This window comes from Jilunia laotingensis (assembly GCF_014385165.1).
GTDB lineage: Bacteria > Bacteroidota > Bacteroidia > Bacteroidales > Bacteroidaceae > Bacteroides > Bacteroides laotingensis.
In genome coordinates this window covers 2,652,886-2,768,228 of the sequence record NZ_JACRTF010000001.1, presented here as the reverse complement: position 1 = coordinate 2,768,228, position 115,343 = coordinate 2,652,886, and the positions used below count along the sequence as shown (strand labels likewise).

Below are 115,343 nucleotides of genomic sequence, written 5' to 3'. Positions count from 1 at the left end.
TTTTCCGCCTGTAAAAGAATTTTCGCAGTAGTAGTCTTGTCATCGCATCCCAATATGGCAATTACAACGAAAAACAAAAGGATATACTTACAAGGTTCCCTCATTGTTCATGTCTATTTACTGCGAATATACAGTTTTATTTTGAATTTCGCTGTTTGGAGCAAACATATAGTTACAAAAAAGCTGCTTTTCTTTTATATCGGAAAAGCAGCTTTCTTATGATTTAAAATATTCCTTTTTTGGGGAAATTACATCATTCCACCCATTCCTCCCATTCCGGGAGCGCCCATTGGCATTTCAGGTTTATCTTCTTTCTTTTCTACAATGACACATTCTGTGGTCAGGAACATACCAGCGATAGAGGCAGCATTCTCTAAAGCTACACGTGCAACTTTAGCAGGATCGACTACACCGGCAGCATACAGATTCTCATAAACATCCATACGTGCATTGTAACCATAATCACCTTTGCCTTCACGAACCTTCTGAACCACAACAGCACCTTCTTTACCGGCATTTGCTACAATCTGGCGAAGCGGTTCTTCGATAGCCCGTTTGATGATTTCAACACCTGTCAATTCATCTGCGTTATCACCTTGTACATTTTCCAATGAATCGATAGCACGAATGTAAGCTACACCTCCACCCGGGATAATACCCTCTTCAATGGCAGCACGAGTTGCACGCAATGCATCGTCTACACGGTCTTTCTTTTCTTTCATTTCGACTTCGGAAGCAGCACCTACATAAAGTACAGCTACGCCACCTGACAACTTAGCCAAACGTTCCTGCAACTTTTCACGATCATAATCCGATTTTGTTGCAGCAATCTGAGATTTGATTTGATTGCAACGTTCTTTGATGTTCTCTTTTGAACCGGCACCGTTTACAATAGTCGTATTATCTTTAGAAACAGTCACTTTATCAGCTGTACCCAGCATTTCTATCGTAGCTTGTTCCAATTTCAGACCTTTTTCTTCACTGATTACCACTCCACCTGTCAGAATAGCGATATCTTCCAACATCTCTTTTCTACGATCGCCAAATCCCGGAGCTTTTACAGCACAAATCTTCAATTGAGAACGGAGACGGTTTACAACCAATGTGGTCAAAGCCTCGCTATCAACATCTTCAGCAATAACCAACAAAGGACGACCGGACTGAACAGCAGGTTCAAGAATAGGTAAGAAATCTTTCAAGTTAGAAATTTTCTTATCATAAATCAGAATGTAAGGTTTCTCCATCTCACACTCCATCTTTTCCGTATTAGTTACAAAGTAAGCTGATAAATAGCCACGATCGAACTGCATACCTTCTACCACACCTATAGTAGTGTCAGTACCTTTAGCTTCTTCTATAGTGATGACACCGTCTTTGGAAACTTTACGCATTGCATCGGCAATCAATTTACCGATTACAGGATCATTGTTGGCAGAAACAGTAGCAACCTGTTCAATCTTATCATAGTTATCACCAACCTTTTCAGCCTGGTTTTTGATAGATTCAACAACTTTAGCTACAGCTTTATCAATACCGCGTTTAATATCCATAGGACTTGCACCGGCAGTAACGTTCTTCAATCCTTCTGATACGATAGACTGTGCAAGAACAGTTGCAGTAGTTGTACCGTCACCGGCATCATCACCTGTCTTGGAAGCAACTTCTTTCACCAGTTGAGCGCCTGTATTTTGGAAAGGATCTGTCAATTCGACCTCTTTCGCTACCGTAACACCATCTTTCGTGATATGAGGAGCGCCGAATTTCTTTTCAATGATTACGTTACGGCCTTTCGGACCCAGTGTTACTTTTACTGCATTTGCCAAAGCATCGACACCTTTTTTCAATTGGTCACGCGCATCGATATTGAATAATATTTCTTTTGCCATAATGATTTTACTATTTTAATGATTTATATATACTATAATTAATTAACCCACAACAGCGAGAACATCACTTTGACGCATGATAAGGTACTTAGTACCTTCCACCTCAAGCTCTGTTCCGGCATATTTGCCATAAAGAACAGTATCACCAACCTTCAATACCATTTCTTCATCTTTTGTACCGTGACCTACTGCCACTATTTCACCTTTCAAAGGTTTTTCTTTTGCTGTATCCGGAATAATGATACCACCAATTGTTTTTTCTTCTGCAGGTGCAGGGAGTATCAGCACTCTGTCTGCTAATGGTTTAATGTTCATAGTTACTTTTTGTTTTATATGTTATACATTATTATATATGATATTATTCATTCATCCTTCAGTAAAGGACGAAAATCAAATTACGAAAACCGTGCCAAATTATAAAAACGAAGGTTTGGCAGAGACTGACTGACAAAATGACAATCAGCCCGAGTATTTATAAAAATAAAATACGTACCTTTGCCTGTCATTTACGCAAACATCAGTTATGAAAAAAAGTATTCTACTTGCAGCTTGCCTTTTGGCAACATTGGACAGTTTTGCCCAAAAAAAAGATTTCAGTTATAAATTTTATGGTCAAATCCGCACCGATCTTTATTATAACAGTCGTGCCAATAAAGAGACTGTGGACGGACTTTTTTACATGTACCCTTTGGATAAAAAACCGGATGCGGACGGGAAAGACCTGAACGGCACAGCCAATGGAAGTTTTTATACACTGTATACCCGACTGGGGGTGGACGTAAAAGGGCCTAAATTAGGAAAAGCCACAACGTCAGCCAAGGTAGAGGCAGATTTCAGAGGTTCGGGAACCACTTTTTCCACAGTACGTCTACGCCATGCATACCTCAACCTCGATTGGGGCAAATCGGCATTACTTTTGGGACAAACATGGCATCCCCTCTTTGGAGAAGTTTCTCCACAAATACTCAATCTATCCGTGGGTGCCCCTTTTCAACCCTTCAGTCGTGCCCCCCAAATTCGTTATCAATATGAAGTCGGGAATATAAAACTGATTGGCGCTGCAATTTGGCAATCACAGTATCTTTCCGTAGGACTTGACAATATAAAAAGCCAGAATTATATAAAAAATAGTTGCATACCGGAATTTTATGCCGGAATAGATTATAAAGTAAAAAATTGGTTATTAGGAGCCGGCATCGAACTGTTATCGATTAAACCAAGAACCGAATCCACCGTAGAAATTTCAACCAATGAAAATGATGACAATACCATCAGCAAAACTTTTAAAGTAGATGAACGCATCACCACTCTGTCTTATGAAGCTCATCTGAGATATAGTGATAGGAATTGGTTTATTGCTGCCAAAAGCGTACTAGGCAATAATCTGACACAAACATCCATGTTGGGAGGTTTTGGAATAAAATCCATTGATAAACGAACCGGAAAACAAGAATATTCTTCCATTCTGAATTCCAGCACCTGGTTGAACGTAGTTTATGGTGAAAAATGGAAACCGGGACTTTTTTTAGGTTACATCAAGAATTTAGGAACGGGTGATGCCGTGACTAAATTATATGGTACCGGAACTGATGTGGATCAATTGGTCACAGCCGGAGCCGAATTAACTTATAACATTGCGAACTGGAAATTCGGATTGGAATATACCCTAAGTACAGTCTGGTACGGATCATTGGATTCGACGAATGGAAAAATCATAGATACTCATTCTGTCAGTAACCACCGTATAGTAGGAGTAACCATGTTTATGTTTTGATAAAAGCACTATGATCAACAAAGCTGAAAATCAGTAAAATTTAAATTTACCATATTATCGGGAATTTTCTGATATAAACGATTGCGTATATTCTTTTTTAAATTACTTTTGCGGCTATAGTAACTAAAAACATAAGATTATGAAAAAATTATTACTCGTATGTGTCATGCTATTGACAGTAATAGGCATGAAAGCAGAAGATTCGGCAATTGAATTGCTGAATACGACTCCGAAAAATGGAGAAAAATATTCTGTGAATAAAGCAGATGGAAATGTCGTATTCACTTTTAATCGTGGAGTCACAATCGATAAAGCATGGATTGTACCTGCAGAAGGAAACAAAATTGCAATCACTAATTCTTGGGATTCATTTATCCTTCAGTATTATTATTATTGCGGAATAGCGAATCAAATGAAACAGCTACTTTCTGATGGAATCATTAAAGCCGGTGAAACGTTCTCTATCGAATTAGAAGGAATAAAAGATAAAGAAAATCCCTCTATAATTTTTGGAACGGACGGTAAAGTATCCATTTCACTGGTTGCAACACGTTTGCCAGCCACCTTAGTGAGTGTCAGCAAAGAAGATGGAACAGATTTAAAATCATACTACAAACCTGGAGATGAAGAGGGAATCATCACCTTTACTTTTTCCGAACCGGTAACTTGCCAGAGTGCTGAGATTATTTATGGTAATGTTGAAGCAGGGACTTATGGTCATCAGGATGTCCCATTTACCATAACTGAAGAAAAAGTTCTAGCCAATCTACAGGGAATCCATATGGAACCGGAAGCTTTGAATGGAGCTACTGCAATAACTCTCCAACTCAGGACTTTACAAGCTGTATCCGATGAAAGCATCGTTGAAGGTAACATCCCTAATTCTCCGGGAAGAGTCGGTATGCATTATACAATAAAGAAGGGTGCTTCTGAAGAAATATATGGTGGATTCGAAGGCGATATAGATAAAGATGATCACCTTAGCTGTTGGATATCCGGAAAAATAACTTTTGATGCAGTACGTTTTTCTTATAATCTCAAGAATAAACCGACAGTAATAGATATATCCAGTGATCAGTTTACTATAACGGATGACCCTGAAAATGAAGGAGCGATCACATTTACAGTTCCATTACAATATTTCACTTTTGACGCTGGTGATGTAATTGTGGAACTAGTCAATGCCAATGACCTTGCCGGAAGTAGTGTAGAAATAAATGAAACCTTTAGTTCCAAGGGAAGAACTGCCGCAAACTCAACATGCCTTGGCATCACTCCTACTCCGGGAACATTGAGCGCATTCCCGCAACAGTTTACTTTTGTATTCAATGATGCAGTAACTGTGGAATCGGGTACAATCATTAATGGTGAAATGGAAATGCAATTGATCGTAGGAGCGAATATCATCGTAGATAATAATAAAGTAACAATTACCAATTTCAGAGGATCATTCATCGGTGATGTCTCTTTCAAATTACAAGTAAAGGATTCAAAAGAGGCTTATATTACTTATGGAAATACTGAAAATTATGTAATAGCAGAATATTCTATTCCATCCAATACTTTGGTATGCACAAGTTCAGACCCGGCACCAGGAAAAGTAACAAGTTTGCATGTCATTACTTTAACCTTTACTTCTCCTGACAAAAGTATTGTAGGAGGTTTTGATCCGGAAAAGAAAGCAACTTTAACAGATGAATCCGGTAATGTAGTAGCAACCGGTACATTCGATTATGCCGATTTTGCATATCCTATGAATGCTATTTTGACCCTCGACAAAGAAATAACTACGGCTGGAGTCTATACGCTGACAATCCCGGAAGCAGCTGTTTACAATGATCGGTTCGATGATGCTGAAGAAGATCTTGGTGTTGCAAACGGAGCAATTTATAATCCTGAAAAAACCATCATTTACAGTTTAGGGGAAATTACTCCAACAACATGTACTGTAACCCCCGCACCTGGAGAATATAAATTATTACCAAGTCAGTACGTATTCACCTTTAGCCGTAATGTCACCATTGAAATGGCTAAAATGAAAAATGATAACACAGATAGATTGGGTGAAGATATTCTCTCTAATGTAAATGTTGATAATAACATAGTAACGATTACTCTTCCTGAAGGCTCTACATCAAACTATACTTTCTTAAACTTTATGTTAGAAGCAATAGACATCACAGGTGAAGCAGTCACTTTAGGAATGGCAGAAGGTTATGTTGTTGTAGATTACACTACTCCTGTAGCAGCAAATACTTACGAATGTACAAAAATTACTCCTGAAGAGGGTGAGGTTAGTAGTTTGAAAGTATTCACCTTGACATTTACCAACAGTGCAAACGAACGGGCAACAGTAGGAGGCTTCGACACTTCAAAAGAAATCGTTTTGAAAGATAGTCAAGGCTCTATAGCAACCACCGGAACCATTGATCTTACAGATGGTGATAATTGGGCAGAAGCTATAGTCACCCTATCTGAAGAAATCAATACAGATGGAACATATACATTAATTATTCCGGAAGGCACCGTATATGATGACCAATTTGATCCTTATGCTGATGATTTCGGCGTTTCATTCGGAGCAATTTACAATCCCGAACTAACATTTACATATCAAGTAAAAACAACAGGTATTGAAAACGCTACTATTGATGAATTAACCGGTGAAGTATCAGTATACAATACTCAAGGTATATTCATCCGCAAAGCAGATATATCAGTAGCTTTAAAAGATCTACCTAAAGGTATTTATATCGTAAATGGCAAAAAGATCGCAGTTTATTAATCAATAAACCTATACTACAGAAATGCTATTTGGAGTTTAAAATTCCAAATAGCATTTTTTTATCTAACCTTATCGCTATAGAATAGACATTCCGTCTCCTCCTTCTTTTTTTAACACAATTAATTCTTATTCATTTTCATATATCTCTTGTCAGAAATATCTATTTTAAATATCGAAAACATACATTTTTATGACGTAAACAAAACGTATTTAACACACTCTTAAAATAGTATTTTCACAAAGACTAATAAGCAATGATGTACATCCATAAAATTCTATTGGTAGTACATTGATATACTATAATTTACACAATCATCTTATTTCTTACCATACATTAGATCCCCCTCAAAAGCAACTCTTCCTCCACCTTTATTTCACCCCATTTCCGTCCATACTTACTATTCCGTTAAGTACAACTATTTTCTCATTCCTATACCTTTTCATAAAAGGCATTCATAGGAAAAGACGAAGTATAAAAAAAAGAGACCGTCTCTTGATTCGAGACGATCTCTTTCACTTCATGTAATATTGAAAATCCTTAGACTTTCATACTTATAAAATTACTTATTAATGAAAACTTTCTTAGAAGTCATCTGACCATTAGCTATGATTTTCACTATTACCACTCCATTATGTCCATTGGCAAAAGTAGTAACTGTATTGCCTTCAGCAACATTTGCAGAAGCCTGATCAATTACCATACCATTCAAGTCATAAAGAGTCACAACGGCATCCGTAGCTTCATTAAATTCAGTAATCACTCGTTTGCCATCTACACGTACTGTTACATCACTCGATACCTTTTCAGTATCTTCAATTCCTGAAATAGTACCCTCTGTAAAATGACTAATAGCAGCATTCTCAATCTTACCGGTATTGGCATCAATAAGCATACATACGACATCCACTTTGTTCATATCTGATATTTTAACATCTGAAATATCAGTTTGCATAGCAAATTCATAAAGTTTATTTCCTGTAACAGAATTTGGTATGTAACCTGGAGTACCATTCATAGAACTACCAATACACATACGAGCAACATGATCATAAGTAACCCATGGTGAAGGACCAAAGCTACCACTTGCTCCCCATTCACCTAACAGCGGATCTTCAGTAGCATGGAAACCGTTTGTCTGCTTACCTTTCAAACCACTTTCAAGAAGTACATATAATATGTTATAGTTTGCAGAAGGTATATCAAGTGCATACTTCACATTAGTAGGTACATATATTTGTTTAATTTCCGGATCATAAATAGCATCTCCAACAGAAATATCAGCAACAGCATCCACTTCAAGCTCACGCAACATTATGTCAGTAAATGTCTTATTACCTTCCGGAGAAAAATAACTATATTGAGTTCCTCCCGTATAAATAGGAGAATACACAGTATCGATACGGTTCACAAGTCCTGTAGGAGCAGCAGATAGTCCAAGGAATTGACCATAAGCACTAAAATCATAAGGATCTGTTCCTCCTGAAGCGGTATGAATAGCGACAGGAATAAAATTATCCGGGAACTGTTGTTGCAGATATTCAAACGCTATATCGCCAAGAGGACAATTCTGACACCAAGCACCTGTCAATTTCTCAATAACAACCTTCTTATTAGGGGTAAATGCCAGATTCTTAACTGTAGATTTGATTTCTTGTACATCTCCTTCCACTTCTACACCTAGGGTATACTCAGTGATACGACCCGGTTCTACAGGTAATTTATTTGTAAAAGAGAACTTATGAATGTCACCAGCTTTAAGATTCAAGTTTGTTTCAGTTATTTCATCTTTTACGCTTTTATCCGCATTATAGTAATATGCCTTGATTGAATTATAAGTGCCTTCCCCTTTTATCATGACATAACCACCTACTGTTACTTCTTCCATATCTTTCACAATCGATTCGGTCATGTTTCCTAAAGAGAAGTTTCCATCATATGCTACCTTAATATCATCAACCAATATCATGCTCTGGTCGTTATTGCGATTTAAGAAAGCGATATATATCTTCTTACCTTTATAATCATCCAAAGCTACTTTGTTCTCTTTCCACTCACCGGCTAATCCTTCTTCAGACTCACCCGGACTTTCAACTGCTTCATATACTTTCGTGCCTTCTTTCTCGATCCGAGCTACTAATTCATCATTCAAAGATGATAATTCTTCATCACATTCCCAAACAAATACTCTTAATACATCTTGTTTATCTTTTTTATAAGATTGTGATTTCCAAGACAAAACGTACTCATCACTCGGAATATAAAGTTGAATTGTAGTCATCCAGTCATTGGATTCTCCGGCAGGATCGTACATAGAAGTCGAACCTACACAAAAATCCGAATGGGAAGTAGATTCACGAATAGTGAAATTCCAAGGTGTATTACTACTATCGAATTTCATATCCTGCATTTCTTTAGTCGGTGTATTTTTATCACCGTCCCATAATAAGAAACGATTATAGGAATTAGTTGGATCAGAGAAATCTTCTTCAAACAAATTATCCCCCGGCTGCGGTAATGGCCTCTCATACAATCCTGTAAATTGAAGAGATATTTCTTCATTAGGACAATTCCCCATAAGATCAGTTACAGCTCCGGCAGGAATTTTAACTGTATATTTCACATCCTTATATAAATAACGTTTGCCGGCAGGATAAACAGCCATCATATTAGTAGAAGTAGCCAATACCAATTCTGAAAGAGGATCTACACTCCCCTCCTGATATAATGTTCCTACTACACCGTTTACTAGGGTCAACGGTACATCAAATTGAATAGACAATGGTGAATTGTAACTCAATTCACTAACATTGCTACCATCAGCCGGAGAGAATTTCAAAGCTTGAACTGGCTTATCTTCTCTACCTATATAAGTAACGTCAATGTCTTTATTCACAATATCCGTACCTTCAATACCAAAGCATCCGGCAGGGATTTTCAACGTGTACCGCTTACCTTCAGTAAAGGTAATCGGTTTAAATCCAATAACAAACGATTTAGCCGAAGAGCCTTGTTTGATGCTGAGAGAACTTGCAACTTTGGTTTCACCATCATAAAGATAAGCTTTAGCACCACTCAGCACTTTAGCATTTTTATCAAAAGAAACAGTTACTGTTGTCAATTTAGAGAAGCTGCTGCCTGTAGGCGGGAAAACGGTAGAGGAAGCCAACAAGTTAACAGAGGCAGCCGCTTCCGCAAAAGTTTCGGGTAGAGTTATAACATAATTCTGATCTTTAGTCATCGCAATAGCCGCCAACGTTTTGCCATCTCTTGAGATTGCTATCGGACTTCCTGTATATTCATATCCCGTACTTGCAATGAAATCAATACCATATTTTTCTTTTAAAACCAGCCGAAGATCATACCAAAATTGTCCGACACGCCATATTAATGAACGCACAGGATTAACAGCTGGTGTTGCAGCAAATACAACTCCCGAATTATCAATAGCATTTCCACCTATATCAGTATCTTCTTCTTCGTTATATAAAACAAAGTTCTTTGTATCCAAATTATACTGAAAAGCCAACTCACGTTCATCAGGGAACTCAGATCCTTCTATCTCTTCCACATTATGAACCGTACCTGTAACCCACTTTCCATCAGGGCTAAATGCAGGAAAATCAACTTTACTGTCCGATGTTAAAACACCTTCTCCAAGTATATCATAAGTTTGGGTAGCACGATGATACACATAATAAGAACTTTGCTTGACATAAACGAACGACAAACAACCCAAAATATGTTCCCCATCCGCTGATATTCCAACAAAACGATTCATATTTTCATCTCGCCCCCAAGCGTCTTTAGTAGGCAAGTTCGGACAAGGAGTAGGAACACCGTCCACCCAAAGCATTGGAATTTCACTTGATTCCAAACCATCGTTATCTCTCAAAGTACCTACGATACAACGTCCATCTGCAGATATGGATACCGCATTTCCTCTAAGTGCTTTGGAGTTTTCTCCCGTAAGCTTTATCCATTCTCCATTTTCATATTTAGCCGGAGAACCATCATAATTCCCGACTACGATTTTTCCACCATCGCTCACATCGTATGCACCGCTAGAAACTCCCATTTCAGTCTCTTCATCGGTTAGCAAACTAACACGTTCACCATTAGTGATGTTTAATAAATAAGGATACGAATCCATAGATTCATTATCCCCATTCGTCCCTTTTGCCACAGCCCAAAGCCCGTCGTCGGACATATTCATCAGATTTACTCCCGTCTGAAATCCGAAGGTCGTAATCTTAGGAGCTTGTGCCCCAACAGAAATCGGCAATAGTCCAAGTGCTATCGCCGCATAACAAATTAGTTTTTTCATGCTTCGCTTTAAATTAAAAAAATACAAATAATTCATGGCAAAAATATAAAAATAACATGGATTAATACCCAAAATGCACTTATTTACACAAAATTAACCAGCGCAACCCGAACAAATTCGTATCTTTTAGATATTTTTGCCAATAAACTAAGAAACCAAAAACCAAAATGAAAAAGATTATTTACTTGGCAACACTCATGCTTTGGAGCATAGTAGCCACCTCTTATGCACAACTACCGTCTGTAACATTAAAAGACATTAATGGTAAAACTGTAGACACTGCCAAATTACAGAATGACGGAAAACCTTTCATCATTAGTTTTTTTGCCACCTGGTGTAAACCTTGTAACCGGGAATTAAAAGCAATTAGTGAAGTCTATGCCGACTGGCAGGACGAAACGGGTGTGAAAGTCATCGCGGTTTCGATTGACCAAGCACAAAACATTCAAAAAGTAAAACCATTGGTCGATGGTTATGGATGGGAATATGAAGTATTGCTCGATCCGAACAGTGATTTCAAACGTGCCATGGGAGTAAATATGATTCCGGCCGTATTTGTTATTGACGGAAACGGAAAGATAGCAGATACACGTAGCGGATACACCGAAGGTTCCGAAGAACATCTGATCGAGAAAGTAAGAGAATTAATAGGAAAGAAATAAAAAGGAAATGACAAATTACTTCTACTATGCTCTTGCTTGCCTAGCCTTAACAACATCGGTTACGATGGCACAAGACAATGGAAAAGCTATCACATTAAAGGGTAGCATCCAAAGTGATGTATTAATACCGCAAGAGGATGAAAAAATCGGCACAGGGACCTATGACGATTGGGCATTAACCAATACGTATGCCGAACTTCATCTTCTTAATAAGTATGTGACTGCCGGTGCGCGTTTGGAATTTCTAGAATATCCTTTGCCTGGTTTTGAAAAAGATTTCAAAGGCTGGGGCGTGCCTTATTTTTATGTAACAGGTAATTATAAAGGTGTCCAATTGACCGCAGGCGATTTCTATGATCAATTTGGATCCGGTTTTATATTCCGTACTTATGAAGAGCGTAGTCTTGGTATAGACAATTCACTCCGGGGTGGTCGTCTGGTTGTACAACCCTTCAAAGGCGTAAATTTAAAACTCATTGGTGGCCAACAACGTCGTTATTGGCATCATAACGATTCTTGGGTATATGGGGGCGATCTGGAATTGAATGTTGAACAATGGAGCCAACGAATGCAAGAAAGTAATACTTATCTGATGTTAGGAGGATCTATCGTTAGCAAGCATGAAGGAGATGAAGATATTTTGTTATTTAGACCAAACGGAGAACAAGATGAATTCGGTGATCCGGTGATGGGAGCTTACAAACTGAACTTTCCAAAAAATGTAGGTGCATTTGACGTACGCGCACGGTTGCAAAAAGGTAATTACAATATTCTTGTCGAATATGCACGCAAAGGTCAAGACCCTTCTTTTGACAACAAATACATTTATCGCCACGGAAACGCCCTATTACTTTCCGGTTCTTATTCCAAAAGAGGAATGAGTGTATTATTGCAAGCAAAAAGAAGTGAAGATATGGCGTACCGTAGCGCACGTTCAATGAACGGCACCTCCTCTTTCATCAATCATTTACCCGCTTTTTCAATGCAACAAACCTATGCCTTGGCAGCACTTTATCCTTATGCAACCCAAAATGCATTAGGCGAGTGGGCTTTCCAAGCGGAACTCGGATATAATTTCAAGCGTAAAACGGCTTTAGGTGGCAAATATGGAACCAATGTAAAAGTTAACGTTTCACATATACGATCTATAGACAAAAATCCGTTAGATATTGAGGATGTAAAAGGTACTAAAGGATATACCAGTAAATTCTTTAAAATGGGTGACGAGACTTACTACCAAGACATCAATGTACAAATTGAAAAGAAGTTGAGCAAGCAATTCAAATTAAACTTGATGTATATGAACCAGCGTTATAACAAAACCGTTATTGAAGGTGAAGGCGGAATGATTAATTCGAATATTGCTATTGCGGAAGGTAAGTATCAATTCAACCGTAAGTTCACTTTACGCGGTGAAGTACAATATCTCGCCACTAAGCATGAAAGCGGTGATTGGGTTCATGCTTTACTGGAACTTTCGGTATTGCCCTATTTCATGTTCACCGTGAGTGACATGTACGGCAAACCATTCGTAGATAATGAATACAGAGATAAAGAACATTACTATATGGCTTCTGTTACGTTTAATTATAAAGCACACCGTCTAATGGCCGGTTATGGTAAAACCCGTGCCGGATACAACTGTTCAGGAGGTGTATGCCGTTATGTACCGGCAAGTAAAGGTGTACAGATTTCATATAATTTTAATTTCTAAAGCATGAAAATTATAAAACATATAACTTATATTGCATTAACAACCTTTTGCCTCACCGGATGTGACAATATTTCTGAAAACGAACGTTTTATAGAGGTTGAAACAACCGAAGCTACAAAATGTGTATTAATAGAAGATTTCACAGGACAAAAGTGCGTTAATTGTCCGAATGCTGCAGAAGAAGCACATAAAATCCAAGAGATGTATGGAACGAATAAGGTGGTCGTAGTAAGTATCCATGCGGGATTTATGGGAGTCCCTGTAGCTAAAGGAGGTTTGATGACCGATACGGGAAATGAATATGCAGATTATTGGAAGGTGGAAGCCTATCCTTCCGGATTGATTGATCGCAAAGAAGGGCTATTCGATTATCCGGCATGGGCTGCTCAAACTTATAAATATATCAAAGCAGATACTCCTGTTGACATGGAAATCAGCAGTGATTATAATGAAAGCAATAAAACAGTAGAAATAAAGATCGAAGCCACCGGCCTTGAATCTATCGCTGGGAAATTGCAAATTTGGTTGACAGAAAGCAATATTATATCTCCTCAAAGTATGCCGGAAGGAGGAACTAATAAGAATTATGTACATAACCACGTATTCCGTACTACTGTAAACGGCACATGGGGAGAAGATATACAAATCAATGAAGGCGAGTCCAAAGAAGTAACACATTCATATCAACTGGATGACAAATGGAAGCCGGAAAATATGTCAATAATAGCTTTTATTTATGACAATAACGGAGTTATGCAGACTACAACATGTGAAATTATAAACAACAATTATTAATAAAAAACATTTGATTATGAAAAAATTCAGTACACTTTTATTGTTTATGTTGATAGGATATTCAACAACTTATGCACAATCTATCGTATTCACCAACAATGATGAAGTTTTGGAAGATGCTACGACAGTTGTATTCCAAGCAGTAGAATATGAAGATTGGACAGGTGATATGGGCGTAAAAGCAGAAACTAATTTAAAAGACGAAGAGACACTGGAACCTATAGGAGACCAACTATATATTAAAAATCAAGGTGATTCGGATACAAAAATTTCAGTAACAGTAGAAAAATTGAATACATCCAAATTGACATGGTGTGGTGTTGATGATCAGTGTACTGAAATGAAAAATGATATCCTTACTAAAAGTACTGATCTTGGAGCAAATGCTTCAACAGTTGTACAATTAGATGCTGCTTTTACATACGGAGAGTCTGCAACCTATAAAACCAAAATTACAGTTAAAGTGGGATTGGAAGTAGTCAGAACAATATTTGTAAACTTCTTATATAACGCAGCAGGAATTTCATCTACAGAAAGCAACCATTCCATTAAAGTTGCAAATGGTGAATTCATTTATAGTTTCGACAATAACGCCAATTATCAACTCGACATTTATAATGTTACAGGCTTATTGGTTAAAAGTGAAATTCTCAACCAATCCGGTAATGTTTCGTTAAGTAACCTCTCAAAAGGTATCTATATTTACGAAGTGAAAGAGAATGGTAAACCTATCGCTTCCCACAAATGCGTAATCGAATAAAATTAAATTAAGTATAACTACTTCATCATGAAAAAGCTCCAATTCTTTGAAAAGAATTGGAGCTTTTTCATGATGTCTCTTTTGGAAATGAGCCAATAGTAAAATAGATATTCAACAGAAATCTATCCACCATATCCTCTCTCTTATTTACTTTAATGAAAAGAAACAAGTGCTTCCTGCACGCAAACACTTGTTTCTATTACCCCAAATTACTATTTGGTTATTACAACTTTCCCGACTACACTATCTACCTTTACCAAATATATACCTGTCGGTATGGCTGCGATGTTTATCCGGTAAGTTTCTTCATCATCGGTAATGCCTAAGAAAACAATCCTACCGTGGGTATCAATCAAACAAACTTCCATCTTGGCTTGCACACCTTCAATGATGAGATAAGAATCTTTAGTATGGAAACGTATTTCACCTTCGACTGCATATTCTTCAATACCAGTCGATAACAGACGTACGGTATTGGAAGTTACTTCACCACAGGCAGAATAAATAGCAGCTACTTGATATTCAAGATATTTCCCGTCATAAACTTTCTTATCTAAATAAAAAGTGGCATGCAACGGTTCCCCATTCACAAGTTCACTGTTACAATAAAGATTATAGCCCTCGAAGGTGTTGACAACAGAAGTGGTTACCCCAGACAGAGGAATACTCTGCAAACTTTCACCCGTAGCAGCCTTCGGAACAAATGCTTTTCCGTCTATAAATTCCGGTATACGCGCAGGAGTCTGTGCATACGCACGAAGACCAATTGTAATATTCCAGTTGCCGTTAATATCATTATTACTTAGAGTCTCCCAGCTTACACCATCGGAAGAATAAAGATCGCCCTTTCCAATTCTGGCAGGCCCTTCATCATATCCTAAAGGTACGGTGATCTCATTATGCTCTACATAAACAACTACTCTCAAAGATTTAGCCGTATTCACTGGAATAGGACGATCCAGAACTATTGTATTGAAACTACGTTGTCTCAACTCCGGTACATACTGCTGATAAACAAGACTGCTCCCCTCATATACCAGTAAAAACAAAGCATCCGGCACCTGATTGATATATACTTCAACCTCTGAAAGTGCCATATGGCCATAAGCTTGCAACTCTTCACCTGACCATTGAACTCCTGCAAAATAGCTCCCGCCACTAGGCATACCAGCTGAGCCATAAGCGGTTCCACTGTGCCATTTCAAATGTACAGCTTCGCCCAAAGAAGGCGCACTCCACTCCAACCGAATACCATCAGGAGTCTGTTCGCCAGAAAGTTGTCCCGGTTTCTGACAATTATTACTATACTTCACATCAATAACTGCTTTGTCACTGAAATCACTGATGCAAGAAGTCCTGTAATGAGCCTTCACCTGATAAGTGTATTCACCGGGCAACAGATTATGATCAGTATAACTAATACCACTTACCGCTTCATCATTTACCTTTTCTCCATCCCGGTAAATGTCATAACCATAAATGGCATCTATGGCATTTTCATTCAAGCTGATCGCATCTATCATGGAAGGAATAGCATCCGCATGCTGCCGAATCACAATATATTTAGTTTCAGCAGAGAATGGATAACTAAACTGTTTCCACTCTTCATTAGTAGTAATAGCGGCAACTTGAATAAAGTCGTCCAACCGATCGCCATGTGCAGAACTTAGTATCTGCAAAGTTCCATTACCATGATGATCGTCTTTGCTGCGAGCAACCAATGAGAATACGAAATTATCATCAAATCCACTTACCGGCAAAATCAGCCATGCAGTTCTTCTATTGTCCGCAGTTAAAGCCTTATTACCTTCATAAGCATCGTCCCCTGTAACTAACCAAGTATCCTCTACATTTTGCCAACCAGAAGAACTGAAAGGAGAACCGACTGTCCCCGATTCAGCACTTTCATACATCGAAGCTGTCGTAATTGCCGGATCGACAAATGACAAAATAACGTTGTACGGATAAGTAGACTGCTGTACCTTAAGCTGAATTGGAGCATCACAATTGCCTGCTTCAATAATCTCGATAGTAGCTTGTCTGGATTTGGCAGAAGTAGTACCATCTATGTAAACTGTCTCAACTTCATAAGTATATTCACCAGCCGTACTACGTACTTCTTCAAAGTAACGGAATTTCAACGGAGAATCATTCAACTTCTCTCCGTTACAGTAAATATTATATCCTTCTACTCCCTTTACTCCATCCAAATCGAGGAAAATAAAACGAGTATTAGACGGTTCCTGCAAGGCAAGTCCCAGCAAATGAAGTCCCTCTTTCGTCGTAATGACACTCATTCCTCCGGCAGATGCACCCAATTCCGGTTTGATCTCCAGATAATCCGCCAGATCAATACGCCCGGTCTGTGTACCGGTCCTATAATCATACATACATATGGAATATGGATTCTCATAACCCTGTTCAAAAGCATAAAGGACTCCATTATAATAGGCTGTTCCCGCCGCTCCTTTATAAACATTTGCACCACCCAATTTAGCTCCTTTCTTATTAACATATATACCTGTTTCCCAATCACCGACTTCAAATCCCCCACGTCCTTCATCCAGATCGGGTATATAAGTAAGGTGGCGTGCTATTTCGGAAATAGACAGGGTATCACTAAGAACCTTGTTCTCCATATCCACTTTATATATGAAACTATTGCAATCCGAAACATAAAAGTCCGTTCCGTCAAAAGCCAAATTACGTATCCCATTCAACTGGTTATTAACATCAAAGCTCTCGATAAAGTCTCCGTTCAATGAATATTTATTAATAGTACCTTTAGCCTTAAATAAAGATGTATAAATATATTCCCCATCAGAAGCAACAGCCATCTCACTGGGAAAATGCCCACGGAACATATGAACAAATTCAGGATAGTTTTCCTGACAAGTTACCGGTATGCGAGTAAGGTCAATAGGGAATGAGCTTTCTGTAGCCAACGGAAAATTCCAGCGTAAACGGATCGTGCGATTTAACTCTACATCCGCTTTCAATAATGAAGGAGCATGCGGCATTCCTATCTCGATAATCTCAGCTTCAGCAATATCACTTAAACCGGATTCGCCACCATTCTCATATAGAGTAGATACCTGATAAGCATAAATGCCAGCCTGTCTCACCTCATCCGAGAAAGTTCTTTCCTTCACAACACTACTATTGATCTTCGCACCATTACGGTATACATTATAACCGGCCGGAATTAAATCAGTCGATCCATTGGAAGGTGACAAGTGAATTGAAATATTGAAGTTGCCATCAATTCCTTCATAGTTAGCAGGATACCATTCTTTCCCATCCATCGAGATAATATTTCCTTTCCCATCAACCGATGCAGAAGCATCCATGCCTATCGGATGCATACCAGCTTCATGCATAACCAAGAAAGTTACTTTATAACTGTATCCCGCTTCTATATGAACCGGCTCATTCAATTTAACCATGTTGTACTCACCATACCGAATATCGGAACTTTTAATCTGCTGTGTCAAAATGCAATCATCATCCTTATACAGCTTCAAAGAAAGTGCCAGGCAACGTTCTTTTATAAATACGCTGACCTCATCAAGAGACATTCCCCGATAAGCGATCAAATCTTCATACTCCCATAAAGTTCCTGCCCAAAAGTATCCACCTTCACCAATTCCGAATGATTCCTCATTTGTACCACTATCCCATCGCAAATCTACCGGAGTCTTTGTTTTTTCATCAGGCAATTGCCACGAGAGAAACACCTGACGATTTTGCTTCACACTGGAAGTCAACCCGGTCGGTGAATAATAGGGAGCCCCGAATTTGATCGTAACAATCGCTTCATCCGAATGTACGGACTCTTTATTATTCGCATAAACAGCCGTTACGGTATATTTGTAATTTCCATGCAACAAGTTCCTATCCAAATATTCAGTAGCATTAATAACTGACTCATTCACTCTCTTTCCATTACGATATATATAAAAGCCAACCGGCTGTTTATTCGTACTTCCTTTTTCCCAGGTCAATTTCACATCCGTATTCCCCTCACCTGTTGCTGAAAGTCTAATAGGACGCGGAGTTTCGGAAGCTTCTGTAACAGTATATTTTACACTCAATTTTTTTATACCTATATCTGGAACAGAATATAGCGAAAGATCGGATGTATAGCTTTGTCCTACCTCACCGTTACGAGCATCTATAGCCACAGTCAGTTTTTGTTCCTCCCCAGCTTCCAATGTACCACTCTTAGGAGTGTAAGACAACCAGCTATTAACATCACAAAGGTTATAAGCAAAAATTCGTGATGGAGACTGCTGTAAAACTCCAAGCAAAGTCAACGTACCGTCTTTAAAACTTGTCGTAGCTTCCATTCCTGTCAGGTAATTCGGCCCTGTAACATAATTACCAACTTTATAACCGGGAATATCCATTGTAGAATGAGTGGAAACAATCTTGCGTGTATTAATATTATATTGTATGATCTGCGTCATATCCATACTATTATGCCCGGAAGTCTCTTGGCTACTAAACCAAAGATAAGGACCACCCGGAGTTATATTATCAAAGGCAGATCCGGAACTGCTGACTTCCATTTCCGTAGATATATTACGGAAACTTACCTTAATGTTCCCTTCACGGTCAACCCGGCCTATTGAATTGTATCCTCCTACCCAGAACTGATCATTGCGCGAATCATAACTACAATGGGTAATCTCCAAATCGGTTTGATCACTGATAACAATTTCTTTTATCAACCGTTTATTGCGCAAATCCAACTGGAACAGTGTATTGGTTCCATCACTTCCATAAAAATATTGTCCATCGAATGCCAAGTCATACAATTTATAATACATACCCGAAATAGAGAATTCTTCAATAAAGTTTCCTTCTTTATCATACTTAAAATATTTACCCAAATAAAACCAAGAAGCGGTATAAAAATTCTCACCGTCAAAGGCAATGGAAGACTGTAAGTCACTCGATGCATTAAAAGAATGCTGCACATCCCATCTGTGTTCAATACTACCTGAATTTGCTTCATATAAAGGTGCTAGATTCCATTTAACTTGTCCATCTCCGTCATTTTTCAGGGTAATCGAACGAGTTGTCGTTTGTTCAGCTTTCAATTCAACTGAAAGATCTGCATTATCGACCTTCAAATCGGGACGTGTCAATGTAGCAGTAAACCTGTTATCTGTATCATTTTGTACTTCCCATGTTTCTTTATAAGCGTTATAGCCGTCTTTCGAAATAACGACTTCGTATTTTCCCTTTTCTATTTTTGGGAAATTAATCACCCCATTGGCACTCGTCATCGCTTGGATAATTGCTCCATGATCGGCAGTCAATGTCACCAGACATCCGGAAACTGTAGCTCCTGATTGCTTGACTGTCATTTGAGCAGTAGTCCATTGCGGATTCCAAATCTTAATATCATCTACATACCAATAATCCAAATAAAAAGCCTCATCACCATGTGCCCTGAACCGTATACGGAACATTTCCCGTCCTTCTAAATAATCTTTCAAATCAAATTGTTCGGCACGCCAAGTGAAAGTTCCCTCCTCATTACAGAAGTATTTCACCCGTTTCCAGTTTTTATTATCCACAGACAACTCTACGGAAAGAGTATCACCGTCTATACTCCTATAATTAAGTAACCGCAATTCAAATCGCAAAAACGTATTATCAGGATCAACCGTTCTGAGTTCACGTGTAATGAGTGACTGAGAATAATTTTGAAGACGCGAATAGGCATATGTAGCCGCTGGATCTACCAAACCATAAGTAAAATAATCTATTTTCCAATTATTATCATTTCCCTCTTCATCAACAGGAGTACTCCACTTATCCGGATCCAATGTCCAATTGCTGAAATCATCTTCAAAAGGCAATAAGCGGGTATCGGGTACCTTAACATCAAGTAGTTCCGAATGTTCTGATTCACTATTATCCGAATAAACGCAACTGACCGCATACCGATAATCACCGAATTCAGGTACATTATCCGTATAAATAATCTGTTCTATCGGCATCTGATTCACTTTTTCCCCATTTCGATAAATATTGAACCCAATCAGTTGCTTATCTTCCGACTTGACCTTCGGACGTATTTTATTTGTTCCGATAAAGATGTCATCAATCAAAAGCATAAAAGCATCATCGGATACACAGTTGATCATCACATATTTAGCATTTTTAGGGATGGTATACTGCATAAGTGTCCATTCTACCGGAACCTCTTCATAAGGTAATTTAGTCACATAAGTAAAATCCGACGGACGCTTACCTGTAGTGGAGTAACCCACACGGACACGTTCCAAACCATCTCTATCACTATAAGTCTTTGCTTGAAAACTGATCTGAAAATCTTTTGAAAATTTCAATTCAGGCGAAATTATATAATCGTTATTTTGAGTCGTAGCACAAAATGCAACTAACATCTTCTTGCCCGAAAATGGTTGAATATTCGGCCAGTCACTTGTTGAAGGAGCCGTTTGTGAAGGATTCATGATAATAAATGCCATCTTCTGCCCTTGATTAGGAAACGAAGCTGCCGACCAAGTATAAGTGTTGGCATTATCCTGATCCAGATAATCCCAACCGATGCTTCCGGGCGAGTTTATAACAAAATCGGAATGTCCTTCAAAGTCATCAAAATAACCATCCATCGGTTCAGGATTATTCCACTGTATGGTCACCGCCTTCTCATCGACACTCACCGTATGAAGCCCATAAGGGATTCCATCCTCTGCTCCTGCCAATTGAATGGGTGTTGGAGCCGGTGCCCCCTGTTCAACCGGAGGCGTAGCCGGATGTTTAGGTAAAATCTTCAAATTCTCCGGTTCATTCGCAGCATAAGCTAAAAAACAGCCAACAGCTACTATAGGAAGTAAATATTTAATGTATTTCATAATCTTGTCCTCGTCTTTTTATTATTTAATAATGAGCTTGGTCGTACTACTACCCTCCTGTTTGATCAGACGGATCATAACAATCCCCTCATATCCATTAACTGGGAAAGATTGTTCAGTACCGTTTGCAACAGCATCATAAAGGATAAGCCCGGAAGTAGTTGTACAAATAATTCTGTCACCTGCATTCAAACCCTTAGCATAGATAACACTTCCATTTGTGGTAAAACGAACATCCGATTCGTGCATAGCATCTTCGATACCGGTTGACGTCGTCAAATAAACAGGATCGGATCCTCCATAAAACAACATTCCGTCACCGGCATATACTTGTACAACGTAAGTTTTACCTGCAGTAAATTCACCAGGTGTTGTCTCTTCGATAGGTATGGATGTTCCATTCACTGCGCCCGCAGCGAGTTGATTCCAGACCTTACCGTCATTGTATTCAAGTGTAAGATATTTCAAACGGATATTTCGACCTCCATATTGACAATTGAATCGTACTTTGAGATATTTTTTCCCTTTCATATAGTCGGTCAATATCATCTCAATCCCTTCACTATTGAATTCCGAAATTCTTTGAGTAGGTCCTATCTGTTCCCAAGTGGTACCGTCTAAAGTACCTTCTACATTGAAAACGGTAGTACCCGTAGGACCGGAAGAAGTAATGATAAACAAACAGTTAGTAATGCCATCAGCAAAATTTCTCGTCTCAGCGATTCCGCTCCCTGTAAAGTTCAACGAACCTGTATTAGCTTCTACTTGCCCCTCCAAACGGGTAAAATATGTGATAGGAACAAATACGGAAGTGGTATAAACTTCATCCGTCACTTCCGAAAATTCAAGAAAATATTTCTTAGCATCCGAAACAGATGTCCATTCTACATTTAATGTTCCTTCTCCAGCCTTCTCAAATTTAGTAATAGTAGGAGTACCCAACCTACTTGTCAAATAAATCTGCCATAACCAAAGATTATTCTGAAGTTTCTCAGAACGACAAACAAAAGCAATGTACACTTCTTTTCCAACATATTCACTCAAATCAATCTCCTCTGGAACCATTTCGCCAAACCTATCGGCAAACGAAAAATGCTTCAGTAAATGGAAATCTTTCAATTCACGGGAATGTGTAGAGATATATACATCCAATTTTTCTAAAGTAGTACTTTCTGTCACTCCACGCATAAAATAGAGACTTCCGTTTTCAGGTACCAGCATTCGGGTCGATATCAACCAATCATCTGCATTATTCCAATAATCAAACTGATAGACTATGCCACCGGAACTTTCATCAAAAATCCAAGTAGTACCGTCACCGTTATTATCAATGACCTTCCAACAATCAGGTTCACCGTTAGTCCATGACGTAAAATCACCGATATAAGGTGCAACAGCAACTTTGCATTCAGTAGTAAAAGGAATGGCAGCCCCATACACCACCGTTCCGTCGGCTTGCAGCATATATGCTCTTACATTATAAATGCTTCCCGGTTGTAGACCTGTTATAGTATAATTTATTTGATCTGCTACTTCCACCCTTTGATGAGTTCCTTGGATAGTGGGTTCTTCTTTTAAAGCCCAACAAAATCCCATTTCCGTAATATCCTGCGTTTTATTTTTTAATGTCGCTGTGACCTTTACAGAAGTATCCCTAATATCTTCCGGTACTTCTGTACGAATAACAGCCCAATTCTCTACACCACCTTTTACCTGAAAATAGACAATGCCTTCCTTTTCCAATATATTGGTAATAGGAGTATTTGTTTTTTCTCCTTTCCAGTTCAATGCATTGGGAACGGAAGTATCGGTAAATTCCGTATTTCCCGAACGCCCTGGATAAGTATCTCCATTACGTGTGTTTGTATCATCGATGCCATCTGCCGCTTTGATATACATACAACGATGAGTCGCGTTATTATTCGGTCCATTGACCGACCAATATTTTTCTACCATTTCCTGCGTATAATCATAATGGTAAATCAATAATCCGTGAGCCGGTAAATAGGTATCCCATCCCTTATTCTGCCTGTTCTCAAGTATAAACCATTCATGCCCGGTTCCTTCGGCACGTCCAGGTTGTGCATTGATATAACGTGCCACATTATCAGCAATGGACGACAATGCCACATCTTCGGGGGCATTCAATTCAACGGGTTCACACCATCCCATCTGCATCCGTTCGAATGCCATCAGACAAGGTGGTGTACGACTATCATTATTGTAACTACCGGAAGCATACAAACTATAATCTCCCGGATCAATGCCGTAGCCATTCAGGTATTCGTCGGTGTCGTACATGTCCTTTAACCCGAGAATATGCCCGAACTCATGAGTAAAAGTACCGATACCATCCATCTTGGTACCGCTGGCTCCTACTAATTCCGCAGAACAAGAATAGTTGTTAATTGTAATCCCGTCTATTATGACAGCTTCGTCTCTCAACGTCCAACTATGCGGCCACATATCATCACCGTTACCAGTACTCGCTTCACTATATCCGGCATAAATCACATATACATTATCCATATAACCGTCCTTATCATTGTCATATTTTGAAAAATCCATATTCGGATTATCCGCTTTTGCCATCTGACAAGCCTCCACAACCATACCTCGCGGATTTACATCTTCACCCGTTTCTTTGTCATTACCGGCATAATAGATTTGTTCATGTTCCAACGTATAAGGCCCTACGACAGAAAAATTCGGAATGAATTTACCCATAGAGTTATCGCGATAGTAGTCTTTCACACTGCCCGTACCACCATCAACAGAATAATTCTTTTCATTAAGCCATTTATCAAAATCGGTACTTTCAAAACTAAAAGCTTTATCTTTAAAATTCACAAGAATAACCAAATACTGGCTTTCTGCAGCTTCACCCGCTCTTGTACGTAAAACCGGATTTATAATATCTTTACCCAATATCTGAGCAGGGGCTTTCCTACTTCCTCTCGGAGATTGGAGTAAAGCATCCTTTAATTTTACGAGTGGAGTCAGGGTATTGACAAAATGGGTTTCACCACTCTCTCTTTTATCAAAATTGTGTACTATTTGTTTGGAGATCGTTCTCAGATTTCCGGCTTTTCCGGTATCGATATACTTAAAATATCCGTCTCTATCACGGCTTATCAGATATCCATCTATCGTTGTCACATAGTGGAAATTCTCATCTCCGTAAAGTCTAACGGTGAGAATCGTTCCATCCGGTTGCTCAATAGTTACCGGTCTTGGATTGGCCTTGATAGCAAATGCGTTTTGTGCCTGACACAACAAAAAGCAGAGGAGCAAGATGAAAAAGTACTTGTTTTTTCTCATGTCTTTGTTTTTTTAGGAATTAAAGAATCGTTTTTATGAAAATAAGGAATCAGAACAGGTTTACGGGGCAAATACTCCCCGTTCCTGTTCTTTTTTGTAGAATACCCGAATTAGTTTCTTACAATAACTTTTCGAATGTAATTGCCAATCTTAATAATGTAAAAACCTTCCGGTACAATAAACGATGTATAAGAAGATATGCATCGGGATTGAATTTTCTTTCCTGAAAAATCGTATATATCTATATTTACCGATTGATCCCCCGGATTAACAATAATTGCATTATTTTCTACCCGAACTGGATATTTACCTTCGGATATGGGATCCAAACCTGTCACAATAGCTGATCCGGAAACATTTACTATCGTATTTGCATAGCTCATTTCCAGCTTCAAGACATATGTTCCCGCAGCAGTAACTTCATATTCAAGCCTATATTCAGAATTACTTTCCCCTGTACTATCATAGTAATAATTGGATTGAGCCAATGGAGTGGTTTCATTACATTCTTTAAACAATGATAGCGTGAAATCATTTGCAGAAGCGACTTTAAAATCTCCGGGTTGCAAACTAATGGCATACCATACCGGATTACTCCGCGTAGCTTCCTGAAATGTCACTTCACCCGGAGTTAAAGCAATCGGAAGAGAACAAGCTTCACCGGGCAGCAAGTCACGAATAGCAAGAGTAAGCTTCTTATCTGCCTGTACCGAACAAGTTACTATGTTAATAAGCAGCACATCATCTTTCTCTACAACAAATTGTCCTTCAAACCATGTTCCATCACTGTTAGTTTGTGTAATATTGACCGGATAAGCCGAACAATCTCCCGATTTGACAAACACAGAAGAAGATTTACGGGAATCAGCAGATTGCTCGTAGAGAATGTCGGCAGTAACAGTAACCTTACCATCTTGTGTAGCCGTATATTTATACCAATGATTCAATACGTTTTCAGGAAGTGGAGTATCACCGGCCTCTACCGGAATTGCCATACTGCAAGATTCACCTTCCTTATAAACTTCCTCAGAAAGAGTGAAATGAGTAGCTTCTTCGATATTATCGAATTTAATGAGATAATCAACTCCGGTCGTAACTTCCATTTTAGTAATTGTACCGACTTTTACAGCATCATAATCTCCATATCCCTGACATGATTTCGGGAAGCTTACTCCTACTGTAATATCCGTATCAATCAGAAGCCAACCATCTTTAGTCGTTTTATATTGGCAATATTTCACAGCCCCTACTGACAAGTCATTTTGCCCAGTCTTTGCAGGCAAAGGGTTAGAACATATATCACCTTGAGCGATGTTTTCATACGAAATAGTAAAACTATACGAATTAAGCCCTTCGCTGCAACTCCAAACAATCATATAAGAAGTATTTCCTGCAACTTCATTTTTAATAAAATCTTTACCTTGAGCTATTGGAGTGTACAGATTATCCAATGTATACAGCTTCACACTCGTATTACTGTTCTGTAAATTAGCCGCTTTTGCATCAACAATAAGGAAGCGGGAATCTCCTTCAGGCACATTTACCTTATAATAATAGGTACCATCATATTGAGGTACTGTGTAAGAACCGGCTTCTATTATTATCGGGGATTCTGTCGAATCTCCCATCTTGGGATCTTCAACTGTAATATCGAACATCTCATCAGAACCCGTTTCGTCTGCCCTTTCTATACAGATCAAATAAGTAGCACCTGCATCAACTTTGCACCTGATCGCAAAATATCCATCTATACTGGCGTATGGCGAATAATCGGAACAAGTTTTATATATACTTATATTCCCTCCGGGCAAGCCATTATCAGATGCAAGGAGCATAAAACCATTCTTACCGACCGTATATTGATACCAATATTTGCCGGTTGCTTTGGGCAATACATTATTATTCTCTTTACCAATGAACGGCATATCGCAAGAAGTACCTTCAGTAGGATGAGTCAGCTTGAAACTTGCCATAGCAGGGGTGGAATACAATGACACTTCAACTATATAATTCTTGCCTGTTTCCACCGCATATTTAGCTACATATTTACTACCTATATTAGTGATGGCTAATGACTCGCTTGCACCTTCGCAGCCTTCATGCACCACCAAAGATGCAGGATAGCTTCCAAAGGTCATTTCCAATAGTCCTGAATCTATGCAAGCATAAGAAAGAAATGTAGGTTTAGTCTGATACGTTTTGCTATCATAATAAGAAGGAACAAAAAAATCCGACTCCGTGGCAGAAATAGCATCCCCACAAGTGGCTCCTCCTTCCACATCAGCATCTTTCAAAACCGCTGTAAAGTTGACGGTACTTTCATTATAAACACCAGCTGCAAGATATACTTTTTGCCCTTTTTTAATAGGGAATATACGAACATTTCCACTATTAATGCCACTGATCATAGTACTATAGGTTCCATCTTCAGACAGTGTAATGGTTGCAGAACCATTAGCTGTCTGCACAGTGAGCAATTTCCCTTGTTCGGCAGGTGCCGTATACACATAATATACGGTATTTTGACCCGTAGAACTTTCAAATGTAAATGAAACTGTCCCTTCTTCGAAAGGAAGTGCGGTCTCCACTGTCGTTTGAGCATAGATGCCAAACACAATGCATAACAAAATACTAGAAAGTAATAGTCTCTTCATAAACCTAGTGCTTTAAATTGTTAATAAGAAAGAGGTGAATTATATTATAGTTCGATAGTATTGTCCTCAAATATAGAAGATATTAAAAGAAAAAATGAATTTAAAAGGGGATAAAAAGGGGATGGTATATACGCATAAATAGGTATATTCCAACTATAGCACTCAGGTATACAGTATGTTATATAATTAAATCGAAATCAAGTAAGAATAAAGTGACTTTGTCCCATCCAAACCTAATTTATGGGTAATTTGTTGTTTCTTTTTTTTGCAATATTCAGGTGTAATGTTAAGTAATGAAGATATTTCTTTTGTACTCAAATTTATATAGACCAAAGACAAAAAACGTACCTCATTGGCTGTCAGTTCAGGATGCCTATCTATGAGAGAATTGATAAAAGTATCGTTTACTTGTTCAAAATAAGTCGTAAAATGTTTCCATTCTTCATTCTCCTCCAACTGTTTCCGTAGTTTCCGGATCGCTTCTTTTAATTTCACATCTTTCGACTTCTTAATCGTATCCGAAACAGAAAGTATATCCAAAATTTCTTGAATGAGACTGTTTCTATTGGCGACAACCAAAGCGTTTGAAACCAATTCCCTGCCTTTCATCTCTATCTCATGTTGAAATTGCCTTCGTTCCAGAAATGACTTTGCTTGCTCTTCATCTAACTGATTCTGTAACAATTGTTGATTTTTCTTTTCCTGATCCAATTCAAGTTCTACGATCTTTTTCTGTTGCTTGTTCTTGACAACCTGGTTGACCAAAGCCCATATCAATATGATTGCTATCACAACCGAGAGCCCCCAAAATATCAGTTCCGTCTTATGTTTAGTTTTGTATTCTTCAAATTCCTTTTCCTTTTTAAAAAACTCAAATTGAATACGGTTATTCTCAAATTGCTTCTTTCCTGTAATATTCCACAAAGAATCTACGGCAAAGATCATGGAATCTTTATAAGCAAAAGCCTTTTCATACCTGCTAATCGCATAATAGGCATCAGAAAGATTACGATAGAAAAAGTTACGTTCTTCTATATTAAGATTTCCTTTTAATGCATCCAATGAATAAAATATAGCAGACTGATAATCTTCCATCGCCATGCAAGCATTGATCAATGACATTTGAATATCAACCCATAACATACTATTTCTAATTTGTTTACCCGCTTTCCGATAGAGTTCCAGTGCCAAATCATACGCTTGCCTGTTTTTCCCTTTGTTGAGATAACAATTCACTTTCAAGGTATGTAGTTTGGTCAACTCAAGGGTATATTTCTTTAGCATATTTTCTGCAATATCCAAGAAATAATCTACTTGCACATAATCATTCAATCCCATGGAAACACTAACTAAATTCATAGCACACCCACCAATAAACAAGCTATCGGTAGTTCCCTTAACCGTGTCGTAGACTTTCATATAATATTCATTCGCTTTCTCCATCTTATTATCTTGCATGTAAAGTCCTGCAATATTATTCAGTATACTCATCTCTTGGCGTTTGTCCAGTTTGTCCACAGCTATTTTATAAGCCTCAAAAAAATTATTTAAGGCACCATTATAATCTAATAACTCTGCCTTATTAATTCCAATATTCTTCAGGATACGAAATAATTTTTCCGGTGATTTTTCATTGATAGCCAATTGCTTGGCTTGGGATAATAATTCTAAAGAATATTGATAATCTTTTTCTATTGATGCTTTGATTGCTATTTGAATCAAGCTGTCGCAACTCTCGCTTGCGGATGAGGTCATTGGACAACATAGACCTTTCAAAAACAGAATTATTATAAAAATATAGCGCATGATTTTCATATACACGATTATTTAAAGGTGAGTTCTATCAATTCAATTTATCCTCTTGTATCAGACAGCAGAACTCTTTAACTGCCCAATTTGTGAGCTTTAGTCTTGCAAATTTAGCGAATATTTTCTACCCCCCCCCCCCGATTTTTACAATAATTAACTTGTGTTTGTTGTAAAAATTGGATGTGCAGGCATAATTCACCCCAACAACTCAGGTTTCAGCCTGATTATTTGCGTGTAACGACTGATGTTATACACAAGACTGGTGAATGCTACATTGGCTTTAGCACGAATAAGCCCTACTGTACGCACCACAAGTCCACGCATGGTTTGTTCCTCAAACCCGAATACATGCTCGACAAGGCAACGTGTCTTGGATTTTTTCCTATTGTCTGATTTCTGCTCCTTGGTAAGCGGACGGTTACGGTAGCCCTTTTCGCAAATTATCGGATTCATCTTATGCTGTTTTACAATCTCCTCTTGTCCGACATAACCGGCGTCCAAATACAAGTCCTTGCCTTCGTCTTTTTCATCCAGCAGTCCTTCAAAGCCTTTGGAATCATGCACTTCTGCCGACGTGGTATCATAAGAAAGTATGATCTTATTGCGTTTCTCAACTTTAGTATGCTGCTTGTAGCCGTAAAAAGTCTCATCACGCTTCTTTGTCCAGCGGGCATCTACATCCTTGTGGCACTTCTTGTGGGGATTGTCATTCCACAACTTATCACCCGCTCCCTGTTTTATCTGCTCATTTTCATCACGGGTGTTACGTTGGCGAGGGGCAATAACAAAACTGGCATCAATGATGCGACCCTCATTGAATTGCAGACCCTTACTTTCCATGAAACTATGAAATTCCGAAAAAAGCTTGTCATAAACGCCTGTATTTGTCAGGAGTTCGCGATACTTCCACACCGTCTTCTCGTCAGGAACATCGTCAACACATTCAATACCAAGAAACTTGCGGAAACTCGTACGGTCAACTATCTGATACTCTATCTGATGGTCACTCAAACCATAATAACGCTGAAGAAACAAGACCTTGAACATCAGCACACAGTCTATCGGCGGACGACCGGCATTACTTTTGCGCTCTCCGGTAAAAAGGGCTGATTCAAGAGTAGGACGAAAGATCTCAAAATCAACATACTGAGACAACACTTCAAGAGGATTGCCCATTTCATTCAAACGCAATTCACGATTCTCTGACTCAAATAGTTGATTATAACGAAGCTTACGGTATCGGGATAACTTGTTCATTATAAAATTCTTATTTTCTGCAAATTTACGCTCTTGGAACCATATAAACAACTGTACTACAATATTTTAATTTATAGAACTCCTCTAAAGTTCACATTTGTCAGCAAAAGTATAATAAAATCATTCATTTACAAGTATTATTATGAAAATCTCCAACTTTGCATTTAAAAAGAATCTATTCTACTTTTCGTTACTTGTTACTGACTGTAATAAAAGTCTTTTTTTACTGACAAAAGACAGTTAATCTCCGTCTTCTGACATTTTCGAACAACATTTCGCTATGAAAAAAGAAAAAAGCATTCATTTGTTGACATTTTGACAATCCTTTTCCCCTGAAGTTAGTATATCAACAGACGAATCACTATCTTTGCAAACCCTAAAACCCTAAATAGACATTATGGCATTTACTAACAACGTTATGATCGTCCGTCACAAATTGTTGGCAGACCTTGTAAGACTTTGGAAACAAAATGAGTTAATCGAACAAATAGACCGGCTTCCTATCAAGTTGAGTCCCCGCAAATCGAAGCCTTTAGGGCGTTGCTGTGTACACAAAGAAAGAGCTGTATGGAAATATAAATGTCTGCCGCTTTTAGGCATGGACATGGCGGATGAAAAGGACGAACTCGACCCGCTATCTCATTATGCACAATTGGCACTCGAGCGACGCGAACAAATGAAGGAAAATATTCTTTGTGTAATCGATGAGGCCTGTTCATCCTGTGTACAAATCAATTATGAGATAACCAACCTTTGTCGCGGTTGTGTAGCTCGAAGTTGTTACATGAACTGTCCGAAAGATGCCATACGCTTCAAGAAAAACGGAAAAGCAATGATTGACCATGAAGCTTGCGTCAGTTGCGGCATCTGCCATAAAAGTTGTCCTTACCATGCAATCGTATACATACCCGTTCCCTGCGAAGAATCTTGTCCGGTAAAAGCGATCAGCAAAGATGAACAAGGAATAGAACATATCGATGAAAATAAATGTATCTATTGCGGAAAGTGTATGAATGCATGCCCATTCGGTGCTATCTTCGAACTTTCACAATCTTTCGATGTATTGCAAGGTATCCGCAGAGGTGAAAAAATGGTAGCCATCATCGCTCCTGCCATCCTCGGACAATTCAAAACAACCATTGAACATGTTTATGGTGCATTTCGTGAAATGGGATTTGCAGATGTAATTGAAGTGGCACAAGGAGCTATGGATACTACCAGCAACGAAGCCCATGAACTTTTGGAAAAGTTGGAAGAAGGACAAGCATTTATGACAACTTCTTGTTGTCCCTCGTATATCGAATTGGTTGAAAAACACATACCCGACATGAAACCGTATGTATCGACTACCGGATCACCGATGTTTTATACTGCCCGTATAGCAAAAGCAAAGCATCCGGATGCAAAAATCGTTTTTGTAGGGCCATGCGTTGCCAAACGTAAAGAAATTCGTCGGGATGAAGCGGTGGACTATATCCTCACTTTTGAAGAGGTTGGTTCTATTCTTGACGGATTGGATATTCAATTGGAACAGACCCAACCTTTCTCCCTCGTTTACAATTCGGTACGCGAAGCGCACGGATTTGCACAAGCAGGAGGAGTAATGGGAGCAGTCAAAGCTTATCTGAAAGATGAAGCTGATAAAATAAATGCCATCCAAGTATCGGATATTAACAAAAAGAACATAGCATTACTGCGTGCCTGTGCGAAAACCGGTAAAGCATCCGGTCAATTCATCGAAGTAATGGCTTGCGAAGGGGGATGTATCACAGGACCTAGTACACACACCGATATTGTTTCCGGTCGCCGTCAATTGATGCAAGACCTGCTCAAGCGAAAGGAATCTTATGAAACAATGGGTTGACAGACTAAGAATAGAAAAATCCTTACCATCTGAAGGGTATAGGGCTTTATTAACTTGCCGGGATGCAGAAACAATGGAATATCTGCATCGGCAAGCTAGAGAAGTTGCTTATACCTATTTCGGAAACCGCATTTATATTCGGGGGCTAATTGAAATAAGTAATTGCTGCCGGAACAACTGCTATTACTGTGGGATACGAAAAGGCAATACACATATAGAGAGATATCGGTTGAGTCAGGAGACCATTCTCGAATGTTGCACCCAAGGATATGAATTGGGATTCCGAACTTTCGTCCTCCAAGGAGGTGAAGACAGATTACAATCGGCAGACTGGATAGAAGAAACTGTTTCTATCATCCGAAAACAATTTCCCGATTGTGCCATAACACTTTCACTGGGTGAATATCCACCAGAAGAATACAAGCGTTTCTTCCGAGCCGGAGCCAATCGTTATTTGTTACGGCATGAGACATACAATCAAGAACACTATAGCCTGCTTCATCCGGTAGAAATGTCTTGGAAGCATCGTATCTCATGTTTGGAATCTCTCAAAAACATCGGGTTTCAAACGGGCACAGGTATTATGGTAGGCAGCCCGGGACAGACAGTGGAACATCTTATAGATGATATCCATTTTATCAGCCGCCTTCGTCCGGAAATGATAGGGATCGGTCCCTTTATCCCCCATCAAGATACTCCTTTTGGGAATCAGCCGGCAGGAAGTATAGAGCAAACCTTGATCCTACTTTCCATATTCCGACTAATGCACCCTAATGCACTGATCCCCGCCACTACGGCTCTTGCAACGCTTGCACCGAATGGTCGGGAAAAAGGGATACTAGCCGGGGCTAACGTGGTGATGCCCAATTTATCGCCCGGCAATGAACGAAAAAAATATGAATTGTATAACAATAAAGCTTCCCTTGGTGCCGAAGCCGCTGAAGGTTTATCTATTCTGCGCAAGCAGCTACAAACCATCGGATATGAAATTTCGACAGAAAAAGGAGACTTTTGGAAAAGGGAAAATTGAGAAGGAAAAAGAAAAAACACTTATTATCTTATGTATAAAGTTAATTCATCTCAGGCTGAAGAATTTATCAACCATCAAGAAATTCTTGACACGCTGGAGTATGCCCGTGCCAATAAAAGTAACCGTAAACTAATAGAACAATTGATCGACAAGGCCGCTTTATGTAAAGGATTGAGCCATCGCGAAGCTGCACTCCTTTTGGAATGCGACCAACAAGATCTTATCGACCGCATTTTCCATTTAGCTAAAGAAATTAAGCAGAAGTTCTATGGAAACCGGATCGTTATGTTCGCTCCGCTTTATCTTTCTAATTACTGTGTCAACGGTTGTACTTACTGTCCGTATCATCTTAAGAATAAGACAATAGCACGTAAAAAACTGAGTCAAGAAGAAATTCGCCGAGAAGTAATCGCCTTACAAGATATGGGGCATAAACGTCTTGCCCTCGAGACGGGAGAACATCCTGTACTCAACCCGATAGAATACGTTCTGGAATCCATTGAAACCATTTATAGTATCCATCATAAAAATGGAGCAATCCGCCGGGTAAATGTGAATATCGCTGCCACTACAGTAGAGAATTATCGTAAGTTACGCGATGCAGGTATCGGTACATATATCCTTTTTCAAGAAACGTACCACAAAGAAAATTACGAAATCCTCCATCCCACCGGACCTAAAAGCAATTATGCATACCACACCGAAGCAATGGATCGCGCGATGGAAGGTGGCATCGATGATGTCGGTATAGGTGTACTATTCGGGCTCAACACTTATCGTTATGACTTCACCGGACTATTGATGCACGCTGAACATTTGGAATCGCGGTTCGGAGTGGGGCCACACACCATCAGTGTACCACGTATTTGTCCGGCTGACGATATCGACACATCCGACTTCCCAAACTCAATTTCAGACGACATATTCCGCCGCATCGTTGCTGTAATCCGCATTGCGGTACCTTATACGGGAATGATCATCTCCACCCGTGAGTCACAGGAATCACGTCGGCAAGTACTCGATATCGGCATTTCACAAATCAGTGGCGGCTCGCGAACCAGTGTAGGTGGATATGCCGAAGAAGAACTACCGTCGAAGAACTCTGCCCAGTTCGACCTGAACGATCGACGTACATTGGACGAAATTGTCAGTTGGCTACTCGACTTGGGATATATCCCCAGTTTCTGTACAGCTTGTTATCGTGCCGGACGTACAGGAGATCGCTTTATGTCATTAGTAAAATCAGGACAAATAGCCAATTGTTGCGGTCCCAATGCACTGATGACATTGAAGGAATACCTTGAGGATTATGCATCACCGGAAACACGTATCAAAGGTGAACAATTGATTAACCGAGAGGCATCAAGCATACCTAATCCCAAAATTAAAGAGATAGCCCTACGCAATTTGAAAGAAATAGCAGAAGGCAAAAGAGACTTTAGATTCTGATTATGAGCTTCATTCAAACCCCAAACTCCAATCGCCTGCATATCGCCCTTTTCGGACGACGTAACAGTGGGAAATCATCCTTGGTCAATGCATTGGCAGGACAAGATGTTACCCTTGTATCAGACACGCCCGGAACAACTACCGATCCGGTTTTAAAAGCAATGGAAATCCACGGCATAGGTCCCTGCCTCTTTATCGACACTCCAGGCTATGATGATGAAGGTGAATTAGGTAAGCAACGCGTTGAACGCACCTTGCAAATTGTAGAAAAAACTGATATTGCCCTTCTGCTTTGCAATAAAGAAAATGGAGATATTCCATCGGACTTAACGGAAGACATCTATTGGATCGAACTGCTGAAAAAAAAGAAAATCCCAGTTATCCCGCTAGTAAATAAAGCAGATACCTCGGACTATGCCACGCTAAATGTTTCTGCTATCAAAAAACATACATCTTCCTCTCCGCTTTTTGTAAGTGCCAAGACCGGGCATGGAATAGAACTCATTCGTCAAGCCATCATTCGTTGCTTGCCGGAAGACTTTGATGCACAAAGTATCACAGGCACTTTGATCACCGAGGATGATTTGGTTCTTCTTGTCATGCCACAGGATGTCCAAGCACCAAAAGGCAGACTCATTCTGCCGCAAGCGCAGACACTTCGTGAGCTGTTGGATAAAAAATGTATCACGATATGTTGTACCACAGATAAATTGCCAAATACATTACAAGCCCTTTCACGTCCTCCAAAACTGATCATCACAGACTCACAAGTGTTCAAAACCGTATACGAACAGAAACCCAAGGAGAGTAAATTAACTTCATTTTCCGTACTGTTTGCTGCGTATAAAGGAGACATCGACTATTATGTGGAAAGTGCAAAACACATTGAAAATCTAAATAAATCATCCTGTATACTCATAGCGGAAGCTTGCACACATGCTCCTCTTTCGGAAGATATAGGACGAGTCAAATTACCACAGCTTCTAAGAAAGAGAATTGGAGAAGAACTACAAATAGACATAGTCTCCGGCAATGATTTCCCACCCGATCTCAGCAAATATAGCCTAATTATTCAGTGCGGAGCTTGCATGTTCAACAGAAAATATGTACTCAATCGGATAGAACAGGCAAAAAAGCAACAAATACCTATGACAAACTATGGAATAGCCATTGCTTTTATAAATAATATTCTAGATAAAATAGAGTATTAAGTACTTATCCATTTTGCTCAGCCTTATTTGGGCATCTCTTTTTGAGATGATTACTTCTATTTATAAAGAGTAAACAGACTATGCGAAGTATAAGAACGGGAAAAAAGTCAAGAAAAAGCCGCACTTCATTATAAAGCGCGGCTTTTTCTCTTGAAATATGACCGGTTAATTGGTCATGTCAATAATCAATTCGCAATATCGACATTCCCATATTGATAATCCAGTGTTGCCCCCTTTTCAATTTCGAGCCCTGATTTGTTTCCCAACAGGATTTTCCCATTGTTCCTGATGATGACCTTACTTCCTGCCAGTGCCTTAACCGTAGCCCCGCTGATTGTTCCACCGTTCACTTCCAGAGTTGCCCCGGGACGTACAATCACAGCGGAGGCTTTGCTTAACGTCATGGTCTTGCCGGCAGGAATGACGAACTTGCCCGATTGTATGACTACGTTTGCGCAAGGCGTTTCCCCGTCCCATGTCTGATTGCCGTTGACCACCATCGGTTCGCAGATGCCCGAGGCGTATTCTCCCGTGTTTCTGGAGTTTCCCCGTTTGAGTCCCCATTCGATGGCACCCGGCACACCGTTTGTTTTCCATACGTACAAGCTATACTCGTCCCCGGCTATCAGTTCATTTTTGCCGTCATTGTCAATGTCGGAGACACACGGGGTGTCTTTGAATTCCTGATCGGAAATGATCGGGAAGCCTACAATGTCACTTCCATCATTGTGCAAGGCATAAATCAGTTTTCCCGAGCAGAAGACGATGTCGGGTATGGCATCCCCGTCCACATCCGCCAGGATGGGGGTGTTCACATTGCCTGCGTACGGACCGTCCTGGAAAAGTCCTTTAATTTCTTTCTGCCAAAGTAATGCACCCGTATGCTTCCAAACCTTTATCATGTCACGTCCCAATATGACCACTTCCAAATGTCCGTCATTATTGATATCTCCCACGGACAAGGTATGATCCAATGATCCGCCCACCGTATAGGGAATGGTCTGGCTTCCATTCCATCCGGGAATACTATTTCCGTTCCGGTCAATGGCATAGACATGGCTGGTCGCTATTTTGCGTTGTGAGAACAGGATGTCCTTCTTACCGTCCCCGTCCAAGTCACACACTACCGGTGTAGAGGATAGTTTTTCAATATTCTTCCCCCAGAACGGGTTTGTTTTAAAAGGTCGTCCATCCTGCCTCCAGATATAGATGCCCAGGGAATCATAGGATGCAATGATTTCCATTTCCCCATCGTTGTCCAAGTCTGCAACGGTCAAGCCGGAGTAGTTGCGATTCTTGCCGCTTGTCACATTGGGGTTCAACCGCCTTATCTCCTGTCCGTTGCAGTCCAGTATGTAGATGTCCGGTGTGTGGTGTGACTTGACGAGTACTTCCATTGTTCCGTCCGCACTGCCGTCCAGATCGGCAATGACCGGGCTCTGTTGCATGGAGAAGGGGATTTTCGTCTCCCAAAGCAAATCGGGCCTTTTGTCCCCGTCCTTATCGAATGCTGAATAGCAGAAGACAGCGTGTGACGGTTTCGCAATGTCCCGGTCGTCCCAACTGGATACCACGATATTCTGTTCTCCATTCCCTTTCAAGTCTCCGATGGCCACCTGTTCTTTGAGCATGACGGGTGTTTTTGCAAACCCGCTGATGGTCGTTACGTTGTTGTCTATATCATACAGTTCCTCCCCGTCCGCACGGAATCCCATGATGCAACTGTCGTTTTCTTTCCCCCGGCTATCACATATCCAGAATATCTCCCGTTTCCCATCGTTGTCCACGTCCGCAATGGTAGGACAGGATTCTGAAGCATAATTGCCTTCCGGTAAATGGCGCGGGAACGGAGTGACGGTGGGATAGGAGGTCCATGCCTTGTATGCCGCACTTAAACCGCCCTCGTTCCCGTTTGTGGAAACAGAAGTCACTTTGTAATAGTAAATAGTGCATCCTGCTAGGTTTTCATCGACAAAATACGCTGCCGTCAAAAGAAATTTGTTCAGTTTCCGGTATGTCCCGTTTTCTCCGTTGTCACTGCGGTAAATATTGTATCCCGCAATGTTCCCTACAGGTGTCCAATATACGTTTATGAATGATTCATAAGGCTGGAAGTTCATTGTGGCAGCATTTATCGTGTTCGGTCTTGACAAAGGATTCACTGGGAAGTTCCATGTTTTCCCATACGCATTGGTTACCATCAGATTTAGATCCAATTGTCCCATATAAGTACTCAAGGTTTGGAATGACAAAGTTGTTGTATTTGCTTTTGTCTCAAATGAAGAAATGTTGGGGTAGGTGACTAATGTGGAGGGACATGAAACTTGTTGGCTTTTTGTTGTCAACATTGCTTTCAAGCCGGTGGCTTCTGCATTACCAATATTTGTCAAGTCGATGTTCATCCTCACCGTTTCCCCAGCTTCAACTCTCGTGTTCCCGTTGCTTGTCCAGGTTACGATCTGGTTTCCGATTTGGATTTCAGGAACATGGATATCTTCCAATTTGAATAGTTCTACTCTACTGCTGCCATTGACGGTAATCTGCAATCGTAACGTGACCGCCTTTTCGCTGTTTTTCAGATGTTGTTCACTGTCTTTGTTTATCCTAAAAACAAATGGTGTCATAGATGTTGTAACTCCATTGCCAACAACAGTGCCGAAAACCGCATGTGCCGTAAGGATCTGCACATCGCTTGATTGGCTTGACAGCATGCCCGTTATGGCGGTGACCATGGCGGCTCCCGTGTTTTTTAATTTCACGGTTAATCCGATGGTTTCCCCAGCATCCAGTTGCCCGTCTCCGTTGCCTATGACATTGCCTCCCGTATTGTCATTGTAGACCAGATCAGAAATGGCAAGCGCGGGTTGGCTACCGATGCCGGACACCTGGATGCTCCTTTCCACCGGCCTATAGTTGTGGGCAGTAAGAGTCACGTCAATTGTACCCGGTGTTTGGATGAGTACATTGACGGTGTGCTGCCCGTTGCCGATGTTGTCCACGATGTACAATTCGTCCGCTTTCCGGATACAGACACGCGCGGTCTCGTTCTGGGGGAGGCCGCTTACAGCGATTGTTATTGTTTTTTGCCCTGTCGAGAGGGATGTGGGACTGATGGATGCACTTAATGTCTTGGGTGCGGAAGTCCAAACTTGCATCTCGGGATCACCGAAAAGATGAAGTGCGCAATTATTTTTTTCAACTGTTTTGTACATAAGTGCTTTGGCATACAAGATAGATAAATCATATCTATTGGTGTGATTCGGAGATGTTTTATAAAGTTCGCCAAGAAGTCCTTTCAATTGCCGATATTCGCTTGCATACCCGGCATCCGTATTTCCAATAAATGCGACTGCCCCGCCTGGAGTCTTATTTAGAAAATGTTCCGCTATGCAGTCTTTAGTAATATCAGCCGACAAACAGCCGCCTGACATAAGTATCGGATAATAATTCTCATTTTCTAAGTTATCCACATCATCATTATGAATAGCCTCATTCTTATCCAGACTCGACGTGCCCATGCCCGTAGGAGAAGAATGGTCCATGTGGTAAATAAGATGAAAATGATCCAGACCGGAATTCCCCCCATTTTGCAAAGCTGATATGAAATTGGATTTATTCAATTCTTCTCCTTTATGGGTGTTATCTGTATATTTAGAATGTTTACCATTGCAAGAACTCGTGTTACTTTCACAATTATAATGATCGTAAATAAGCCAGCGATTCAGTGTCCCTGCATATTTTTGGTAATACCGTGCAATAGAATCCCGTCCATCATTATACAAATAGCCATTATCGCTTTTGCTAATGAAAGCAGATGCAGCAACCGAATTATTGAAATACGAGTAGTTTATATTCAGATCCGCTTTCTCATAGTGAATGGCTTTCTCTACAAATGTCTCAGCCTCTGTTTTATTTTCAACCGATGCCCTTCCCAACTTAAAAGTCAGTCCCCAATCAGAAGATGTATAATCATTATCTTCAAAATAAAGATTATTCCCATTCCTATTCCAGTTTCCCCCATTTACACAAGCATAATAGAAGTCGACTGCCACATTGCTTTTTTCAGCCCTTGGCTCCTTTAAGCGCGCGGGAATGATATTGGTATCCCCTCCCAAAAGCACGAACAAAGAGCCATAAGACTTCTTTATATAAATCAGGTAATTACGTATTTTCTCCTGCAAATCACTCCCCGCTTGACTAACGGCTATGTTTTCGACCGTTTCAATAATGGTAGGTATGCCTTTTTTTATCTTCCAGTCGGCAAGTTCCTGAAACGCCTCTTTCAACTCGTTGTTGGTGATAATCAGGTATTCCGGAAGCACCTCGCTTATTGCCGCAGTCGTAGCACTTCTTAATACCGGATTATCGGAATATGTTTTGGGTACGATGCTCTTTATGTCGGGAACTACACCGTCAAGTGCCTCCTTGTTGTCAATGATGGATCTGATATACTCCTTGTCCAACTCATTCAGATAACCGGATTGGCTGTTTACAGAAAATTGGCTTGCAGAAGATGGAGAAGTTGAAGAATAAGTGAGTGAGAAAGAGATATCACATAAATATAGCTTTCTCATGTTAGGAACATACTCTAATGGTGAAATTTTCACTGTCACCAGATGGTATCCGAAGTCTTCCCTGTCCGAGATGATTTCTGCATAGTTTCCGGGATAAGGATTGGAAGAATTATAAATGCGGCTATCCGGCTCTACCCACTCAGGGACGCTACTGATAATTACCTGTGGCTGTGCCGGATAGACCAAAATATCACTTTTCAGTAATTCCTTGTTGACAGAATGTATTTGTACGCTTGGTTGCACACCTACCGGGACAAGGAATGTTTTAACACAATAAGGCAAGTTTGGTGCTCCTATCTCATTCAGATACGTACTCGGTTCAGATACTACATTCATGTATTCCCCTTCAGGACGAAAAGTAAAATCAATGTTTTCCACCCATGTGATAATACCATCTATCTGGCCATTTGCAGATGTGATCATTACAAAGACCACACCAATTATCATTATTAATCGTTTCATGGCTATCTATTTTTATGAAGTTTAAGAAGCTCTTTTGTCATATCTCCGTATATTATTTCCACTATTAATATCTTTTCGGTCGTTTGATCCACGTTGAAAGAATCTGATGGCCTGGAAATTGTTTTGCTCCCTATCAGCACTCCACCGGGACTATATAGTTTTACTTCAGAAATAGTTTTTTCCCCTTTAATATGAATGGTCTGATTTGTCCAACTGACAGTTGTCTTTTCATTATCCATAGTCACTATTGAGGCACGTACGCCATTTATGGTACGAAAATCTTTCCAAACCGGGGCTTTACAGTACAAATCAAAACTTTCTTCAGGGACTTCCAACTTCATTTGTCTGACACGGATAAAAGGATCACCAATAATTGTAGGTGGAATGGGAGCTTTGCAATAGATGGTATATAGGTGCCGGTAATCTCCAAATTCTTCAAAATCTTCAAAACTAGCTTTTGTAGGTACTTTAGAAGCTACATAGAACGCGGAGTCTTCTATACATTTTAAAGAAGAAGGTAACGGCAAATCAAAGATGTAATTAGTGCTTTCAAAAGCCTTATAACCGATAATCTCTACTCCTTCAGGAACACCACCATACTCATAGGCCATATAGTAATTTGTAGGAACTAATAGTAAACGCTTCTTATTTTTTGAATAAAGCACACCCTCACAAGAAATACAATTGCAATCGTCTCCTGCAACATCAAATGTATTTATATGCGTATCATCAAATATACCATGCCCTCTTTTCTCAGGAAATCTTTTCCATACCACAGATCCGGCAGCGCATCCCTTAAAAGCGTAATTTCCAATTTCCTTTAAAGTAGAAGGCAAGACGAATTCATGCACTTGTGCGCAATAAAATGCACCTGCTAAAATAGTTTCTATTCCTTCAGGAACAATATACTGTTTATTAGACTTAGCAGAAGGATATAGAAGCAAAGTCTTTTTGTCAGGAGAAAAAAGGATGCCATCGATAGCGATGCAATTAGGACTCGTATCCTGTGTTTGAAATTTTTGAATCGGACTCCCGTCAAAAAGTGACTCACTAACTCGTTGGGGGAATATGCCCCACATTACAGTCGTCAGTTGGGAGCAATAGGACATGGCTTGGCAACCTACTTCCCTAAGTGATAAAGGTAAAGTAATTTTATGCAAATTTTGATTCGAGAAGGCCACTCTGGCTATCACTTCCGTCCCTTCCGGCACTACATATTCCTCGTCCACTTTGTCTTCGGGATAATCTATCAACGTCTTTCTATCCACCGAGAAAGTGACCCCATCGATAACTACCGTTTCTTGTGCTTGCAACAGAATGCAAAGCAGTGGTAGTAACATAAATAATAATGTTTTTTTCATAATATTTTAATTTAGTAATTTAATTTCTATTCTTTTGCCACCAGATGTTGTAACTTCTAATAAGAGTACTCCCTTGGGAAATTCACCCGTTGCCATGTGCCATTTGTTTTCATGGATATCTCCTTGCCAGAAACAAGTACCGTTGGTGTCATAAGCTTTAATCTTTGACATTGTTTCATCACATTCGATATATAAAATATCATCTTCAATCCAACTTTCCAAATTTGGGGATTGTTTCATTTGTTGGATACCACTATCTGTTCTTTTGCCATTAATAGTTTTGAAGTCCTTCCAATAGTCTGTATTTCGGTACGTTTCTGCACTTTCTTCAGGTACATATAAATCAGTATCTCCCAGACCCCAAGAAGGAAACCCTATAATTTCGGGAGGGTTAATAGCATTACAAAAGATTTTATGTAAATCACGTTCATCTCCACCGTTACCTGTGCATGATAACCAACTTATTTTAAAGGCATCATCCTCAATTCGGTTAAGAGTAGAAGGTAAGATGATTTCTGCTATATTAGCATCCGCGAAAGCTTGTTTTGCTATAACCTCCGTGCCTTCAGGAACTTCATATTTACCACTTAAGCGGTTTCCTATTTTAGCTGGTGGAAATCCTAATAGTTTCTTCTTGTCTTTTGAGAAAAGAACGCCATCTACTGATATACAATTATTACTATTTTCAGTAGTTAAAAAAGAAGATAGCTTGGAAATCCCGATATTAGAGGTAAATCCCCAAATATAATCCCCTACAATTGCCGGATAATTATTCCAAATAATCGTCTTTAAATCTGATCCCGCCAAAGCGTAATCTCCAAGTTCTTTTAAGGATAAAGGTAATGTCAGAACTTGCAAATGACAATTAGGGACAAAAGCATGTTCATTTATAATCTCCGTCCCTTCCGGCACTACATACTCCTCATCCGTCTTATCTTTTGAATACTTTATCAGCGTCTTCTTATCTGCCGAGAAAGTAACCCCGTCAATGACTACCGTTTCCTGTGCTTGCAATAAAACAGATAACAGCGGTAGTAACATAAATAATAATGTTTTTTTCATGATATTCTAATTTAGTAATTTAATTTCTGTTCTTTTGCCGCCAGATGTTGTAACTTCCAATAAGAGTACTCCCTTGGGAAATTCACCCGTTGCCATGTGCCATTTGTTTTCATGGATATCTCCTTGCCAGAAACAAGTACCGTTGGTGTCATAAGCTGTAATCTTTGACATTGTTTCATCACATTCGATATATAAAATATCATTTTCAATCCAACTTTCCAAATTGGAGGATTGTTTCATTTGTTGGATACCACTATCTGTGCTTTTGCCATTGATAGTTTTGAAGTCCTTCCAATAGTCTGTATTTCGGTACGTTTCTGCACTTTCTTCAGGTACATATAAGTCAATATATTCTGGGTCAATAAATGGATTCCATATTATTTCAGGAGGTGTCATGGCTTTACAAAAAACATTGCTTAATGCGTCCGTATTTAGATAACTGCCTGCTATTGCTAACGAGCTTACACTAAATGCACGTTTTTCAATTCGGTTAACTGTGGAAGAAAGAACAACTATTGCTATATCAGCACTCAAAAAAGCCTCTTTTCCTATAATCTCCGTGCCTTCAGGTATTTCATATTTCCCACGCATTCGATCCCCGATTTTTGCAGGAGGAAAACCAAGAAGTTTCTTCTTGTCTTTTGAAAAAAGGACACCATCTATAGACGTGCAATTATCACTATTATCAGTTGTAAGAAAGGAGGATAATATAGAATCACCAGCACTCCTAAATCCCCAAATGTCAATTCCTACAACATTTGGATAAGTATTCCAGATAATCGTCTTTAAACCCGATCCCGCCAAAGCATAATCTCCAATTTCTTTCAAGGATAAAGGTAATGTCAGAACTTGCAAATGGCGATTATGACCAAAAGCATGTTCACTTATAATTTCCGTCCCTTCCGGCACTACATATTCCTCATCCGTCTTATCTTCTGAATACTTTATCAGCGTCTTCTTATCCACCGAGAAAGTGACCCCATCAATGACTACCGTTTCTTGCGCTTGTAACAAAATACTAAGCAGCGGTAGTAACATAAATAATAATGTTTTTTTCATGATATTCTAATTTAGTAATTTAATTTCTGTTCTTTTGCCGCCAGATGTTGTAACTTCCAATAAGAGTACTCCCTTGGGAAATTCACCCGTTGTCATTTGCCATTTGTTTTCATGGATATCTCCTTGCCAGAAACAAGTACCGTTGGTGTCATAAACTGTAATCTTTGACATTGTTTCATCACATTCGATATATAAAATATCATTTTCAATCCAACTTTCCAAATTTGGGGATTGTTTCATTTGTTGGATACCACTATCCCCTTTTGTTCCATTTATGGTTCTAAAGCGTTTCCAATAATCTGTGTTGCGGTAGGTATCCGCACTCTCTTCGGGTACATACAAGTCAATATATTCTGGCTCAACAAATGGATTCCATATTACTTCAGGAGGTGTCATGGCTTTACAAAAAACCTTGTTTAATGCGTCCATTTTTAGATAACTGCCTGTTGCTACTAAGCTACTTACACTAAATGCACGTTTTTCAATTCGGTTAACTGTGGAAGGAAGAACAACTACTGCTATATCAGCACTCAAAAAGGCCTCCTTTCCTATAATCTCCGTGCCTTCAGGTATTTCATATTTACCACCTAAGCGGTTTCCTATTTTAGCTGGTGGAAATCCTAATAGTTTCTTCTTGTCTTTTGAAAAAAGGACACCATCTATAGACGTGCAATTATCACTATTATCAGTTGTAAGAAAGGAGGATAATATAGAATCACCAGCACTCCTAAATCCCCAAATGTCAATTCCTACAACATTTGGATAAGTATTCCAGATAATCGTCTTTAAACCCGATCCCGCCAAAGCATAATCTCCAATTTCTTTCAAGGATAAAGGTAATGTCAGAACTTGTATATATTTATTATACCAAAAAGCTCTTTCACCTATTATCTCCGTCCCTTCCGGCACTACATATTCCTCATCCACTTTGTCTTCGGGATAATCTATCAACGTCTTTCTATCCACCGAGAAAGTGACCCCATCGATAACTACCGTTTCTTGTGCTTGTAACAGAATGCAAAGCAGCGGTAGTAACATAAATAATAATGTTTTTTTCATGATATTCTAATTTAGTAATTTAATTTCTGTTCTTTTGCCGCCAGATGTTGTAACTTCCAATAAGAGTACTCCCTTGGGAAATTCACCCGTTGCCATGTGCCATTTGTTTTCATGGATATCTCCTTGCCAGAAACAAGTACCGTTGGTGTCATAAGCTGTAATCTTTGACATTGTTTCATCACATTCGATATATTAAAATATCATTTTCAATCCAACTTTCCAAATTGGAGGATTGTTTCATTTGTTGGATACCACTATCTGTGCTTTTGCCATTTATGGTTCTAAAGCGTTTCCAATATTCTGTGTTTCGATAGATGTCGGCACTTTCTTCAGGTACATATAAGGCAATGTATTCAGGATTAATAAAGGGATTTCCTATTATTTCAGGGGGAATTATTGTTTTGCAAAAAACTTCTATTAATTCCTCTATCGTGTCATCACCTGTTGGTATTAGCCATCTTACACTAAATGCATCTTCTTCAATTCTGTTAATTGTGGAAGGAAGAATAACAATTGCTATATCAGCACAAGCGAAAGCCTGTTTTGTTATAACTTCCGTCCCTTCGGGTATTTCATATTTACCACTTAAGCGGTTTCCTACTTTTGTTGGTGGGAACCCCAATAGTTTTTTCTTGTCTTTTGAGAAAAGCACTCCATCTACTGAAATGCAATTAGTACTATTGCCAAGGGTTAGGAAGGATGATAGGTTGGATGCATAAGCTGGAAATCCCCATATCCAATCTCCGATGACATCTGGATAAGTATTCCAAATAATTGTCTTTAATCCAGTTCCCGCTAAAGCATTATCTCCAATTTCTTTCAAGGATAAAGGTAATGTCAGAACTTGCAAATGGCGATTATGACCAAAAGCATATTCACTTATAATTTCCGTCCCTTCCGGCACTACATATTCCTCATCCGCCTTATCTGCTGAATATTTTATCAGCGTCTTCTTATCCACCGAGAAAGTGACCCCATCGATAACTACCGTTTCTTGTGCTTGTAACAGAATGCAAAGCAGCGGTAGTAACATAAATAATAATGTTTTTTTCATAACTGTATATTTTTAGTTTACATTCATTTTTATACTTGTTCAATGATTCAGAATCATACGTTTGGAATCTATCATCCTGCCATCTATCACCAAAGCATAAATATACATACCCGGTTCTAGATCGGATGCGGAGATTTCAATCTTGCCTGTAACCCCATTGGATTGCAGTGGATAATTCTTTAATAGTTTTCCATTGAGATCATATACATTAATGGAGGCTGTATGTGCATTGGGAGTGAGGCGATAAGCTATTTCCGTCATATGGTTGAAGGGATTTGGGACATTTTGATAGAGTGCGGCTTCCTGCACAGGGCTATTTTGATTGTTCTCAGAATCTGATTTAGGTGAACGACTCTGAGGTGATAAACTTTGCATCAGGGCTTCCAGTTGCATCTTTAAGCTGTCCACTTGATTTTGCAGGTTGTCGTATCGCATGTTAACTGCGGTCAGACTGTCGTTCATTTCTTTTATGCCCTCCACCAGAACGGCTACCAGGTCGGTATACATGATTCCTTTTGTACCGTCCGAGAATTCACAGACTGCTTCCGGATATACTTGTTCGACCTCTTGGGCCAATAAGCCGATATGTTTGGAAACGTTGCCTGCTGTTCCGTTTCTTGCTAAAGAGCTATTTTGTGGAGAACCGTCTACTTCGCTTTTGAAATCGTAGGAAACACCGTTTAGTGTTTGAATCTTGGAGAGGGTGGAAGTCAGGGGACGAATATTGGTCTTTAATGTACTGTCCGAAGACTGGGCATAGCCGCCTTTACTGTAAATCTTACCATTTTCATCAATGTAAAAAACCGGAGCCATTGAAATTCCATGATGCTTCACCGCATGAGCTATTGCGAAAGGATGCGGGCGTGACGGATCGTAGGGAAACGGATCAGAATCTCCGTATATGGCAATACTTATCCCGCTTTCAACACTGAGCCTGCCGGGATTAACGGAAGACCATTGGGACGATGTGCTTGTTTCGAATCCCCAAAAACATGAACCGTCACCGACACAACAGTCACCTTCGTCATTGACCGTGACCTGTGCTTGAGCAATTAATGCAAAAAACGCTACTAACAACGTACATAAAATCTGTTTCATAATCATTCAATTTAAAGTTTATATTTATACGTTTAAGAATACATACTTTATAAAATTGTCATTGTTTGATAGGTTTGTGGAATAAGCACGAAGGTTAATTGCAAGTTGTATATTCGAATAGTTGCTTTATTTTTTTTTAAAACTTTGTATTTACAAATGTATGTATAATTTCGTCTTGTTATGTATTTAGCCTCTTTTAATTATCAATTGTTAACCTTCTGTATTTGTAAAGATTGGGTGTTGTTGATGGTTAACGCAGCGGTAATTGTCATCGTTCTTTTTTCTTGTAAAGATTGAATATTTATAATAAAATGTTTATGATTTCCGTAAATAGCTAACCGATACTTTTCCCTAGATCATTGAAATAGCACTCCAAAAAGCTGTTTTAGGGGGCAAAAGCGAATGAAAAAGGGATAAAATCACTATAAATGACGGGTGAAATAGCGATTGCCAACAGATAGAATACCCATTTTCATCGGATAAAGTATTAATCATCATCAGATGAAATAACCATTTCCAACAAATGAAGTATTCATTTCCATTAAAACGAGGCTAAATTTACTTGAAATGAGCCATAATTCCCATTTCTTTTCTCTACTTCTCTTCTTTCGGGGAAGGTTTATTTTGTGACGGAATGAGATGACAATTCTATGATATTTGTCATTTGGAAAGGACAGGGAAATAAGTGTTGTTTTATGTAACTCAGATTTCTGTTTTATTATCAAAGTGGAAAGCTGAGATTGCTCTACAATCCGTTTTTTCTAATCATGTTTATCATCGGCTCGAAATATCACAGTTCAGGATGGATAGGAAAAGCAATATGTCAGAATGACAATTCTCGAAACAGAATTCACCATAGCTGAAAGTATACGCTCTCGTCCATTATCCAAACTGATAGTTTCAAATCTATCCACTCTGACTTGCTAATGCAGCTAGGACCAAAGGCGATAGCAAGATGAACTTCAAGTAGGATTTCACAAAGGAAGAATTAAAAAAAGCCAGCCGTAAGAATATTCAAACTGCTGGCAAAATAATACCTACATTGCAAAACTTAGGATTGGATGGATGCAAGCAGGTCTTCAGCTGTTAGCAACATCTGCTCACCTGTTTCCATGTTTTTCAACATAACTTTGCCATCCTGCATTTCATTTTCACCCACAATAGCAACGAACGGAATATTCTTTGCATTAGCATAACTCATCTGCTTTTTCATCTTTGCCTCATCCGGGAATATTTCCGCACGTATACCGGCTGCACGGGCCTTGGCCAATATTCCCATTGCAAAAGCTGCTTCTTTTTCGCCAAAATTAACGAATAGCAACTGAGTACCGTTTACCGCTTCTTTAGGGTATAAATCCAATTGATTAAGTACATCGAAAATACGATCCGCCCCAAAAGAGATTCCTACTCCCGACACTCCTGCCATTCCGAATACACCGGTCAAGTTATCGTAACGACCGCCTCCTGTAATACTACCTATCTGCACATCCAAAGCTTTCACTTCAAAAATAGCACCGGTATAATAATTCAATCCGCGAGCCAACGTCAAATCTAATTCAATCTCATTCTTTAGCCCCATTGTCTCCAGTGTAGTCAAAATGAATTCACTCTCTTGCACACCCTTCATCCCGATTTCACTAAGAGACAGTACCTCTTTCAATGTAGCCAGTTTCTCTGCATTTGTCCCGCTAAGCAGAATGATCGGTTGCAATTTGGCTATAGCCTCATCACTGATTCCTTTTTCTTTCAATTCTGCATTGACATTCTCAAGACCGATCTTATCCAATTTATCAATAGCTACGGTAATATCGACAATCTTGTCAGACTCACCAATGATTTCGGCTATACCGGAAAGGATTTTACGGTTATTTATCTTAATGCAAACCCGAATACCGAAACGGTTGAATACAGTATCGACAATCTGCATCAATTCCACTTCATTCAGTAACGAATCGCTACCTACCACATCGGCATCACACTGATAAAACTCACGATAGCGTCCCTTTTGAGGACGATCGGCACGCCATACAGGTTGTATCTGATAGCGTTTGAAAGGGAATGTGATTTCATCCCGGTGCATTACCACATAACGGGCAAAAGGCACAGTCAAATCATAACGCAATCCCTTTTCACAAAACCTACTTGCCAACTTCACGGCATTGCGACTCAACAATTCTTCGTCAGTAATACCCGAAAAATAATCACCGGAATTCTGTATTTTAAACAATAGCTTATCCCCTTCTTCACCATACTTTCCCATCAACGTAGAAAGCATCTCCATAGAAGGAGTCTCTATCTGCTGAAAGCCATAAAGATGATAAACATCACGAATCGTATTAAAAATGTAATTACGTTTCGCCATCTCCACAGGCGAAAAATCTCGTGTTCCTTTCGGTATGCTCGGTTTTGCTGCCATAATTCTAACTATTTTATGTAATTGGTCTGCAAAGTTATAGGAAATTATTGATTAATCAGAACAACCATACCAAATTTTACCTGCTCCAATGCGAAATATCAGAGTCTAACGGAGAACAAAAATACTGATTAGCACCAAACTGACTTCTTATCCGGTATAATAACAAGCATACACCCAAATAAACAAACAGCTCCCTCCTTCTGATTCTGAAGGAGGGAGCTGTTTGTTTATTTGGACGAATTAACTCAGTAAATTAATCTCTTCTTCCAAGAAATATCATAATGTAATAAATCAATGTAGCTAAAGAGCCTAAAGCAGCTACTACATAAGTATAAGCAGCGGAACGAAGTGCATCTTCTGCCTGTGCATGATTACGTGCATTTGTAATGCCAGACGAACTCAACCATACCAATGCGCGTTTGCTAGCATTAATTTCTACCGGCAAAGTGATAAAACTAAACAGAGTCGTCATAGCGAACAAAATGATACCAGCCAATAAAAGCTGAGGAAATGAATTGATCAGTAATATACCTGCAAGTAATACCCACGTCATCCATTGAGAAGCAAATGTCACAACAGGAACCAGTTTACTACGCATTGTCAGAGGAGCATAGGAACGCGCATGTTGCACAGCGTGACCGCATTCGTGAGCAGCTACAGCAGCTGCCATAATGCTATTACTCTCATAAACGCCTTCACTCAGATTCACTGTCTTATTGGCAGGATTATAGTGGTCAGTCAGACGTCCCGGTGTATGTGTCACCTGAACATCATAAATTCCATTGTCATGTAACATTTTAATAGCCACGTCGCGTCCTGTCATTCCATTGCCCGTAGGTATCTTAGAATATTTTTTAAACTTGTTCTGCAAGTTCATCTGTACCAACCAGCTTACCAAGGCAATCCCGATAAAAATTATCCATGAAATAGGTATCATACTTTTCTTTTTAATTTAAATGATTACTACCCGTATAAATACAAATAGCTTGCCAAAAATAAAGGGAAACTTCGGATGTACCAATAGTTTCCCTTTTGTTTTAGGAAGAATTAGCTAAAAATTATTCAATTGTCAGTTCCACCACCGTATCAATATCGACAGGAACAGCACCGAGTTCCAACAGTATGCCGTCACGGCTACGAGTATACCGCAGAGGAGATTTGTCTTTAAAGAACACTGCTTTCTTCACCTTCTTTCCGGTCAATGGAATGAACAGGGATTTATCTTGCAGGTCAAGGATGTGTACATAAAGCTTATTTCCTTTCTGAGTGGTCACACCCCAATCATGAGGCGCAACCAGTCCACCGCGAGTGCCATAAATGGTTTCACCGTATTGTTGCATCCACTCTCCTACTTCTTTAAGTCGCTGTACAGCAACTTCCGGAAGCTCTCCATCAGGTTGGGGGCCTATATTCATCAATAGATTCGCATTTTTACCCGCAGCTTTTACCAGATAATGGATTAATGTTTTAGTAGACTTATAATTGGGATCGGTTATTTTATACCCCCACATGCCGTTCATTGTTTCACAAGTTTCCAGAGGCAATTGGCTAATGTCCTGCCCTGAAAGTCCGGAGTTATTCTCACCCGGAAGATCTCGTTCGAATATCTGAATATCTTCTCCGGCAAAAGGAACCTGATGATGATTGTTCCCTATCAAGCAGGCAGGCTGTAAACGATGAATCATTGCGTACTGCTCGGGCAACTGCCAATCAAAACCGGGGTTCTGATCCTGATCCCACCAACCATCAAACCAGATCGCTCCTACAGGACCATAATTAGTCAGTAATTCGGTCAATTGATCATTCATAAACTGATAATAAGTACGCCAATTTCCTTTTGAATCGGCTCTTCCGGTTCCTCTACCGGTACGCCCCCAGGGATAGTCTTCCCGAGACCAATCCAAGTGAGAATAATAGAAATGCAATTTAATACCCTGACGGGCACATTCATCAGCGAGTTCTTTCACAATGTCCCGCTTAAAAGGGGTTGCTTTCACTACATTATAATCAGAAAATTTCGTATCGAACATCGAAAAGCCTTCATGATGGCGAGTAGTAAAACAGATGTACTTCGCTCCCGAAGCTTTAATAGCAGCCACCCAACGAGCCGCATCGAACTTAGAAGGATAAAAACCACCCGCCAATTTGGCATACTCTTTATAGTTAAGATCCCGGTTCGTCATAGTCCACTCACCAGTCGCAAGCATACTATAAAGCCCCCAATGGAGGAATATGCCGAACTTATTGTCTTGGAACTCCCGCCGCGCTTTCAGATTCTCTTCAGTCGGAGTATAACCGGATTGTGCCGTTAAAGGGGCACACGCTCCAATAACAAGGAGCAGAGTAATAATTTGTTTTATCATACGCATTAAATAAAAGAAGGGCATCTTTAAAGCATTTTGCTTGAAAGATACCCATTATAAAACTAAAGGAATAATTTATTCTTCTGTATATCTTTCAATAGTCTGTTCACGGTCAGGACCTACTGAAACAATCTTTATTTCGACTCCCAACTGCTCTTCAAGGAAACTCAGGTAGGCGTTAAATTCTTCGGGGAATTCATCCTCGCTCTGCACTTTCGTCATATCAGTCTTCCAGCCCGGGAGTTCCGCATAAATAGGTTCTACCCCTTCGGTGATATCATATGGAAAATAATCAATTTCTTCACCGTTTAAACGATAAGCCACACAAGCTTTGATCGTATCAAACGTATCGAGTACATCACTCTTCATCATGATAAGCTTGGTAACACCGTTTACCATAATAGAATACCTCAAAGCTACGAGGTCGATCCATCCGCAACGACGCTTACGTCCGGTAACAGAACCAAATTCATGTCCCAGAGTGCATATCTTATCGCCTGTTTCGTCAAACAACTCCGTAGGGAAAGGCCCTGAACCGACGCGAGTGCAATATGCTTTGAAAATACCGTATACATCACCGATGCGATTAGGCGCAACGCCCAAGCCCGTGCAAGCACCGGCACATACCGTGTTTGAAGAGGTAACAAACGGATACGAACCGAAATCAATATCAAGCATTGTACCTTGGGCGCCCTCGCAAAGAACGCTTTTGCCCTCTTTCAACAAATTGTTCACTTCATGTTCACTGTCTACCAAATGGAACTGCTTCAAGTATTCAATACCTTCCATCCAAGCTTTTTCAGGCTCCGTCAAGTCGTATTCATAGTTCAAGCTTTTCAGAATCTGTTCATGACGAGCTTTGGCAGCAGCATACTTCTCGTCGAAACCGTGGAGGATGTCTCCGACACGGACACCGTTACGGCTCACCTTATCCGTATAAGTAGGACCGATACCTTTTCCGGTAGTCCCTACCTTCGAGTCTCCTTTAGCAGCTTCATAAGCAGCATCCAGAATGCGATGTGTCGGCAGGATCAGATGTGCTTTCTTTGAAATGTGCAGTCTTTCTTTCAAATTATGTCCCGAAGCTTCAAGAGCCTCTGCTTCTGCTTTGAACAGTGCGGGATCAAGAACAACGCCATTACCGATAATATTCACCTTATCTCCCTGAAAAATACCTGAAGGGATGGAACGAAGCACATACTTCTGTCCTTCGAACTCGAGTGTATGTCCCGCATTCGGACCGCCCTGAAAACGTGCTACCACATCGTATCGGGGAGTCAATACGTCTACAACTTTTCCTTTACCTTCATCGCCCCATTGTAAACCTAATAGTACATCTACTTTCATTTTTCTTTCTTATTGTTGTTACTTACTTTTTTCCTTCTATTGGCACGATCGCATTTACTGCATATTCCATAAATGTACAAAGAATAGTGCGAAAGCTGAAACCGACTCAACTTGGTATTCTCGATAGCGTTTTGTAATGCTTCATTTTGAAATTCGGTAACTTTACCGCATTGTGTACATATCTGGTGATGATGTGTCTCTCGATTATAAGACTTTTCATATTGGGAAGAATTGCCGAACTGATGCTTGATGACCAGCCGGGCATTGATGAGCAGGATAATAGTATTGTATAACGTGGCACGACTTACACGAAAGTTCTCCTGGTTCATCATTTGGGAATAGAGCATATCTATGTCGAAATGACCGTCTATAGAATAGATAGTTTCAAGTATGGCATAACGCTCGGGAGTCTTACGATGCCCGTTCGCATTGAGATATTCTGTGAATATCTGCCTTACAGTATCTTTCACATTCTGACTTTCCATTATCGGCACAAAATTTGCGCCAACAAAGTTAAGCCTTTTTTGTAGAAAGCAAATGATAAAGGGAAGTTTTTTTAAACTTCCTCCTTTACCATGCTATACAGAACCTGCTCTGCTTCGACTGTAGAGTCTTTCATCCCCTCCACCAATCTACATACTTGAAAAGCATGTTCTTCGCTGTGTTGCATATATTTACGGATAGCCAACATGGCCGAATTGCGCACACGATAACTACCGGAAAGCACTGCAGAGATGGCCTGATCAAGAAATTCACCAGCAACCCGCTCCGTCATATCTCCCTTTTTCACCAATAATCTGGCAATGGTAAGATAACCGCAAATCTGCGCATATTCTTCCTCTGCAGCAATCCATTGGAAAGATTTAGCAGGAGCATAGGGCAAATTCTGGAAAAGATTCATGCATGTAAGTTCTGCTATTTCCATAGTAGGCATATTCTCAACCCAAATATCGGCAATTTCAGGATAAAAGGTTTCTATCGGCTGCAACAATCCGGCAAGTATCTTGCACTCACGAATGTCTTCTTTCCAAAGAGCCTGAGCCAAATCATGGTTCTTCTCGAAAGAAGCAGCAATACTCTTTATACGTGGCAGCTCAACTCCGAAATTGAGTTTATAGTTTATGCCTTTTTCACGCATACTTTGTGATACGACTCCATTCATTGATAAACGGAGTTGCGTCTTGATATCTTTTAATTGTTCTTTTATATCCAACATAATAAAATAATTAAGAGTGAAAAAGGAAGTTCTCCTTATCTCAATTCTCCCTTCTTCACTCTCCCTTCTTAATTCTTTCTTCTTAATTCACGTCCGGTAGTGGAGAATAATCTTTGCTATAGCGCAACATCTGTTCTGCATACCCTTCATCATAGGAAACGGTTATATCGGTAATGTTTCCATTTTCATCTATTACAGCTTCATATTTCGGATTGACAAACCCTTTGTACGGAGCCAGGTTCAACTTCTTATAACGTTCCAGAATCTCAGCATGGAGAACAGGATCAACTTTCACTGCATAGTTTTCTACCAAAGCACGGGCAGCTTCATAATCACCGGTAGACTTGATTCGCTGGATTTCAGACAACAACTCTCCAAAGAGTTGACGCACCTTGTCATAATCATTCACTTTGACATAAGTTTTTCCATCCTTTTTCACCAGTTCCACCACTTTATCAGGAGCGCCCTTTTCAAACACCCAACGAGCAATGAGCTGGCGATTACGCATGTGCGCTTCTTCCACACTGTTGCCCGGTTCGATACGTACAAGCTGGGTCATCAGGCCGTTCATCAAGTAACTGTAATACTCAGCTTTATAGGCATCTGCATCAGGAGTAAGACCAAGTTCCACCAGTTTGGGATCTGCAACATAATACAATCCGAAAAGATCAGCACGTGCTTCTTCGATTGTCGAACCATGCGCTTTCAAGGCGTCCGGATCGACTCCCGGAAGCAACTTGCCCGAACCGTGCCCCAAACATTCATGCAGGTCGGTATGCAATTCACCGGTAAGGTCACCATATTTATCAATAAGTTGTTTCTCGGCATCGCTATAAGCAAATTCTTCTACGAAACCATTGCCATGAGATGCTTTATTATATGCGTCCGTTATGTTGCCAATCGTCACGGATTTAGAACCATGATGTGCGCGTATCCAGTTTGCATTGGGCAAATTAATGCCAATAGCCGTGGATGGATAGAGATCACCACCAAGAATAGCGGCTGTAATGACTTTCGCAGTAACACCTTTCACTTTGTCTTTCTTGAACTGTGCATCTACCGGTGAATGATCTTCAAACCATTGCGCATTACCACTGATAGTTTCCGTACGACGTGTCGCATCCAAATCCTTGAAGTTAACGAGAGACTCCCAACTGGCTTTTATCCCGAGCGGATCGCCATAACTTTCTGTAAAACCGTTCACGAAATCAATACGAGAATTCAAATCCTTCACCCACAAGATGGCATATTCATCGAATGTTTTCAGGTCACCCGTTTCATAGAATTCGATCAGCTTACCAATTGCGGCTTTCTGTGCTTCATCTTCGGCCACTCCTTCAGCTTTCTTCAGCCAATAAACAATCTTTTCAATAGCTTGTGTATAAAGTCCACCGACTTTCCACACTTTCTCCTGAATAATACCGTCCTCCTTAACCAATCGGCTATTTAAGCCATAAGAGATGGGAGTTTCATCCTTCGGGTCTTTCATCTTCCCGTAAAATGCCTCCGCTTCAGCTTGAGTAACCCCATCGTAGTAATTACTTGCAGAAGTCAGAACCAAGTCTTCACCATCTGCCTGATTCACACGTTTAGGCATAATTTTTGGATCGAATATCACAGGAAATATTTCATCACAGAACTGCTCCACCGTTTGCCCTTCTGCCAATGGAAGTTGGGAGGCATCCAGACTTAATACAGCTTGTCTCAGGAAATCCTGAGAAAAACCGGGAACAAACTTTTCCGAACCATAATGGTGGTGGATACCATTGGAAAACCATACTCGCTTGAGATAGACTTCCATATTCTTAAAGTCGTCGGTATTCTTATCACCTTTGTAGTCGGTGTAGATTGCTTCCAGCATTCTGCGGATACGGAGGTTGTACTTTCCATTCTGATCGTAAAGGATATCACGACCCTGCTGGGCAGCCTCGGTCAGGTAATAAACCAGCTCTTTTTGTTTTAGCGACAGGTCCTCGAATCCGGGAACCCGGTAACGCAACATTTGTAAATCAGCAAATTGTTCCACAGTGTAATCAAATTTATCTGCCTTCGCAGTTGTTGTTTTTTGAGCCCCGCCACATGCTGTAAGCATAGTAACCGTAGCTGCCATCGAAATAATAAAATGTTTTTTCATAAGTAAACGTATATAAGATAATTTGAGGATTTTTATTTATAAAAACATGAAAAGGAAGTATCCCGAGTCTTACACCCGGAATATTTCCTTTTATTCAACATTAAATTGTACAATTACTTTTTATTGTTTTCCAAATGTTTTTTACGATAGCCATTCGGGGTTTCTCCAACATTCTTATAGAAAGCTGCATAAAAAGATTGACGATTGGCAAACCCAACCATTGCACTAATTTCTTCTACATTTTTGTCAGCATATCTCTTGTCTGTCAACAAATGCAAAGCATCTTTTACTCTGTATTCATTCAATAAACAAGAATAATTCTGGCCGAAACGAGAGTTGACGACAGCGGACAAATAACGAGTATTTGTTTTCAACTCTTTAGCCAAATCTTTTGCTGAATAGTCAGGGTCTCTGTACTTCTTCTGTACGACAACGATACTCAGTATCTTATCGTATAATTCGTCTGCAAGTTCCGGCCTTATCAAAGAACGGTAAGCAGCCTTTTTCTCCTTCTTTTCCCTTAAGTTATAAGGACGTTTTTTAGGAGTTTCTTCCTGTTTTCTGTTTTCTAAATCACTCATTGAATTAACTGGTTAGGGTTCATTTTTAATTATCGCTACATCACTGCAACGTTAGATGTTACAAATTTCGTACATTCTTTCCAAATATACAAGAATTAAGTGTACATTTTTTGTAACTAAACAACCAAATCAATGAAAAAAAGCACCGGAAAGGTATATAATAAGAATATTTAACTTTCGATCACATCGTTTACGTTCACATATGAAGTAATTTTATGATCAAGTTGTGATGATTATTCCATGATAGATCAAAGAAAATAGTACCTTTGCAAACATATCCAAAATATCGCTCATGATTCAAACCCTCAAAACATATTTCGGTTACGATAGTTTCCGACCTTTACAAAAAGAGATTATTGAAAACTTGTTGAACCATAAAGACAGTTTGGTTTTGATGCCGACTGGAGGAGGCAAATCGATCTGTTACCAACTACCGGCCCTTCTTAGTGAAGGTACCGCTGTGGTGGTATCTCCATTGATCTCATTAATGAAAGATCAGGTAGAAGCTCTCCGTGCCAACGGGATAGCTGCGGGGGCATTGAACAGCAGTATAGATGAAACAGAAAGTGCTAACCTGCGCCGTGCCTGCATAGAAGGCAAACTGAAATTACTCTACATATCTCCTGAAAAGTTAATAAACGAAGTAGATTACCTTTTCCGTGATATGTCAATCTCTCTGTTCGCCATTGATGAAGCTCACTGCATATCGCAATGGGGACACGATTTCCGGCCCGAATATACGCAAATCGGCATATTGAAAGAAAAATTCCCCGACATACCCGTCATTGCCTTAACCGCTACTGCCGACAAAATAACCCGGGAAGACATCATCCGGCAAATGCATTTGCAAAATCCACGGATATTCATTTCCAGCTTCGACCGCCCCAACTTAAGTCTGGCAGTCAAAAAGAACTACAAGAAGAAGGAGAAGATAAAAACGATTCTGGAATTGATAGACCGCCACCCAGAGCAAAGCGGAATCATCTATTGCCTGAGTAGAAAAAAGACGGAAGAAATAGCAGAGGAGTTGTCCGACAATGGAATAAACTGTGCCTACTATCATGCAGGGATGGGGGCTGAAAAGCGTAACCAGGCACAAGAGGATTTCATCAATGATCGCGTACAGGTAGTCTGTGCAACAATCGCTTTTGGAATGGGAATAGACAAATCAAATGTCCGATGGGTGGTACATTACAATCTTCCTAAAAGCATAGAGAGTTTTTACCAGGAGATAGGACGCGCAGGCAGGGATGGCTTGCCTAGCGAAACAATCCTTTTTTATTCGCTGGAGGATCTCATATTACTGACTAAGTTCGCAATGGACAGCAAGCAACAGGACATCAACATGGAAAAGTTGAACCGGATGCAACAATATGCCGAAGCAGACATTTGCCGACGGAGGATTTTATTAAGCTACTTCAGTGAGACTGCCAAATGTGATTGCGGAAATTGTGATGTGTGTAGGAATCCTCGCGAACGTTTCGATGGGAGTGTTATCGTACAAAAAGCATTAAGTGCCATCGTTCGTACCGACCAGCAGGCAGGACAGGGAATGTTGATAGATATCCTGCGTGGAATGTATACTCCGGAAGTGATGAACAGAGGATACGATAAGTTAAAAACTTTCGGTGCAGGAAGAGAAATTCCTTCCCGCGATTGGCAGGACTATCTCCTACAGATGCTACAACTGGGATACTTCGAAATAGCTTACAACGAAAAAAATCATTTGAAGATTACGGAAAATGGAACGAACGTACTTTTCGGACGTGAGAAAGCCATGCTTGTAACTATTAAAAGAGAAGAAAAGAATATTTCCAATAGAAAAGGAAGTAGAAGAAAAACGCCCGTCAACAAGGAGCTTCCATTGGGTATCGAAGCGGGAGAAAGCAGAGAACTCTTCGAAGAATTACGGGCCCTCCGCAAACAATTGGCAGACGAAGAGATGCTGCCGCCTTACATCGTTTTATCGGACAAAGTGCTACATCAACTGAACTTATCCCGCCCTACAACCTTGGAAGCCTTCGGAGCAATCAGTGGTATCACCGAATACAAAAAGAAAAAATACGGTAAGGATTTTGTGGAACTCATCCGACAATTTGTATAGGATTAATATCATATATCTTACTAGTACAGACAGCCTGTGGTAACTACTCGGTGAGTATTCGTTCATCAGATTGAGGTTACCACAAGCTAAGCTATCTATTCCTGGATAAAGAGGAACGTACGATAAACCGGGGAGAGAGATATTTTATCTTCAGAAGATACATTGTCAAACATGGGGATGTCTAACAGTGAAACATGGGCATGTATGACTGTTAGACATGGGGATGTTTAACAGTGAAACATCCCCATGTTTAACAACGGAGCTTTAAAGGGAACACAACCTCTCTTCCTACTTTGGCATTGATTAGTTTGCAATATCCGGAACAGCGGTTATAAAGAAGTCCAACCATACTACTACTTACACTGTTGCAACTTCTCGTATAAGTCGGCCCGAGGCACACCGAGCGAAAGCGCCTTTTCAAAATCCGCCCGGGCAAGCACTTTCTTTTTTTGAACCAGATAAATATCTCCGCGCAACAAATAAGCATCAGCCATCTGGGGAGAAAGACGAATGGCTTCATCAAGATCGACCAACGCCAATTCAAGATGCTCCATCTCTCGTTCCACATCGGCACGGGCGACATATAGAGTTGCATCCTCCGGTTCTTCAACCAGCAACTTATTTATCAACTCAAGGGCTTCACGAAATTTGCCTTCTTTCTGTTCGAGCGTGGCCAAGCCGAGACGGCCACTGTAACTCTGAGGGTCAAGTTCAAGCAACCGGTCATAATCCATATGAGCCGCTTTATAATCTCTCCGAATAACATAAATATATGCTCGCATCAACAAAGCCTCCTTATTAACTTTATCGGCATCCAACACTTCACAATAGTCCTGATATGCACGGTCTGTCATGCCTTTTTCCATGAAAAGGGCAGCACGATCCAACAAAATAGGAACAGCATTGGGAGCAATGTTTAATGCATAAGTATACGACTGGAGCGCATCATCATAACGCCCCAGCCTGCGCTGCACCAAACCGAGATTGGAAAAAAGCAGAGCATTGTGCGGATTGGAAGGTTCCAGTTTCATGGCTTGCACCAAGAAGTCTTCTGCCTGTGCCAAACTGTCTTCCTCGATATAGTCAATCGCTTTCTCTGATAGTTCACGATAAGTCTGGGACGAAACGGTCAAAGAGAAAAGGAGAAGAAAAAGAAGGGTAAATGGGAATTTCATTACTTTCAAATGGTATTTATAGAGTTAATATAATTCGGACAACAAATCCGAAAGTTCGTCAAGCAACCGCCACCGTACGAAAAAGACAAAGCAGCGGGCTACGATCGGAGGCCATTTATTGTACATCCAACGGATAAGCATCAAATGCATATAATTCGGTAGACAGATAACGTTCTCCCGTATCGGGCAACAGCGTTACAATCATCCTACCTGCAAATTCGGAACGCTCCGCTAACTTCCTGGCTGCATAAACAGCCGCTCCGGACGATATTCCGGCCAACAATCCTTCCGTTGCCGCCAACTCCCGTCCCGTACGGATGGCATCGTCATCAGCCACTCCCATCACCTCATCTACCAAAGAGGCATCATATATCTTGGGAACAAAGTTAGCACCGATTCCCTGAATGCGGTGAGAAGCAGCGCGGCCTCCCTCCAAAACGGGGGAAGTGGCTGGTTCTACAGCCAAAACAAAAATATCCGGATTATGTTTCTTCAAAGCACGTGCTATGCCACAAATGGTTCCACCCGTGCCCACTCCGGCAACAAAAGCAGCAATCTCTCCAGCCGTATCATTCCAGATTTCTTCTCCGGTGGTTCGTTCATGGACAGCCGCGTTGGCAGGATTTTCAAATTGTTGAAGGATAACAGCGCCAGATATCATATCCCGCAACTCCTGCGCTTTGGCGATGGAACCCGACATGCCCTCCGAACCGTCCGTCAAGACAATCTGTGCCCCCAAAGCTTTCAGCAAATTACGACGTTCCAGACTCATTGTTTCGGGCATCGTCAATATCAGGCGATACCCCTTAATGGTTGCTACCATGGCCAATCCGACTCCAGTATTTCCGCTGGTAGGTTCTATAATAGTCGCACCCGGTTTCAGAATCCCCCGTTGTTCGGCATCCTCGATCATCGAAAGAGCTACACGGTCTTTCACGCTACCGCCCGGATTGAATGACTCTAATTTGGCAATCAGATTACTTTCCAGATGGTACTTGCTGCTATATCCGGCAAGTTCCATCATAGGTGTGGAACCTATCAATTCAATCAGATTCTTTGCTACTTTTTTCATAATTATCACTGTTTTATATCAGTTAATGCGCAAAGATAAAGAAAAGTATAGTACCTTTGTCTGCGTTCAATCTTTTTTAGTATATCGTATGAAGAGAAGACTTATACAATTTATAACGACCTATTTCCTTTTTGTATTCATCTTTATTCTGCAAAAGCCGATTTTCATGGCTTATTATCATACCTTATATAATAAGGTGTCATGGATAGAATGGTTCAATGTCATCTGGCATGGTCTCCCGCTGGATCTTTCGTTGGCCGGATACCTGACGGCCATCCCCGGATTGCTACTGATCGCATCGGCTTGGACGGATTCGGGAGTGATACGGAACATTCGGAAATATTATTTTCTCTTCACGTCCATCTTGCTATCCTGTATCTTCGTCGGTGACCTAGGGCTGTATGGATTTTGGGGATTCAGACTCGACACCACTCCTTTGTTTTATTTCTTTTCTTCCCCGAAAGATGCCATCGCAAGTGTCAGTGTTTGGGTGGTGTTAGGAGGAGTCCTCGCAATGGCAGTATATGCCGCGTTCCTGTATTTCTTATTTTCATTTGTACTTAACAACGCAAAACGTCCGTTAAAAATACCCTATCGCAGGTTGAACGTATCCGGAGTACTGCTGCTTGCCACCGGCTTGTTGTTCATTCCGATACGAGGCGGCTTCAGCGCATCGACCATGAACTTGGGGAAGGTCTATTTCAGCGCAGACCAGAAATTGAACCATGCTGCCATCAATCCCTCCTTCAGCTTGATGGATTCTTTCTCCCGGCAGGCTGATTTTGACAAGCAATACCGTTTCATGGATGCAGCAAAAGCCGATGCACTCTTTTCTGAAATGATCGATAAACCGGTAACAGCGACAGATTCGATACCGCAGCTTTTCACAACCGAACGGCCTAACATTCTGTTGATCGTCCTTGAAAGTTTCTCATCTCACCTCATGGAAACCTTGGGAGGAGAACCCGGTGTTGCCGTCAATATGGACAAATTTGCTAAAGAAGGGGTACTTTTCACTCATTTCTTTGCCAACAGTTTCCGTACCGACCGTGGATTGGTATCTATCCTGAGCGGTTATCCGGCACAGCCAACAACGAGCATAATGAAATATACCAGAAAGACACAAAATCTACCTTCCATCCCTGCCAGCTTGAAAGAAGCGGGATACGATCTCCAATATTATTACGGCGGGGATGCCGATTTCACCAATATGCGCTCTTATCTGGTTTCCACCGGGATGGAGGATATAATCTCCGACAAGGATTTTCCTGTCTCGGAACGGCTGAGCAAATGGGGGGCACACGACGATGTGGTATTCAACCGCCTGATCGATGATTTGAAGACCAAACCTCAGAAAGAGCCTTTCTTTAAGGTGATGCAGACTTCCAGCAGCCATGAACCATTTGAAGTTCCTTATCAGAAGCTGGCTAACAAACGGCTGAACGCTTTCGCATATACGGATAGTTGTACAGGAGATTTCATCCGACGTTTCAAGGAGACTCCTCTTTGGGAAAATACAGTGGTCATATTGGTTCCCGACCATTTGGGAGCCTATCCGGAAGATATCAACAACCTGTCCTCCGACCGTTACAAAATACCTCTTATCTTCATCGGAGGAGCTGTAAAAAAGCCTGAGCAGATCGAAACTTATGGTTCGCAAACCGATATCGCTGCCACCTTATTAGGACAATTGGGACTACCGCACGAAGAATTTACATTTAGCAAAAACCTGCTTAATCCGGCTTCGCCACACTTTGCGTTCTTCACATTCCCGAATGCTTTCGGAATGGTGACACCGGATAATGAAGTGGTGTTCAATTGCGAATCGAATGCGATTGCAGTGGATGACGGTATGCATAAAGGGGAAAATCTCGATAAAGGGAAGGCATATCTGCAAAAGTTATATGATGACCTCGCAAAGAGATAGATTTAATAAAAAAAACAAATACCAAAAGAATATGACCTACGGATTATTACAATCACTTGTTGAAACAGACCAAAGTTTATTGCTATACTTGAACGGACTCCACAATACTTTCTGGGACTACTTCATGTCCGCATTTACAGGAAAAGCCATCTGGGTGCCGATGTATGCCAGCATACTTTATGTGCTACTAAAGAATTTCAATTGGAAGATAACCTTGTGCTGTCTGATAGCGATCGCATTGACCATCACATTTGCCGACCAAGTTTGCGCAACACTGATCCGCCCCATCGTGGAACGCCCTCGACCATCCAATCCCGCCAGTCCTATTGCCGATCTGGTACACATTGTCAATGGCAGGCGTGGCGGAGGCTTCGGCTTCCCTTCCTGCCACGCTTCAAATTCTTTCGGGCTGGCATTCTTTCTTGTATTCCTTTTCCGTAAACGTTGGTTAAGCCTGTTCATATGCGCATGGGCGGCATTGAATTGTTATACACGCATTTATCTGGGATTGCATTATCCAGGCGATTTATTGGTAGGGATGCTAGTAGGCCTGTGTGGAGCTATGCTGATGTACTACATCTTGCAAAAAGTGACAAAAGAGAATTTCAGAAAGGCACGCCAGACCAATTTCATTATTTTTGTAGGACTATGTACTACAGTGGGTATCCTTGTTTATACCACCTTGGCTTCCTTACAAATAATCTGACGGACGTACCTTTCTTCGTGTTTCTGGCTATGCATTCCTGATATAATCGGCAATCCACTCGCCAACTTCTTTCGTTCCGTACTTCTTACCATCTTCCACTTGGATTTCAGGAGTGCGGACATTGGCATCCAAAGAAGCATCCACAGCTTTGCGAATCATTTCTCCTTCCGCCTTACAATCGAAATATTCAAACAACATGGCCACGGAGAGGATTTGCGCCAGCGGATTGGCTATATTCAATCCCTTCGCTTGGGGCCAAGAGCCGTGGATAGGTTCGAATACGGGAGTACTCTCACCGGTTGAGGCCGAAGGAAGCAAGCCCATCGAACCACTGATCACCGAACCTTCATCGGTAAGGATATCACCGAATGTATTTTCAGTAACGATCACATCGAAGAACCTCGGTTCCTGGATCATTTTCATGGCGGCATTGTCCACAAACATATAATCGGTTTCCACCTCAGGATACAGTGGTGCCATCTCCTGAGCTATCTTCCGCCACAAACGACTGGTAGCAAGAATATTGGCTTTATCAACGACAGTCAAGTGTTTATTGCGTTTCATGGCATACTCGAAAGCAACTTTCAAGATACGCTCTATTTCAGGACGGCTATATACATTGGTATCGTAGGCCTTGTCATTATCCTGATATTTCTCTCCGAAATACATACCACCGGTCAATTCGCGTATACACAGGAAATCAGCTCCTTCGATCAGATCCGCGCGAAGAGGAGATTTGTGAAGCAAGCATTTGAATGTCTGCACCGGACGGATATTGGCAAAAAGTCCAAGCTTTTTACGCATAGCCAACAATCCTTGTTCGGGACGAATCTTGGCCGTGGGATCGTTGTCGAATTTAGGATCGCCTACGGCAGAAAAAAGCACGGCATCGGCCTCTTTACAAATGCGGAATGTCTCTTCCGGAAAAGGATCGCCAACTTTTTCAATAGCATCCGCACCACAGATGGCATACTTATAATCTACCTTATGACCAAATTTCTCACAAACGGCACTCATCACCTCCACGCCTTGCACGGAGATCTCGGGGCCAATGCCGTCACCGGCTAATACAGCAATTTTAAAATCCATTTCAATTAGTGATTTAAAGATTAGTAAATAGCAAGTAGCAATCAGCCGGCTTTCGCATAGAGCCGATCACTTATCATTCTTCACTAATCACTCATATTAGTATTCTTCTATTATATTCAGCATTTTAATGGTCGCCTTGATAGCTGCTTCCGTCTGGTCGGCATCCAATCCGCGAGTACGGAACACTTTCTCCCCAAAACTCCAAGTAATGACCGTTTGTACAAAAGCATCCGTACGACCACCGGGCGGAATGCTGACGGCATAATTGATCAACATAGGGAATTTACGCCCCAATGTCAATTTATAGATCTTGCGCAATGCACGCACAAAAGCATCGTATTGACCGTCACCGGAAGAACTCTCTTCGTAAACTTGCCCATCGATTTCAATGCTTAAGGTTGCCATTGGTTTCAGTCCGTGTGCCAAAGTTACGAAATAACTTTTCAATTTCACTTTGTTATTCATGCCATCATGCTTTAACACATCGGAAATGATGTAAGGAAGATCTTCCTGGGTGACAAGTTCCTTTTTATCACCCAACTCTATAATACGTTCGGTAACTTTACGCATGGATTCCTCATCCAAGTCCAATCCCAACCTTTCCAGGTTCTTACGGATATTAGCTTTACCGGAAGTCTTGCCCAAAGCATATTCACGGACTCTGCCGAAGCGTTCGGGCAAAAGATCATTGCAATAAAGATTACTCTTGTTATCACCGTCGGCATGAATACCTGCCACTTGGGTGAAAACATTCTCACCAACTATGGGCTTATTGGCCGGAATGAGAATGCCGGAATAAGATTCAACTACACGGCTAACATCATTCAAACGGCTTTCATCGATAGCCGTGATAGCATTGAAATGATCTTTAAGAATGGCCTGCACACTGGCTAAAGGTGCATTTCCTGCCCTTTCGCCCAATCCGTTGATAGTGGTGTGAAGTCCTTTGACACCACTTAACACGGCAGCCAGCACATTACTCACTGCAAGATCATAATCATTATGGGCATGAAAATCGAAATGGGTATCGGGGTAACGCTTCTTCATCTTCCGCATGAATTCAATGACTTGCAACGGGTTAAGTATCCCCAACGTATCTGGCAGCATAAAACGTTTAATGGTAGTCTCTTTTAAAGTATCAATGAGATGGAAAACATATTCAGGAGAATCCTTCATGCCGTTACTCCAATCCTCTAAATACACATTGACCTCAATATCCAGTTCGTTGGCATAGTCCACTACGGCAATAATGTCTTGGATATGTTCGTCCGGAGCTTTCTGTAACTGATAGGTACAATGTTTCTCCGAACCTTTACAAAGTAGATTAATAACCCGGCATCCGGTAGCATGAATCCAATCCAATGAAGTATGACCGTCCACAAATCCCAAGACTTCGACCTTTTGCAGTAGATTCCTCCGTGCTGCCCAGTCGCAGATCATCTTTACCGCATTGAACTCACCTTCCGAAACACGTGCTGATGCTACCTCGACGCGATCCACTTTCAGGTCTTCTAACAATAGCCGGGCAATCATCAGTTTCTCATGAGGCACAAATGACACACCGCTGGTTTGTTCGCCATCACGAAGCGTGGTGTCCATTATTTCTATTTTGGGATGATTATTCTTCATCTAATTCTTTTATCTTTTTAGCATACAAAATACTTGATAAGCGATATTCAGGCTTATAATTTTCCACTCTATCTGAAAATGCTCATCAAGGAACTCACCAAAAGTCCGATACGGAAATCATAACCGTCCGAAAGACTCTTCAAATTTTGGTCAGCCTCCTTTTAAGATGATTTTGAACAAACTTTCTGCTTTTAAAGAAATTAGTAAGTTAATGAATACATATATAGTTATCTACTTCTCTCCCACTGCTCTATTTTTTCTTTATTTGTCAGTAGAAAATCGATATCGTCCAATCCATTCATCAGACAATGTTTCTTATAAGCATTAATTTCGAAGGATTCGCTTTTCCCTGTTGCTTTATTGGTAATTTTCTGTTCCGGCAAATTCACTTCCACTTCTGTTTTCGGATCTTTAAAAATGGAATCGAACAGTTCAGTGAGAAACTCATCACTGACTACCACCGGCAATACAAAATTGTTCAACTCATTGTTTTTGTGAATATCGGCAAAGAAACTACTTACGACTACACGAAAGCCATAATCGGCAATAGCCCACGCTGCATGTTCGCGACTGGAACCCGAACCGAAGTTTTTACCGGCTACGAGAATCTGACCGCCATACGTCGGATCATTGAGTACAAATGATTCTATTTTGTTCCCCTCCTTATCATATCTCCAATCGCGAAATAAGTTCTCCCCGAATCCTTCTTTGGTTGTCGCTTTCAAAAAACGTGCGGGAATAATTTGGTCAGTGTCTACATTCTCCAAGGGAAGAGGAACACATGTACTTGTAAGTATATTGAATTTTGCTTTCATCTTTTTTCTCTGATTAAATATTTATGGTATTCTCTCTACATTAACTCTCGTGGATCAGTTATTGTTCCGGTTATTGCAGCCGCTGCAGCTACCAACGGACTCGCAAGCAGTGTACGTGCGCCCGGACCTTGACGACCTTCAAAATTACGGTTGCTTGTGGATACACAATATTTACCTGCAGGAATCTTATCGTCATTCATTGCCAGACAAGCAGAACATCCCGGCTGTCGGATGACAAAACCGGCATCTTCCAAAATCTTATCAATACCCTCTTCGCGAATCTGTGCATCGACCATCCAAGATCCCGGAACAAGCCATGCTATTACATGATTGGCTTTCTTGCGTCCCTTTACGATAGAAGCGAATGCCCGGAAATCTTCAATACGTCCATTGGTACAAGCACCCAAGAATACATAATCGATCTTTTTACCAAGCAAGGATTCTCCCGGTTGGAATCCCATATAATCCAACGATTTTAGGAAAGACACTTTAGCCGCTTCACTCATACCTTCCGTCAAGGGAATAGAATATGTAATTCCCATGCCCATACCCGGATTTGTTCCATAAGTAATCATCGGCTCAATATCAGATGCATCAAAATGTACTTCTTTATCAAATACAGCATCATCGTTACTACGTAATGTCTTCCAATATGCTACTGCCTTATCCCATTCTTCCCCTTTTGGTGTATTTTCACGTCCTCTGATATATGCAAAAGTCACATCATCCGGTGCTATCATACCTCCCCTTGCTCCCATCTCTATGCTCAGGTTGCAGAGTGTTAAGCGCCCTTCCATTGTCAAGTTGCGGATTGCTTCTCCGGCATATTCCACAAAATAACCTGTTGCTCCACTGGTGGACATTTTCGACATCATGTAGAGGGCAACATCCTTTGCAGTCACTCCTTTATTCAATTTGCCATCCACCGTGACACGCATCGTTTTAGGACGCGATTGAAGAATACATTGTGATGCCAGTACCATCTCCACTTCGCTGGTTCCGATACCAAAAGCAATTGCTCCCATCGCACCATGAGTAGATGTGTGCGAATCGCCACAGACTACTGTCATACCAGGAAGTGTAAGTCCACGTTCCGGTCCTACTACATGGATAATTCCGTTACGTTCATCCATCATGCCGTAGTGAATCAAGTTAAAATCCTTTGCATTTTGAGCCAATGCATCCACCTGAGCTTTTGAGATGGGATCTTCAATCGGTTTATCCTGATCATGCGTTGGTGTATTATGATCTGGCATACAATATACTTTTTCAGGGCGGAACACCTTTATATCCCGTTTATGTAACCCGGCAAATGCTTGCGGACTGGTCACTTCATGACAGTACAATCTGTCAATATAAAGCTGTGTGGGACCTTCTTCCACAGTGGTTACAACATGTGCGTCCCATATTTTATCAAACAATGTATTCATCTCTTTTACAAATTATAATTGAAGTAATTTTACTTAGTAAATTTATTGATACAGTCGATATAAGCTTCCACTGAAGCAGCAATAATATCCGTATTAGCACCAAATCCATAATACATCTGGTTATCATATTCCACCTGCATATGAACCTTTCCCATATCATCACTACCTTTACTTATGGCCTGAATCGTAAACTCTTTCAATGTCATCTGCCGGTCGATAATCCGCTTCAAAGCTTTTATAGCGGCATCGACCGGACCATTACCACTTGCAGCCGCTTCAAACTTCTCTCCTGATATATTCAATCCAAGACTGGCTACGGAACGGACACCTACTCCACTGGTCACCTGGAGATATTCCAGTTTAATACGATGATTCATACTACGATCGGCCCCGGCCAACACCAAAATATCGTCATCATGAATATCTTTCTTTCTATCGGCCAGTTTCAAGAAGTCTTCATAAACTTTATCCAGTTTTTCCTGACTAAGCGTCACTCCTAATATAGAAAGTCGATTTTTCAAAGCCGCACGACCACTACGAGCTGTCAAAACTATAGAATTATCATCAATTCCCACATCTTTTGGATCGATAATTTCGTAAGTCTGGACATTTTTCAACACGCCATCTTGATGAATGCCTGATGAATGTGCAAAAGCATTACGTCCGACAATTGCTTTATTCGGTTGAACCGGCATATTCATCAAACTTGAGACCATACGGCTGGTGGGATAAATCTTTTGTGTATTAATATTCGTTTCAACATCTATTTCGTGATGACTTTTGATAATCATGGCAATCTCTTCAAGCGCAGTATTTCCGGCTCGCTCACCGATACCGTTGATAGTTACCTCTACCTGGCGGGCACCATTCAATACACCTGCCATCGTATTAGCAGTTGCCATTCCTAAATCATTGTGACAATGCGTGGAAATGATAGCATTTTCAATACCTGCCACATGATCAACTAAATATTTGATCTTCTCACCGTATTCCGAAGGTAAACAATATCCCGTTGTATCCGGTATATTCACGACTGTAGCACCTGCCTTTACTACTGCCTCTATCACACGTGCCAAATACTCATTATCCGTACGCCCTGCATCTTCTGCATAAAATTCCACATCATCTACAAAACGGCGTGCATATTTCACTGCAGCTACGGCACGTTCGATAATCTCTTCACGGGTAGAATTGAATTTATATTTAATATGAGAATCTGAAGTTCCAATCCCTGTATGGATTCGTTTGTGTTTCGCAAACATCAATGCTTCAACAGCCACATCAATATCCTTCTGAACAGCACGTGTCAGCGCACAAATGGTAGGCCATGTAACTGCTTTCGATATTTCAATTACCGAATTAAAATCACCTGGACTAGAAATCGGGAAGCCTGCCTCAATCACATCAACTCCTAAAGCCTCTAAGGCTTTAGCTACCTGAATCTTTTCCACAGTATTAAGCTGACAACCCGGAACTTGTTCTCCATCCCGGAGTGTTGTATCGAAAATAAATAATCTATCATTCATCTTTTTATTCTTTTATTATTTTATCCTTATATTTTCTGAATACACTTTTCATTACCTGACTACATATTATTAAAAAAGCCTTTCACACAAGGAAGTGAGAAAGGCTTTTGTATAATTCATTATATATACATCTATGCACAACACTCACTTCCCCTGATCCTTGCCAGCAGAATAATAATATCACACAGTAGAATATATATAAATGATTGATTCATGTTAATAGTTTCCTTATTTTATCTTTGATGTTGCAAAGGTATAGATAATTTCATTATCTCCAAATAAAACGTAACTTATTTAGCAGAATAAATGTCATTTCATAAGAATAATAGCTCTTTTATAATAAATATATTACATACATAACGATGCGACAAAATAAAAAATGGGAATAAAGTACTATTACATACCTTATTCCCATTTTTTATCTTTTCAGTTTTACCTGGTTATTTCTTATCACATGCATTTTTGCAATCTTCCTTCTTGTCGCAAGCAGCTTTGTCTTTACATTCCGCTTTATCCTTACAACATGCCTTCATTGAATCGCAAACAGCAGAATCACCTTTACAACAAGGAGCAATAGTTTCCACAGCTTCTACTTCAACAGTCTCAGTTGCTTCAGTAACTTCAGAATTAGCAGGTTTATTACCACAAGAGGTCAAGGTAAAAGAAAATGCTACAGCAACAGTAGCCAAAAACATTTTTGTCTTCATAACTAAAATATTTGCTTTAAACGTTTATAAATAATAGTGCCGCGCAAATATAATCATTTTTTGGGAATTTGCAAATCGGGACTGCATCTGAATTCTCAGACCTTCCCAGGCCCGCGTGCCTCCCACGGGGGGGGGCGACGGCGGCCCGCGGCAAAAAGAAAAGCCCCCCCGCGTCCCTTCAGGGGCGGGGGGGGGCGGCAAGACGGCGGCTACCTACTCTCCCACTGTTACGCAGTACCATCGGCGTGGCCGGGCTTAACTTCTCTGTTCGGGATGGGAAGAGGTGGAACCCCGGCGCTGTAGCCACCTGAATGAGGCGGACATGACGGAAAAGCAAACGAAGGGCGAACCCGCAGGGCGGGGCGGAAAGCGCCGGGCGGACGGAAGTGGACGGGCAATTAGTAGGGCTCGGCTGTGGTATTGCTACCTGTACACCTGCCCCCTATCGACGTCATCGTCTATGACGACCCTAAGAAATCTAATCTTGTGGCTGGCTTCGTACTTAGATGCTTTCAGCACTTATCCAGTCCCGACTTAGATACCCAGCGATGCACCTGGCGGCACAACTGGCAGACCAGAGGTCGGTCCAACACGGTCCTCTCGTACTAGTGTCAGAGCCACGCAAATTTCATGCGCCCACGATAGATAGAGACCGAACTGTCTCACGACGTTCTGAACCCAGCTCGCGTGCCACTTTAATGGGCGAACAGCCCAACCCTTGGGACCTTCTCCAGCCCCAGGATGTGACGAGCCGACATCGAGGTGCCAAACCCCTCCGTCGATATGAGCTCTTGGGAGGGATCAGCCTGTTATCCCCGGAGTACCTTTTATCCTTTGAGCGATGTCCCTTCCATGCGGAAACACCGGATCACTATGCTCTAGTTTCCTACCTGATCGACTTGTGAGTCTCCCAGTCGAGCGCCCTTATGCCATTACACTCTGCGGACGGTTACCAATCGTCCTGAGGGCACCTTTAGAAGCCTCCGTTACACTTTTGGAGGCGACCACCCCAGTCAAACTACCCGCCAAACAGTGTCCTCGCAGCGCGAGTTAGAACTCAAATAACCGAAGGGCCGTATTTCAACAGCGACTCCGCGGATACTGGCGTACCCGCTTCAATGTCTCCGGCCTATCCTACACATCAATTACCCAAATTCAATGTTAAGCTATAGTAAAGGTTCACGGGGTCTTTTCGTCCCATCGCGGGTAATCGGCATCTTCACCGATACTACAATTTCACTGAGCTCACGGTTGAGACAGCGTCCAGATCATTACACCATTCGTGCAGGTCGGAACTTACCCGACAAGGAATTTCGCTACCTTAGGACCGTTATAGTTACGGCCGCCGTTTACTGGGGCTTCAATTCAATGCTTCCCTTGCGGTGACATCTCCTCTTAACCTTCCAGCACCGGGCAGGTGTCAGGCTGTATACGTGATCTTTCGATTTTGCACAGCCCTGTGTTTTTGTTAAACAGTTGCCTGGACCTATTCTCTGCGCCCCGCCTCGACGGCGGGGACCCTTTATCCCGAAGTTACAGGGTCAATTTGCCTAGTTCCTTAACCGTGATTCACTCAAGCGCCTCAGTATATTCAACCCGACTACGTGTGTCCGTTTGCGGTACGGGTACCTCGAAGATTAAGTTTAGCGGATTTTCTTGGGAGTATGCTTACGCGCACTATTGGATTGTCCGTAAGGACGCTCCATACTATCAGGTTCGACTCAGACCCCGGATTTGCCTGGGATCATCGGCATCTACACCCTTCAACCAGCTATTCCGTCAGCTGGCGGCGCTGTCACTCCTCCGTCTCCACGTCACTCTTCAAGGTAGTACAGGAATATTAACCTGTTCTGCCATCGGCCTCACCCTTCGGCTGAGCCTTAGGACCCGACTGACCCTGATCCGATTAGCGTTGATCAGGAAACCTTAGTCTTTCGGCGAGGGGGTTTCCCACCCCCTTTATCGTTACTTATACCTACATTTGCTTTTCCACACGCTCCAGCATGGCTCGCGCCAAGCCTTCGACGCCGAGTGGAATGCTCCCCTACCGATACTTGCGTATCCCACGGCTTCGGTAAAACGCTTGATGCCCGATTATTATCCACGCCAAACTCCTCGACTAGTGAGCTGTTACGCACTCTTTAAATGAATGGCTGCTTCCAAGCCAACATCCTAGCTGTCTTAGCAATCTGACTTCGTTAGTTCAACTTAGCGTTTATTTGGGGACCTTAGCCGGTGGTCTGGATTCTTCTCCTTTAGGACACGGACCTTAGCACCCATGCCCTCACTCCCGGGGTAAAACTAATGCGCATTCGGAGTTTATCAAGACTTGATAGGCGGTGAAGCCCTCGCATCTTATCAGTCGCTCTACCTCACATTAGTAACCCCCGAGGCTGCACCTAAATGCATTTCGGGGAGTACGAGCTATCTCCAAGTTTGATTAGCCTTTCACCCCCACCCTCAGCTCATCCGGAAGCTTTTCAACGCTTATCGGTTCGGTCCTCCAGTTAGTGTTACCTAACCTTCAACCTGGCCAAGGGTAGATCACTTGGTTTCGCGTCTACTCCTTCCGACTTGACGCCCTGTTCAGACTCGCTTTCGCTTCGGCTGCGCGTCTCGAGACGCTTAACCTTGCCGGAAAAAGTAACTCGTAGGTTCATTATGCAAAAGGCACGCCGTCACGGCCAAAGGCCGCTCCGACCGCTTGTAGGCGCATGGTTTCAGGGACTATTTCACTCTTCTGTTCGAAGTGCTTTTCACCTTTCCTTCACAGTACTGGTTCGCTATCGGTCTCTCGGGAGTATTTAGCCTTGCCGGATGGTCCCGGCAGATTCACGCAGGATTCCTCGTGTCCCGCGCTACTCAGGATGCCACTAGGGTTCAGTTGGGGTCGTGTACCGGATTATCACCGTCTATGATCTCACTTTCCAGAGAGTTCCACTCGCCAACTTTCGTCCCACAACGTGGTCCTACAACCCCATGCATGCCGTGACATGCATGGTTTGGGCTCTTCCCCGTTCGCTCGCCACTACTAGGGGAATCATTGTTTATTTTCTTTTCCTGCGGGTACTAAGATGTTTCAGTTCCCCGCGTTAGCCTCCATCGCAGGATGGATAGTATCCCTTCAGGATACTGGGTTGTCCCATTCGGAAATCCGCGGATCAGGGGTCATTTGCACCTACCCGCGGCTTATCGCAGCTTATCACGTCCTTCGTCGCCTCCGAGAGCCAAGGCATCCGCCATGCGCCCTTTATTACTTCTGTCCGCCGCCGCGGGAGCGAGGACGCGTTCGCACACGTCAGCGCCACCCCGGACGGCTAATACTTTCAGCTTTTCGCTTTTCGTTTACTTTTGTACATCATGTCAAAGATCGTGTCCCCTCAGGGAATGTGGAGAATAACGGATTCGAACCGTTGACCCTCTGCGTGCAAGGCAGATGCTCTAGCCAGCTGAGCTAATCCCCCTTCTCAGAAGACGGCCGGGCGGGGTTCCGGACGGGGCCGGAGAGGACCCGAGGGGAAGGGCGTCGGCCTTCTGGAAGTAGTCCCAGGCAGAGTTGAACTGCCGACCTCTACATTATCAGTGTAGCGCTCTAACCAACTGAGCTATAGGACTAGTTCAACCCGGTCTGCGTAGACCCGGCTTCTGTTTTCTCTTGTTCATCTATGCCCGCAAAGAACACGGGCGGTCGATCATATCTATAAATAAACAAGTACAAGCAGGACAGGTAAAGAACCGGAAAGAGATAAAACGCGGCACCGCTCCAGAAAGGAGGTGTTCCAGCCGCACCTTCCGGTACGGCTACCTTGTTACGACTTAGCCCCAGTCACCAGTTTTACCCTAGGGCGCTCCTCGCGGTTACGCACTTCAGGTACCCCCGGCTCCCATGGCTTGACGGGCGGTGTGTACAAGGCCCGGGAACGTATTCACCGCGCCGTGGCTGATGCGCGATTACTAGCGAATCCAGCTTCACGAAGTCGGGTTGCAGACTTCGATCCGAACTGAGAGGGGCTTTGGAGATTGGCATCCCGTCACCGGGTAGCGACCTGCTGTACCCCCCATTGTAACACGTGTGTGGCCCCGGACGTAAGGGCCGTGCTGATTTGACGTCATCCCCACCTTCCTCGCATCTTACGACGGCAGTCCCCCCAGAGTCCTCGGCGTGACCCGTTAGTAACTGGGGATGAGGGTTGCGCTCGTTATGGCACTTAAGCCGACACCTCACGGCACGAGCTGACGACAACCATGCAGCACCTTCGCAGACGCCTTGCGGCCGTCCCGTTTCCGGGACGCTCGTCTGCAATTCAAGCCCGGGTAAGGTTCCTCGCGTATCATCGAATTAAACCACATGTTCCTCCGCTTGTGCGGGCCCCCGTCAATTCCTTTGAGTTTCACCGTTGCCGGCGTACTCCCCAGGTGGAATACTTAACGCTTTCGCTTGGCCGCTTGCAGTGTATCGCAAACAGCGAGTATTCATCGTTTACTGTGTGGACTACCAGGGTATCTAATCCTGTTTGATACCCACACTTTCGAGCATCAGTGTCAGTAACAGTCCAGCGAGCTGCCTTCGCAATCGGAGTTCCTCGTGATATCTAAGCATTTCACCGCTACACCACGAATTCCGCCCACCTCTGCTGCACTCAAGGCCCGCAGTATCAACTGCAATTCCGCGGTTGAGCCGCGAACTTTCACAACTGACTTACGAGCCCACCTACGCTCCCTTTAAACCCAATAAATCCGGATAACGCTCGGATCCTCCGTATTACCGCGGCTGCTGGCACGGAGTTAGCCGATCCTTATTCGTGCGGTACATGCAAAACGCCACACGTGGCGAACTTTATTCCCGCAAAAAAGGAGTTTACGACCCATAGAGCCTTCGTCCTCCACGCTACTTGGCTGGTTCAGGCTCCCGCCCATTGACCAATATTCCTCACTGCTGCCTCCCGTAGGAGTTTGGACCGTGTCTCAGTTCCAATGTGGGGGACCTTCCTCTCAGAACCCCTATCCATCGAAGGCTTGGTGGGCCGTGACCCCGCCAACAACCTAATGGAACGCATCCCCATCGGCGGCCGAAATTCTTTAGCCCGGGGGCCATGCGGCCCCCGGGCGCCATCGGGTATTAATCTTTCTTTCGAAAGGCTATCCCCGGGCCGCCGGCAGGTTGGATACGTGTTACTCACCCGTGCGCCGGTCGCCATCTTCCCATTGCTGGGAAATGCTGCCCCTCGACTTGCATGTGTTAAGCCTGTAGCTAGCGTTCATCCTGAGCCAGGATCAAACTCTTCATTGTAAAAGTATTGTCGAGACCCGGGGCATAAGCCCCGGGCCGTTCTTGCTCTGTCATGGATGCCGCGATTTATCAAGAAAACCACCGGAACCGGGCCGAAAAAAAACGGCCCGGGCCGGAAATGACGGTTCTTTATCTTGGACCCGGCCCACCGCCCAAAAGGGCGGGGGCCGGGATGTACTACTTGTATTGTTTATCAATATTTCAAAGAACTATTCGTCGCTCGGAAAAGCCTTGCTTTCAAAAGCGGGTGCAAAGGTAAGGGATCCGTTTCAAACCGCCAAACGTTTCCGCGGTTTTTTTTCGTTTTTTTCTTCCCGGGAGGGAAGACCCAGACTTGCGGGCCGGACGGGAAGGAAAAAAGGACATCCACACGGGAGCCGAAAAAATTCGGGCCGCATGCCTCCTCCATCACCCTGACCGGTGGAACGCGCTTTTCAGAATGTCAATCTCTCAGGCTAGGCTTCTCTTGCTAAGCGGATGCAAAAGTAGCCCTTTTGGGGACACGAGCAAAACTTTCGGGCACTTTTTTTGAATCTTTTTTGAATAAATATCGTAAAGAGCTGAACATGAGGAACCTCGAAATGAAAATGCCCGGAAGAAAAAAAACGGGGGAAGATGAACAGCACATTATTATATATGAAGGCGGAAAAAGAAAAACGAAGAAAGGGGGGAAAATAAGGAAAAAACAAATAGATACATAACATAGATTATTATCCGAAAAAATAAGAATAGGGAATGGTGCCCTTTTATCTATTACAAAACAAGTATTTTAACCCATTGTTAAAATAGGAACTTTAAATGCAAGAAATATATAGTTTAATAGCATAAAAATAGTATCATAAATATTCCATGCCGACTATCACAAATCAAAATGAAAATATAAAGCTACCAATACAACAAGACATCACAGATCTAACGTTAAAATCCAATATAACGAGAACAAAACTATCTGTTTTTCTGTTATACTTTCAACTTAATTTTTATAACCTAAACTCAAAATTATGGCTAAAGAAAGTGTAAAAATCCTGCAAGGTAAGCTTGATGTAAAAAGTTTAATTGATCAGTTAAATGCCGCGTTGTCAGAAGAATGGCTGGCATATTATCAGTATTGGGTTGGTGCATTAATAGTGGAAGGTGCAATGCGTGCCAATGTACAAAGCGAATTTGAAGAACATGCTGAAGAAGAACGTCATCATGCTCAATTAATTGCAGATCGTATTATCGAATTGGAAGGTATTCCGGTACTTGATCCTAAAAAATGGTTTGAACTTGCCAGATGCAAATATGAATCACCAACAGCTTTCGATTCAGTTAGCCTACTGAACCAAAACGTATCTTCTGAACGTTGCGCAATTCTCCGCTACCAGCAAATAGCCGACTTTACAGACGGTAAAGATTATACTACATGCGACATTGCAAAACACATCTTAGCTGAAGAAGAAGACCACGAACAGGATTTGCAAAATTACCTGAATGATATTGCCAAAATGAAAGAATCATTTCTCAAAAAGTAAGTAGTTGTTTCTTTAAACATTTAAAGAGAGAAATTCCTCGGATAGGATAATTCTCTCTTTTTTTGTTCTATTCACCGGAATTTGGCATATTTTATATTGTTATTCTGTGACAAAATAAAAAATCATACGACATATGAAATAAATATCAACCCAATTATTTATCTTTGTTAGCTTAAATATGAGCTGGCTTAAAAACAATATGCACAATGAAAGATTTCTTTAAATTCACGCTTGCCACTGTTACAGGTATTATCGTGTCAAGCATTGTTCTGTTTTTCATCGGTATTATGGTGATTTTCGGAATCGTTTCGTCTTCTGATACGGAAACGGTTGTGAAGAAAAACTCCGTAATGATGCTCGACTTGGATGGTACATTGGTGGAACGAACTCAAGAGAGTCTAGAAGGAATATTTTCTTCACTTACAGGAAACAATTCAACAGTTTACGGACTTAATGATATTCTTGCATCAATTAAAAAAGCAAAAGAGAACGAAAATATAAAAGGAATTTACATACAGGCATCTTCGCTGGAATCGCAATATGCATCTTTACAAGCCATCCGCAATGCACTTAGTGACTTCAAAGAGAGCGGAAAATTTATTGTTGCATATAGTGACAACTATACTCAGAGACTTTATTATCTGTCAAGCGTAGCCGATAAAGTGTTACTAAATCCTAAAGGAATGATCGAATGGAGAGGCATTGCATCTGTTCCCATCTTCTATAAAGACTTATTACAAAAAGTCGGCATTGAAATGCAGATTTTCAAAATGGGCACTTATAAATCTGCTGTCGAACCTTTTATTGCAACGGAAATGAGCCCAGCTAACAAGGAACAGGTTACAGAATATATAAATTCTATATGGGGGGAAGTAGTTAAAGGAGTATCAACTTCACGCAAAATTTCATCAGATTCACTGAATATATTTGCAGATCGTATGCTCATGTTCTATCCGGCAGAGGAAAGTATAAAATGTGGATTAGCCGATACATTAATTTATAAAAATAATGTACGTGATTATTTGAAGCGACTGGCCAACATTGATAAAGATGAGCGTTTACCGATACTCGGTCTCGGTGATATGATCAATGTAAAGAAAAATATTCCAAAAGATAAGAGTGGCAATATCATAGCCATATATTATGCGGCAGGCGAAATCACAGATCAGCCTAGTTCTGTCGCTACAGATGGAGGTATTGTAGGTAATGAGGTAATCAGCGATCTGAGGAAACTGAAAGAAGATGATGATGTTAAAGCCGTCATTTTACGAGTGAACTCCCCCGGTGGAAGTGCCTTTGCCTCTGAACAGATTTGGCATGCCATAAAAGAACTGAAGACTGAAAAACCTGTCATCGTCTCTATGGGAGACTACGCAGCATCAGGTGGTTATTACATTTCATGCGTTGCCGACACTATTGTAGCGGAGCCAACTACATTAACAGGTTCCATCGGAATATTCGGCATGATTCCTAATGTTAAAGAATTAACTGAGAAAGTGGGGTTAACGTTCGATGTAGTAAAAACAAATAAATTTGCAGATTTCGGAAATATCATGCGCCCGTTCAATAATGACGAAAAGGCTTTGATGCAGATGATGATCACTGAAGGCTACAATACTTTCATCACACGATGTGCAGAAGGACGGCACATGACGAAAGAGGCTATTGAAAAAATCGCTGAGGGCCGTGTGTGGACGGGCGAAATGGCCAAAAATCTTGGTTTGGTTGATGAACTCGGAGGCATAGATAAAGCACTTGACATCGCTGTAAAGAAAGCTGATATCGAAGGCTATACAGTAGTTGCTTATCCGGCTAAAAAAGACATTTTCTCCACTCTATTTGAATCTGTACCGGGTAATTATGTAGAATCAAAACTTTTGAAGAGCAAGTTGGGAGATTATTATAAAAATTTTAGCCTGCTGAAAAATCTGAGCGAACAATCAATGATTCAAGCCCGCTTGCCGTTTGAATTGAATGTCAAATAAACCGGACTGAATGAAAGAAAACTTTATCAAGATACATAAATGGCTTTACCCTGCTTCCTTATGTTATTGGGCAGTGACATCGTTAAGAAATAAACTCTTTGACTGGGGAAACCTCCGGTCAAAGAGTTTTGATATTTCTGTTATTTGCATTGGTAATCTTGCAGTCGGTGGAACAGGAAAAACACCACATACAGAATATCTGATAAAGTTACTTAGCCAAAAATTTCAAATCGCAGTATTAAGCAGAGGATACAAAAGACGAACAAGAGGATACATCCTTTCCTCACTGAACAATAATGTCCAAAACATCGGAGATGAACCCTATCAGATTAAATCAAAATTTCCAAATATTCGGGTGGCAGTCGATGAAGACCGTTGTCATGGTATTGAACAGCTACTGAAAGTAAAAAATCCTCCTATTGATGTCATTCTGCTTGATGATGCTTTCCAACATCGTTATGTCAAAGCAGGATTAAACATTCTCTTGACTGACTACCATCGTCTGTTTTGCGACGACACTTTACTACCAGCCGGCCGGCTGCGCGAATCAGTTAATGGAAAGAACCGGGCAAATATTGTCATCGTTACCAAGTGCCCTAAAGATATCAAGCCGATCGACCTCAATATTATAACCAAAAGGCTGAACCTTTTTCCATATCAACAGTTATATTTTTCATCATTCAGTTATCGAAGTCTGAAACCTGTATTTCCAGTTCAGGCAGGAAAGCTAAACAGAGAACTAACAACTCTACAAAAAAATGAAGAAATATTACTTGTAACAGGTATTGCATCACCTGCTGCCATCATAGAGGAACTGGAGAGTTATACTTCACATATAGACCTGCTCTCTTTCAATGATCACCACAATTTTAGTTCACGTGACATTCAGCTTATCAAAGAACGATTTGGCAAGCTGAAAGGAAAACATCGGCTGATCATTACTACAGAAAAGGATGCCACCCGACTGGCAGATAACTTAACTTTGGATGACGAACTAAAAAAATATATTTTTGCGTTACCGATCGAAGTAGAGATTTTACAGAACCAACAAGATATTTTTAACCAACGCATTATTGAATATGTTAGAGAAAATACAAGAAACAGCTAACTTTCTAAAAGGAAAGATGCACACAAGTCCAAAAACTGCGATCATACTGGGAACAGGACTCGGTAGTTTGGCCAATGAAATAACCGAAAAGTACGAAATAGAGTATAAAGATATTCCTAACTTCCCCGTGTCCACCGTTGAGGGACATAGCGGTAAACTGATTTTCGGCAAACTGGGTAATAAAGATATAATGGCAATGCAAGGTCGTTTCCATTATTATGAAGGATATTCCATGAAGGAAGTAACATTCCCGGTCCGCGTGATGCGCGAGTTGGGCATTAAAACATTATTCGTATCCAATGCCAGTGGAGGCACTAATCCAGATTTTGAGATTGGTGATCTTATGATCATCACTGACCACATCAATTATTTTCCAGAACATCCGCTCCGTGGAAAAAATATTCCTTACGGTCCCCGTTTTCCGGATATGAGCGAAGCTTATGATAAGGAGCTTATACGTAAAGCAAATGAAATCGCTGAAGAGAAAGGCATTAAAGTACAGCATGGTGTTTATCTTGGTACGCAGGGACCAACATTCGAAACCCCATCCGAGTATAAATTATTCCACATCTTAGGAGCAGACGCTGTAGGAATGTCAACCGTACCGGAAGTGATTGTTGCCAACCATTGTGGAATCAAAGTATTCGGTGTATCAGTAGTAACAGATTTGGGAGTAGAAGGAAAAATCGTTGAAGTATCGCATGAGGAAGTCCAAAAGGCAGCCGATGCCGCTCAACCCAAAATGACTACAATTATGCGTGAACTGATAAACCGTGCATAAACAGTTTTTATTAAAGCAGACTTATGAGAACAGAAATTGCAACCTTAGGTGAGTTTGGACTCATTAAACATCTCACTGAAGGAATTAAATTAGAAAATGAATCAAGCAAATATGGAGTAGGCGATGACGCTGCTGTCCTCTCCTACCCGGATAAACAAGTACTGGTCACGACCGACTTGCTAATGGAAGGTGTACACTTCGATCTGACCTATGTCCCTTTAAAACATCTCGGATATAAATCGGCTATAGTCAATTTCTCCGATATCTACGCCATGAACGGAATTCCCAAACAGATCACTGTCTCCCTAGCTCTTTCGAAGCGTTTCAGCGTGGAAGATATGAATGAATTCTATGCGGGTCTTCGTCTCGCATGCCAACAATATCACGTAGATATTGTTGGTGGTGATACGACTTCTTCACTTACTGGTTTTGCCATCAGCATCACCTGCATTGGTGAAGTTGACAAAGCCAAAATAGTCTATCGAAATGGCGCCAAAGAGACCGATCTCATTTGTGTTAGTGGTGATCTTGGCGCTGCATATATGGGATTACAGCTATTAGAACGTGAAAAGGCAGTTTTTAAAGGGGAGACAGATGCACAGCCAGACTTTTCCGGTAAAGAATATCTTCTGGAACGTCAGCTAAAACCTGAAGCTCGTAAAGATATTATTGAAAGATTGGCTTCAGCCCAAATCATTCCAACTTCAATGATGGACATCTCTGATGGTCTTTCTTCGGAACTAATGCACATCTGTTCTCAAAGTAACGCGGGTTGCCGCGTTTATGAAGAACACATTCCTATCGACTTTCAAACAGCTGTTATGGCAGAAGAATTCAACATGAACCTTACTACCTGTGCCATGAACGGGGGTGAAGATTATGAACTTCTTTTTACTGTCCCGATCACTGAACATGAAAAAATTTCTGAAATGGAAGGTGTTCGGATCATCGGTCATATTACCAAACCGGAATTGGGATGTGCATTAATCACCCGAGATGGACAAGAATTTGAACTTAAAGCTCAAGGTTGGAATCCCCTAAAAAAAACAAATTAAAATATTCCATCCCAATTTTCAAAATATTTAAAAAGGGAAAATGCACTGATAATTAAACACATAGTTTTTATCAGTGTTTTTTTATTTCTTTGCCCCTTGCAGAATACAAAAATTTCACTACCTTTGCAACCGCAAACAAGAAAGGTGCCATAGCTCAGTTGGTAGAGCAAAGGACTGAAAATCCTTGTGTCCCCGGTTCGATTCCTGGTGGCACCACTTTTAAAAGATTAATTATCAAGCAGTTACTAATAAAAGTAGCTGCTTTTTTCTTTATATACTACCCTGTTTTTCCACGGATTTAGCCACTTTTCGCTATCAGAGTTAAACCAAGAGTTAAACCGGAAATCAATATGGCTACAACGGTTAATGTACTGTGTTACAAGTCAAAAACTCTTAGTAATGGTGAACATCCGCTTATGATTCGTATCTGCAAGGATGGTAAAAAGAAGTATGTCAGTCTTGGCGTGTCTGTAAGAGCAGAACACTGGAACTTTGAAAAGAATGTCCCAAAATCGAATTGCCCTGACAGAGAGCATATTAACATACTCATAGCTAACAAGAAAAAAGAGTATGAAACGGAAATAGTTAAACTAAAATCAGAGGATAAGTTGTTTACAGCCAATACTTTGAATGAACAAATCTCCAATTCAGTTAAACCGAAAACAGTAGAAGAAGCATTTAAAGAATACATTCAGCTATTACAAGACGAGAACAGACGTGGATATATGCTTTCAGTCAAACAAGTTTATAACTCACTCATCAAGTACAATAAACATCTGAATATTCATTTCACAGATATAGATGTTGCTTGGCTAAAGAAATACGAGACATGGCTTAGAAACAACGGACTTGCGGAGAATACCATCGGCATACGATTCAGAACATTGCGCACCATCTATAATTATGCCATACAAGAAGATATGGTAAAAGCGGAACACTACCCTTTCAAGAAATACAAAGTATCTAAGTTGAACCAAGAAACAGCCAAAAGAGCGTTAAGCAAAGAGGACATAAACAGAGTGTTGCAATATCAGACAGACAACAGATTTATGCGCCTACCCATAGACTTGTTTGCTTTCACCTATTACATGGGTGGCATTAACTTTGTGGATATAGCCAATCTCACACAGAAGAACATCATAGACAACAGACTTGTCTATAAAAGAAGCAAAACGGGTAAGCTCATCAAATTACCGTTAGTTCCACAAGCAGTTGAACTTATTAAGAAGTATCACAGCAAGAACAACCCTTATCTGTTCCCGATATTTTCTAACAGACATACAACGGAACAAGAGAAAGCCAACAGACTGCATAAAGTTATCACCAAAGTAAATAAACGCTTAAAACAGATTGGCGAAGAATTGGGCATACCTATTCCAATCACCACATACGTTGCAAGACATAGCCAAGCTACCATTATGAAGAAGGCAGGTATATCAACCGCTATCATTGGGCAGATTATGGGACACAGTTCGGAACGAGTAACACAAGTTTATTTAGATAGTTTCGACAATGAGCAGATAAACAATGCAATGAAGAACCTGCTATAACGAAAAAGAAGTCTGTAATCCGCTAAAGATTGCAGACTTTTCTTTTATTTTGCAGTATAACTAATATGAATACACTATGTATCAGATAGAAGAATTGCCCGATTTAAAAGTGGCTTGGCATGAAAGCTATAAATGCCTTGCTGAACCACTATTAGAATATGTGTGGGAAGTAGCCAATCACTTCCTGCCCGATTATGCAGAAACAGATATGGGAATGATACCCGTAGAATCTTCCGCACCTGCCATATTCGCCAACAGATATGCAGAAAGAAACTTATCCGTTGAAGAAAGATACGAGAGAACACAAGAAATGAGAACTTTCAAAGGAACTTTGGAAGAATACAAGAAACGAGAATACAGAAAGCTGGATGATTCATTCAAAGAGAAGTTTCTAACTAATGAAGATTTACAGAATACCATTGAAGCGTATAAGTTGGACGTTAGTAAGTTTTGGTATCTACTTCTTTTCGTATATGATTTTATAGAGGATATTGGTACAAATGCACCCATTATGGGAAAGTCCGTACTTGAAGACTTTGCCACTTTTCTAACTAATCTGTGTGATGCGTCAAGTATTACTTTGAAGCAAGGCAATAGAAAGAGTTATTATACAGAAAGAGAAGATTTGATAAATATCATTCAAATAGCAGTCCATCATTTCAGTGAAACATACGACAATATTGTAAAGGGAGAACAAGGCATAGAGCTAAAAATCAAACAATTAGAAAATATAGGATTGAAAGGCTTTATAGATAACAGTCTGTTATCACAAATGAACTTCAAAGACAAGTTCAGTCTTGACATATCCTATAAGAAATGGAAGTTTACGGATATGTTTCTTTTCTTCATTGAGAGAAGAAAGGCTACTACCATACCCAACAAAAAGGTAAAGGTATCTAAAGACAAGATGATGCTTGTTTCAAGACTTATCTATACAGTGGGCTATGATGGCAAGAGATACAATGAAGAATACGATTCAGAGGGCAACAAGAACAGAATGTTATCCAATCTCCTTAGAAGATACAAGAACGAGAAATTTCCGTCTGTCATAGCTAATAACTACATGGTAGTCTCATAAACAACATACATAAAACCATAGCAGAAATGCGTACTGAAAGGCTTATTCTTTTCGGTACGCATTTTTTTTGCGTACTGGAATGGGCACGTTTTCTACACACATGGGCATTCGGCAAATTCCTTTGTTACCCCTAAATTCTGCCCTACTTTTGCAATGTCAATCAGAGACAATAAGGCGCCAAAGTCAATGATTGCATTAACATATTCATTAATTAAAAAATTATAACCATGAGTAATTTTGATTACAATTTCGGTACAAAAACCGCTATAAAAGAGTATGATAACCAAGGCGCATACAACACCTTGCAGGAAATGATGAAGCGTAAGGAACAACTGATAGTGAAGTTCTACGGTAGCAAAGACAATACACGTTGTGCATGGATAGAATCCGCTCACGTGGCAGGATTCAAATACCAACTGAAAAGCGCATCCTATCAAGGCTTGTTGAACTACTTATTCAAAGGTGACGTGACAGACTTCGATACAAACCCGAAAGAAGCGGACACGTTGGATGAGAACGAGGACTTCCAGCTTGGAATACTGAAAGCAATGATTGACGCTGGTAAGGCAATACAATATGTTCCGTTGTTTAGAGAGCATCCCGAATCTATCAGTGCGATTCTTCCTTGCTTCAAGGGAAAGATAATGTTCAGAATCAAGCGGACAGATGAGACATTGGACTATTTACGTGAGCATAAACAGATTATCTAAACAACCAAAAGTAAAGGGGGAAGTTTCCCCCTTTTTTATTAACTATTTAAGTATAAGAAAAATGAAGAACAGAGAGATAACAGTCAGCAAGGAAGCAAACGGAAAAATCCAATACTTGACAGAGATACTGCCCGAAATCCCCACCAACACCATATTATATAAGAAACTTACGGGACTTGGTGCTACTTATGGAGAACTGAAAGCACACCGTAATTCAATCATCATAGAGCCGAACAAACCCGTTATCAGCGGAAAATGCAAAGACCCGAAACATGAGAAAGACAATCTTTTTGGTGTTTTTGATGGTGTCTATACGGATGACGTAGTGGCATACATGGAAAGGAGCATCAAACAGAGTAAACATTTCAAGATACTCACTACTCCCGAAAGTTTCCACAAGGTGCAGGAAGCATTTGAAGAAATGGATATGGATATACGCTATAACAGCTTTCTATTGTTCGATGAATGCCATAAGATAGTCAAAGATTCAGGTTTTCGTCCCGATATAACATTGCCTATGGACTTATTTTTTGAATGTGAACAGAAAGCCTTGGTATCTGCCACTCCCATCGAGTTTACAGACCCACGTTTTGAAGAACAGAAATTTCAGACCATTACCATCAAGCCTACATTCGACTATGTAAAAGGCATGAATCTCCATGCTACCAATAATCTGTTGCAGGCAGCAAAAGAAGTGTTTGCAGATCTGAAAGGTAATTGTTTCGTATTCTGTAATTCTACAGATACCATTTATTCACTGATGCAGCAACTTGACTTATTGGACGAATCCGCAGTATTCTGTTCCGAAAAGAGTGTGGAAAAGCTGAAAGGCTTGAAGTTTGAGAATGTTTCCGATATATGGGACAAGGGCATAATGAAGCGTTACAACTGGCTCACTTCACGTTTTTATAATGCGGTGGATATTGAACTTGAAGAGAAGCCGACCATCTTATTACTGACAGACTGTTATTTTGCGGACTATACCGCATTTGACCCGAATACGGACACGATTCAATGTGTGGGAAGATTCAGAAACGGTGTGTCCTCTATCCACCATATCAGCAACACCAACCGCAATTTTATGGTGAGAAGCAAGGAAGAACTTAAAGGACGTATTTCGTGTTGGAAAGACGTGTACGATATGTTACAGAATCATTATGACTATGCGACCACCGTTTCCGCAAAAGACGCATACGGTACAATACTTACCAGTCTGCCCTATGCGGAGATGCTGGACGAGAAAGGAAGAAGCAAATACTTCAAGATAGACAACTACATCAATACGGAACTGGTGAAAGGATATTATAATTGTCCCGATAATCTGCATAAAGCATACAAGAACTGCGATGCTTTTACCATAAATAATTATAGCATTTTGGATTATAAACTCGGTGACTATGAGAGACTGCAACGTAGCAACAAGTCAAATTCCATCAAGGAGAAACGTAAGATAATGGTACAACAGCTTGAATTGCTTGGTGAATGCCAAACGGAAATGGAATACCAATTCAAAAGGGACTTGGAACAAGCGGACAGTTTTATAGTGGAAGCATACAACAAGATAGGCAAGAAAGAAATTGAACGGTTGAAATATAACCGCAAGAAAATAAAGGAAGCAATGATTATTGCAGACTACCATGCCAAAGTTACGGGAACGGAAGTCTCACAGATGATATACAACTCTTTTGAAACGGGCAAATGGTATTCCCGAAAATTCATAAAGGAAGAAATCAGCAGGATTTTTAAGTTGTTTGGCATTGTCCCAAAGAAAGCGGTAACATCACATACCATTCTTGATTTTTTTCATGCGGTGGAAAGCAAGCGGAAAAATATAAAAGGTTATCAACTGACCATGCGGAAAGGTATATAGGCGAGTACCTTTTTTATGAAGAAATTCCTATATATACCCTGCTTAAAAAAAGTACCTGCACCTGCATATACAGAAAGTCATCTTACGTTTATACAAGATTATAGGACAGATGCAAACCGTGTCTTTCCTATAATCACTAAAAATGGTTGGTTTTCTCTATAACTAATGATTGCACCGATTCTACTTGGAACTTTTTAATACAATGAATAAGATAGCATATCTGAAAAAACAGAAATCCAACCTCACAAAAACAGCATCCTCAAAATCCGGTTCTGATTCTCAAAAAAGAGGTGTTCATTTTAGGGGGTGCGGAGTGTTCATCTTAGGTGGGTCGCTTATAAATACCTATATATAAATACCTACCTACCCGATTTTTCAAATCGGGACAGATTGGTTAATTCTCAAAATCTCATATTTAATTGCCTATGATTATCTATTTGCCTACAAAACAGACATTCACGAATCAGAAAGAAGCGAAAAGCTACTTCGGAAACCACCATTACAGAAGACTGGTAAAGAAAGGAGATATTTATTTTACTAACTATAAACATACGGTTGCTAATGACCTCATACAGAAAAATAACATCTAATATCGCAGGAAAACTTAATTTGCTGGAAACGTACCTATTCTATTGCCTGGCTCTCTGTTCCGATTGCAATACGATGGAATCATATATCAAACAAGATAACTTGACTGATTTCTACGGAATTAAAAAGACAGACCAGATAAGAGAATGGCTACATAAGTTTGAATCCCTCGGATTAGTAAACATAGATAAATTTGATGTTTACGGACAATATGGAAAATTCAACAGATGCAGCTACCAATCAGATACGGAACATTACGTTCTTATAACTAATAAGCTATATAATGAACCGATAAGCAAGGAACTGAAAGGCTTTCTTGTCCTGCTGAAATGTAAATGCTTGAACGGGACTAACACCACTCTTTACAGCCAAAACAAATTAGCGGAAGAACTTGGCTTGTCTAAAGGTACAATATCAAGATATATGAATGAAGCCATAGAAAATGGCTATGTAAAGAGGGACAAGAAAGGAATACACCTGCTTAGAGAGGATATATTTCTGATAACTTCTGAAAGTCAGTTGGCTATTATCAAGAACCTATATCCCGAAATAATCACCGATGAAGACCTTGAAAGAGGTTACATTGCCTAATATATTGCCAAGCCGTAAGTAACCCTTGCGGCTTTTATTTTTGGCGCAGAACCACAGACGTACATTTTTCCGATTCTGACTTTCTGAAAATTTTCACTTTAATGAGAGTTATATAGCCTATACTTTATAATATGCCACATACAGCCAATGACATTAAAAAGACTACCTAATTAAAGAATCACCTATATGCAGTTTAGCTAAAAGTCAAGAGAACAGATATATAAGGTACTTAATACAGAAATCCCCCTCCCCATGCAGCCAGTGACCTAAAATATATAAGAGTGGCTGTAGCGCGTGTCCACAACCTCCAATAGTCCCCCTCTGTATATTGATATAAAAAAGAATTATTAATCATTTAAACTTTTATCAATATGAGAAATTTAGTTATCATGCCAACAGAGAAAAGAACTTTGAATTTAGGTGAGTATGCAGAAGAAGCTACTATAATTGTGGAAGAAACTGCAAAGCCAAGCATTACTTTCTTGGAAGCAAATACAGATTCTATCACACTGGATGAGCTTGCAAACAAATGTGTCGTTCCAACTTGGGCAAACCAAGAATTAACCATTGCACACCAAGACTTTATTTCTTGTGTGCATGAAGCTGCAAGTACATTCTATGCAGGTGAAAAGGTGAGTTTTCCAGAAATAAGAGTTTCACATATAGTACGTGGTAGAATACCGTCCGCACTAGGCAAGAAAGCAAGTGAACTGTTAGAATGTGAGAAGACACAATTCTATCAAAGACTTGCATTTGCTTTTACTGTTCCAACTATTTTTGAAACAATAAGAGGACAAAAACTTGAATTGTGCATAGGTGGGGTAAGAAATTACAGTGACTTGAATCTGTACCGTTCTTCCAAAGGCTTGGAGAAATTTTCTTGTTTTATAGGTTGGAGAATGAAAATTTGTTCTAATCAGATTCTTACTGGTGAGGGTGTGAGGTTCAACATGGAAGTAACCAATATCAGTGAACTTTACAGAAATGTACTGGAATTGTTTAACAGCTTCAATGCAGCCAAAGAAATACATTTGATGCAAACATTATCAGACACTTATCTATCTGAAACACAGTTTGCACAAGTGGTAGGCAGAATGAGAATGTATCAAGCACTTTCACCAGCAAGACAGAAAGCAATACCAAGACTTTTAATCACTGACAGCCAAATAAATAGTGTGTGTCGTGATTATTACACAAATGAAGTGTTTGGAGTGAAAGATAATGCTATATCTCTTTTTGATTTTCATAATTTACTCACACAATCAAACAAAAATAGCTACATAGACAGCTATTTACAACGTGGGGTAAATGCTACAGAGGTAAGTGTTGGATTAAACAATGTATTACAAGGACTGGATAATAAATATTCTTGGTTCTTGGGCTAAACTAACTAATAGGGCATCTATTTATTTAGGTGTCCTTTTTTTATTCACTTAAAAATACTACAAAATGAATGATAATGAAAAACTAGTACTATGGAGCATACTAGTAGTACTGTTACTAATAATAATTGGTATTATCAATCCCTTTTTGCTGATACTGATTTTATCTATCTTTATTTATATACAATCATAGTTACACTTTCTAATAGAAGTGAAAGTGATTTGAGAATCAGACTATTACAAAGCGATTCCCGAATTTACTTTCACTTTTATTGTTAAACCTACAAAATTGAAACAACATGAGTTTGAAGAACAGCTATACAACAAGTGACTGCCTGCAATGGGACAGTGCCACAAACTTGGTAAGAAAGTTATATAGGGATAAGAATTATAGAATAAGCCTGCTTGTTGGGTGTGGCATATTCTTTGGTCTCCGCATTTCTGACCTGTTGCAACTTACTTGGGAAATGCTTCTGAATAAGGATGCAAAGTTTACCATCACTGAAAAGAAAACAAGCAAACGTAGGGAAGTGAGAATTAATAAGGAGTTTCAGAAGCACATTAAAGACTGTTATACTGCCTTGAATATTCAAAACTTGAATGAGTTTTGCTTTTTATCGGGAAAAGGTAAGAACAAAGTCTATTCTATCCAATGGATAAACATTGTACTTAAAGAGTTGAAAAACAAGTACAATTTAAAGATAGACCATTTTTCCACTCATTCACTTAGAAAGACTTTTGGCAGGAAAGTGTTTGAATCCTCTGAAAATGCTGAATTGGCTTTGGTTAAACTGATGGAACTGTTTAACCATTCAAGTGTAACCATTACTAAAAGATACTTAGGACTTAGACAAGAAGAACTGTTAAACACTTATGATTGTTTGAGTTTCTGATTGGTGGGACAAAGTCTGAAATTTCTGTTGTTATCATGCAATTTTCAGAGAAAGAGAACTTTGTCCCGTGCCCTAACATACAGCAACTTTCAAAAACTGCAATGTAAGAAGAACTGTAAATAATAGCTATATATAAATATGATAGGGCATAGTTTCAAGCGAAACAGATAGCGATAACGTGGTTAGTTCCGCATTGATGCAAGCGTAAGAAAATTATCTTTTTAAAAAGGCATAATATGGCTTGTAGTTTATGGCATGTGCGATTTTTGGAAACTAATAGTTGGTATGATTACCTAATTACCTACTACAGATATGTTTTGGAACACTTAGAACTGCATTTATCAGCGTTTTATCTTTAGCTATTCAAAACCTTTCGCTAACTTTGCAACAATTTCAGAGGTCTTAATGTGTTAAGGCACTGAAAGGACATATTTAACGAAAGGTGTTATTGAAATTATCTTTATTGGTAAATTCTCGCAAAATTTTCCTGTAGCAAAGATAATGGACGGTAGCACCACATCTTTGGTATGTATAGCCATTATTGGCTTTCTACATATCCTTTGGTGTGGGCTATTGTCTTTATCCGCTACGAGGCAATGCGAGAAGCCCACCAATGGATAAGGATGATAAGTTCCCACACCTTATTTTTTATCCGCTTCTTCAGGGAATTAGGAAGTACAATATTAGTGAGCAATGAAAAAGATTATTTCAATTTTAGCTTTTACAGTACTGCCAACAATTGCTTATTCACAACTTCCATTAGTTGAATACAAACCCGTAATAGTTGGCAAAAGCAATAACAACAGTAGCAACGAACATAACCGTGGCAATAGTAACGGGTATTTTCCGAATGTGCCTTCATATTCTACTCCTAACCGTTCTACCACACAAAGCTATCAGACTGTAGGAGCATACTTCTTTGATGCAAGTTCACAAAATTTCAAAAGAACAAAAATCAAAATCAATTTAGGAGAATCTTATTCGGGAGAAACTGAAATCTATGTTCGGGCTGTATTAGACCGTTCTTTATATAGAGAAAGTTGGAGAGATTGTAATAACAGAGCCGTTAGGGTCAATGCTTTATTAGACAAAGAAATTATAGTGAATAACTTTGAATGGAAAGTAGAGCATACAACGTTGGGTACTATTTACTTTAACTACTAATTGTTGAAATTATGAGAACTTTTGTTTTACTACTGCTTACCTTATACTTTGCTCCCATATATAGTGTAAATATGGGAAATGACAGTGATATTTTTATGAACAGATTATCTGTAAACCAAGAATTTCAAGGCAATTTTTCATATAAATATGGTATGCGCAAAATTGACAAAGAATTATATATACACAATTTAGGAACTAATGTTCAATCCTATGTTGCAAGTAAGAATTGGAATGAATATAAACGTGAGGAATTTAGAAATGCGTATGAAAGGTATATGGACGCATTGAAAAAAGACAGACTTTCAGCTGATGATTTTGGAAACATAACAGATTCTAAAGGAGAATTGGGCAATGTTGATGGGGATGATTATTGGTACGATAATAAAGGAAATAGAATAAGTGGTGCGGAGTACAGGGCTTTAAGTGTACGCAAACAAAAGAAGTATCGGGCTTTTTATGCCAATAAAGAGGTTGCTACATATTTCAATGAAATTGCCAAAGCAATAGTAAACAGAAGATATTCACACAACATGTAAATAGTATTAAGTATGAACAAGTTAAATAAGTGCATATTGCTTTTTATCATGCTATTCCTCAATACTACTTATCTATTTGCAGACATTGGTAATCGTGGTAGATGGGATAACGGTGGAACTTCTAATTTTGGAATGTCCTTATGGGTACTTTTGGGTATTATCGCAGGAGGATTCTTTGCATATATCTTTATTAAAGATGGCTTGAAGAATGGATTCAAAGATAAGGAACTGAACAAAACTGGGTGTATGTCAATACTTGTTGCTGTTGTTGGATTATTGGTTTTAGTATCTATGTGTTCACATTAAATAGAAGTATGGTATGAAATTCAAAGTCCTAATATTCGCATTTACATTAATCGTATTCAGTATTAATCTATATGCTGATGAATACAAGTTTGATTATGCAGTTATTGACAACGAGAAAGTAACTACTATAAGTGCTTCAAATATTACAGCCCATCTTATTAGTGAATCTAAAGCCACTGTAACTTATAAAAATGAAACTGTTACTCTGACATCTAAAGATGGTTACGAATACAAAGGTTTTGGTGAAAGTGGAGTGGTTATCGTTTCTAATAAAGTAAATGGTGTATTAAGCAGAATTACCATAGGAGGTACTTTTAGAGGACAAACCGTTATACTTGTTTATAAGCGGATTAATGGCAAATAACATCTTGATGATTATGGATATTTTCAAATCTATTGTATGCCTAATTATTGCGGTTATCATTTATTTTATAGTTGGGCTTATCGCTTGGAATATTGTATGTTCATGGGTTGATATATCATCTTGTACATTGGTGGAAATTAGTAATTATAGAATATACACATACTCTGGGATTGCCTTTATTTCCGCAATTATAGCTGAAATAAGAGCTGGAATAAAAAATGGGCGTGATATGGATGGAGCATGTACAATTCTATTTATCACTGGGTTTCTTGCATTTATGGCTAATCATTGGGAAAGTATGTGGGATAGTGTCGCTGTTATCCTAACCATTTTATACAATATTATAAACGTTACGGTAATGGCATACTGTTTTTATAAGAGCAATGAATAACATTTCTATTTACATAAACTACCATGAAAAATACTATTATCCTTTTAATTAGCATAGCTACATTCATAGCTTGCGCCAAACAAAAAGCGGAACAAGTTTCTACCATAGACAGCACTTTACAAGTAAGTGTTGATTCTATCCTGCAAAACAAGCTATCCGAACTTGATGCTACAATAGGGCAAGCTATTGTAATGGAAGTACGGACGGGAGAAATCAAGGCTTTTGTTGGTTCTGATTCTATTCTGCAAGAATCGGGATTAGTGCGTACCGCTTCACTTTTGGCAGCATTGGAAACAAAGGCTGTCAAATTATCCGATACGATAGATGTTGATAATGGTATATTAGCTATTGGAAAAGATACATTGTGCGACCATAATTGGCATAGGAGTGGATATGGAAAAATCACAGTGGAGCAAGGTTTCGGACTTGCATCCAATATCGCCAATTACAAGGCGGTAAGAAAGGCATTTGATAATGAACAAACCTTTGCGGAAACACTTGCAAAATACGGTTATCAAGTGAAAGATACAAGCCTTGTCTATAACCCTTTGGGATACGGCATACTCACTACTCCATTACAGAACTTGACTTTCTTTAATGCAGCAAGCAAGACAGCCATTAAGCAAGCATTGGAATACGCTGTTTCTAATGGATTAGCTAAACCTGCCCAATCCGATAAGGTTAAAGTAGCAGGAGCAACGGGAACTATTCAACTTCCAAACGGTGAATATGCCGTAGAATTTTGCGGTTACTTCCCTGCCGATAATCCGAAATACAGTGTTATCGTTACCATTAATAAGAAGGGATTACCTGCAAGTGGTGGACTGATGGCAGGTGATGTGTTTAGGCAGATTATTGATATAATGAATGAAAGGTAATGAGAAGATTACTATTTATCATTATTGGGTTACTTTGCTTAATAGCTTGCAAAACAGACAAAACATCTGTTCCGCAGGATTTTGAATGTTTCAATCAGCCGCATATCTACATTAAGTACAAACAGCCTATAAACGGATATACAGTAAAAGTAATGTGGCTGCAAAATGGTGAAGTAGGTAACGCTCTATTCTGTTTAGAGAAACAAGGAGTGGAATATTACTACTTTGCGGAGAAATGGACTGATAGGGTTCTGTATGATAAAGGCAACACATATCCGAACAACACAGTTATAGAGTTAGACTATACGGCTAAATTAGAGAACGAAGAATACCTTTCGGATAATTCTCCTTTCTTCTTTTCTGATGTTGATTTTGACGGAGAAGATGAGTTCATTATCAACCGCTATAAAAGTGGTTCAAGAGATTCCAATGCTTATGATGTGTACGATGTCAGCCCATACGGTTACTTTATGCTGAAAACAGAAGCACCATTTACAGAGTTGGAAAACGGACAATGTAAGTTTGATTCAGAGAACAAGACCATTACTATTTACGGTTCTAATGGTTGGAACAATATTATCAATAAGACCTACCAATTAAAAGACGAAAAATTTGAATTGATAAAATAGTACATACGCAAAAAGCCAGCCCATCCAATTACGGATAAGTTGGCTTTTTTCAGTTCTAAACAAACATCTTATTAACTACAAAACTATGTGTTTCACAAACATATTTATAGATGCAGAGAACACAAAACAATAAGAGTAGATTTTTAAGCAGGTAGATTTTTAAGAAGAAATTGCTTTATATACCTACTACTGATTTCTATACCTATACGATATTATGCAATGGAAGTGCAATATATGAATACTTCTTTAGTAGGGAGAAAGCTACACTATACCATTATATACCATATCATTAGATAGGTAAAAAACTGATAGTCAAAAGCAAAACTATAAGAAAGAATCATTGCATAACAGCACGATATTTACTAACTTCGTGGTGCAATTAAATGCTGCAAAGAGATTATTAATTTAATGTTGAATCTATCTTAGTTTTCTTTGAAAGTTAAACCGTGAGTTAAACCAAAGAAGAAATAGAAGAATATAAAGAAATCATAAGATAACTGCTAAGGTGCAATAGCTCAGTTGGTTGCCTTTGAAAGTCGAGCCGTAGGCGAGGCTTTTAAAGGTCTTGAGAGCAAAGGACTGAAAATCCTTGTGTCCCCGGTTCGATTCCTGGTGGCACCACTTTTAAAAAACTTCAAATTTGGTAAATCCCTGAAAATTAAACATTTCAGGGATTTTCTTTTTCCCCTAATCCGCATATTTTGAGCAGAATTACGCACTTCCGCTGTGCTAAATCGTGGACAATTTTAGTCTCGAAAAAACTGTCCACGAATTGTACCGTAAGTCGTTGATTGTCTTATCGTTTGTTTCTTGCTATTCTGCACGATTCAGTAACTTTAAACATTAATTTTTTAGAGTATGAAACGACAGACTTTCAACGTACTGTTCTTCATCCGCAAAACAAGAACAGTAAAGTCAGGTGAGACACCTATCATGTTGCGGATAACAATTCAAGGTCAATTAGCTGAAATACAGTTAAAACGAACCATTAAGCCCGAACTTTGGTCGCAAACCAAAGAACGGTGTACAGGTAAAGATGCCAAATCTGTAGAAGTAAACCGCTATATTGAATCGGTAAGACTACGTTTATATGATATTCATCGAATTTTAGAAGATGATAATAAGCTTATCAATCCGATGGAGATTAAAAGACGTTTTCTTGGGCTGGATGTAAAGCACCTGATGTTCTTTGAAGTTTTTCAGGAACATAACGACAAATGCCGTGAACTGATTGGTAAGGATTATGCCAAAGTAACTATCTCCCGATTTGATACTTGTTTACGGTATTTCAAAGAGATGGCTTTGAAAAAGCACCATCTAAAGGATATACCCATGAAAGAAATAAGTCATGCCATTATTCAGGATTATATTCATTTCCTGAAAGTTCAAAAGGACTTGCAAGAAAATACGGTAATCCGTTATATGAAAGTAGTTAAGAAAATCACCAATATGGCATTGGCTAATGATTGGATGGAGAAAGATCCGTTTATCAATATCCGTTTCCATGAGCAAGAAGTACACAAAGAGTTTCTAACCAAAGAAGAATTAGAAACTATGCAAAACAAAGTATTTGATGTTCCTCGACTGGATTTAGTGCGTGATATTTTTCTATTCCAATGCTTCACGGGGTTAGCTTTCATAGATGTATCTGAATTAAAGGCAGAACATCTTGTGTCTGATAATCAGGGGAATTTATGGATTAGAAAAGCAAGACAGAAAACGAAAGTCATGTGCAACATCCCTCTTTTGGATATACCTTTAGCCATATTGGAGAAATACAAAGGACATCTACTGGCGAAAAAGAAAGGAACATTGTTACCTGTTCCATGCAACCAAAAGCTAAACAGTTACTTGAAAGAAATTGCTGATTTATGCGGTATCAAGAAGAATCTAACCACGCATACCGGACGACATACATTTTCGACCGTTGTCGCTTTAGCTAACAATGTATCATTGGAAAATGTAGCCAAAATGCTCGGTCATACCAATACAAAAATGACGCAGCGATACGCAAAAGTATTAGATCAAAGTATTCTCCGAGATATGCAGAATGTACGGGAGAGTTTCTCTACTAAAACCATCTAAAGATAAAAACGGCTACCTAATCCATTAGGACGGTAGCCGTTTCTCACAAATTTATTTTCTCATATTACTACTAATCCCATTTTTTTATATATTTACCCAATATTAAAAATCCCAATATAATTATGGAACAAATCGGAAATGAATTAATAGCCAAGTGGCAAGCAAGTCTTATTAGTATTTATTTTATTGATTATAATGCAAAAAAGAATACTATTAAAAATATCCTTGAAGAAATAGCCAAATACAATGATGATTTAAGTATTTCGAATCTAAAAGATATTGCCAATGGCATGCTCCTTATCAGTAATCTATTATTAGCTATAAGTAATAATAATATTGTATTCACTCCTACAGAACTTTCTGCAAGTGCAGTAAAAATATTAAGTGAACTCATGAAAAGCTAGTAATTTAGTTGATAGGCTGAACGAAACCTATCTTCTAAAACCTTCCTGATATCCGATTCACGGAATAGCACTTTGCCCGGAAGTTGAATAAAAGGGAAAATGCCATCATCCCGATAATACTGCAAAGTTCTACGGCTAATTTTGAGAATAGAACAAAGTTCTTCGCTTGTCAGATACCGTTCACCCTCAAACATGGGCTTATTATTCTTCAATGCATATTCTATATAAGGTAAAACCCTATCTAACGATTGCAATAATTCTTGGCTATCCTCATTCGTGTATAAATTCATAAGTAATTATTCTTTAATGGTTACTTTTATTCTACCTGAATCCAATAGTTTTTGTACTTCGGCAACCTTATAATATACCTTCTTGCCAACAGTCGAAAAAGAAAGTTTGCCACTCTCACGTAAAGACTGTAATGTTCGTAAAGGAATATTTAAGGAAGCTGCCAATGTCCTACCCTCTATCCATTCTTTCTCAATACACATATCAAAGGAATGCAAAGAAGTATTATCTACCAATGATATAATCTGTTCCAACTTCTTTCTAAAAGAATCGAAGGAAACTCTTTCTATTGCTACTATATCCATATATAAATTACTTTTCAAAATTCATTTTCTCAATCCTTTTCTTTTAAAGTAAGTTTTCCAGAACTCAATATGAAGCATTGACAAAGGTAAGTTCCGTATTTAGCCTGTTCAAGTCCAAGCCTTCGGTTTAGATAAAAATCTTCCTCTCATTGCATTCGAGCGTATTTTTATCTAAAGACTTGCACAGACTAAATACTTCACAGGGAAAGTCAATGATTCAAATTAAATTCCGAAAAACAATGTTTTCGAGGGTGGCAGGTTATTCCTTCCAGCTTTCAAAGTAATGCTTTTGCAATAGTTTGTCTATATCGCTTTGGCGATAGATGATTTTACCTTTTATCTGAATAAAGGGGATTAACCCTGTATCTCTCCACTCTTGCAGGGTTCGCAAACTGACATTCAGTTTTTTAGAAACCTCATGATTGGAAAGAAAACGTTCTCCGTTCAGGTGAGGTTTATAGTGCTTGACAATTGATTCAATACCGTTCAGCATTGAATCGAGCGAAGAAATAAATTCTTTGACTTGCGGTATATCTTTATTTATTAATTCCATGATTGAAAGATTGTTTTATTGAAATATTGATTTCAAGATTGCTGGATGGCTAATCAGTTGAATAATTAGCTGATTGATTAATTAGTTTCGCAGATAGTCACCCAGTGATGAAAGATTAAGCACATCTTTCACTGAATCATAATCTATGTAAATCCGTTTAGGAGCAGGAGCAATAAAATACAGGCTACCTTCTTTCTGTATTTCATATGTGGCGGGTGAAGCCTGTTTGGTGGTTTCCAACACATATATAATGGAGAGAAGATAATCTTTGTCGTTCCGATAAATGATAACCGTAGGATTCAGATTAACGCTTTCCCATGTGCCGACAATCGAAAACAGGTTGAAGGTCGGATAATCTTTTTTAATTCTTTTCATAAGACGTGATTTGTTTGGGTGATTGATTCTTTATTTCACAGTTTGAAATAATCTTTTCAATATCAGCAGATTTATAATAAATCTTGCTACCGATTTGAGAATAAGCCAATCTTCCGCTACTTCTATAATACTGCAAAGTTCGCTTACTAAAGCCTAACAACGGGCATACTTCCTGACTATCCAGCCAGTTTTCGACTTTCTGCGTATGAGTGCTGTACAAACTCTCTATCCGTTTAGCAAACTCCGTGAACCTCTCGCAGACATACAAGAATGTTCTTTTTTCGATGGTTACTACTTCCATACTTTTAATTTTAAATGGTTTATAAAACGTGTTGATTCTATTTCACCAGCAAATGAAAGAAGAATCAAGAGCCGTTTTCTAAACTGTCTAAGGATGGCATAGTAAGTTCAGCATTGGCTTGATAGCAAAAAACTTTCTACCACTGCAAATTTACCAAGCATATTATTTGCATGTTTCCGATAAGTAACATACATTTGTTCCCGAATAGTAACCATGCGTAAAATGAAAGGAAAAAGCATAACAGGAGAAAGAGATCGGGAAGCTACCGAAAAGCGGTTGCTAGATACTATCGGTAAAATGATTGCCGAAGATGGCTTCGAGAAAATCGGCATTAACGCTATAGCTACCCAATCAGGTGTTTCAAAGATATTGATATACCGTTATTTTGGTTCGGTAGAGGGACTTATGGCTGCTTACATACGGCAACATGATTTTTGGATCAATTTCCCTCTTGAATATCCCAGCCGTAAAAAACTACCTGCATTCGTGAAAAGTATGTTTCAAGGACAGATTGAGCAATTAAGGAATAATCCTACTTTGAAAAGGCTTTATCGCTGGGAATTATCTTGTAATAATGATATGATTGTAAAGCTAAGAGAGCAACGGGAAAAAGTAGGAATAGACCTTGTAAAGAAAGTAAGCGAACTAACAGGACATCCCCAAAAGGAAATTGCAGCAATAGCTTCTATGCTGACAGCATCAATTACTTATTTGGTAATGCTGGAAGATTTTTGTCCGGTTTACAATGGCATTCCTCTGAATGAGAATTCAGGATGGGAACAGATAAACGAAGGAATTGAAGTTTTAATAAATAAGGTATTTCAAGATGAAAACTGATTTCATACAAATAGCTAGTTATGCTTCCAAAGCTCCTTCGGGACATAACACACAGCCTTGGAAGTTTCATATTACGGACAGTACTATTACGGTTCTCCCCAACTTAGATGTAGCGTTACCTGTCGTTGATAGAAACAATCGTGAGTTATTTATTAGCTTAGGCTGTGCTGTTGAAAACTTATGCATCGCTGCCAGCTATTTCGGTTACACTACCCATATAATAGAATGCAGTATAGAAGCGATTATTCTTGAATTAACGAAAAATGATCTCACAATTGAAGATTCCCTATTCCATCAAATTGAGAAACGACAGACAAACCGCAATATCTATAATGGCAATAAAATATCAGATGGAATTCTGCAACAACTTCAATCCATTCCAAAAGAAAATGGTATTCAATTCTACTTTACTGAAATAAATACGCCATTTGCAAATACAATAACCCAATACATAATAAAAGGGAATGAAATTCAAATGGCTGATATTGCTTTCAAGAATGAATTGCTTTCGTGGATGAGGTTTAATAAAAAACAAGTTGAGGCTACACATAACGGGCTAAGTTATTTGGTTTTCGGAAATCCACCACTTCCTAGAATATTAGCACGTCCCATAGTTAGCTTATTCTTAAAACCTAATGCGCAGAACAAATCGGATAGAAAGAAAATAGATTCTTCCTCGCATTTTGTTGTATGCACCACGCAACGAGATATAATCGAAGAGTGGATTAACTTGGGGCGAACACTCCAACGCTTTCTGTTAAAAGTAACTGAGATCGGGATTTCTTATGCTTTTTTGAATCAGCCGTGCGAAGTTGCGGCATTAGCTTTTGACTTACGAGAGAAATTACCTGTCAATAAGGAACACCCAACATTAATAATGAGAATTGGTTATGCAAAGCAAATCCCTTATTCTCCCCGTAAAAAGATTGAAACATCACTAGTCTAATATTTTTTTGCTTACTATGTTCCCGGTTAGTAACAATGATAAAATAACAATTTAATAAAACTAATATGAATAAAATGGGATTGACATTGATTTATTTATGGCTTGTCAGCCTTTGTTCCTGCCAACAGGAATTGATTGAGTATGAGAAAGGAGATGTAAAGGTATGTATCGAACAGGGTGAACAATGGCTGCATGACTTTCCTTTGTTCTTAGGTATCAACAAAAAGAACCCACCTCAAATTGCTGTCTGGTTGGAAGATACACAAGGGAATTATCTTTCAACGGTCTATGTAACTCATAAGATCGCCACTTAATCTTGGCAAGCATCGGGAGGAAACCGACGAAAAGAAGCTCTACCTCATTGGTGTTATTCACGTGGAATAAAATACGATGATGGACTTTATTTGCCCACAAAGAAAGAACCATTAACAGATGGCATATCAGGGGCAACCCCACATGGAAGTTTTGATATCAAATTAAGTCCGACAACAGCACTAAAGAAATTTGTGGTAAAAATAGAAATCAATCACTCTACCGATTTCAATGAAGCCTTTCCCAAATTAGCAAAAGAAGGAGAAACCAACTATTCTGGTGGTAAAGAAGGAAGTGGACAACCAGCGATTGTATATACTGCCAATGTCGATTTATTATCAGGAGAAAAATCATTTGAAGCAAATTTGATCGGGCATAGTAGTCCAGATGGAAGTTCGGGAGAGATTAATGAAGATACATCCGGGCTTACAACAGCTTTACACATTGTAAAACGCATAACTGTAACGATCCAATGAAAAAGATTATTCTACTAATTATAGCAAGCTGTACTGTTGCGATGGCGACAGCCCAAAAGAAAGAACACTTCACTTTTGCAACAAGTGTAGGAACAGGTATTGACATGAGCGAGCCAGCAGCTACTCCTTTTTCATTACAGGTTCTGGGTTATTATGCCATCAACAAACGGTTCTCTGTCGGTGTCGGGACTGGATTATCTATTTATGAGAAAGTTCTGATCCCGTTATTTGCCGATGCAAAATTTTTAATCATAAAACCTAGAAAGTTCACTCCTTATATAGAATGTGGCGTTGGATATAGTTTTGCACCGAATAAAAATACTAATGGAGGTTTTTATCTGAATCCGTCTGCTGGGGTAGAATATTCTATTTGTAAAAGTAAGAAGTTATTCTTGACTTTAGGATATGAACCCCAGAAATTTGAACGACTGAAAACGCAAAAGCAATCATTGTTTACAGCCGAGTTTGCTGAGAAGCTAAGCCATAATGCTATTTCAATAAAGATTGGATTCATGTTTTAAAGATATACAGAAATCATTCAGCAACATGTAACAGACTTTAGTCTGATTATTAATACTCATTAATTATTAAACACTTCATGCTTATGAATGATTTATCAAAAACGAGGATTATCATCTTATTGACTGATTCCTCACAAAAAGTAACTGACACAGAAATGCAAGACGCTTATGACGAATTTATCAGGTGCATAGCAACAATTGGCAATTCAAAAGATAACTCCAACATCTTTCGGATGCTGAATCTCACTCGTATTGAGATAGCACCCTTAAAAGAGCTATATCAGTGCGAGCAGGGGGAAAAATGCGCTTAAAAATTCTTATCTGCATAAAGTGCTAGCTATTATCAATGTAGAATTGGAACTATTAAGTCTAAAAATTAAGCATCCTGAATCATTTGTTTCACCTATCTCACCAACATCCGAATCAGATCTATACGTAATCCCTAAGTCAAAGGACTTGGGGATTATTGGTATTGCTGAAATAGTAATAGGGTTATCTTTTTTAGGCGAAGTAGTCGGAAAAGACGGAAAGCCCGTCCCATTAATTCGTTTAGCTCACGGTTTTGAAGTCCTTTTCAATTTAAAATTTGGAAGTATATACGATAAACTGGATGCTATTTTTATGCGTAAACCATTCAATCTGACCAAAACATTAGATGCTTTAAAGAATGCAATTAACAAAGAAGCCCGTAAACGATCTAATAAACATTAAGTAAAATGGTTTTATAATTCTCTCATTTACAACTATTTGAATTTTATTTTCAGGGGAGTAGGTAACTACTCCTCTTTTTCTGATTCTCCATTCTGCCGATTTTTGCATCATCAATCGATTGACATTCATAATGTATCACCAAAAAATGAAGCAAAATGTATATAGACAACGAAAACTTTGAGAAATGGATGGAGAAGCTATCCAAGAAACTCACTGAAATAGGGAAAGACTTAAAATCCCTAATCAATACCGATAAAGTATTAGATGATAATGAAAAGATACTCGATAATCAGGATTTAGCCTTTCTTCTGAAAGTATCTTTCCGAACTCTTCAACGCTATAGGGTAAGCGGGCTACTACCTTTCTTTACCATTGGAAAGAAAACTTATTATCGTGCTAGTGATATCCGGTCTTTCGTTCGTGAACGTGCCGATTCTCAAACCTACAAACAGTTTGAAAAAGCTAATCAATTAGAGAATCAGCCGTGAAAGCAAAAGGTAGCAAATTTAGGAATGAAGTATTACTGCTCCTTCCTTGTACTATCACCCCAATTTAGCAGAAACAGCTACGCCTTCCGGCTTCGCTCGTTTCGCTAAATTGAGCAAGAGGGAACTGGACAAGTCCTGTTCTTCCCTCTTGCCCTGCGGGGCAAAGCCTTCGGCTTTAGCGTGTTACAAGAACACGCTGTAATGACACCTGTAATAAGCATTTTCTTTGTAATGCTTATTATCAAGAATTTATCTATTCATATTTCTATAAAAAAGTAATTACCATGCCAAATAGCAGTCGAAAAACGATATTCACTACCATTTCCATAGACAAGGAAACGGCAGCTTTGGTAGAGAAGATATGCAAACGCTATTCACTGAAAAAGAGTGAAGTTGTAAAGTTGGCGTTCGGGTATATAGACAAGGCGCATATCAACCCATCCGAAGCACCTGAATCCGTAAAATCAGAACTGGCGAAAATAAATAAGAGACAGGATGATATTATCCGCTTCATTCGCCACTACGAGGAAGAACAACTGAATCCTATGATACGAGCAACAAATTCTATAGCTTTGCGCTTTGATGCTATCGGCAAAACTTTGGAAACTCTGATCCTCTCTCAACTGGAAGCCAGTCAGGAAAGACAAATATCCGTGCTTAAAAAGTTAAGTGAGCAGTTCTGTAATCATGCCGATGTGATAAACAACCAATCCAAGCAGATTAATGCCCTCTATCAGATACATCAACGGGATTATAAGAAGTTACTTCAACTGATACAACTCAATTCGGAACTTTCTGCTTGCGGTGTGATGGATAGTAAAAGGAAAGAGAATCTGAAAGCCGAAATCAACAATTTGATAAACACATAAGATTATGCACATAGACTTTGCCCCGCCTTCAAACGGAACATATAATAATGCTGGGAGTTGCCAACAGCTAACTAATTATTTAGAGCATGAAGATTTAGAACGGATGGAGAAAGGAATCTATATTGATGGATTTTTCAATCTAACGGAGGATAACATCTATAAATCAAAGGTCATAAAAGATATAGATACCAATATCGGACAACTCCTGAAAACTGATGCTAAGTTTTTCGCTATCCATATCAGCCCATCGGAAAACGAACTTCGGGCAATGGGTAATACCGAGCAAGAGAAAGCCGAAGCCATGAAACGTTATATTCGTGAAGTGTTTATACCTGAATATGCTAAGAACTTCAATAAAGGACTATCTGAAACCGATATTAAGTTTTACGGGAAGATTCATTTTGACCGCAACCGTTCTGATAACGAACTGAATATGCACTGTCATTTGATAGTGAGCCGGAAAGATGAAACCAATAAAAAGAAGCTATCACCGCTTACGAATCATAAGGATACTAAAACTGGGGTAGTCAAGGGTGGTTTTAACCGTGTAAACCTATTCCAACAAGCGGAACAAGGTTTTGATAAACTCTTTGGCTACGACCGTCAACAATCGGAATCATTCGGTTACCACAATACGATGAAGAACGGTTCTATTTCCGAACAACTTGAATTACAAAATCAAGACTTTACTGGTGAAAAGAAGAAAGAAGTATTTCAATCCGGTGAGAAAGAAAACAATATTTCTTGCAATCTTGATAGCAAACAGGATAACAAATATGCTTACAATCAACAATATAACAATTTATATGATTCTCTTTTGTCTGTTTTCTCATTGAGAGATAGTAATAATTACGAAGCAAGAGTGTCAGAAGAATCACAGATACAGAAACGCAAGAAAAAAAAGAAGAAAGGAATAAAACGATGATTGAATATGAAAAACTACGAAACTATATAAACCGTTACCTAATGAAGTTAAGTATTATAAACCGCTTGTCTGTCTGATAAAGGAAACAATATCCCCATGCGAAAAATAGCCGAGTAAATTTGTATTTGCATATCAGAAAAATAGAAAGCAAATTTCTTTTTAATTTTAATACAATCAAAAGGGAGTTATCACAAATCCAAGATGATACAAAAATTACAAAGTACGATAGCTGGCAAAATATCGACTTTATATACTATCCCAACCTTAAAAACACATTGTACAATGGAAAAAAAGCAAGTCAGTTGAAAAAAGTCATATTTTTGTTGACAAATCAATTTTATTTAGTAAATTTGTCACCATAAAGTTCTTATAAAGTGTATGAATACAGATAATATTTTTGGTAAAAGACTTACTTCCGCCCGGAAAATGGCTGGCTTATCATTACAAGCTCTGGCAGATAAACTTGGTAATGTAATCACCAAGCAATCTCTAAACAAATATGAGCAAGGGATAATGAAACCTGATAGTAGCATATTAATAGCCTTAGCTAATATTTTAAATGTATCAGTCGATTTTTTCTTCTATGAACCACTTGAAAATCTTACATTAGATAATGTTAGATTTAGAAAGTTCTCTACTAAGATAAATAAAACTCAGAGCTGTTCTATTGAAGAGAAAGCCAAAGAGGCTATTGCAAGAAGGCTTCGCATATTCAATCTATTGGGAAATAAAAATGAAGTTGCTCAGTTTAATTTTGGAGAAGTGACAAGCTCAAATGTTGAAGAAGCTGCTATGAGTTTCCGACTTCAATGGGAATTAGGAAATGATCCTATAAATGATGTAATAACAATGTTAGAAGATCATGGATATTGGATAATTGAAATAGAGGCTCCTGACGGTTTTGATGGCTTTCACACACGAATATTAAACTATGAAATTATTGTTTTACGAAAAATAGCCCCTAACGAGGATCAAGTACGTAGGCGAATGTCTGCTCTCCACGAATTTGCGCATTCTGTTTTAAGATTTGGAAAAGAAATCTCTGAAAAAGAAGAAGAGAAACTTTGCACAGCTTTTGCATCAGCAGTTCTATATCCGTACAACTTGGTTTTAAAAGAAATGAGTGCAGGAAAATTTCATTTCTATACTCAAGAACTATATTTATTAAAAGAAAAATGGGGAATATCAATTAAAGCAATCATATATCGTGCATACAGCGTAGGTATATTAAAAGATTTTGTCTTTAAAAAAATGATGATTTCCTATCAAACAAAATTCAAACTTGGAGAGAAAAAAGTCTTTCCCAGTAAAGAAGAACCAACGTTGTTTGCCAAAATGATTTTCAATGCTATTGGTATGGGAGTATTGTCCTTAACAGAAGCTGCTCACCTTCTAGATATATCCATTGATGAGTTTCGTAATCAAATAGACAGTGTAGCATGAACATTACAATAGGTGATATTAATATATTATTCATGCTGCAAGACCTTAATATATCTGCAGAATTCTTCGCTCTTAATTTTGAGTTTTACATAACTGATTTACTTATAAATGACATAAGAAAATCTAATTGTAAATATAGTATAGACTCTTTTGAGAGAGACAAAAAAATACATATAAAGAAATTGTCTATCGATGAATTACAAGAAGTTATTTCCTTAGGAAGATGTAGAAAGTCTTGCTGTATAGTAGAAACTTCTGCAATATGGTTAGCAATGAAACTTAATGCTATAGTTTTATCTGATAGTAAAACTATAGCAAAAGGGCAAGAGGAAGAACTTGTTTGTCAAAAAACAGAATGGATATTAACCGAGTTATTAAATCAAAACATAATCAAACGAGAAAAATTCGAACAATTAACAAATGTATTAAAAACGATAAGAAAAAAACAATGATGAAAAGAATGAAGTTTTTTGCACCATCAGGTTGACAAAATGCAAATTTAACAGTTGATTGTCAACAAAAGAAAACCGAACAAGTAGGCAAATACTTGTTCGGATCCAGATCTAATATTCTTGGCGGAATAAAAGAAGATACTTCTTTAAGTGATCATTGGTTTGCAAAGATAGTATTTTTGTGATAGAAAATACTAATTGCTGCTGAATTTGCCTGATATCCCAAAGCCTCTTGTGGATATTTAAAAAGAAGAAGAGGTTATTTACATCAAAAAATTAAAATTTAAAGAAAATGAAAAATGATTACTTTGAGAATCAGGCAAATGATTCAGTGAAAAGAAAACATGTAAGAATTCTAAATTCGAGCAAGTATCTATCTGCATTCCTAGATGAAGGAGAGGCTTTTTATGTAGGTTTACTATATGAAGACTATATTAATAGTCCTTATTTGGATAAATATGGATTGCCTAAGGATTTTGTTGATGATGCAACATTTATTCCGAAAGCAAGAAAATCAGCTTCAAAGAATAATGTAAATGGAAAGTTCGTACGCAAACAACCTGAAGAAAAAGTCACTAACACAAAACACATTGAATATACCACTAAAGATGGTACTCATGTTAGCTATTACAGAGACTTTCATATCTATGCCAAAGTATTACTGCATAAATATAATATGCAATTTACCTTTAAGACTAATATTCATGGGCAAAAAATTGTAGTATCATCAACCCCTCTGGTATATATAAATGATATAGAAAATAACATGAAGAATACCCATGTCATAAATCTATTTTGTGAAATATTTAACGACTTTGAAATATTTACATCTAAACTAGAACCCGCAATTCATTTTAATAAAAGGTTTGATATGGAATTGCTCCCAAAAGGTACATTGAATGAGGCTGAAAACTTTGATGAAGTAGTACGTATATCAAGTCATTATGTGAAAGATAATCAAGAACAAAAGGCTTTTCAAAAAAGGTTACATATATTAAAAGAGTATGAACCTGATATAAGAGGAAAAGGTCCAAATAATTTCTTTGGATATATTGTTTTTGGCTTTAGTAATTTAGATATTATATTATTAGAAACAATGTATTCGGAAAATGCAACATATGTATTTAAATTATCTGATTATGAAACGAATATTATAAGAGACAAACAATCGGTACAAAGGGAAAAGTTAATGATCGAAAGATTTTATCATGATGCAAATTGGGAGACAAGAATTAGACGTTTTCTCAATAAGCGCATAAAAAGTAGTGAAGGCAATATTACACATGTATAAAGGCATTGTATATCCGATAAAAGACTTATCTTTGTATCCAGTATTCTCCATGAGCAAACTGCCGCAAAAGCACGTAGCAAATTCATGGGATATGCTTGAAATTAAAAATGTAAAATTTTAATTATCAGAATGTTAACTATACAATAAGAATCTCAGGCGATATATAAACAATGAGATATTTGAAAAAAGAATCGTTCTTATAGCGAGCAAAACGATAAAACATAATCGTGTGCTAAATCATGTGGATTTCCAAATGGAAGAAATTATAAAACGGTGATAATCAACAGAGAGAAGATAAAAGTTCTCTTGCTGGTGGCACCACTTTTAAAAGATTAATTATCAAGCAGTTACTAATAAAAGTAGCTGTTTTTTTTATGTCTTTTCGGTGTCTTTTTCGGTGGTTTTTCAACTCTCATGTAAACCAAGATGTAAACCGAAAAACGATATGGCTACCACCGTTAATATATTGTGTTACAAGTCAAAAACTCTTGGTAATGGTGAACATCCGCTTATGGTTTGTGTCTGCATGGATGGCAAACGAAAGTATAAAAGTTTAGGTGTGTCTGTAAAAGCGGAACACTGGAACTTTGAAAAAAACATTCCAAGATGTCCGGAATGAAGATGTGTACATATTTATCAACAGGCTGAAAAACTGTATAAAGCTTCTGCACGCAGAAACGGGAGGTCTGGTGATGTACAAGAAGCTGCTTGAGGAAGGAACTTTTAAAATCCCCGCTTATGATCCTGAAACCCACTCGTACCCCATGACATGGAGTGATCTTGTCATCATGGTGGAAGACATCAACGAGGACAAACGAAAGGGAAAGCAAAGACGGCTCTCCGATTTGAAAAGACACTGGCAAATATCTGTAAATAAAGAGCTTGCCGGATTGCTTTTCTGGTTGTTTTTTCACTACCTTTATACAATCAAACAAGATATTGAATGACAACGAAAGAAGATACACCGAAGCGGGTGACGGACTCTATGAAGGAACAGCTTGCCTTGCTGATGGAGACGAACCGGAAGCAAAGTGAGGTCATCGAGTCCCAGACCAAGACCATAGAGGAACTCCGCGCCACGATAGTTGAACTGAACGCCTCCCTGGCATGGTTGAAAAGGAAAGCGTTCGGAAAGATGAGTGAGAAATGCGATCCTATAAACAACGGGGACCCCATGCTCCCTTTTGATTACGGTGACTTGGGACAGATAGAGGTGGAAATCGAAGCGGCCAGAAACAAGGCGGCACAGATCATCACCTCGAAACCCCAAGTCACCAGTAAAACTCCACACCGCAACTGGATCATCATGGATGACCTTCCGGTCGTGACGGTTGTCATCGAGCTGGAAGACCTCGATCTGGGCAAATACGTCAAGATAGGCGAGGAATACACCAGAACCCTTGAGATGAAACCCGGGTACCTCTATGTAAAAGACACGGTACGCCCCACGTATGCAATCAAAGACGGGACGGAGGCCATTGAAAACGGGAACCGGATCGTAGTCACCGCCCCTTTGCCGTTGATGCCCATATATAAAGGTATGCCCGGGGCTTCCATACTCGCGGAGATACTTTTACAGAAATACGAGTATCACGTTCCGTTTTACCGGCAGGTCAAGCAACTGGAACCTCTGGGAGTGAAACTGTCGAGAAACACGTTGGATGGCTGGTTCAAGCCGGTCTGTGAACTTTTAAGACCTCTTTACCTTGAACTCAAAAAGAAAGTCCTCTCCTCTGACTACATACAGGTGGATGAAACCACTCTCCCGGTCATAGAACATGACAGGCACAAGGCGGCAAAGGAGCATATCTGGATAGTACGAGCGGCAGTGCCGCGCCTGTTCTTCTTCGATTATGACAACGGATCGCGTTCTCAAAAGGTTGCGGTCGATCTCTTGAAAAGTGTGAGTAACAGTTAGTTTGTAATCAAGTTATTCAGGTTTTATATTTGAATCCTATTCCCATTTACAAAACATTTTATAGTACCTTGTATTATCCAAAACCACTCCATTCAGTTATACTCTATCGGTAAAATAAACCTTCTTTTCTCAAAAAACAGTGTAAATAACGTGAATTCTAAAACTTAAACAAGTCTTAGAATTCACGTTAAATATGAACTTTGTTATTCTTCATAAAAAAACAATTCATTTAGACTCCCCTCCATAATAGATGGTAAATTCCGGTGTATTTTATCAATAGGCCAATCCCACCATCTTAAAATTAGCAATTTTGCTATCACATCCATATCAAAGCGCTTCCGGATTTCTTTGGCAGGCGTACCACCTACAATCGTATAAGATGGAATATCCTTCGTCACAACAGCACGTGCGGCAATAATCGCTCCATCTCCTATACGGACTCCTGCCATAATAATGGCTTCATAACCAATCCACACATCATTACCGATTATAATATCTCCTTTATAATCCCAAGCAGTAGTAACATCTGTTTTTTTCAATTCCCATTCTTCATAGAATACTGGAAAAGTATAAGTTGATATGGATTTTAATGTATGGTTAGCACAATTGAACAGAAATTTCGCACCACAGGCAATAGAACAGTATTTACCTATGACTAGCTTTTCTCTATGAATAGGATAATGATAAAGCACATTGTTCTTTTCAAACAACAAAGGATCAGCAATAAAATCATTATAAATAGTATAATCACCAATCGCTATTTGTGGATCTTTCACTACCGCATTGAGATACACCGTTTGTTTATCTCCTGTACGTGGATATATTTTTGTCATCATAACTCGTTATTTTTTAATAATGTTTATATTTCAAATAGATGATAGATTGCACTGCCAATAGAATTACAAAAAGATACTCTGCCGTCAGGTAGACCGCCAGAGATACTTGTGTATAAAAACTTAACAGAAACAGGTACGTCAAATATACGAATGTAGTCGTCACCTGAAATAGAAATGTAATTTTAGTTTTCCCCGTTCCTCCTACGGCATTTAAATACACATAACCGGGCAAAGCAAAAGTATAATTCAACAGCATGACGATGAAAGGCACAAAAGCCAATTGTATCAATGTTTCGCTATCCGTATAGAAACCTACTATCCAGCGATTACAACACATAGCAATCCCCACCAATGGAACCCCAATGGCATAGCCCAGTTTTAAAACCTTACTACAGATAGCAAAAAGCTCGTTCCCCACCCCAGCACCAATCGCGTTACTGACCAATGATCCTGTAGTAACAGCAAAAGAATTGGCTATTACAAAAAAGAGAGCTGATACACTTCTGGTTATGTTAGATATAGCCAATTCTGTTCTTCCTAAATGCTCAATGGCTACAAAAAACAGGAACCAAGGTGCAACACTGATAAAGGCATGAAACATACTCCATACAGACAAGTTCAAAACGTTTACAAGTAACTTTCCATCCCAGCCCGGATACAACCCATATTTCTCTTTGTCAATTTTCCAGTACATATAGATACAAAGCATAACTAAAGAGCCCATTTCGGCTAAAGATGAAGCAATAGCAGCTCCCGAAATGTCTAATTCCAATGCAAATATCAAGAAATAATTTAAAGAGATATTGATTATTACCGCGATAATAGCTGCCCATGACAAAGCTTTCGTAAATGTGATCCCTACAAAGAAAGAACGAATGGCCAGAAACGGAAACGAGAATAGTAAACCGAAACTACGCCAATCCAAATACCGAACCACTGCCTGATAAATCTCCGGTGAAGTAATTAAACGTTTCAATATCAAAGGAGAAATTATTTGAATCAACAGGCAAAGTGGAATCGCCAATCCTGATAAAAAGAATAATCCTTGAAAGAATGTCTTTCCTGTTGCCTTGTAATTCCGTTCTCCATTTCTCCGGGCAATCATTACTTGCAAACCTATGCTAAAACCGAATCCAAGCATGTAAATTGCCAGATAATAAATTCCGGCAATGGCGGATGCTCCTAGTGCGACTTCTCCTACATGACCTAGAAAGACAGCGTCCGTTATATTAATCAGCTGCTCCATTAAAATGCTCATCATCACCGGAAAGTTGATGAGCCAGATTTGTTTATATGAATAATTCATTGTTCAACTGTAAAACTGCAAGATCGGCCAGGCTGCAAGAAATCAGTCTGCCATCATGCAAAATCATAAATAATAGGATATAAAATCTCCGTGACAAATATTTTTTTATTTGCCAAATAGCTGAATAGCTTTATTGAACAGGGCTATTCGTTGAAAGCAGCTATATACAGAGTTGAAATTTCATGGGTTGAACAATCAATTCATAGTTATGTACCGCACAAAGATAAAGGAATTCTTGAATAGAAAGCTCACTTTTCTATTTATTTTAAAGGGAAGTTGAGACTGCATTCTTCTAAAAGGCCCTCAGTCTCAATTTTTCCCAGTATCAAGTCCTCATGTCACATAGGGATTTAAGCAATACTATAATTTTACTGGCAATTGAATTTCAGTCAGCCAATCTTCTATATTTTCCTTATTCCAGATACCGTCAATATAGCAAAAACGTGAGCGATCGCTTATTTCGTAGCCATTAGCCTCAGCATATGCATAGAGTTCTGCAAAAGTTTCCGGCATCTGTTCATACGAACCAAAATGATTAGCACAAAGAGCTACGGGAACTTCGGGAAGTTCTTTGAATTTAATCAAATCAGAATCTTCTTTACGTTCAGATACAGCCTCAAAATATTCAATATCAATGTTAATCCCGTACTCTTCGTTGTATTCCACGGTAAAACAGTATCCCGGATCAGGACATTCACAGCCTAAACGATACATTTCCGGACCTATAATATTTGGACACAGTTCAAATAATTCTTGATAAGAAGCGATTTTACGACGATGTGTGGCAAATATTCTTGCCGGAAACGATTTTTGAAAGACCTTTTTCATTATGTTTTCTTGTTTTTGGAGCATAATTCCCAGCTTTTTCAACTCAATCTGTCGT

88 protein-coding genes, 4 tRNA genes, 3 rRNA genes and 2 pseudogenes (2 of these 97 only partly in view) are annotated in these 115,343 nt (G+C 39.7%); 51 read left to right on the top strand and 46 right to left on the bottom strand.

The window, feature by feature from the left end:
* From H8744_RS10550 to H8744_RS10540, 3 genes are all read right to left on the bottom strand, one after another.
* Window positions 1-104: the 5' end (the start) of a tetratricopeptide repeat protein gene (locus tag H8744_RS10550; protein ID WP_262434776.1), read on the bottom strand. Its footprint begins 1,594 nt before the window's first position; the window shows 104 of its 1,698 coding nt (coding positions 1-104); its start codon is at window positions 102-104; its stop codon lies beyond the left edge, outside the window.
* Window positions 105-248: 144 nt separating this feature from the next.
* On the bottom strand, window positions 249-1,886 hold the full coding sequence (gene groL / locus H8744_RS10545; RefSeq protein ID WP_305067363.1) for a chaperonin GroEL: 1,638 nt from the start codon (window positions 1,884-1,886) through the stop codon (window positions 249-251).
* A gap of 42 nt (window positions 1,887-1,928) precedes the next feature.
* Window positions 1,929-2,201, bottom strand: coding sequence for a co-chaperone GroES (locus H8744_RS10540; RefSeq protein ID WP_262434775.1), 273 nt, complete (start codon window positions 2,199-2,201; stop codon window positions 1,929-1,931).
* A 208-nt stretch (window positions 2,202-2,409) separates the two neighbouring features.
* Here H8744_RS10540 and H8744_RS10535 point away from each other — a divergent pair, with 208 nt between their 5' ends.
* Window positions 2,410-3,660 (top strand): DcaP family trimeric outer membrane transporter, encoded by a 1,251-nt coding sequence (locus H8744_RS10535; protein WP_262434774.1) that lies wholly within the window; start codon window positions 2,410-2,412, stop codon window positions 3,658-3,660.
* A gap of 139 nt (window positions 3,661-3,799) precedes the next feature.
* The gene (locus tag H8744_RS10530) at window positions 3,800-6,445 is read left to right on the top strand and encodes a hypothetical protein (RefSeq protein ID WP_262434773.1); all 2,646 of its coding nucleotides are present in this window, start codon (window positions 3,800-3,802) and stop codon (window positions 6,443-6,445) included.
* A gap of 560 nt (window positions 6,446-7,005) precedes the next feature.
* On the opposite strand, the gene H8744_RS10525 is transcribed toward H8744_RS10530, so the two are convergent.
* Window positions 7,006-10,770, bottom strand: coding sequence for a T9SS type A sorting domain-containing protein (locus tag H8744_RS10525; protein WP_262434772.1), 3,765 nt, complete (start codon window positions 10,768-10,770; stop codon window positions 7,006-7,008).
* A gap of 167 nt (window positions 10,771-10,937) precedes the next feature.
* Between H8744_RS10525 and H8744_RS10520 the strand changes: the two genes are divergently transcribed.
* From H8744_RS10520 to H8744_RS10505, 4 genes are read left to right on the top strand one after another with little or no spacing between them, the layout of a single operon-like run.
* The gene (locus tag H8744_RS10520) at window positions 10,938-11,432 is read left to right on the top strand and encodes a peroxiredoxin family protein (RefSeq protein ID WP_262434771.1); all 495 of its coding nucleotides are present in this window, start codon (window positions 10,938-10,940) and stop codon (window positions 11,430-11,432) included.
* A gap of 7 nt (window positions 11,433-11,439) precedes the next feature.
* Window positions 11,440-13,146, top strand: a complete 1,707-nt coding sequence (locus tag H8744_RS10515) for a DUF6029 family protein (protein ID WP_262434770.1) — start codon at window positions 11,440-11,442, stop codon at window positions 13,144-13,146.
* A 3-nt stretch (window positions 13,147-13,149) separates the two neighbouring features.
* Window positions 13,150-13,941, top strand: coding sequence for an Omp28 family outer membrane lipoprotein (locus tag H8744_RS10510; protein WP_262434769.1), 792 nt, complete (start codon window positions 13,150-13,152; stop codon window positions 13,939-13,941).
* Window positions 13,942-13,957: 16 nt separating this feature from the next.
* Window positions 13,958-14,701 (top strand): T9SS type A sorting domain-containing protein, encoded by a 744-nt coding sequence (locus H8744_RS10505; RefSeq protein ID WP_262434387.1) that lies wholly within the window; start codon window positions 13,958-13,960, stop codon window positions 14,699-14,701.
* Window positions 14,702-14,913: 212 nt separating this feature from the next.
* Here H8744_RS10505 and H8744_RS10500 read toward each other — a convergent pair whose 3' ends face one another.
* The 5 genes from H8744_RS10500 to H8744_RS10480 form a co-directional block, all read right to left on the bottom strand.
* Entirely contained in the window at window positions 14,914-21,594 is a 6,681-nt protein-coding gene (locus H8744_RS10500; RefSeq protein WP_262434386.1) for a rhamnogalacturonan endolyase family protein, read from the bottom strand.
* A gap of 21 nt (window positions 21,595-21,615) precedes the next feature.
* Window positions 21,616-24,915 carry a M6 family metalloprotease domain-containing protein gene (locus H8744_RS10495; RefSeq protein WP_262434385.1) on the bottom strand — a complete coding sequence of 1,100 codons (3,300 nt, stop codon included), beginning with the start codon at window positions 24,913-24,915 and terminating at the stop codon, window positions 21,616-21,618.
* Window positions 24,916-25,025: 110 nt separating this feature from the next.
* Complete coding sequence (locus H8744_RS10490) at window positions 25,026-27,569, bottom strand: T9SS type A sorting domain-containing protein (protein ID WP_262434384.1); 2,544 nt, start codon at window positions 27,567-27,569, stop codon at window positions 25,026-25,028.
* A gap of 186 nt (window positions 27,570-27,755) precedes the next feature.
* The gene (locus tag H8744_RS10485; protein WP_262434383.1) at window positions 27,756-29,324 is read right to left on the bottom strand and encodes a tetratricopeptide repeat protein; all 1,569 of its coding nucleotides are present in this window, start codon (window positions 29,322-29,324) and stop codon (window positions 27,756-27,758) included.
* Window positions 29,325-29,573: 249 nt separating this feature from the next.
* Window positions 29,574-30,635 (bottom strand): IS5-like element IS1169 family transposase, encoded by a 1,062-nt coding sequence (locus tag H8744_RS10480; protein ID WP_008777670.1) that lies wholly within the window; start codon window positions 30,633-30,635, stop codon window positions 29,574-29,576.
* A 397-nt stretch (window positions 30,636-31,032) separates the two neighbouring features.
* On the opposite strand from H8744_RS10480, the gene H8744_RS10475 reads away from it, so the two are divergent.
* From H8744_RS10475 to hydF, 4 genes are read left to right on the top strand one after another with little or no spacing between them, the layout of a single operon-like run.
* Window positions 31,033-32,499 carry a monomeric [FeFe] hydrogenase gene (locus H8744_RS10475; RefSeq protein ID WP_262434768.1) on the top strand — a complete coding sequence of 489 codons (1,467 nt, stop codon included), beginning with the start codon at window positions 31,033-31,035 and terminating at the stop codon, window positions 32,497-32,499.
* On the top strand, window positions 32,483-33,529 hold the full coding sequence (hydE, locus tag H8744_RS10470; protein WP_262434767.1) for a [FeFe] hydrogenase H-cluster radical SAM maturase HydE: 1,047 nt from the start codon (window positions 32,483-32,485) through the stop codon (window positions 33,527-33,529). Before H8744_RS10475 ends, hydE begins: the two co-directional genes overlap by 17 nt.
* Before the next feature lie 30 nt (window positions 33,530-33,559).
* On the top strand, window positions 33,560-34,978 hold the full coding sequence (hydG, locus tag H8744_RS10465) for a [FeFe] hydrogenase H-cluster radical SAM maturase HydG (RefSeq protein WP_262434766.1): 1,419 nt from the start codon (window positions 33,560-33,562) through the stop codon (window positions 34,976-34,978).
* Between the two features lie 2 nt (window positions 34,979-34,980).
* Entirely contained in the window at window positions 34,981-36,189 is a 1,209-nt protein-coding gene (gene hydF, locus H8744_RS10460; RefSeq protein ID WP_262434765.1) for a [FeFe] hydrogenase H-cluster maturation GTPase HydF, read from the top strand.
* Between the two features lie 185 nt (window positions 36,190-36,374).
* Here the strand turns inward: hydF and H8744_RS10455 are convergent, their stop codons facing one another.
* From H8744_RS10455 to H8744_RS10380, 16 genes are all read right to left on the bottom strand, one after another.
* Window positions 36,375-41,225: a C25 family cysteine peptidase gene (locus H8744_RS10455; protein WP_262434764.1), complete on the bottom strand. Its 4,851-nt coding sequence runs from the start codon at window positions 41,223-41,225 to the stop codon at window positions 36,375-36,377.
* A gap of 2 nt (window positions 41,226-41,227) precedes the next feature.
* Window positions 41,228-42,586 carry a leucine-rich repeat domain-containing protein gene (locus H8744_RS10450; RefSeq protein ID WP_262434763.1) on the bottom strand — a complete coding sequence of 453 codons (1,359 nt, stop codon included), beginning with the start codon at window positions 42,584-42,586 and terminating at the stop codon, window positions 41,228-41,230.
* A gap of 6 nt (window positions 42,587-42,592) precedes the next feature.
* Window positions 42,593-43,648, bottom strand: a complete 1,056-nt coding sequence (locus H8744_RS10445; protein WP_262434762.1) for a leucine-rich repeat protein — start codon at window positions 43,646-43,648, stop codon at window positions 42,593-42,595.
* Window positions 43,649-43,654: 6 nt separating this feature from the next.
* Window positions 43,655-44,707 carry a leucine-rich repeat protein gene (locus tag H8744_RS10440; RefSeq protein WP_262434761.1) on the bottom strand — a complete coding sequence of 351 codons (1,053 nt, stop codon included), beginning with the start codon at window positions 44,705-44,707 and terminating at the stop codon, window positions 43,655-43,657.
* A gap of 6 nt (window positions 44,708-44,713) precedes the next feature.
* A complete protein-coding gene (locus H8744_RS10435) occupies window positions 44,714-45,766 on the bottom strand; it encodes a leucine-rich repeat protein (protein ID WP_262434760.1) in 1,053 nt (350 codons plus the stop codon).
* 6 nt (window positions 45,767-45,772) lie between these two features.
* Window positions 45,773-45,937 (bottom strand): hypothetical protein, encoded by a 165-nt coding sequence (locus H8744_RS10430; protein WP_262434759.1) that lies wholly within the window; start codon window positions 45,935-45,937, stop codon window positions 45,773-45,775.
* A 7-nt stretch (window positions 45,938-45,944) separates the two neighbouring features.
* On the bottom strand, window positions 45,945-46,820 hold the full coding sequence (locus tag H8744_RS10425) for a leucine-rich repeat protein (protein WP_262434758.1): 876 nt from the start codon (window positions 46,818-46,820) through the stop codon (window positions 45,945-45,947).
* 39 nt (window positions 46,821-46,859) lie between these two features.
* Entirely contained in the window at window positions 46,860-47,918 is a 1,059-nt protein-coding gene (locus H8744_RS10420) for a tail fiber domain-containing protein (RefSeq protein WP_262434757.1), read from the bottom strand.
* A 1,051-nt stretch (window positions 47,919-48,969) separates the two neighbouring features.
* Window positions 48,970-50,334 (bottom strand): histidine--tRNA ligase, encoded by a 1,365-nt coding sequence (hisS, locus tag H8744_RS10415; protein WP_262434756.1) that lies wholly within the window; start codon window positions 50,332-50,334, stop codon window positions 48,970-48,972.
* Window positions 50,335-50,587: 253 nt separating this feature from the next.
* Window positions 50,588-51,271, bottom strand: coding sequence for a zinc metallopeptidase (locus H8744_RS10410; protein WP_262434755.1), 684 nt, complete (start codon window positions 51,269-51,271; stop codon window positions 50,588-50,590).
* A gap of 121 nt (window positions 51,272-51,392) precedes the next feature.
* Entirely contained in the window at window positions 51,393-52,697 is a 1,305-nt protein-coding gene (locus tag H8744_RS10405; protein WP_262434754.1) for an alpha-L-fucosidase, read from the bottom strand.
* A 75-nt stretch (window positions 52,698-52,772) separates the two neighbouring features.
* Entirely contained in the window at window positions 52,773-54,044 is a 1,272-nt protein-coding gene (locus tag H8744_RS10400; RefSeq protein ID WP_262434753.1) for an adenylosuccinate synthase, read from the bottom strand.
* Window positions 54,041-54,529: a Fur family transcriptional regulator gene (locus H8744_RS10395; protein WP_262434752.1), complete on the bottom strand. Its 489-nt coding sequence runs from the start codon at window positions 54,527-54,529 to the stop codon at window positions 54,041-54,043. The genes H8744_RS10400 and H8744_RS10395 overlap by 4 nt, the downstream gene beginning before the upstream one ends.
* A 71-nt stretch (window positions 54,530-54,600) precedes the next feature.
* Window positions 54,601-55,257, bottom strand: a complete 657-nt coding sequence (locus tag H8744_RS10390) for a DNA alkylation repair protein (RefSeq protein WP_305067480.1) — start codon at window positions 55,255-55,257, stop codon at window positions 54,601-54,603.
* Between the two features lie 85 nt (window positions 55,258-55,342).
* Window positions 55,343-57,394 (bottom strand): dipeptidyl-peptidase 3 family protein, encoded by a 2,052-nt coding sequence (locus tag H8744_RS10385; RefSeq protein WP_262434750.1) that lies wholly within the window; start codon window positions 57,392-57,394, stop codon window positions 55,343-55,345.
* A 113-nt stretch (window positions 57,395-57,507) separates the two neighbouring features.
* Complete coding sequence (locus H8744_RS10380) at window positions 57,508-57,975, bottom strand: helix-turn-helix domain-containing protein (RefSeq protein ID WP_262434749.1); 468 nt, start codon at window positions 57,973-57,975, stop codon at window positions 57,508-57,510.
* A 292-nt stretch (window positions 57,976-58,267) separates the two neighbouring features.
* On the opposite strand from H8744_RS10380, the gene recQ reads away from it, so the two are divergent.
* Entirely contained in the window at window positions 58,268-60,079 is a 1,812-nt protein-coding gene (gene recQ, locus H8744_RS10375) for a DNA helicase RecQ (RefSeq protein ID WP_262434748.1), read from the top strand.
* A gap of 353 nt (window positions 60,080-60,432) precedes the next feature.
* On the opposite strand, the gene H8744_RS10370 is transcribed toward recQ, so the two are convergent.
* Both H8744_RS10370 and cysK read right to left on the bottom strand, forming a co-directional pair.
* Complete coding sequence (locus tag H8744_RS10370; protein WP_262434747.1) at window positions 60,433-61,254, bottom strand: tetratricopeptide repeat protein; 822 nt, start codon at window positions 61,252-61,254, stop codon at window positions 60,433-60,435.
* A 115-nt stretch (window positions 61,255-61,369) separates the two neighbouring features.
* A complete protein-coding gene (gene cysK / locus H8744_RS10365; protein WP_262434746.1) occupies window positions 61,370-62,326 on the bottom strand; it encodes a cysteine synthase A in 957 nt (318 codons plus the stop codon).
* A gap of 88 nt (window positions 62,327-62,414) precedes the next feature.
* Here cysK and H8744_RS10360 point away from each other — a divergent pair, with 88 nt between their 5' ends.
* The gene (locus tag H8744_RS10360; protein ID WP_262434745.1) at window positions 62,415-64,253 is read left to right on the top strand and encodes an LTA synthase family protein; all 1,839 of its coding nucleotides are present in this window, start codon (window positions 62,415-62,417) and stop codon (window positions 64,251-64,253) included.
* Between the two features lie 31 nt (window positions 64,254-64,284).
* Window positions 64,285-64,959 (top strand): phosphatase PAP2 family protein, encoded by a 675-nt coding sequence (locus tag H8744_RS10355; RefSeq protein WP_262434744.1) that lies wholly within the window; start codon window positions 64,285-64,287, stop codon window positions 64,957-64,959.
* A 27-nt stretch (window positions 64,960-64,986) separates the two neighbouring features.
* On the opposite strand, the gene leuB is transcribed toward H8744_RS10355, so the two are convergent.
* From leuB to H8744_RS10300, 11 genes are all read right to left on the bottom strand, one after another.
* Complete coding sequence (gene leuB / locus H8744_RS10350; protein ID WP_262434743.1) at window positions 64,987-66,048, bottom strand: 3-isopropylmalate dehydrogenase; 1,062 nt, start codon at window positions 66,046-66,048, stop codon at window positions 64,987-64,989.
* Between the two features lie 96 nt (window positions 66,049-66,144).
* Window positions 66,145-67,677 (bottom strand): hydroxymethylglutaryl-CoA lyase-like TIM-barrel protein, encoded by a 1,533-nt coding sequence (locus tag H8744_RS10345; protein ID WP_262434742.1) that lies wholly within the window; start codon window positions 67,675-67,677, stop codon window positions 66,145-66,147.
* A gap of 227 nt (window positions 67,678-67,904) precedes the next feature.
* Entirely contained in the window at window positions 67,905-68,492 is a 588-nt protein-coding gene (gene leuD / locus H8744_RS10340) for a 3-isopropylmalate dehydratase small subunit (protein WP_262434741.1), read from the bottom strand.
* Window positions 68,493-68,527: 35 nt separating this feature from the next.
* A complete protein-coding gene (gene leuC / locus H8744_RS10335) occupies window positions 68,528-69,922 on the bottom strand; it encodes a 3-isopropylmalate dehydratase large subunit (protein WP_262434740.1) in 1,395 nt (464 codons plus the stop codon).
* Between the two features lie 29 nt (window positions 69,923-69,951).
* Window positions 69,952-71,448, bottom strand: a complete 1,497-nt coding sequence (locus H8744_RS10330; RefSeq protein WP_262434739.1) for a 2-isopropylmalate synthase — start codon at window positions 71,446-71,448, stop codon at window positions 69,952-69,954.
* A 440-nt stretch (window positions 71,449-71,888) separates the two neighbouring features.
* Window positions 71,889-72,155: a hypothetical protein gene (locus tag H8744_RS10325; RefSeq protein WP_262434738.1), complete on the bottom strand. Its 267-nt coding sequence runs from the start codon at window positions 72,153-72,155 to the stop codon at window positions 71,889-71,891.
* A gap of 200 nt (window positions 72,156-72,355) precedes the next feature.
* Window positions 72,356-72,466 (bottom strand): 5S ribosomal RNA (gene rrf, locus H8744_RS10320).
* Between the two features lie 67 nt (window positions 72,467-72,533).
* Window positions 72,534-75,418 (bottom strand): 23S ribosomal RNA (locus tag H8744_RS10315).
* Between the two features lie 127 nt (window positions 75,419-75,545).
* Window positions 75,546-75,619 (bottom strand) — tRNA-Ala (locus tag H8744_RS10310).
* Window positions 75,620-75,696: 77 nt separating this feature from the next.
* Window positions 75,697-75,770 (bottom strand) — tRNA-Ile (locus H8744_RS10305).
* A gap of 152 nt (window positions 75,771-75,922) precedes the next feature.
* Window positions 75,923-77,445: ribosomal RNA gene (locus tag H8744_RS10300) — 16S ribosomal RNA — on the bottom strand.
* The 16S, 23S and 5S rRNA genes sit together here with 2 tRNA genes alongside, the layout of an rRNA operon.
* Before the next feature lie 1,001 nt (window positions 77,446-78,446).
* Here H8744_RS10300 and H8744_RS10295 point away from each other — a divergent pair.
* The 23 genes from H8744_RS10295 to H8744_RS10185 all read left to right on the top strand — a co-directional run bounded on the left by H8744_RS10295 (window position 78,447) and on the right by H8744_RS10185 (window position 99,307).
* Complete coding sequence (locus H8744_RS10295) at window positions 78,447-78,959, top strand: ferritin-like domain-containing protein (protein ID WP_262434737.1); 513 nt, start codon at window positions 78,447-78,449, stop codon at window positions 78,957-78,959.
* A gap of 206 nt (window positions 78,960-79,165) precedes the next feature.
* Window positions 79,166-80,944 (top strand): signal peptide peptidase SppA, encoded by a 1,779-nt coding sequence (gene sppA, locus H8744_RS10290; RefSeq protein WP_262434736.1) that lies wholly within the window; start codon window positions 79,166-79,168, stop codon window positions 80,942-80,944.
* A 10-nt stretch (window positions 80,945-80,954) separates the two neighbouring features.
* A complete protein-coding gene (lpxK, locus tag H8744_RS10285; RefSeq protein WP_262434735.1) occupies window positions 80,955-82,052 on the top strand; it encodes a tetraacyldisaccharide 4'-kinase in 1,098 nt (365 codons plus the stop codon).
* A complete protein-coding gene (locus H8744_RS10280) occupies window positions 82,024-82,833 on the top strand; it encodes a purine-nucleoside phosphorylase (protein ID WP_262434734.1) in 810 nt (269 codons plus the stop codon). Before lpxK ends, H8744_RS10280 begins: the two co-directional genes overlap by 29 nt.
* Before the next feature lie 23 nt (window positions 82,834-82,856).
* Window positions 82,857-83,888, top strand: a complete 1,032-nt coding sequence (gene thiL / locus H8744_RS10275) for a thiamine-phosphate kinase (protein ID WP_262434733.1) — start codon at window positions 82,857-82,859, stop codon at window positions 83,886-83,888.
* A 143-nt stretch (window positions 83,889-84,031) separates the two neighbouring features.
* A tRNA-Phe gene (locus H8744_RS10270) sits at window positions 84,032-84,104 on the top strand.
* Between the two features lie 134 nt (window positions 84,105-84,238).
* Window positions 84,239-85,438 (top strand): site-specific integrase, encoded by a 1,200-nt coding sequence (locus tag H8744_RS10265; protein ID WP_195538126.1) that lies wholly within the window; start codon window positions 84,239-84,241, stop codon window positions 85,436-85,438.
* A gap of 76 nt (window positions 85,439-85,514) precedes the next feature.
* A complete protein-coding gene (locus H8744_RS10260; RefSeq protein ID WP_195538125.1) occupies window positions 85,515-86,516 on the top strand; it encodes a hypothetical protein in 1,002 nt (333 codons plus the stop codon).
* A 227-nt stretch (window positions 86,517-86,743) separates the two neighbouring features.
* Window positions 86,744-87,226 carry a hypothetical protein gene (locus tag H8744_RS10255; protein ID WP_195538124.1) on the top strand — a complete coding sequence of 161 codons (483 nt, stop codon included), beginning with the start codon at window positions 86,744-86,746 and terminating at the stop codon, window positions 87,224-87,226.
* A gap of 61 nt (window positions 87,227-87,287) precedes the next feature.
* Entirely contained in the window at window positions 87,288-89,096 is a 1,809-nt protein-coding gene (locus H8744_RS10250; protein WP_195538123.1) for a DEAD/DEAH box helicase family protein, read from the top strand.
* A gap of 561 nt (window positions 89,097-89,657) precedes the next feature.
* Window positions 89,658-90,275, top strand: coding sequence for a winged helix-turn-helix domain-containing protein (locus tag H8744_RS10245; protein ID WP_195538122.1), 618 nt, complete (start codon window positions 89,658-89,660; stop codon window positions 90,273-90,275).
* A 371-nt stretch (window positions 90,276-90,646) separates the two neighbouring features.
* Complete coding sequence (locus tag H8744_RS10240) at window positions 90,647-91,660, top strand: DUF3871 family protein (protein WP_061438292.1); 1,014 nt, start codon at window positions 90,647-90,649, stop codon at window positions 91,658-91,660.
* Between the two features lie 296 nt (window positions 91,661-91,956).
* Window positions 91,957-92,550 carry a tyrosine-type recombinase/integrase gene (locus H8744_RS10235; protein WP_195292319.1) on the top strand — a complete coding sequence of 198 codons (594 nt, stop codon included), beginning with the start codon at window positions 91,957-91,959 and terminating at the stop codon, window positions 92,548-92,550.
* A 693-nt stretch (window positions 92,551-93,243) separates the two neighbouring features.
* The gene (locus tag H8744_RS10230; RefSeq protein WP_117616041.1) at window positions 93,244-93,714 is read left to right on the top strand and encodes a hypothetical protein; all 471 of its coding nucleotides are present in this window, start codon (window positions 93,244-93,246) and stop codon (window positions 93,712-93,714) included.
* A 71-nt stretch (window positions 93,715-93,785) separates the two neighbouring features.
* The gene (locus H8744_RS10225; protein ID WP_229100930.1) at window positions 93,786-94,250 is read left to right on the top strand and encodes a hypothetical protein; all 465 of its coding nucleotides are present in this window, start codon (window positions 93,786-93,788) and stop codon (window positions 94,248-94,250) included.
* Between the two features lie 12 nt (window positions 94,251-94,262).
* Window positions 94,263-94,556: a hypothetical protein gene (locus tag H8744_RS10220; protein WP_011203308.1), complete on the top strand. Its 294-nt coding sequence runs from the start codon at window positions 94,263-94,265 to the stop codon at window positions 94,554-94,556.
* Between the two features lie 13 nt (window positions 94,557-94,569).
* Window positions 94,570-94,920, top strand: coding sequence for a hypothetical protein (locus H8744_RS10215; RefSeq protein ID WP_195538121.1), 351 nt, complete (start codon window positions 94,570-94,572; stop codon window positions 94,918-94,920).
* A complete protein-coding gene (locus H8744_RS10210) occupies window positions 94,910-95,311 on the top strand; it encodes a hypothetical protein (RefSeq protein ID WP_011203310.1) in 402 nt (133 codons plus the stop codon). The genes H8744_RS10215 and H8744_RS10210 overlap by 11 nt, the downstream gene beginning before the upstream one ends.
* A gap of 23 nt (window positions 95,312-95,334) precedes the next feature.
* The gene (locus H8744_RS10205; RefSeq protein ID WP_195538120.1) at window positions 95,335-96,189 is read left to right on the top strand and encodes a penicillin-binding transpeptidase domain-containing protein; all 855 of its coding nucleotides are present in this window, start codon (window positions 95,335-95,337) and stop codon (window positions 96,187-96,189) included.
* Entirely contained in the window at window positions 96,189-96,818 is a 630-nt protein-coding gene (locus H8744_RS10200; protein WP_195538119.1) for a hypothetical protein, read from the top strand. Before H8744_RS10205 ends, H8744_RS10200 begins: the two co-directional genes overlap by 1 nt.
* Before the next feature lie 504 nt (window positions 96,819-97,322).
* Window positions 97,323-97,439, top strand: a tRNA-Phe gene (locus tag H8744_RS10195).
* Window positions 97,440-97,676: 237 nt separating this feature from the next.
* Window positions 97,677-98,903 carry a site-specific integrase gene (locus H8744_RS10190; RefSeq protein WP_262434732.1) on the top strand — a complete coding sequence of 409 codons (1,227 nt, stop codon included), beginning with the start codon at window positions 97,677-97,679 and terminating at the stop codon, window positions 98,901-98,903.
* A 122-nt stretch (window positions 98,904-99,025) separates the two neighbouring features.
* Window positions 99,026-99,307 carry a hypothetical protein gene (locus tag H8744_RS10185; RefSeq protein WP_262434731.1) on the top strand — a complete coding sequence of 94 codons (282 nt, stop codon included), beginning with the start codon at window positions 99,026-99,028 and terminating at the stop codon, window positions 99,305-99,307.
* On the opposite strand, the gene H8744_RS10180 is transcribed toward H8744_RS10185, so the two are convergent.
* From H8744_RS10180 to H8744_RS10160, 5 genes are all read right to left on the bottom strand, one after another.
* Entirely contained in the window at window positions 99,304-99,597 is a 294-nt protein-coding gene (locus H8744_RS10180; protein ID WP_262434730.1) for a helix-turn-helix domain-containing protein, read from the bottom strand. The genes H8744_RS10185 and H8744_RS10180 overlap by 4 nt on opposite strands.
* A 6-nt stretch (window positions 99,598-99,603) precedes the next feature.
* Window positions 99,604-99,900, bottom strand: coding sequence for a helix-turn-helix domain-containing protein (locus H8744_RS10175; protein WP_262434729.1), 297 nt, complete (start codon window positions 99,898-99,900; stop codon window positions 99,604-99,606).
* A gap of 259 nt (window positions 99,901-100,159) precedes the next feature.
* Entirely contained in the window at window positions 100,160-100,453 is a 294-nt protein-coding gene (locus H8744_RS10170; RefSeq protein ID WP_262434728.1) for a helix-turn-helix domain-containing protein, read from the bottom strand.
* Window positions 100,454-100,534: 81 nt separating this feature from the next.
* On the bottom strand, window positions 100,535-100,828 hold the full coding sequence (locus tag H8744_RS10165) for a DUF3876 domain-containing protein (RefSeq protein WP_262434727.1): 294 nt from the start codon (window positions 100,826-100,828) through the stop codon (window positions 100,535-100,537).
* Window positions 100,815-101,129 carry a helix-turn-helix domain-containing protein gene (locus H8744_RS10160; RefSeq protein ID WP_262434726.1) on the bottom strand — a complete coding sequence of 105 codons (315 nt, stop codon included), beginning with the start codon at window positions 101,127-101,129 and terminating at the stop codon, window positions 100,815-100,817. Before H8744_RS10160 ends, H8744_RS10165 begins: the two co-directional genes overlap by 14 nt.
* Before the next feature lie 222 nt (window positions 101,130-101,351).
* Here H8744_RS10160 and H8744_RS10155 point away from each other — a divergent pair, with 222 nt between their 5' ends.
* The 15 genes and pseudogenes from H8744_RS10155 (at window position 101,352) to H8744_RS10085 (ending at window position 112,318) form a co-directional block, all read left to right on the top strand.
* On the top strand, window positions 101,352-101,966 hold the full coding sequence (locus tag H8744_RS10155) for a TetR/AcrR family transcriptional regulator (RefSeq protein WP_262434725.1): 615 nt from the start codon (window positions 101,352-101,354) through the stop codon (window positions 101,964-101,966).
* Window positions 101,956-102,912: an Acg family FMN-binding oxidoreductase gene (locus H8744_RS10150; protein WP_262434724.1), complete on the top strand. Its 957-nt coding sequence runs from the start codon at window positions 101,956-101,958 to the stop codon at window positions 102,910-102,912. Before H8744_RS10155 ends, H8744_RS10150 begins: the two co-directional genes overlap by 11 nt.
* A gap of 65 nt (window positions 102,913-102,977) precedes the next feature.
* A pseudogene (locus H8744_RS18890) lies at window positions 102,978-103,700 on the top strand (hypothetical protein).
* A complete protein-coding gene (locus H8744_RS10135; protein ID WP_262434721.1) occupies window positions 103,697-104,221 on the top strand; it encodes a hypothetical protein in 525 nt (174 codons plus the stop codon). The pseudogene H8744_RS18890 and the gene H8744_RS10135 overlap by 4 nt, the downstream one beginning before the upstream one ends.
* A gap of 83 nt (window positions 104,222-104,304) precedes the next feature.
* Window positions 104,305-104,532: a hypothetical protein gene (locus H8744_RS10130; protein ID WP_005814760.1), complete on the top strand. Its 228-nt coding sequence runs from the start codon at window positions 104,305-104,307 to the stop codon at window positions 104,530-104,532.
* Between the two features lie 19 nt (window positions 104,533-104,551).
* The gene (locus H8744_RS10125; RefSeq protein WP_369411011.1) at window positions 104,552-104,932 is read left to right on the top strand and encodes a hypothetical protein; all 381 of its coding nucleotides are present in this window, start codon (window positions 104,552-104,554) and stop codon (window positions 104,930-104,932) included.
* Window positions 104,933-105,087: 155 nt separating this feature from the next.
* The gene (locus tag H8744_RS10120; RefSeq protein ID WP_008149749.1) at window positions 105,088-105,420 is read left to right on the top strand and encodes a helix-turn-helix domain-containing protein; all 333 of its coding nucleotides are present in this window, start codon (window positions 105,088-105,090) and stop codon (window positions 105,418-105,420) included.
* 284 nt (window positions 105,421-105,704) lie between these two features.
* Window positions 105,705-106,289, top strand: coding sequence for a BfmA/BtgA family mobilization protein (locus H8744_RS10115; RefSeq protein WP_262434719.1), 585 nt, complete (start codon window positions 105,705-105,707; stop codon window positions 106,287-106,289).
* A gap of 4 nt (window positions 106,290-106,293) precedes the next feature.
* Complete coding sequence (locus H8744_RS10110; RefSeq protein ID WP_262434718.1) at window positions 106,294-107,214, top strand: DUF5712 family protein; 921 nt, start codon at window positions 106,294-106,296, stop codon at window positions 107,212-107,214.
* A 378-nt stretch (window positions 107,215-107,592) separates the two neighbouring features.
* Window positions 107,593-108,657: a helix-turn-helix domain-containing protein gene (locus H8744_RS10105; RefSeq protein WP_262434717.1), complete on the top strand. Its 1,065-nt coding sequence runs from the start codon at window positions 107,593-107,595 to the stop codon at window positions 108,655-108,657.
* Window positions 108,654-109,109, top strand: a complete 456-nt coding sequence (locus tag H8744_RS10100; protein WP_262434716.1) for a hypothetical protein — start codon at window positions 108,654-108,656, stop codon at window positions 109,107-109,109. The genes H8744_RS10105 and H8744_RS10100 overlap by 4 nt, the downstream gene beginning before the upstream one ends.
* A gap of 292 nt (window positions 109,110-109,401) precedes the next feature.
* Window positions 109,402-110,400, top strand: a complete 999-nt coding sequence (locus H8744_RS10095; protein ID WP_262434715.1) for a hypothetical protein — start codon at window positions 109,402-109,404, stop codon at window positions 110,398-110,400.
* Window positions 110,401-110,845: 445 nt separating this feature from the next.
* Window positions 110,846-111,013 (top strand): annotated as a pseudogene (locus H8744_RS19040) (Arm DNA-binding domain-containing protein); the annotation flags it as partial.
* Window positions 111,014-111,023: 10 nt separating this feature from the next.
* The gene (tnpB, locus tag H8744_RS10090) at window positions 111,024-111,347 is read left to right on the top strand and encodes an IS66 family insertion sequence element accessory protein TnpB (protein WP_439649379.1); all 324 of its coding nucleotides are present in this window, start codon (window positions 111,024-111,026) and stop codon (window positions 111,345-111,347) included.
* The gene (locus H8744_RS10085) at window positions 111,344-112,318 is read left to right on the top strand and encodes an IS66 family transposase (protein WP_262434713.1); all 975 of its coding nucleotides are present in this window, start codon (window positions 111,344-111,346) and stop codon (window positions 112,316-112,318) included. The genes tnpB and H8744_RS10085 overlap by 4 nt, the downstream gene beginning before the upstream one ends.
* Window positions 112,319-112,521: 203 nt before the next feature.
* On the opposite strand, the gene H8744_RS10080 is transcribed toward H8744_RS10085, so the two are convergent.
* The 3 genes from H8744_RS10080 to H8744_RS10070 form a co-directional block, all read right to left on the bottom strand.
* A complete protein-coding gene (locus H8744_RS10080; protein WP_305067362.1) occupies window positions 112,522-113,154 on the bottom strand; it encodes a CatB-related O-acetyltransferase in 633 nt (210 codons plus the stop codon).
* A gap of 13 nt (window positions 113,155-113,167) precedes the next feature.
* Window positions 113,168-114,460, bottom strand: a complete 1,293-nt coding sequence (locus H8744_RS10075) for an MATE family efflux transporter (RefSeq protein ID WP_262434712.1) — start codon at window positions 114,458-114,460, stop codon at window positions 113,168-113,170.
* A gap of 360 nt (window positions 114,461-114,820) precedes the next feature.
* Window positions 114,821-115,343: the 3' portion of a MerR family transcriptional regulator gene (locus tag H8744_RS10070; protein ID WP_262434711.1), read on the bottom strand. The gene runs 305 nt beyond the window's last position; only the last 523 of its 828 coding nucleotides appear in the window; the start codon falls outside the window, past its right edge; it ends in the stop codon at window positions 114,821-114,823.

Coding starts and splice junctions, on each gene's coding strand:
- H8744_RS10170 (WP_262434728.1), bottom strand. CDS start 100,453: ATGGAATTAATAAATAAAGATATACCGCAAGTCAAAGAATTTATTTCT.
- H8744_RS10435 (WP_262434760.1), bottom strand. CDS start 45,766: ATGAAAAAAACATTATTATTTATGTTACTACCGCTGCTTTGCATTCTG.
- H8744_RS10150 (WP_262434724.1), top strand. CDS start 101,956: ATGAAAACTGATTTCATACAAATAGCTAGTTATGCTTCCAAAGCTCCT.
- hydF (WP_262434765.1), top strand. CDS start 34,981: ATGAGCTTCATTCAAACCCCAAACTCCAATCGCCTGCATATCGCCCTT.
- H8744_RS10085 (WP_262434713.1), top strand. CDS start 111,344: ATGACAACGAAAGAAGATACACCGAAGCGGGTGACGGACTCTATGAAG.
- H8744_RS10400 (WP_262434753.1), bottom strand. CDS start 54,044: ATGAAAGTAGATGTACTATTAGGTTTACAATGGGGCGATGAAGGTAAA.
- H8744_RS10440 (WP_262434761.1), bottom strand. CDS start 44,707: ATGAAAAAAACATTATTATTTATGTTACTACCGCTGCTTAGTATTTTG.
- H8744_RS10445 (WP_262434762.1), bottom strand. CDS start 43,648: ATGAAAAAAACATTATTATTTATGTTACTACCGCTGTTATCTGTTTTA.
- recQ (WP_262434748.1), top strand. CDS start 58,268: ATGATTCAAACCCTCAAAACATATTTCGGTTACGATAGTTTCCGACCT.
- H8744_RS10240 (WP_061438292.1), top strand. CDS start 90,647: ATGAGAAATTTAGTTATCATGCCAACAGAGAAAAGAACTTTGAATTTA.
- H8744_RS10155 (WP_262434725.1), top strand. CDS start 101,352: ATGAAAGGAAAAAGCATAACAGGAGAAAGAGATCGGGAAGCTACCGAA.
- H8744_RS10180 (WP_262434730.1), bottom strand. CDS start 99,597: ATGAATTTATACACGAATGAGGATAGCCAAGAATTATTGCAATCGTTA.
- H8744_RS10505 (WP_262434387.1), top strand. CDS start 13,958: ATGAAAAAATTCAGTACACTTTTATTGTTTATGTTGATAGGATATTCA.
- H8744_RS10165 (WP_262434727.1), bottom strand. CDS start 100,828: ATGAAAAGAATTAAAAAAGATTATCCGACCTTCAACCTGTTTTCGATT.
- groL (WP_305067363.1), bottom strand. CDS start 1,886: ATGGCAAAAGAAATATTATTCAATATCGATGCGCGTGACCAATTGAAA.
- H8744_RS10405 (WP_262434754.1), bottom strand. CDS start 52,697: ATGATAAAACAAATTATTACTCTGCTCCTTGTTATTGGAGCGTGTGCC.
- hydE (WP_262434767.1), top strand. CDS start 32,483: ATGAAACAATGGGTTGACAGACTAAGAATAGAAAAATCCTTACCATCT.
- H8744_RS10500 (WP_262434386.1), bottom strand. CDS start 21,594: ATGAAATACATTAAATATTTACTTCCTATAGTAGCTGTTGGCTGTTTT.
- leuC (WP_262434740.1), bottom strand. CDS start 69,922: ATGAATACATTGTTTGATAAAATATGGGACGCACATGTTGTAACCACT.
- H8744_RS10080 (WP_305067362.1), bottom strand. CDS start 113,154: ATGATGACAAAAATATATCCACGTACAGGAGATAAACAAACGGTGTAT.
- H8744_RS10110 (WP_262434718.1), top strand. CDS start 106,294: ATGCACATAGACTTTGCCCCGCCTTCAAACGGAACATATAATAATGCT.
- H8744_RS10515 (WP_262434770.1), top strand. CDS start 11,440: ATGACAAATTACTTCTACTATGCTCTTGCTTGCCTAGCCTTAACAACA.
- H8744_RS10205 (WP_195538120.1), top strand. CDS start 95,335: ATGAAAAATACTATTATCCTTTTAATTAGCATAGCTACATTCATAGCT.
- H8744_RS10480 (WP_008777670.1), bottom strand. CDS start 30,635: ATGAACAAGTTATCCCGATACCGTAAGCTTCGTTATAATCAACTATTT.
- H8744_RS10260 (WP_195538125.1), top strand. CDS start 85,515: ATGTATCAGATAGAAGAATTGCCCGATTTAAAAGTGGCTTGGCATGAA.
- H8744_RS10330 (WP_262434739.1), bottom strand. CDS start 71,448: ATGAATGATAGATTATTTATTTTCGATACAACACTCCGGGATGGAGAA.
- H8744_RS10430 (WP_262434759.1), bottom strand. CDS start 45,937: ATGTCAAAGATTACAGCTTATGACACCAACGGTACTTGTTTCTGGCAA.
- H8744_RS10380 (WP_262434749.1), bottom strand. CDS start 57,975: ATGAGTGATTTAGAAAACAGAAAACAGGAAGAAACTCCTAAAAAACGT.
- H8744_RS10355 (WP_262434744.1), top strand. CDS start 64,285: ATGACCTACGGATTATTACAATCACTTGTTGAAACAGACCAAAGTTTA.
- H8744_RS10510 (WP_262434769.1), top strand. CDS start 13,150: ATGAAAATTATAAAACATATAACTTATATTGCATTAACAACCTTTTGC.
- lpxK (WP_262434735.1), top strand. CDS start 80,955: ATGAAAGAAAACTTTATCAAGATACATAAATGGCTTTACCCTGCTTCC.
- cysK (WP_262434746.1), bottom strand. CDS start 62,326: ATGAAAAAAGTAGCAAAGAATCTGATTGAATTGATAGGTTCCACACCT.
- H8744_RS10220 (WP_011203308.1), top strand. CDS start 94,263: ATGAACAAGTTAAATAAGTGCATATTGCTTTTTATCATGCTATTCCTC.
- H8744_RS10215 (WP_195538121.1), top strand. CDS start 94,570: ATGAAATTCAAAGTCCTAATATTCGCATTTACATTAATCGTATTCAGT.
- H8744_RS10245 (WP_195538122.1), top strand. CDS start 89,658: ATGACCTCATACAGAAAAATAACATCTAATATCGCAGGAAAACTTAAT.
- hydG (WP_262434766.1), top strand. CDS start 33,560: ATGTATAAAGTTAATTCATCTCAGGCTGAAGAATTTATCAACCATCAA.
- H8744_RS10495 (WP_262434385.1), bottom strand. CDS start 24,915: ATGAGAAAAAACAAGTACTTTTTCATCTTGCTCCTCTGCTTTTTGTTG.
- H8744_RS10135 (WP_262434721.1), top strand. CDS start 103,697: ATGAAAAAGATTATTCTACTAATTATAGCAAGCTGTACTGTTGCGATG.
- H8744_RS10130 (WP_005814760.1), top strand. CDS start 104,305: ATGAATGATTTATCAAAAACGAGGATTATCATCTTATTGACTGATTCC.
- H8744_RS10520 (WP_262434771.1), top strand. CDS start 10,938: ATGAAAAAGATTATTTACTTGGCAACACTCATGCTTTGGAGCATAGTA.
- H8744_RS10395 (WP_262434752.1), bottom strand. CDS start 54,529: ATGGAAAGTCAGAATGTGAAAGATACTGTAAGGCAGATATTCACAGAA.
- leuB (WP_262434743.1), bottom strand. CDS start 66,048: ATGGATTTTAAAATTGCTGTATTAGCCGGTGACGGCATTGGCCCCGAG.
- H8744_RS10540 (WP_262434775.1), bottom strand. CDS start 2,201: ATGAACATTAAACCATTAGCAGACAGAGTGCTGATACTCCCTGCACCT.
- H8744_RS10370 (WP_262434747.1), bottom strand. CDS start 61,254: ATGAAATTCCCATTTACCCTTCTTTTTCTTCTCCTTTTCTCTTTGACC.
- H8744_RS10345 (WP_262434742.1), bottom strand. CDS start 67,677: ATGAAGAATAATCATCCCAAAATAGAAATAATGGACACCACGCTTCGT.
- H8744_RS10525 (WP_262434772.1), bottom strand. CDS start 10,770: ATGAAAAAACTAATTTGTTATGCGGCGATAGCACTTGGACTATTGCCG.
- H8744_RS10100 (WP_262434716.1), top strand. CDS start 108,654: ATGAACATTACAATAGGTGATATTAATATATTATTCATGCTGCAAGAC.
- H8744_RS10105 (WP_262434717.1), top strand. CDS start 107,593: ATGAATACAGATAATATTTTTGGTAAAAGACTTACTTCCGCCCGGAAA.
- H8744_RS10385 (WP_262434750.1), bottom strand. CDS start 57,394: ATGAAAAAACATTTTATTATTTCGATGGCAGCTACGGTTACTATGCTT.
- H8744_RS10185 (WP_262434731.1), top strand. CDS start 99,026: ATGGAACAAATCGGAAATGAATTAATAGCCAAGTGGCAAGCAAGTCTT.
- H8744_RS10450 (WP_262434763.1), bottom strand. CDS start 42,586: ATGAAAAAAACATTATTATTTATGTTACTACCACTGCTTTGCATTCTG.
- H8744_RS10230 (WP_117616041.1), top strand. CDS start 93,244: ATGAAAAAGATTATTTCAATTTTAGCTTTTACAGTACTGCCAACAATT.
- H8744_RS10490 (WP_262434384.1), bottom strand. CDS start 27,569: ATGAAGAGACTATTACTTTCTAGTATTTTGTTATGCATTGTGTTTGGC.
- H8744_RS10175 (WP_262434729.1), bottom strand. CDS start 99,900: ATGGATATAGTAGCAATAGAAAGAGTTTCCTTCGATTCTTTTAGAAAG.
- H8744_RS10295 (WP_262434737.1), top strand. CDS start 78,447: ATGGCTAAAGAAAGTGTAAAAATCCTGCAAGGTAAGCTTGATGTAAAA.
- thiL (WP_262434733.1), top strand. CDS start 82,857: ATGAGAACAGAAATTGCAACCTTAGGTGAGTTTGGACTCATTAAACAT.
- H8744_RS10250 (WP_195538123.1), top strand. CDS start 87,288: ATGAAGAACAGAGAGATAACAGTCAGCAAGGAAGCAAACGGAAAAATC.
- H8744_RS10210 (WP_011203310.1), top strand. CDS start 94,910: ATGGCAAATAACATCTTGATGATTATGGATATTTTCAAATCTATTGTA.
- H8744_RS10120 (WP_008149749.1), top strand. CDS start 105,088: ATGTATATAGACAACGAAAACTTTGAGAAATGGATGGAGAAGCTATCC.
- H8744_RS10160 (WP_262434726.1), bottom strand. CDS start 101,129: ATGGAAGTAGTAACCATCGAAAAAAGAACATTCTTGTATGTCTGCGAG.
- leuD (WP_262434741.1), bottom strand. CDS start 68,492: ATGAAAGCAAAATTCAATATACTTACAAGTACATGTGTTCCTCTTCCC.
- H8744_RS10225 (WP_229100930.1), top strand. CDS start 93,786: ATGGGAAATGACAGTGATATTTTTATGAACAGATTATCTGTAAACCAA.
- H8744_RS10115 (WP_262434719.1), top strand. CDS start 105,705: ATGCCAAATAGCAGTCGAAAAACGATATTCACTACCATTTCCATAGAC.
- H8744_RS10455 (WP_262434764.1), bottom strand. CDS start 41,225: ATGAAACGATTAATAATGATAATTGGTGTGGTCTTTGTAATGATCACA.
- H8744_RS10420 (WP_262434757.1), bottom strand. CDS start 47,918: ATGAAACAGATTTTATGTACGTTGTTAGTAGCGTTTTTTGCATTAATT.
- H8744_RS10475 (WP_262434768.1), top strand. CDS start 31,033: ATGGCATTTACTAACAACGTTATGATCGTCCGTCACAAATTGTTGGCA.
- H8744_RS10360 (WP_262434745.1), top strand. CDS start 62,415: ATGAAGAGAAGACTTATACAATTTATAACGACCTATTTCCTTTTTGTA.
- H8744_RS10265 (WP_195538126.1), top strand. CDS start 84,239: ATGGCTACAACGGTTAATGTACTGTGTTACAAGTCAAAAACTCTTAGT.
- H8744_RS10425 (WP_262434758.1), bottom strand. CDS start 46,820: ATGAAAAAAACATTATTATTTATGTTACTACCGCTGCTTTGCATTCTG.
- H8744_RS10325 (WP_262434738.1), bottom strand. CDS start 72,155: ATGAAGACAAAAATGTTTTTGGCTACTGTTGCTGTAGCATTTTCTTTT.
- H8744_RS10280 (WP_262434734.1), top strand. CDS start 82,024: ATGTTAGAGAAAATACAAGAAACAGCTAACTTTCTAAAAGGAAAGATG.
- sppA (WP_262434736.1), top strand. CDS start 79,166: ATGAAAGATTTCTTTAAATTCACGCTTGCCACTGTTACAGGTATTATC.
- H8744_RS10535 (WP_262434774.1), top strand. CDS start 2,410: ATGAAAAAAAGTATTCTACTTGCAGCTTGCCTTTTGGCAACATTGGAC.
- hisS (WP_262434756.1), bottom strand. CDS start 50,334: ATGGCAGCAAAACCGAGCATACCGAAAGGAACACGAGATTTTTCGCCT.
- H8744_RS10235 (WP_195292319.1), top strand. CDS start 91,957: ATGAGTTTGAAGAACAGCTATACAACAAGTGACTGCCTGCAATGGGAC.
- H8744_RS10075 (WP_262434712.1), bottom strand. CDS start 114,460: ATGAATTATTCATATAAACAAATCTGGCTCATCAACTTTCCGGTGATG.
- H8744_RS10095 (WP_262434715.1), top strand. CDS start 109,402: ATGAAAAATGATTACTTTGAGAATCAGGCAAATGATTCAGTGAAAAGA.
- H8744_RS10410 (WP_262434755.1), bottom strand. CDS start 51,271: ATGATACCTATTTCATGGATAATTTTTATCGGGATTGCCTTGGTAAGC.
- H8744_RS10200 (WP_195538119.1), top strand. CDS start 96,189: ATGAGAAGATTACTATTTATCATTATTGGGTTACTTTGCTTAATAGCT.
- H8744_RS10190 (WP_262434732.1), top strand. CDS start 97,677: ATGAAACGACAGACTTTCAACGTACTGTTCTTCATCCGCAAAACAAGA.
- H8744_RS10485 (WP_262434383.1), bottom strand. CDS start 29,324: ATGACCTCATCCGCAAGCGAGAGTTGCGACAGCTTGATTCAAATAGCA.
- H8744_RS10530 (WP_262434773.1), top strand. CDS start 3,800: ATGAAAAAATTATTACTCGTATGTGTCATGCTATTGACAGTAATAGGC.
- H8744_RS10255 (WP_195538124.1), top strand. CDS start 86,744: ATGAGTAATTTTGATTACAATTTCGGTACAAAAACCGCTATAAAAGAG.